The sequence below is a fragment of the Ruegeria sp. BE10 genome (genome assembly GCF_056538905.1).
This window is the reverse complement of the sequence record NZ_JBQFTX010000002.1, coordinates 112,651-224,899: the sequence shown is the minus strand read 5'-3', so window position 1 is coordinate 224,899 and position 112,249 is coordinate 112,651. Positions and strand designations below refer to the sequence as shown.

General features: G+C 58.3%; 111 protein-coding genes (2 of these 111 running past the window's edge). 58 read left to right on the top strand and 53 right to left on the bottom strand.

From position 1 onward, the window contains the following. The 8 genes from ACR0M2_RS06455 to ACR0M2_RS06420 form a co-directional block, all read left to right on the top strand. A protein-coding gene (locus ACR0M2_RS06455) for a protein adenylyltransferase SelO (RefSeq protein ID WP_170410152.1) crosses the window boundary here: on the top strand, positions 1-1,418 show its 3' portion. The gene continues 1 nt to the left of window position 1, outside the view; 1,418 of the gene's 1,419 nt are visible here — the last part of the coding sequence; its start codon straddles the left edge of the window (only 2 of its three bases are visible, at positions 1-2); the stop codon is at positions 1,416-1,418. 155 nt (positions 1,419-1,573) lie between these two features. Beyond that, a complete protein-coding gene (locus ACR0M2_RS06450) occupies positions 1,574-1,939 on the top strand; it encodes a cupin domain-containing protein (RefSeq protein ID WP_170410151.1) in 366 nt (121 codons plus the stop codon). Positions 1,940-1,978: 39 nt separating this feature from the next. Further along, entirely contained in the window at positions 1,979-2,689 is a 711-nt protein-coding gene (locus ACR0M2_RS06445; protein WP_170375677.1) for an endonuclease/exonuclease/phosphatase family protein, read from the top strand. A gap of 73 nt (positions 2,690-2,762) precedes the next feature. After that, complete coding sequence (locus ACR0M2_RS06440) at positions 2,763-3,176, top strand: Fur family transcriptional regulator (protein ID WP_170396076.1); 414 nt, start codon at positions 2,763-2,765, stop codon at positions 3,174-3,176. 133 nt (positions 3,177-3,309) lie between these two features. Continuing rightward, on the top strand, positions 3,310-4,191 hold the full coding sequence (locus ACR0M2_RS06435; RefSeq protein ID WP_480704324.1) for a DMT family transporter: 882 nt from the start codon (positions 3,310-3,312) through the stop codon (positions 4,189-4,191). 145 nt (positions 4,192-4,336) lie between these two features. Continuing rightward, positions 4,337-5,614 carry a phosphopyruvate hydratase gene (gene eno / locus ACR0M2_RS06430; RefSeq protein ID WP_480704323.1) on the top strand — a complete coding sequence of 426 codons (1,278 nt, stop codon included), beginning with the start codon at positions 4,337-4,339 and terminating at the stop codon, positions 5,612-5,614. A 39-nt stretch (positions 5,615-5,653) separates the two neighbouring features. Beyond that, positions 5,654-6,160 carry a GNAT family N-acetyltransferase gene (locus ACR0M2_RS06425; RefSeq protein WP_170410149.1) on the top strand — a complete coding sequence of 169 codons (507 nt, stop codon included), beginning with the start codon at positions 5,654-5,656 and terminating at the stop codon, positions 6,158-6,160. 182 nt (positions 6,161-6,342) lie between these two features. Next, entirely contained in the window at positions 6,343-6,510 is a 168-nt protein-coding gene (locus ACR0M2_RS06420; protein WP_165590747.1) for a hypothetical protein, read from the top strand. Here the strand turns inward: ACR0M2_RS06420 and ACR0M2_RS06415 are convergent. The 3 genes from ACR0M2_RS06415 to mazG all read right to left on the bottom strand — a co-directional run bounded on the left by ACR0M2_RS06415 (position 6,507) and on the right by mazG (position 8,815). Further along, positions 6,507-6,956 (bottom strand): GNAT family N-acetyltransferase, encoded by a 450-nt coding sequence (locus tag ACR0M2_RS06415; RefSeq protein ID WP_170348955.1) that lies wholly within the window; start codon positions 6,954-6,956, stop codon positions 6,507-6,509. The two genes, ACR0M2_RS06420 and ACR0M2_RS06415, sit on opposite strands and share 4 nt — an antisense overlap. Next, positions 6,953-7,894, bottom strand: coding sequence for a nucleoside hydrolase (locus ACR0M2_RS06410; protein WP_425080508.1), 942 nt, complete (start codon positions 7,892-7,894; stop codon positions 6,953-6,955). Before ACR0M2_RS06410 ends, ACR0M2_RS06415 begins: the two co-directional genes overlap by 4 nt. 63 nt (positions 7,895-7,957) lie before the next feature. Beyond that, positions 7,958-8,815, bottom strand: coding sequence for a nucleoside triphosphate pyrophosphohydrolase (mazG, locus tag ACR0M2_RS06405; protein WP_170410617.1), 858 nt, complete (start codon positions 8,813-8,815; stop codon positions 7,958-7,960). A 66-nt stretch (positions 8,816-8,881) separates the two neighbouring features. Here mazG and ACR0M2_RS06400 point away from each other — a divergent pair, with 66 nt between their 5' ends. The 4 genes from ACR0M2_RS06400 (at position 8,882) to ACR0M2_RS06385 (ending at position 12,519) form a co-directional block, all read left to right on the top strand. Next, entirely contained in the window at positions 8,882-10,045 is a 1,164-nt protein-coding gene (locus tag ACR0M2_RS06400; protein ID WP_480704322.1) for a M20 aminoacylase family protein, read from the top strand. A gap of 12 nt (positions 10,046-10,057) precedes the next feature. Further along, complete coding sequence (gene speB / locus ACR0M2_RS06395) at positions 10,058-11,026, top strand: agmatinase (protein ID WP_170348951.1); 969 nt, start codon at positions 10,058-10,060, stop codon at positions 11,024-11,026. 77 nt (positions 11,027-11,103) lie between these two features. Then, positions 11,104-12,051, top strand: coding sequence for an agmatinase (speB, locus tag ACR0M2_RS06390; protein ID WP_480704534.1), 948 nt, complete (start codon positions 11,104-11,106; stop codon positions 12,049-12,051). 63 nt (positions 12,052-12,114) lie between these two features. After that, a complete protein-coding gene (locus tag ACR0M2_RS06385) occupies positions 12,115-12,519 on the top strand; it encodes a DUF1499 domain-containing protein (RefSeq protein ID WP_480704321.1) in 405 nt (134 codons plus the stop codon). On the opposite strand, the gene ACR0M2_RS06380 is transcribed toward ACR0M2_RS06385, so the two are convergent. Further along, a complete protein-coding gene (locus ACR0M2_RS06380) occupies positions 12,445-12,747 on the bottom strand; it encodes a hypothetical protein (RefSeq protein ID WP_170358825.1) in 303 nt (100 codons plus the stop codon). The two genes, ACR0M2_RS06385 and ACR0M2_RS06380, sit on opposite strands and share 75 nt — an antisense overlap. Positions 12,748-12,809: 62 nt before the next feature. On the opposite strand from ACR0M2_RS06380, the gene prfA reads away from it, so the two are divergent. The 3 genes from prfA (at position 12,810) to ACR0M2_RS06365 (ending at position 15,538) form a co-directional block, all read left to right on the top strand. Further along, complete coding sequence (gene prfA / locus ACR0M2_RS06375) at positions 12,810-13,865, top strand: peptide chain release factor 1 (RefSeq protein WP_480704320.1); 1,056 nt, start codon at positions 12,810-12,812, stop codon at positions 13,863-13,865. Beyond that, positions 13,862-14,704: a peptide chain release factor N(5)-glutamine methyltransferase gene (gene prmC, locus ACR0M2_RS06370; RefSeq protein WP_170375656.1), complete on the top strand. Its 843-nt coding sequence runs from the start codon at positions 13,862-13,864 to the stop codon at positions 14,702-14,704. Before prfA ends, prmC begins: the two co-directional genes overlap by 4 nt. A 243-nt stretch (positions 14,705-14,947) precedes the next feature. Next, on the top strand, positions 14,948-15,538 hold the full coding sequence (locus ACR0M2_RS06365; RefSeq protein ID WP_170348945.1) for a DUF4167 domain-containing protein: 591 nt from the start codon (positions 14,948-14,950) through the stop codon (positions 15,536-15,538). Positions 15,539-15,595: 57 nt separating this feature from the next. On the opposite strand, the gene rsmA is transcribed toward ACR0M2_RS06365, so the two are convergent. The 5 genes from rsmA to lptG all read right to left on the bottom strand — a co-directional run bounded on the left by rsmA (position 15,596) and on the right by lptG (position 21,980). Beyond that, positions 15,596-16,438, bottom strand: coding sequence for a 16S rRNA (adenine(1518)-N(6)/adenine(1519)-N(6))-dimethyltransferase RsmA (rsmA, locus tag ACR0M2_RS06360; RefSeq protein ID WP_480704319.1), 843 nt, complete (start codon positions 16,436-16,438; stop codon positions 15,596-15,598). 73 nt (positions 16,439-16,511) lie between these two features. After that, a complete protein-coding gene (gene pdxA, locus ACR0M2_RS06355) occupies positions 16,512-17,477 on the bottom strand; it encodes a 4-hydroxythreonine-4-phosphate dehydrogenase PdxA (protein ID WP_480704318.1) in 966 nt (321 codons plus the stop codon). Next, entirely contained in the window at positions 17,474-18,727 is a 1,254-nt protein-coding gene (locus ACR0M2_RS06350) for a peptidylprolyl isomerase (RefSeq protein WP_170358812.1), read from the bottom strand. The genes pdxA and ACR0M2_RS06350 overlap by 4 nt, the downstream gene beginning before the upstream one ends. Then, positions 18,718-20,880, bottom strand: a complete 2,163-nt coding sequence (locus ACR0M2_RS06345) for an LPS-assembly protein LptD (protein ID WP_480704317.1) — start codon at positions 20,878-20,880, stop codon at positions 18,718-18,720. The genes ACR0M2_RS06350 and ACR0M2_RS06345 overlap by 10 nt, the downstream gene beginning before the upstream one ends. Next, positions 20,880-21,980: an LPS export ABC transporter permease LptG gene (lptG, locus tag ACR0M2_RS06340; RefSeq protein WP_170348940.1), complete on the bottom strand. Its 1,101-nt coding sequence runs from the start codon at positions 21,978-21,980 to the stop codon at positions 20,880-20,882. The genes ACR0M2_RS06345 and lptG overlap by 1 nt, the downstream gene beginning before the upstream one ends. A gap of 240 nt (positions 21,981-22,220) precedes the next feature. On the opposite strand from lptG, the gene ACR0M2_RS06335 reads away from it, so the two are divergent. From ACR0M2_RS06335 to ACR0M2_RS06325, 3 genes are read left to right on the top strand one after another with little or no spacing between them, the layout of a single operon-like run. Beyond that, positions 22,221-23,687: a leucyl aminopeptidase gene (locus ACR0M2_RS06335; protein ID WP_480704316.1), complete on the top strand. Its 1,467-nt coding sequence runs from the start codon at positions 22,221-22,223 to the stop codon at positions 23,685-23,687. A gap of 4 nt (positions 23,688-23,691) precedes the next feature. After that, a complete protein-coding gene (locus ACR0M2_RS06330) occupies positions 23,692-24,150 on the top strand; it encodes a DNA polymerase III subunit chi (RefSeq protein WP_170358808.1) in 459 nt (152 codons plus the stop codon). Positions 24,151-24,185: 35 nt separating this feature from the next. After that, positions 24,186-25,232, top strand: coding sequence for an aldo/keto reductase (locus tag ACR0M2_RS06325; protein WP_480704315.1), 1,047 nt, complete (start codon positions 24,186-24,188; stop codon positions 25,230-25,232). Positions 25,233-25,301: 69 nt separating this feature from the next. On the opposite strand, the gene ACR0M2_RS06320 is transcribed toward ACR0M2_RS06325, so the two are convergent. Next, complete coding sequence (locus ACR0M2_RS06320) at positions 25,302-26,288, bottom strand: GlxA family transcriptional regulator (protein WP_480704314.1); 987 nt, start codon at positions 26,286-26,288, stop codon at positions 25,302-25,304. A gap of 132 nt (positions 26,289-26,420) precedes the next feature. On the opposite strand from ACR0M2_RS06320, the gene bcoG reads away from it, so the two are divergent. The 3 genes from bcoG to ACR0M2_RS06305 all read left to right on the top strand — a co-directional run bounded on the left by bcoG (position 26,421) and on the right by ACR0M2_RS06305 (position 29,900). Next, a complete protein-coding gene (gene bcoG, locus ACR0M2_RS06315) occupies positions 26,421-27,338 on the top strand; it encodes a 3-dehydrocarnitine:acetyl-CoA trimethylamine transferase BcoG (RefSeq protein ID WP_480704313.1) in 918 nt (305 codons plus the stop codon). Positions 27,339-27,678: 340 nt separating this feature from the next. Then, positions 27,679-29,145 carry a carnitine 3-dehydrogenase gene (locus ACR0M2_RS06310; protein ID WP_480704312.1) on the top strand — a complete coding sequence of 489 codons (1,467 nt, stop codon included), beginning with the start codon at positions 27,679-27,681 and terminating at the stop codon, positions 29,143-29,145. Then, the gene (locus ACR0M2_RS06305; RefSeq protein ID WP_480704311.1) at positions 29,142-29,900 is read left to right on the top strand and encodes an SDR family oxidoreductase; all 759 of its coding nucleotides are present in this window, start codon (positions 29,142-29,144) and stop codon (positions 29,898-29,900) included. The genes ACR0M2_RS06310 and ACR0M2_RS06305 overlap by 4 nt, the downstream gene beginning before the upstream one ends. A 92-nt stretch (positions 29,901-29,992) precedes the next feature. Here ACR0M2_RS06305 and ACR0M2_RS06300 read toward each other — a convergent pair whose 3' ends face one another. Further along, the gene (locus ACR0M2_RS06300; protein WP_480704310.1) at positions 29,993-30,175 is read right to left on the bottom strand and encodes a hypothetical protein; all 183 of its coding nucleotides are present in this window, start codon (positions 30,173-30,175) and stop codon (positions 29,993-29,995) included. 82 nt (positions 30,176-30,257) lie between these two features. Beyond that, entirely contained in the window at positions 30,258-31,124 is an 867-nt protein-coding gene (locus ACR0M2_RS06295; RefSeq protein ID WP_480688098.1) for a helix-turn-helix domain-containing protein, read from the bottom strand. A gap of 107 nt (positions 31,125-31,231) precedes the next feature. On the opposite strand from ACR0M2_RS06295, the gene ACR0M2_RS06290 reads away from it, so the two are divergent. Genes ACR0M2_RS06290 through ACR0M2_RS06280 form a run of 3 tightly spaced genes read left to right on the top strand, consistent with a single transcriptional unit; the run spans position 31,232 to position 33,235 of the window. Beyond that, a complete protein-coding gene (locus ACR0M2_RS06290; protein ID WP_170348929.1) occupies positions 31,232-31,435 on the top strand; it encodes a DUF2061 domain-containing protein in 204 nt (67 codons plus the stop codon). Beyond that, positions 31,428-32,312, top strand: a complete 885-nt coding sequence (locus ACR0M2_RS06285) for a fatty acid desaturase (RefSeq protein ID WP_480704309.1) — start codon at positions 31,428-31,430, stop codon at positions 32,310-32,312. Before ACR0M2_RS06290 ends, ACR0M2_RS06285 begins: the two co-directional genes overlap by 8 nt. A gap of 20 nt (positions 32,313-32,332) precedes the next feature. Further along, positions 32,333-33,235, top strand: a complete 903-nt coding sequence (locus tag ACR0M2_RS06280) for an EamA family transporter (protein ID WP_480704308.1) — start codon at positions 32,333-32,335, stop codon at positions 33,233-33,235. On the opposite strand, the gene ACR0M2_RS06275 is transcribed toward ACR0M2_RS06280, so the two are convergent. The 4 genes from ACR0M2_RS06275 to ACR0M2_RS06260 form a co-directional block, all read right to left on the bottom strand. Further along, positions 33,232-34,590 carry a DEAD/DEAH box helicase gene (locus ACR0M2_RS06275; protein WP_170375615.1) on the bottom strand — a complete coding sequence of 453 codons (1,359 nt, stop codon included), beginning with the start codon at positions 34,588-34,590 and terminating at the stop codon, positions 33,232-33,234. The two genes, ACR0M2_RS06280 and ACR0M2_RS06275, sit on opposite strands and share 4 nt — an antisense overlap. 186 nt (positions 34,591-34,776) lie before the next feature. Further along, positions 34,777-35,715: a glycosyltransferase family 2 protein gene (locus ACR0M2_RS06270; RefSeq protein ID WP_480704307.1), complete on the bottom strand. Its 939-nt coding sequence runs from the start codon at positions 35,713-35,715 to the stop codon at positions 34,777-34,779. Beyond that, positions 35,708-36,472 (bottom strand): hypothetical protein, encoded by a 765-nt coding sequence (locus ACR0M2_RS06265; protein ID WP_480704306.1) that lies wholly within the window; start codon positions 36,470-36,472, stop codon positions 35,708-35,710. The genes ACR0M2_RS06270 and ACR0M2_RS06265 overlap by 8 nt, the downstream gene beginning before the upstream one ends. Before the next feature lie 44 nt (positions 36,473-36,516). After that, the gene (locus ACR0M2_RS06260; protein ID WP_480704305.1) at positions 36,517-38,124 is read right to left on the bottom strand and encodes a peptide chain release factor 3; all 1,608 of its coding nucleotides are present in this window, start codon (positions 38,122-38,124) and stop codon (positions 36,517-36,519) included. A 109-nt stretch (positions 38,125-38,233) separates the two neighbouring features. Between ACR0M2_RS06260 and ACR0M2_RS06255 the strand changes: the two genes are divergently transcribed. The 8 genes from ACR0M2_RS06255 (at position 38,234) to ACR0M2_RS06220 (ending at position 45,681) form a co-directional block, all read left to right on the top strand. After that, positions 38,234-38,596: a nuclear transport factor 2 family protein gene (locus ACR0M2_RS06255; protein WP_170358779.1), complete on the top strand. Its 363-nt coding sequence runs from the start codon at positions 38,234-38,236 to the stop codon at positions 38,594-38,596. Between the two features lie 73 nt (positions 38,597-38,669). Then, entirely contained in the window at positions 38,670-39,449 is a 780-nt protein-coding gene (locus tag ACR0M2_RS06250) for an SDR family oxidoreductase (RefSeq protein WP_480704304.1), read from the top strand. 3 nt (positions 39,450-39,452) lie between these two features. Continuing rightward, positions 39,453-40,565, top strand: coding sequence for a DNA alkylation repair protein (locus tag ACR0M2_RS06245; RefSeq protein WP_480704303.1), 1,113 nt, complete (start codon positions 39,453-39,455; stop codon positions 40,563-40,565). Between the two features lie 100 nt (positions 40,566-40,665). After that, complete coding sequence (locus ACR0M2_RS06240) at positions 40,666-41,736, top strand: methyltransferase domain-containing protein (protein ID WP_480704302.1); 1,071 nt, start codon at positions 40,666-40,668, stop codon at positions 41,734-41,736. 45 nt (positions 41,737-41,781) lie between these two features. Beyond that, on the top strand, positions 41,782-42,903 hold the full coding sequence (locus ACR0M2_RS06235) for an ABC transporter ATP-binding protein (protein ID WP_480704301.1): 1,122 nt from the start codon (positions 41,782-41,784) through the stop codon (positions 42,901-42,903). Between the two features lie 121 nt (positions 42,904-43,024). After that, positions 43,025-43,807 (top strand): 5'/3'-nucleotidase SurE, encoded by a 783-nt coding sequence (gene surE / locus ACR0M2_RS06230; RefSeq protein ID WP_480704300.1) that lies wholly within the window; start codon positions 43,025-43,027, stop codon positions 43,805-43,807. Continuing rightward, positions 43,804-44,454 (top strand): protein-L-isoaspartate(D-aspartate) O-methyltransferase, encoded by a 651-nt coding sequence (locus tag ACR0M2_RS06225; RefSeq protein ID WP_170348917.1) that lies wholly within the window; start codon positions 43,804-43,806, stop codon positions 44,452-44,454. The genes surE and ACR0M2_RS06225 overlap by 4 nt, the downstream gene beginning before the upstream one ends. 63 nt (positions 44,455-44,517) lie before the next feature. After that, positions 44,518-45,681: a peptidoglycan DD-metalloendopeptidase family protein gene (locus ACR0M2_RS06220; RefSeq protein ID WP_480688085.1), complete on the top strand. Its 1,164-nt coding sequence runs from the start codon at positions 44,518-44,520 to the stop codon at positions 45,679-45,681. Between the two features lie 41 nt (positions 45,682-45,722). Here ACR0M2_RS06220 and ACR0M2_RS06215 read toward each other — a convergent pair whose 3' ends face one another. After that, positions 45,723-46,394, bottom strand: a complete 672-nt coding sequence (locus tag ACR0M2_RS06215) for a helix-turn-helix transcriptional regulator (protein WP_480646898.1) — start codon at positions 46,392-46,394, stop codon at positions 45,723-45,725. A 21-nt stretch (positions 46,395-46,415) separates the two neighbouring features. Next, on the bottom strand, positions 46,416-46,721 hold the full coding sequence (locus ACR0M2_RS06210; RefSeq protein WP_480688083.1) for a hypothetical protein: 306 nt from the start codon (positions 46,719-46,721) through the stop codon (positions 46,416-46,418). Between the two features lie 219 nt (positions 46,722-46,940). Here ACR0M2_RS06210 and ACR0M2_RS06205 point away from each other — a divergent pair, with 219 nt between their 5' ends. The 4 genes from ACR0M2_RS06205 (at position 46,941) to ACR0M2_RS06190 (ending at position 49,454) form a co-directional block, all read left to right on the top strand. Next, a complete protein-coding gene (locus tag ACR0M2_RS06205) occupies positions 46,941-47,156 on the top strand; it encodes a twin-arginine translocase TatA/TatE family subunit (protein ID WP_170348913.1) in 216 nt (71 codons plus the stop codon). 6 nt (positions 47,157-47,162) lie between these two features. After that, positions 47,163-47,621: a Sec-independent protein translocase protein TatB gene (gene tatB / locus ACR0M2_RS06200; protein WP_170348912.1), complete on the top strand. Its 459-nt coding sequence runs from the start codon at positions 47,163-47,165 to the stop codon at positions 47,619-47,621. Further along, a complete protein-coding gene (gene tatC, locus ACR0M2_RS06195; RefSeq protein ID WP_170348911.1) occupies positions 47,618-48,493 on the top strand; it encodes a twin-arginine translocase subunit TatC in 876 nt (291 codons plus the stop codon). Before tatB ends, tatC begins: the two co-directional genes overlap by 4 nt. A 118-nt stretch (positions 48,494-48,611) precedes the next feature. Continuing rightward, on the top strand, positions 48,612-49,454 hold the full coding sequence (locus ACR0M2_RS06190; RefSeq protein WP_480704299.1) for an ATP-binding protein: 843 nt from the start codon (positions 48,612-48,614) through the stop codon (positions 49,452-49,454). Between the two features lie 61 nt (positions 49,455-49,515). Here ACR0M2_RS06190 and ACR0M2_RS06185 read toward each other — a convergent pair whose 3' ends face one another. The 11 genes from ACR0M2_RS06185 to alr all read right to left on the bottom strand — a co-directional run bounded on the left by ACR0M2_RS06185 (position 49,516) and on the right by alr (position 59,394). Next, positions 49,516-50,160: an SDR family NAD(P)-dependent oxidoreductase gene (locus ACR0M2_RS06185; RefSeq protein WP_170348909.1), complete on the bottom strand. Its 645-nt coding sequence runs from the start codon at positions 50,158-50,160 to the stop codon at positions 49,516-49,518. 41 nt (positions 50,161-50,201) lie between these two features. Then, complete coding sequence (locus tag ACR0M2_RS06180; protein WP_170358760.1) at positions 50,202-50,450, bottom strand: hypothetical protein; 249 nt, start codon at positions 50,448-50,450, stop codon at positions 50,202-50,204. Positions 50,451-50,716: 266 nt separating this feature from the next. Further along, entirely contained in the window at positions 50,717-52,240 is a 1,524-nt protein-coding gene (gene purF, locus ACR0M2_RS06175; protein WP_170348907.1) for an amidophosphoribosyltransferase, read from the bottom strand. Positions 52,241-52,870: 630 nt separating this feature from the next. After that, positions 52,871-53,476, bottom strand: a complete 606-nt coding sequence (locus tag ACR0M2_RS06170) for a CvpA family protein (RefSeq protein ID WP_170348906.1) — start codon at positions 53,474-53,476, stop codon at positions 52,871-52,873. Positions 53,477-53,518: 42 nt separating this feature from the next. Next, the gene (gene radA, locus ACR0M2_RS06165) at positions 53,519-54,880 is read right to left on the bottom strand and encodes a DNA repair protein RadA (protein WP_170348905.1); all 1,362 of its coding nucleotides are present in this window, start codon (positions 54,878-54,880) and stop codon (positions 53,519-53,521) included. Positions 54,881-55,001: 121 nt separating this feature from the next. Continuing rightward, positions 55,002-55,604: a DNA repair protein gene (locus ACR0M2_RS06160; RefSeq protein WP_226688372.1), complete on the bottom strand. Its 603-nt coding sequence runs from the start codon at positions 55,602-55,604 to the stop codon at positions 55,002-55,004. A gap of 329 nt (positions 55,605-55,933) precedes the next feature. After that, positions 55,934-56,386: a paraquat-inducible protein A gene (locus tag ACR0M2_RS06155; protein WP_480704298.1), complete on the bottom strand. Its 453-nt coding sequence runs from the start codon at positions 56,384-56,386 to the stop codon at positions 55,934-55,936. After that, positions 56,383-56,841, bottom strand: coding sequence for a hypothetical protein (locus ACR0M2_RS06150; RefSeq protein ID WP_480704297.1), 459 nt, complete (start codon positions 56,839-56,841; stop codon positions 56,383-56,385). The genes ACR0M2_RS06155 and ACR0M2_RS06150 overlap by 4 nt, the downstream gene beginning before the upstream one ends. After that, positions 56,838-57,584, bottom strand: a complete 747-nt coding sequence (locus ACR0M2_RS06145) for an ABC transporter ATP-binding protein (RefSeq protein ID WP_170358754.1) — start codon at positions 57,582-57,584, stop codon at positions 56,838-56,840. The genes ACR0M2_RS06150 and ACR0M2_RS06145 overlap by 4 nt, the downstream gene beginning before the upstream one ends. After that, the gene (locus ACR0M2_RS06140) at positions 57,581-58,363 is read right to left on the bottom strand and encodes an MlaE family ABC transporter permease (protein ID WP_170348900.1); all 783 of its coding nucleotides are present in this window, start codon (positions 58,361-58,363) and stop codon (positions 57,581-57,583) included. Before ACR0M2_RS06140 ends, ACR0M2_RS06145 begins: the two co-directional genes overlap by 4 nt. Continuing rightward, positions 58,360-59,394, bottom strand: coding sequence for an alanine racemase (alr, locus tag ACR0M2_RS06135; protein ID WP_480646893.1), 1,035 nt, complete (start codon positions 59,392-59,394; stop codon positions 58,360-58,362). Before alr ends, ACR0M2_RS06140 begins: the two co-directional genes overlap by 4 nt. 214 nt (positions 59,395-59,608) lie before the next feature. Between alr and ACR0M2_RS06130 the strand changes: the two genes are divergently transcribed. Next, complete coding sequence (locus ACR0M2_RS06130) at positions 59,609-60,148, top strand: GNAT family N-acetyltransferase (protein WP_254438704.1); 540 nt, start codon at positions 59,609-59,611, stop codon at positions 60,146-60,148. Position 60,149: 1 nt separating this feature from the next. On the opposite strand, the gene ACR0M2_RS06125 is transcribed toward ACR0M2_RS06130, so the two are convergent. From ACR0M2_RS06125 to ACR0M2_RS06115, 3 genes are all read right to left on the bottom strand, one after another. Further along, on the bottom strand, positions 60,150-61,640 hold the full coding sequence (locus tag ACR0M2_RS06125) for a replicative DNA helicase (RefSeq protein ID WP_480704296.1): 1,491 nt from the start codon (positions 61,638-61,640) through the stop codon (positions 60,150-60,152). Positions 61,641-61,863: 223 nt separating this feature from the next. Continuing rightward, positions 61,864-62,544 (bottom strand): orotate phosphoribosyltransferase, encoded by a 681-nt coding sequence (locus ACR0M2_RS06120; RefSeq protein WP_170348897.1) that lies wholly within the window; start codon positions 62,542-62,544, stop codon positions 61,864-61,866. A gap of 142 nt (positions 62,545-62,686) precedes the next feature. Then, entirely contained in the window at positions 62,687-63,868 is a 1,182-nt protein-coding gene (locus tag ACR0M2_RS06115) for an ammonium transporter (RefSeq protein WP_480704295.1), read from the bottom strand. Between the two features lie 340 nt (positions 63,869-64,208). Between ACR0M2_RS06115 and ACR0M2_RS06110 the strand changes: the two genes are divergently transcribed. Both ACR0M2_RS06110 and ACR0M2_RS06105 read left to right on the top strand, forming a co-directional pair. Then, positions 64,209-64,685, top strand: coding sequence for an SET domain-containing protein-lysine N-methyltransferase (locus ACR0M2_RS06110; protein ID WP_480704294.1), 477 nt, complete (start codon positions 64,209-64,211; stop codon positions 64,683-64,685). A gap of 5 nt (positions 64,686-64,690) precedes the next feature. Further along, a complete protein-coding gene (locus tag ACR0M2_RS06105) occupies positions 64,691-65,821 on the top strand; it encodes a hypothetical protein (RefSeq protein WP_480704293.1) in 1,131 nt (376 codons plus the stop codon). 17 nt (positions 65,822-65,838) lie between these two features. Here ACR0M2_RS06105 and ACR0M2_RS06100 read toward each other — a convergent pair whose 3' ends face one another. From ACR0M2_RS06100 to ACR0M2_RS06090, 3 genes are read right to left on the bottom strand one after another with little or no spacing between them, the layout of a single operon-like run. After that, positions 65,839-66,315: a CinA family protein gene (locus tag ACR0M2_RS06100; RefSeq protein WP_480704292.1), complete on the bottom strand. Its 477-nt coding sequence runs from the start codon at positions 66,313-66,315 to the stop codon at positions 65,839-65,841. Further along, entirely contained in the window at positions 66,312-66,809 is a 498-nt protein-coding gene (locus ACR0M2_RS06095; RefSeq protein ID WP_480704291.1) for a phosphatidylglycerophosphatase A family protein, read from the bottom strand. The genes ACR0M2_RS06100 and ACR0M2_RS06095 overlap by 4 nt, the downstream gene beginning before the upstream one ends. Further along, positions 66,806-67,936 carry a bifunctional 2-C-methyl-D-erythritol 4-phosphate cytidylyltransferase/2-C-methyl-D-erythritol 2,4-cyclodiphosphate synthase gene (locus ACR0M2_RS06090; protein WP_170410085.1) on the bottom strand — a complete coding sequence of 377 codons (1,131 nt, stop codon included), beginning with the start codon at positions 67,934-67,936 and terminating at the stop codon, positions 66,806-66,808. Before ACR0M2_RS06090 ends, ACR0M2_RS06095 begins: the two co-directional genes overlap by 4 nt. A 185-nt stretch (positions 67,937-68,121) precedes the next feature. On the opposite strand from ACR0M2_RS06090, the gene dusB reads away from it, so the two are divergent. The 5 genes from dusB (at position 68,122) to ntrX (ending at position 75,348) form a co-directional block, all read left to right on the top strand. Next, entirely contained in the window at positions 68,122-69,105 is a 984-nt protein-coding gene (gene dusB / locus ACR0M2_RS06085; protein WP_302477893.1) for a tRNA dihydrouridine synthase DusB, read from the top strand. After that, positions 69,102-70,169, top strand: a complete 1,068-nt coding sequence (locus ACR0M2_RS06080; RefSeq protein WP_170348889.1) for a two-component system sensor histidine kinase NtrB — start codon at positions 69,102-69,104, stop codon at positions 70,167-70,169. Before dusB ends, ACR0M2_RS06080 begins: the two co-directional genes overlap by 4 nt. Before the next feature lie 17 nt (positions 70,170-70,186). Next, on the top strand, positions 70,187-71,554 hold the full coding sequence (locus ACR0M2_RS06075) for a response regulator (RefSeq protein WP_170348888.1): 1,368 nt from the start codon (positions 70,187-70,189) through the stop codon (positions 71,552-71,554). Between the two features lie 99 nt (positions 71,555-71,653). Further along, positions 71,654-73,942 (top strand): sensor histidine kinase NtrY-like, encoded by a 2,289-nt coding sequence (locus ACR0M2_RS06070; protein ID WP_170358731.1) that lies wholly within the window; start codon positions 71,654-71,656, stop codon positions 73,940-73,942. After that, entirely contained in the window at positions 73,939-75,348 is a 1,410-nt protein-coding gene (gene ntrX / locus ACR0M2_RS06065) for a nitrogen assimilation response regulator NtrX (protein WP_170348886.1), read from the top strand. The genes ACR0M2_RS06070 and ntrX overlap by 4 nt, the downstream gene beginning before the upstream one ends. A 12-nt stretch (positions 75,349-75,360) precedes the next feature. Here the strand turns inward: ntrX and ACR0M2_RS06060 are convergent, their stop codons facing one another. Further along, on the bottom strand, positions 75,361-75,843 hold the full coding sequence (locus ACR0M2_RS06060; RefSeq protein WP_480704290.1) for a hypothetical protein: 483 nt from the start codon (positions 75,841-75,843) through the stop codon (positions 75,361-75,363). A gap of 96 nt (positions 75,844-75,939) precedes the next feature. On the opposite strand from ACR0M2_RS06060, the gene trkA reads away from it, so the two are divergent. The 4 genes from trkA to hflX all read left to right on the top strand — a co-directional run bounded on the left by trkA (position 75,940) and on the right by hflX (position 80,489). Then, positions 75,940-77,316, top strand: coding sequence for a Trk system potassium transporter TrkA (gene trkA, locus ACR0M2_RS06055; RefSeq protein WP_170375566.1), 1,377 nt, complete (start codon positions 75,940-75,942; stop codon positions 77,314-77,316). After that, entirely contained in the window at positions 77,316-78,854 is a 1,539-nt protein-coding gene (locus tag ACR0M2_RS06050) for a TrkH family potassium uptake protein (protein WP_480704289.1), read from the top strand. Before trkA ends, ACR0M2_RS06050 begins: the two co-directional genes overlap by 1 nt. Positions 78,855-78,978: 124 nt before the next feature. Further along, the gene (hfq, locus tag ACR0M2_RS06045; RefSeq protein ID WP_010440340.1) at positions 78,979-79,218 is read left to right on the top strand and encodes an RNA chaperone Hfq; all 240 of its coding nucleotides are present in this window, start codon (positions 78,979-78,981) and stop codon (positions 79,216-79,218) included. Then, positions 79,218-80,489: a GTPase HflX gene (hflX, locus tag ACR0M2_RS06040; RefSeq protein ID WP_170348882.1), complete on the top strand. Its 1,272-nt coding sequence runs from the start codon at positions 79,218-79,220 to the stop codon at positions 80,487-80,489. Before hfq ends, hflX begins: the two co-directional genes overlap by 1 nt. A 3-nt stretch (positions 80,490-80,492) precedes the next feature. Here hflX and ACR0M2_RS06035 read toward each other — a convergent pair whose 3' ends face one another. The 4 genes from ACR0M2_RS06035 to hemB all read right to left on the bottom strand — a co-directional run bounded on the left by ACR0M2_RS06035 (position 80,493) and on the right by hemB (position 85,352). After that, positions 80,493-80,888: an SgcJ/EcaC family oxidoreductase gene (locus ACR0M2_RS06035; protein ID WP_480704288.1), complete on the bottom strand. Its 396-nt coding sequence runs from the start codon at positions 80,886-80,888 to the stop codon at positions 80,493-80,495. A gap of 108 nt (positions 80,889-80,996) precedes the next feature. Continuing rightward, complete coding sequence (locus tag ACR0M2_RS06030; protein WP_480704287.1) at positions 80,997-83,459, bottom strand: penicillin acylase family protein; 2,463 nt, start codon at positions 83,457-83,459, stop codon at positions 80,997-80,999. A 175-nt stretch (positions 83,460-83,634) separates the two neighbouring features. Then, positions 83,635-84,210, bottom strand: a complete 576-nt coding sequence (locus tag ACR0M2_RS06025) for a lipid-binding SYLF domain-containing protein (protein WP_170358718.1) — start codon at positions 84,208-84,210, stop codon at positions 83,635-83,637. 143 nt (positions 84,211-84,353) lie between these two features. Beyond that, positions 84,354-85,352, bottom strand: coding sequence for a porphobilinogen synthase (gene hemB / locus ACR0M2_RS06020; RefSeq protein ID WP_480704286.1), 999 nt, complete (start codon positions 85,350-85,352; stop codon positions 84,354-84,356). A 120-nt stretch (positions 85,353-85,472) separates the two neighbouring features. Here hemB and ACR0M2_RS06015 point away from each other — a divergent pair, with 120 nt between their 5' ends. Together ACR0M2_RS06015 and mfd are read left to right on the top strand one after the other, a co-directional pair. Further along, positions 85,473-85,997 (top strand): component of SufBCD complex, encoded by a 525-nt coding sequence (locus ACR0M2_RS06015; RefSeq protein ID WP_170348877.1) that lies wholly within the window; start codon positions 85,473-85,475, stop codon positions 85,995-85,997. Between the two features lie 21 nt (positions 85,998-86,018). Beyond that, positions 86,019-89,474, top strand: coding sequence for a transcription-repair coupling factor (gene mfd, locus ACR0M2_RS06010; protein WP_480704285.1), 3,456 nt, complete (start codon positions 86,019-86,021; stop codon positions 89,472-89,474). Here the strand turns inward: mfd and ACR0M2_RS06005 are convergent. From ACR0M2_RS06005 to ACR0M2_RS05985, 5 genes are all read right to left on the bottom strand, one after another. Beyond that, positions 89,471-90,145 carry an SH3 domain-containing protein gene (locus ACR0M2_RS06005; RefSeq protein WP_480704284.1) on the bottom strand — a complete coding sequence of 225 codons (675 nt, stop codon included), beginning with the start codon at positions 90,143-90,145 and terminating at the stop codon, positions 89,471-89,473. The genes mfd and ACR0M2_RS06005 overlap by 4 nt on opposite strands. Then, a complete protein-coding gene (locus tag ACR0M2_RS06000; RefSeq protein ID WP_480704283.1) occupies positions 90,142-91,806 on the bottom strand; it encodes a tetratricopeptide repeat protein in 1,665 nt (554 codons plus the stop codon). Before ACR0M2_RS06000 ends, ACR0M2_RS06005 begins: the two co-directional genes overlap by 4 nt. A gap of 280 nt (positions 91,807-92,086) precedes the next feature. Next, on the bottom strand, positions 92,087-93,295 hold the full coding sequence (locus ACR0M2_RS05995) for a multidrug effflux MFS transporter (protein WP_480704282.1): 1,209 nt from the start codon (positions 93,293-93,295) through the stop codon (positions 92,087-92,089). Positions 93,296-93,370: 75 nt separating this feature from the next. Further along, positions 93,371-94,030, bottom strand: a complete 660-nt coding sequence (locus ACR0M2_RS05990; protein ID WP_170549163.1) for a DsbA family oxidoreductase — start codon at positions 94,028-94,030, stop codon at positions 93,371-93,373. Then, positions 94,027-95,544, bottom strand: a complete 1,518-nt coding sequence (locus ACR0M2_RS05985) for a class I adenylate-forming enzyme family protein (protein WP_480704281.1) — start codon at positions 95,542-95,544, stop codon at positions 94,027-94,029. Before ACR0M2_RS05985 ends, ACR0M2_RS05990 begins: the two co-directional genes overlap by 4 nt. 65 nt (positions 95,545-95,609) lie before the next feature. Between ACR0M2_RS05985 and ACR0M2_RS05980 the strand changes: the two genes are divergently transcribed. After that, on the top strand, positions 95,610-96,233 hold the full coding sequence (locus ACR0M2_RS05980) for a helix-turn-helix domain-containing protein (RefSeq protein ID WP_170348870.1): 624 nt from the start codon (positions 95,610-95,612) through the stop codon (positions 96,231-96,233). On the opposite strand, the gene ACR0M2_RS05975 is transcribed toward ACR0M2_RS05980, so the two are convergent. Continuing rightward, positions 96,222-96,458: a hypothetical protein gene (locus ACR0M2_RS05975; RefSeq protein WP_170348869.1), complete on the bottom strand. Its 237-nt coding sequence runs from the start codon at positions 96,456-96,458 to the stop codon at positions 96,222-96,224. The genes ACR0M2_RS05980 and ACR0M2_RS05975 overlap by 12 nt on opposite strands. Positions 96,459-96,997: 539 nt before the next feature. Beyond that, positions 96,998-98,812, bottom strand: a complete 1,815-nt coding sequence (locus tag ACR0M2_RS05970; protein WP_480704280.1) for an extracellular solute-binding protein — start codon at positions 98,810-98,812, stop codon at positions 96,998-97,000. 293 nt (positions 98,813-99,105) lie between these two features. On the opposite strand from ACR0M2_RS05970, the gene ACR0M2_RS05965 reads away from it, so the two are divergent. Together ACR0M2_RS05965 and ACR0M2_RS05960 are read left to right on the top strand one after the other, a co-directional pair. Then, positions 99,106-99,879 (top strand): 3-hydroxybutyrate dehydrogenase, encoded by a 774-nt coding sequence (locus ACR0M2_RS05965; protein ID WP_480704279.1) that lies wholly within the window; start codon positions 99,106-99,108, stop codon positions 99,877-99,879. Positions 99,880-99,894: 15 nt separating this feature from the next. Continuing rightward, the gene (locus ACR0M2_RS05960) at positions 99,895-100,920 is read left to right on the top strand and encodes a patatin-like phospholipase family protein (protein ID WP_170375542.1); all 1,026 of its coding nucleotides are present in this window, start codon (positions 99,895-99,897) and stop codon (positions 100,918-100,920) included. On the opposite strand, the gene ACR0M2_RS05955 is transcribed toward ACR0M2_RS05960, so the two are convergent. From ACR0M2_RS05955 to ACR0M2_RS05940, 4 genes are all read right to left on the bottom strand, one after another. Then, entirely contained in the window at positions 100,921-101,598 is a 678-nt protein-coding gene (locus ACR0M2_RS05955) for a DUF502 domain-containing protein (RefSeq protein ID WP_170348865.1), read from the bottom strand. It abuts the gene before it with no gap. Between the two features lie 64 nt (positions 101,599-101,662). Then, the gene (locus tag ACR0M2_RS05950) at positions 101,663-102,574 is read right to left on the bottom strand and encodes a pseudouridine-5'-phosphate glycosidase (protein ID WP_170375540.1); all 912 of its coding nucleotides are present in this window, start codon (positions 102,572-102,574) and stop codon (positions 101,663-101,665) included. Continuing rightward, entirely contained in the window at positions 102,571-103,464 is an 894-nt protein-coding gene (locus ACR0M2_RS05945; RefSeq protein WP_170533067.1) for a PfkB family carbohydrate kinase, read from the bottom strand. The genes ACR0M2_RS05950 and ACR0M2_RS05945 overlap by 4 nt, the downstream gene beginning before the upstream one ends. Before the next feature lie 45 nt (positions 103,465-103,509). Next, entirely contained in the window at positions 103,510-104,127 is a 618-nt protein-coding gene (locus ACR0M2_RS05940; protein ID WP_170358698.1) for a thiamine phosphate synthase, read from the bottom strand. 154 nt (positions 104,128-104,281) lie between these two features. On the opposite strand from ACR0M2_RS05940, the gene ACR0M2_RS05935 reads away from it, so the two are divergent. The 3 genes from ACR0M2_RS05935 to ACR0M2_RS05925 all read left to right on the top strand — a co-directional run bounded on the left by ACR0M2_RS05935 (position 104,282) and on the right by ACR0M2_RS05925 (position 107,708). After that, positions 104,282-105,025, top strand: coding sequence for an RNA methyltransferase (locus tag ACR0M2_RS05935; protein WP_170358696.1), 744 nt, complete (start codon positions 104,282-104,284; stop codon positions 105,023-105,025). Between the two features lie 62 nt (positions 105,026-105,087). Then, positions 105,088-106,233 (top strand): heme A synthase, encoded by a 1,146-nt coding sequence (gene ctaA, locus ACR0M2_RS05930; protein ID WP_480704278.1) that lies wholly within the window; start codon positions 105,088-105,090, stop codon positions 106,231-106,233. Positions 106,234-106,238: 5 nt separating this feature from the next. Next, a complete protein-coding gene (locus ACR0M2_RS05925) occupies positions 106,239-107,708 on the top strand; it encodes a carboxypeptidase M32 (RefSeq protein ID WP_480662535.1) in 1,470 nt (489 codons plus the stop codon). Positions 107,709-107,795: 87 nt separating this feature from the next. Here ACR0M2_RS05925 and ACR0M2_RS05920 read toward each other — a convergent pair whose 3' ends face one another. Both ACR0M2_RS05920 and gyrA read right to left on the bottom strand, forming a co-directional pair. After that, positions 107,796-108,239 carry a hypothetical protein gene (locus ACR0M2_RS05920; protein ID WP_480704277.1) on the bottom strand — a complete coding sequence of 148 codons (444 nt, stop codon included), beginning with the start codon at positions 108,237-108,239 and terminating at the stop codon, positions 107,796-107,798. A gap of 191 nt (positions 108,240-108,430) precedes the next feature. Further along, positions 108,431-111,157 carry a DNA gyrase subunit A gene (gyrA, locus tag ACR0M2_RS05915; protein WP_480704276.1) on the bottom strand — a complete coding sequence of 909 codons (2,727 nt, stop codon included), beginning with the start codon at positions 111,155-111,157 and terminating at the stop codon, positions 108,431-108,433. A gap of 194 nt (positions 111,158-111,351) precedes the next feature. Between gyrA and ACR0M2_RS05910 the strand changes: the two genes are divergently transcribed. Both ACR0M2_RS05910 and ACR0M2_RS05905 read left to right on the top strand, forming a co-directional pair. Then, on the top strand, positions 111,352-111,621 hold the full coding sequence (locus ACR0M2_RS05910; protein ID WP_058280415.1) for an usg protein: 270 nt from the start codon (positions 111,352-111,354) through the stop codon (positions 111,619-111,621). 104 nt (positions 111,622-111,725) lie between these two features. Continuing rightward, positions 111,726-112,249 carry the 5' portion of a lipid-binding SYLF domain-containing protein gene (locus ACR0M2_RS05905; RefSeq protein WP_480704275.1) on the top strand. It continues 172 nt past the right edge of the window, so 524 of the gene's 696 nt are visible here — the first part of the coding sequence; it begins with the start codon at positions 111,726-111,728; its stop codon lies off the right edge, out of view.

Genomic DNA, 112,249 nt, shown 5'->3' with positions numbered 1-112,249 from the left:
TGACCTTGAATATCCCGTTTGACAACAGCTATGCCCGTCTTCCCAACACTTTTTTCGCCCGGCAAGTGCCGGTGCCGGTGCGCGCTCCGCGTTTGATTGCGTTTAATGAAGATCTGGCCCGCGTTCTGGGGGTTACTCCGGGCGATGTGCAGGAAATGGCCGAGGTTTTCGCTGGGAATGCCCTGCCTGAAGGGGCCGAGCCGATTGCTCAGCTTTATTCCGGCCATCAGTTCGGCACCTACAACCCGCAGCTCGGCGATGGGCGTGCGGTATTGCTGGGTGAGACGATCGGAACAGACGGCGTGCGACGGGATATTCAGTTGAAGGGTTCGGGGCAGACCCCGTTCAGCCGCCAGGGCGATGGCCGCGCGTGGCTGGGGCCGGTGCTGCGTGAATATGTGGTATCCGAGGCAATGCACGCGCTGGGCATCCCGACCACCCGTGCGCTGGCCGCGGTAGAGACAGGAGAAATCGTCTTGCGCGAAGGCCCGATGCCGGGTGCGGTTCTAACCCGCGTGGCGCAAAGCCATCTGCGCGTGGGGACGTTTCAGGTGTTTGCCGCACGACGGCAGGTCGACAGCTTGAAGCGGCTGACCGAATACGCCATTGCCCGACACTATCCGCAGGCTGAAGGTCCAATGGGCCTGCTGCGCGCGGTCCGGGACGCGCAGGCGCGGCTGATTGCGCAATGGATGAGCGTCGGGTTTATCCACGGGGTGATGAACACCGATAACTTCTCGATCGCTGGCGAGACCATCGACTATGGGCCTTGTGCCTTCATGGACATCTATCACCCGAATACGGTCTTCAGTTCAATCGACCGGATGGGACGATATGCCTATTCCAATCAGCCGGACATCGCCGTGTGGAACCTGGCGCAATTGGCGACCTCTTTGATTCAGCAGGTCGAGGACCCCGAAGCCGCCGTTCAAGAGGCCACTGAGATCGTGCATGCAATGCCGGGACTGATCCAACAGGAATGGCTTGCCCGCTTCCGCGCCAAGATCGGTTTGACGACTGAGGATAAGGGCGACGAGGCGTTGATCACCGATCTGCTGACCCGGATGGCGCATAACAGTGCCGATTTCACCAATACGTTCCGTGCGCTGGGCAGTGACAAGGCCCGCGATCAGTTCGTGAACCCCGAAGCTTATGATGAATGGGCCGACGGCTGGCAGACGCGGTTGGCCCGTGAAAATGACCCGCAGGCGGTGATGAACGCCGCCAACCCGGCCTTTATCCCGCGCAACCACCGGGTCGAGCAGATGATACAGGCTGCTGTCCAAGGCGATTTTGCGCCGTTCCATCGGTTGAACGCGGTGCTTGCCCGCGCCTATGAGGATCAACCCGACGCAACCGACCTGACACATCCGCCGGCCGAAAGCGAAGTGGTCCACGCGACGTTCTGTGGGACATAGCGAATATCAAAACTTGAACGTCTAGTTTTTAAGCTGTCTAGTGGGCGTTCTTCTGAACATAATGCCAAGCGACTTACCATCGGCACATAATGCTGCATAATGGACGCAACCGGGGGAACTGCAGATAAAATCAGTTTTGTTTTAGGGAGCATAAAATGCGCTACGCCATTTTATTGGAAGACGCGGACGGTGTGTCTTATTTTGAAAATCGTGAGATTGATTTCGAGCTCAAGACCTTTGCCCCCCCGGCCGCACCGTTTCTGGTCTCAAAAGAGGTCGATGCCGCGCGTATTGCCTTCTTGTCATTGCCTGCTGGGTGGAAAGGGGTTCAACACCGTTCCCCGAAACCCCAACTTGCGACGGTTCTGTCCGGTACGTTCCGTGTTCAGGCGGGGTCGGGCGAAATACGTGATTTCAAAACGGGTGACTTGTTTTGGGCCGAAGATGTCACGGGAACAGGCCACAGCTCGTCCGCCGAAGGGGGGGAGCCCGCCAACCTTATGATTACACAGTTTAAATAGGGGCCGGGTGGCCGAGGAACCTTTGATGTCAGACACAGGATGCCAATGACCAAACCATCAACCCTGCGTATCGCCAGCTATAACATTCAGAAATGTGTGGGTCTGGATTTTCGGCGGCAGCCCCAGCGTATCATGCAGGTCATCGACAGCATGCAGGCTGATATCGTGGTGTTGCAAGAGGCAGACAAACGCTTGCCGCCCCGACCTGCCGCCTTACCACATTTCATGTTGGATGAGGCCGGCTGGCAGATCGTTGATCTGGGTGGGGCCGGCAGTCTGGGCTGGCATGGAAACGCTGTGATCTGGCGCGGAAATTCGATTCAGGTTCGGCAGACCGGGCACCACGACCTGCCAGGGCTGGAGCCGCGGGGAGCCGTGCGTGTGGAATTCGACACCCAAATCGGGCCGCTGCGCGTGATGGGGATGCATCTGGGCCTGTTGCCCGCATCCCGGCGCCAGCAGATCACGCACATCCGCCGCTTTGACGATGATCTGGACAACATGCCCACCGTCTGGGCGGGGGACTTCAACGAATGGTCGCGCCAGCCTGTGTTGGACCATTTGGCCCCGGACATGCGCTTCCTAGCGCCGGTTCCAAGCTTTCCGGCCGCACAGCCCCTGGGGGCCCTTGACCGCATCGCGCTGGGCGCAGGGCTTGAGGCGGTCGTCCACGGCGTGCACGACGCACGGCCTGCGCATATAGCGTCCGATCATCTGCCGATTTGGGCGGACCTGAGACGGGTGGCCTAGGACGCAATTCCCCTGTGGCGCGATCCGCGCAGACGTACTAAGACAGAATCCCGAACTACTCTGAGGGTCACTTATGTCCGATACGATCATCGCCCGCTGTGAATCAAAAGGTCTGCGCATGACCGGCCAGCGCCGCACAATCGCGCAGGTGCTGCAACAAAGTGAGGATCACCCGGATGTTGAGGAACTGTATGCTCGTGCCTCGAAAGTGGATTCGGGCATCTCGATTGCCACGGTCTATCGCACTGTTAAACTGTTCGAAGAAGCGGGAATTCTTGACCGGCTGGAATTCGGTGATGGGCGCGCGCGGTATGAGGATGCTGAGCGTGATCATCATGACCATTTGATCGACATGCAATCCGGCAAGGTGATCGAATTCGTCGACCCCGAGATCGAAGTGTTGCAGGAAAAGATCGCGGCCAAGCTGGGGTATAAGCTGAAAGGCCACCGGCTGGAACTGTACGGCGTGCCGCTGGAACAGGACTGATTCATCACAAAACGCGAACCGCAGGCGCACGGGAATTCATGCTTTCCGGGCGGATAATGCTTGCCTGAACGGCTTACTTGCGATTTTGCTGAGAAAAGCGGCATTGGGGCCGCAGGATTCAACGGACACGGTCATGAACAACGTACACGGCATTTTGCTGGTCGTCGGCGCGATGGCGGCCTTTGCGCTTGAGGATATGTTTATCAAGCATCTGTCGGTGACAGTACCGACCGGCCAGATCATGGTTGTGTTGGGTGTGATTTGCAGCCTGGCCTTTGCCGTGATGTCGTTGGCCACGCGCAAACGTACCCTGGATCCGGTGGCATGGCAGCCTCTGCCTCTGATGCGCGCCGGGACCGAAGCGGTTGGGGCGCTGAGTTTTGTGACCGCGTTGTCTCTGGTCGATCTGTCCACCGTGGCTGCCGTGTTTCAGGCGATGCCGCTGGCCGTCACCATGGGTGCCGCGCTGTTTCTGGGCGAGCATGTCGGCTGGCGACGGTGGAGCGCGATTGGCATCGGCTTCGTCGGCGTGCTGATGATTATCCGCCCCGGGCTGGCCGGGTTTCAACCCGAGTCGTTGTTTGTCGTGGCCAGTGTGCTTGCCATCGCCGCGCGCGACCTGATCACCCGTAAGCTGGATGTTCGCGTGGCCTCGTCCGTGGTCGCCCTGCAGGCCTATGTCGCCGTGGCATTTGCTGGCGTGGCGTTGATGGTGTTTTCCGCACAACCCGTTGTGCCTTTAAATACTTGGCAGATCGGTCCCTATCTGGGTGCCGTTGGCTTTGGTTTTCTGGGTTACTACGGCATCGTAATCGCCATGCGGATTGGTGAGGCTTCGGCCCTGACGCCCTTCCGCTATACCCGGCTGATCTTTTCGATCGCCGCGGGGATGCTGATGTTCGGTGAACGCCCGGACTTGATGACGCTGGCCGGGGCCACGTTGATCATGGGGTCGGGCATGTACACCTTTATTCGCGAACGCCGTTTGGCCCGTGAACTGGCGGTTGCAGCCTGACGGATCGTCGCACGTTGGCGCAAACAGGTAATTGTTAGCCCTAAAGGGCCGGGAATATACATGTTAGCGATAACATGACTGGTTTACTTTTTGCCCGGTGATGGTATGAGGCGTGCAACTGATTGCAGCCACAGGAACGGGCCTCATGAGCACCATTATCGACATCCACGCACGCGAAATTCTGGACAGCCGGGGCAACCCGACCGTTGAGGTCGACGTGATTCTGGAAGACGGCACCATGGGCCGCGCCGCTGTGCCCTCGGGCGCGTCGACCGGCGCTTATGAAGCAGTGGAAAAGCGTGACGGTGACAAATCCCGCTATCTGGGCAAAGGCGTGCTTGAGGCCGTCGCTGCCGTGAACGGAGAGATTGCCGAGGAGCTGGTCGGCTTTGACGCCACCGAGCAGGTTGCCATCGATGGCGCCATGATCGAACTGGACGGAACCGAGAACAAGGGTCGGCTTGGCGCCAATGCCATTCTGGGTGTTTCGCTGGCCACGGCCAAGGCAGCGGCGGATTTCACCACGCAGCCTCTGTATCGCTATGTGGGTGGCACCTCGGCTCGTGTTCTGCCAGTGCCGATGATGAACATCATCAACGGGGGTGAGCACGCGGACAACCCGATCGATATTCAAGAATTCATGATCATGCCAACTTCGGCCGCAAATATCCGCGAAGCCGTGCGCATGGGGTCCGAAGTTTTCCACACCCTCAAACGCGAACTATCGGCCGCTGGTCTAGCCACCGGCGTAGGCGACGAGGGCGGCTTTGCCCCCAACATCGCATCCACCCGCGAGGCGTTGGATTTCATCCTGCAGTCCATTGAAAAGGCTGGCTACAAACCCGGTGAAGAAATCCACCTGGCGCTGGACTGCGCTGCCACTGAATACTATCGCGACGACAAATACGTTCTGTCGGGTGAGAATATCTCGCTAACCTCCGAAGAAAACGCCGAGTATCTGGCGGCGCTGGTCAAAGACTATCCGATCATCTCGATCGAAGACGGCATGTCCGAGGATGACTGGGACGGCTGGAAGGCGCTGACCGATGCCATCGGTGACCGTGTTCAACTGGTGGGCGACGACCTGTTCGTGACCAACCCCGAACGTCTGGCTGAAGGGATCGACCGCGGCTGCGCCAATTCGATGCTGGTCAAGGTGAACCAGATCGGCTCGTTGACCGAAACCCTGCGCGCCGTCGATATGGCGCACCGTGCGGGTTATACCAACGTGATGTCGCACCGTTCGGGCGAGACCGAGGATGCAACCATCGCCGATCTAGCCGTGGCGACCAATTGCGGTCAGATCAAAACCGGCTCGCTGGCGCGATCGGACCGGTTGGCCAAGTACAACCAATTGATCCGTATCGAGGAATCGTTGGGAGAAGTTGCCGAATACGCCGGGGCTTCGATCCTTAAGCGCTGAGTGTTATTCTGATCCTCGTACCTTATCGAGGATCGGCTGTTGCTTAGCATCATAGAACCCAGAACGCCGGACCACTTTGATGCGGTCCGGCGTTTGTGTTGGGAATACCGCGACTTCCTCCTGACGCTGGATGAAAAGTCGCAACGTATCGTTCAGACCATCTATTCGCAGGATAAATATGCCCGTGTGATGGAGGCCATCGAGGCCGAACATAGCCCGCCGAACGGTGGCGCGCGTCTTGCGCTGATCGGTGATCAGCCCGTTGGATGTGGCATGTTCCACACGATCGAGCCGGGCGTGGCCGAGATCAAGCGCGTATTTGTTCAGGACAGAGCCCGCGGTACGGGGGCAGGTCGTTCCATCATGCTGTCTTTGATCCAGCAATGTCGCCAGCAGGGGTTTGACCTGATCCGCATGGACACTGGCAAACCATTGCAGACAGCGACCCGACTTTACCTCTCAATGGGGTTCGTTCTGCGGGACGCATACGCCGAGATTCCGGAAATCGCCGAGGGTCATCTGCTGTTTTTCGAGATGAAATTGTAGCGGAACGGATAAGAAAGACCTTTTAGCCGAATTATTTTGCGCCGCTTTCTCGTTGTTAACGCGTGGAAAAAACATAACCCTAAATATTTCTCAGCATAATTCGCGTTATGTGTGAACTTTTTCCTATTTGTCTCAATTTGAGCTGACCTATTGTGACTGGATTACAGAAAAGGGGGTACACCATGACTGGTTCGAAATTCCTTCTCGTAGTTTCAGTGATCAGCACTGTATTTTTGGCGGCCTGCTCGGGGCCGGGGACTTATCCGGTATCGGGGATGCAGGCGTCGTCCACTGACCCGGTGATGGATATGGACATTCCTGGATTCGATATGGGGGTTGAGGCGCGCTAAAGCGGCTTGCTCATCAGCACATAGCGGTCTCGTGCTTTGAAACCGGTACGCAGATACAGTCTTTGTGTGGCTTCATTGGTCCGGTCGACCTCAAGATGCAATGCGGTCAATCCTGCCCCGGCAAGGGCTTTGGGCAAGTCCAGCAGGACTTCGGTGGCGATCCCGCGACCACGAACTGCGGGGCGGATGTAGATCTCGTCGACAAAGCCGTCCATACCGCCAAATTCGACCGACCAACCAAAGGTCAGCACGATATAGCCCAGTGGAGCGCGGCCGGGTCCGATCAGATAGACGCACCCGTGGGGGATGCCCTCAAGAAGCGGGGCCAGAGCCTCGCGACGTTGATCGGCGTCCTGTTCAATTCCGGCCTCGGCGTGAAAGGCCGCGACCAGCGACATCAGGCGATCCAGATCTGTGGGACGGGCGAGTTTCAGCGCGGCGCTCATAGGCGGGCCAGCCTTTCTGTTAGCAGGTCAAAGAATCCATCAGCGTCGATATCCCCCATGAACATGGCATTGGGGGGATGATCCGTCACGCGCCACCAATCAGCGACGGTCATACCAAGGGTCAGGTCGGATTGCGTTTCGATCTGCACATTGACGTGACGGCCGGAGAACAGTTCGGGCCGGATCAGATATGCGGTCACGCAGGGGTCGTGCAGCGGCGCGCCCTCTGAGCCGTATTTTTCTTTGTCGAAGCGTTCGAAGAAATCTGTCATTTCGGCAACCGCATGGCCGACTTTTGAATCGAGCGCGCGGAACGCATCGTTGCGATGTTTCGTGACTAAGGCGTCATGGGTGACATCCAGCGGCATCACTACGATGTGAACGCCGGATTTAAACACAATTTCAGCGGCTTCCGGATCAACGTAAATGTTGAATTCAGCGGTGGGCGTGATGTTGCCCACCTCAAAATACGCGCCACCCATCAGCACGATTTCTTGCACGCGCTCGACAATATCGGGCGCTTTCTGAAAGGCCGTGGCGATATTGGTCAAGGGCCCCAGCGGGCAGAGCGTCACCGTCCCCGGTTCCTGCGCGCGCAGGGTGTCGATGATGAAGTCGACCGCGTGCCCATCAGCTAGCGGCATCTCTGGATCGGGCAGGACAGGGCCGTCCAGCCCGGTCTTACCATGCACATGCTCCGCGGTGACCAAAGCGCGGTTCAACGGACGGTCGCATCCAGCGTAAACGGGGATATGCGTATGCCCGGCCAGTTCACAAACAATCCGCGCGTTTTTGGCGGTCAGTTCCAGCGGCACATTCCCGGCAACAGCTGTGATGCCCAGCACGTCGATCTCATCAGGGCTGGCCAACGCCAGCAAGATTGCGACAGCGTCGTCCTGACCGGGGTCAGTGTCGATAATGATCTTGCGCGGTGCCATGATTTGCCTCCGGGGTCTTGAAGCGCGGACACTCGCAAGTGTCACCCCACTTGTCCAGCGGTTTCAGGCCTCGGTCGCGGCGTCCACAGGCGGGAGTTTGCCATTGGCGCGGTGCTCTTCGATCTTCACCTCATCCCACAGCGCATCCATTTCGGCCAAATCACTTTGCGACGGCGTTTTCCCGTGCGCGGCAAGACGTGCCTCGACCTGTTCGAACCGCCGCGTGAACTTGGCGTTGGTACGGCGCAGGGCGGCTTCGGGTTCGATGCCCAGGTGGCGGCCCAGATTGACCATCACGAACAGCAAATCTCCAAACTCGTCCTCTAGCGCATCGGCATCCATGCTGTTGCGGGCCTCTTCCAGCTCAGCTGCCTCTTCGGTGATTTTGGCAAGCACATGGCTGGCATCGGGCCAGTCGAATCCCACGCGGGCGGCGCGTTTTTGCAGCTTATGGGCGCGCAGAAGGGCGGGCAGGTTGGCGGCCACACCGTCCAAAGCGCCTTTTTGTTCCTTGCCCTCACGCTCGGCTGCCTTGATGGTTTCCCAATCCACCGTTTGCTGTTCCGCAGATTTGTCGCGGGATTCGTCGCCGAACACATGCGGGTGGCGGTCGACCATCTTGTCCGACATGGTGCGCACCACGTCTTGAAAAGTGAAATGTCCAGCCTCTTCAGCCATTTGCGCGTGGAAGACGGACTGGAACAGCAGGTCACCCAGCTCACCCTTCAGTTCGTCATAGGCGTTGCGTTCGATGGCATCGGCGACCTCATAGGCTTCTTCGATCGTATAAGGGGCAATGGTGGCGAAATCCTGTTCGATATCCCACGGGCAGCCTGATTCCGGGTCGCGCAGGCGGCGCATGATTTCCAGCAAACGCTCGATACCCGCTTCGCTGTCGTGGATCAGAGGATTTTCGGCCATTGCGAACCCTTTCGTTCCGGTGTCAGATGCATCCATTCCGAAGTCAGGATCAGGAGTCCACCCCAGATGCCCGTCGTCAACCGAATTGCCGATTTCTCTGCCGATATGGCCGCATGGCGCCAACACCTGCATTCGATCCCTGAATTAGAGTTCGAATGTCACGAAACATCTGCTTTCGTCGCCGACCGACTGCGCGAGTTCGGTGTGGATGAGCTGCATGAGGGCATTGCCAAGACGGGCATAGTGGCAATCATCAATGGGCAGGGTGAGGGGCCGACCATCGGCTTGCGCGCCGATATGGACGCCTTGCCGATCCCTGAGGAGACGGGCGTATCTTACGCGTCCAAAAACCCCGGCAAGATGCACGCCTGCGGGCATGACGGGCACACCACGATGCTCTTGGGTGCGGCACGCTATCTGACAGAGACGCGGAATTTCCGCGGTCGCGTGGCGCTGATCTTTCAGCCCGCCGAAGAAGAGGGCGGCGGGGCCGGTGTCATGGTCGAAGAGGGGATCATGGATCGGTTCAATATCTCTCAGGTCTATGCGCTGCACAACGCGCCCGGTTTTGCCGAAGGGTCCTTTTACACCACGCCGGGGCCAATCATGGCGGCAGTGGACACGTTCGAGGTTCATATTCAGGGCGTCGGAGGCCACGGCGCCATGCCGCATGAAACACGCGATCCGGTGATGGCGGCCTGTGGTATCGCGCAAGCGATACAGACTATTGTCAGCCGCAACCACTATGCGCTGGATGATCTGGTGGTCTCGGTCACGCAAATCCACACGGGAACGGTGAACAATGTGATCCCTGATACGGCCTTCATCAACGGTACAGTCCGGACGTTTGACCCTGCTGTTCAGAAGATGGTGATAGAGCGGATGGAACAGATCGTGCAGGGACAGGCGACCTCGTATGGGGTCTCGGCGCGGCTAAACTATGAAAAGAACTATCCCGCCACGATCAACGACGCCGAAAAGGCTGGTTTCGCAGCCGATGTCGCGCGCGACATCTCGGGCGCTGACCGGGTAACCGCCAACGCAGGGCGTGAGATGGGGGCCGAGGATTTTTCTTATATGTTACAGGCTCGGCCCGGCGCATATCTGTTCCTGGGGCAGGGTGAGGGCGCAGGACTGCATCACCCCAAATACAACTTCAATGACGAGATTGCGCCGGTTGGCGCCTCGTTCTTTGCACGGATCGTTGAAAAGGCGCAGCCTTTGGGCTGATGGGGGGAAGACATGGCACTGGAAGACGCAAAAAATCAGGTGGATGAGGCATTCACCAATCCGGACCTCAAAGGGTTGTCATTTGAAAATACGTTCGGTGGTGCGACGTCATTCCTGCGGCGGCTCTATACTAAAGAGCTGAAGGGCGTAGATATCGCCGTGACCGGCGTGCCGTTCGATCAGGCCGTGACCAACCGCCCTGGTACCCGTCTTGGCCCCCGCGCAATTCGCGAGGCCAGCGCGCTGCAATCGCCGGATGCACCCTATGGTTGGCCCTTCGACGCGCTCAGCGAATTGGCAATCGTGGATTACGGAGATATGGCCTATGACTACGCCAATATCCCGGCCTTTCCCGATACGTTGACGGATCATATCCGTACTATTCTGGCGGCCGACGTGGCCTCGGTTTCGTTGGGCGGAGATCACTATATCAGCTTTCCGATTCTAAAAGCCTATGCAGAGAAGTACGGGCCAATGTCGCTGCTGCAATTCGATGCGCACACGGACACATGGGCCGATGACGACATGTCCCGCGTCGATCACGGGACGATGTTTTACAAGGCGGTGAAATCGGGGATCGTGGACCCTAAACGCTCGGTCCAGGTGGGTATTCGCACTACGAATGAGGACACGCTGGGCGTCAACATCATAGACGCGCGCGAGGTGTATGAATCTGGTCCTGCCGCCGTGGCGCAAAAGATCAAGGGTATTCTGGGCGACAGCCCCGTTTACCTGAGCTTTGACATCGACGGTCTGGACCCGGCCTTCGCCCCCGGCACCGGCACGCCCGTCTGGGGTGGGCTGACTTCGATACAAACGCAGATCATCCTGCGCGACATTGCCGGCATCAACATCAAAGGGGGGGACGTGGTCGAGGTCTCTCCGCCTTTTGATACGTCCGGTGCCACGGCGATTGCGGGCGCGCATGTGGCGACGCAGATCATTTGTCTGCTGGGGTGGAATAAGCTGGTCTCGGATTAATTCAACAGGCTTAACCATTGGTTAGCCATCTTTCCGATATCTGGTTAACCAAAAGGCCGGACGGGAGAATGACGGGCATGACAGAATATAACCAACCCATCAGCGGCAATGATCTGGCGCGGTTTTCGGGACCGAACACGTTTATGCGCCTGCCGCAGGTGGATTCGCTTGGCGGGTTGGACGTGGCGGTGCTGGGCATTCCGATGGATATCGGCACCTCGTGGCGGTCGGGCACGCGGTTCGGACCCAAGCAGATCCGCAGCGAAAGTGCGATGATCCGGCCCTATAACATGGCCACGTTTGCGGCCCCGTTCGACAGCCTTCAAATCGCGGATATCGGCGATCTTGCGATCAATACATTCTCGCTGGCCGACAGTCTGAAAATCATCAAGGAAAGCTATGATGCCATCCTGGCACAGGGTGTGACGCCAGTGGCAATGGGGGGCGATCACTCGATCACCCTGCCGATCCTGCGGTCAATCGCTGCCAAACACGGGCCGGTGGCACTGGTCCATGTCGATGCCCATGCAGACGTGAATGATGAGATGTTTGGTGAAAGAGAAACGCATGGCACGGTTTTCCGCCGCGCCTACGAAGAGGGGTTGATCGTCCCAGATAAAACCTTTCAGATCGGCATTCGCGGCTCGGGCTACGCAGCATCGGATTTTACCGAGGCTAAGGGCTGGGGCTTTCGCCAATTCCCTGCTTGGGAGCTGTGGCAGCAAAATCTGACCGTGACAGGTGCCCAGATTCGCAAAGAGATCGGCGAGCATCCGGTTTACATCTCGTACGATATCGACAGCCTGGACCCCTCTATCGCCCCAGGCACCGGCACGCCCGAGATTGCCGGGCTGACCACGCCACAGGCGTTACAGCTAATCCACGCGCTGGCGGGTATGAATGTGGTGGGCTGTGATCTGGTCGAGGTTTCCCCTCCGTATGACGCTACCGGCAACACCGCACTGACAGCGGCGAACCTGCTGTTCGAGATGTTGTGCATTCTACCTGGCGTGACGTCACGATAGGGGCAGTGGCGCCTTGCCACGACCAGCGATCCGAATATTGTTTTGCAAAGCGATGGGATCGGGATGAAAAGAATGTTTTTTTGGGGATTGGTTGCCTGCTTGATCGCCATGGCTGCCATTCGCTTAGCCCCATCAGACCCCAATCGTTGGCACGTCGCCCCTGTCGGAGACACGGATCGCGATATGCCGGGCGGCGTGTTTCGGGTGATCGAAAGTGACCCCGACCGTTTTGCGCGTCTGCATGAAATCGTGACAGATACGCCCCGAACCTACGTGCTGGCGGGATCCGTGCGAGAGGGGATGGTCACCTACATAACGCGCAGCAAGGCTTTTGGATTCCCAGATTACACAACGATTCAGCAGGATGGAGATATTCTGCGTATTAATGGACGATTAAGATTCGGTCGGCGAGATTTCGGGGTAAACAGAAACCGGGTTGATGGGTGGTTGACTAGGTTGCAGTTCTGACGACAAACACCCCTCTTGCACTTCGCGCCACATGGGGACGTTCAGGGACATTTGGCACTGGGCGGTGAACATGCGGCCGTCGACTTGTAGGCAAATCATCTCACCCAACTCGATGCGCGTTCCGGATTTGTCGGTGCAATAGCAGTCCTGTACCTTGCCTCCGGGACCGACCACATCGGCCATGGCCGGGGCTGCGCACAACAAAATAACAAGTGCCAAACGTGTCATAGCGTCAGCTTAGCACAGGGACGGCTCTTGACCAAAGCGCCGGATTAAGAGACACCGCGCGGATGATCCCCGAAGAACGCCTTGAACAGATAACTCAGCGATTCCAGTATCTCGAAGCGGCCATGGCAGATGGCGCCTCGGGCGGGGATATTGCGGCCTTGGCCAAGGAGTATTCTGATCTGAAGCCGGTCGTGGATCAAATCATGGCGTGGCGTCAGCTGGTCGCCGATCTGGCTGAAGCTGAAACGATGCTGGCCGATCCCGACATGAAGGAGCTGGCCGAGGAAGAAATCCCCGAGCTTCAGGCCCGTATCCCGCAGGCCGAACAAGCCCTGCAACTGGCGTTGTTGCCGCGGGACAAGGCCGATGCGCGTCCAGCGATGTTGGAAATCCGCCCTGGAACGGGCGGGGATGAGGCTGCGTTGTTCGCGGGCGATCTGCTGCGCATGTATCAACGCTATGCCGAAGCGCGCGGCTGGCAGTTTGAGATCATTGAAGAGCAAGCCTCGGACCTTGGCGGTATTAAAGAGGTAGTGGCCCACATCAAGGGCGACAATGTCTTTGCCCGCATGAAATACGAATCCGGTGTACACCGCGTTCAGCGAGTACCCGAAACCGAAAGCGGTGGGCGGATTCATACCTCGGCAGCCACCGTGGCGGTTCTGCCCGAGGCCGAGGATGTGGACATTCAGATCGACGCCAATGACATTCGCATCGACACGATGCGCAGTTCGGGCGCGGGCGGGCAGCACGTTAACACGACGGATTCGGCTGTGCGGATCACACACCTGCCCAGCGGTCTGGTGGTGACGAGTTCCGAGAAGTCTCAGCACCGCAACCGTGAAATAGCGATGCAGGTCCTCAAAACGCGCCTGTATGATCTTGAACGCCAACGGATCGACAATGAACGATCCGCTGATCGCGCCAGTCAGGTAGGCTCGGGCGACAGGTCCGAGCGGATCAGGACGTATAATTTTCCGCAGGGGCGGATGACGGATCACCGCATTAACCTGACACTCTATAAGCTGGATCAGGTGATGCAGGGCGATCTGGATGAGGTGATCGACGCGCTGACCGCTAACGACCAGGCCCGCCTGCTGGCCGAGATGGAACAATGATCGCTGCGTTGACTGCCGCCCAGGCCATGGTTGCCGCCACCGCCCGCTTGCGCGCTGCTGGAGTCGATGATCCGGCACGTGATGCGCGGGTTTTGCTGGCCCATGCCGCACGGATAGAGGCCAGCCGAGTCACGTTGATTGCGCCCGAGGAACTGTCACCCGAGATTGCCGAACGGTACGATCACCTGATCTCGCTGCGGGCTATCCGCGTGCCGGTGTCGCACTTGCTGGGAGAGCGCGAGTTTTATGGTCGCAGGTTCCGTGTCAGCCGAGATGTGCTGGACCCGCGCCCTGAAACCGAGACATTGGTCGAGGCGGCGTTAAGCGAACCGTTCGATCATGTTCTGGACTTGGGCACAGGCTCTGGCTGTATCTTGATTACTCTGCTGGCCGAGCGCACCAGTGCTTCGGGTATCGGTGCGGATCTAAGCGAATCCGCCTGTCTGCAAGCCAGCGCCAATGCGGTGCAGCATCAGGTGCAGGACAGGGTCGAGATTTTACGCTCGGATTGGTTTGAAAATATCGAAGGGTTGTTTGACCTGATTGTTGCAAACCCGCCCTATATTTCGCTGGAGGAGATGCAGGACCTGTCCCCCGAGGTGCGTGAACATGAACCGCGCATGGCACTGACGGACGAAGGGGACGGGCTGGGCGCATACCGTCATATTGCCGCCTCGGCCCCGGATTTTCTGATGCCCGGCGGGCGGATTTTGGTTGAAATCGGACCGACACAGGGTAAGGCCGTTGCAGCCCTTTTCCAAGCGGCTGGACTAGTTGATGCAGGGGTTATCCCCGATCTGGACGGTCGAGATCGTGTTGTTGTCGCCAGAATGCCGTAAATTTGGCATATGATGAGGCTGAAATGCGCCGATCAATGTAAAAAAGCTGCGAATTTTTGGACAAACCTCTTGTCTGTAGGCGCTGGACATGCTTACTCAGAGTTAGTCGGAGAGGTTGACGCTGTTTCAGCGGGCCCCTGACGCCAAGCCCAAAAAAGTCGACATCGCGTGACGGCTAATGCCATTGAGCAGTGCAGGACGCGACTTGATCGGCACCGAATGACAAGGCTGACGTAAAGTACGATGAGATCTTCTAAATCCCGCTCGCGGGCCAAGAATAACCGCAATCGCCCCTCTGGCGGCAACGTTGTTAACCGGGTTTTCGATAGTTCAGGCCCCGAAGGCAAGGTGCGCGGCACGCCCCAGCAGATCATTGACAAATACAACCAACTGGCGCGCGACGCCCAGCTAGGTAACGACCGTGTGGCAGCTGAGAACTTTCAGCAGCACGCCGAGCATTATCTGCGTCTGCTCAGCGAAGCGCAGCGCGAAATCGAAGCGCGCCGCGAAGAGCAAGAGCGCCAGAATCGCGAACGTCAGGCCGAGCGTGACCGGGAACGCGCCGAACGACAGGAGCGCGAAGCGGCCCGTCAGGCCGATCCGGCCGAGGCACCGCAACCCGACGTGATGGATTTCGGAGCCGAAGCTTCCGCCCCCGAATCCGGTCTGGTCGAGACCCCGGAAAGCAAAGATGCCGCCCCGGTGGTCGATGCGCCCGAGAAATCGGAGAAGAAAGAAAAACCTGCACGCCGCCCGCGTGCGCGCAAGCCCAAGGCTGCACCGGTTGAGGATGCCCCCAAAACGGATGGGGATGCGCCAGAAGCGGCGGAATAAATAAAGACTGCGAAATTGCGAAAGCCCCGGATTAATCCGGGGCATTTTCTTTTACTCTTAGCTTTTTTTGACTTCGCGCGCTAAAGCACAAAACGCCTCAAGCGGGACCTGTTCGGCCCGTTCGGTGGGCTGGATACCAGCTGCGAGCAACCTGTCTTCGATATCCGATGCAACACCTTTTAACGATGCGCGCAGCATTTTCCGGCGCTGGTTAAAGGCAGCCGCGACGACGCGTGACAGTGTGGCAGCATCGGCCGGATAACGCGGCTCGGGCAGGGCGGTCAGGTGAACAACGGCGCTGGAAACCTTGGGTGGAGGGGTGAAGGCACCAGGCGGCAATGACATGGCGATCCGCGCCTCGGCCCGCCATTGGGCGAGGATGGCGAGGCGACCATAGGCCTTGCTGCCAGGTTGGGCGACGATACGCTCGGCCACCTCACGCTGGAACATCAGGGTCAGGCTCTGCCAGAAGGGCGGCCACTCCGGCGGGGTAAGCCAGCGAACCAGCAACTCGGTGCCGACATTGTAGGGCAGATTGGCTGCGATGCGAATCGGTGGAGTTAGGTGCGCCAGCGGGTCGATTTCAAGCGCATCGCCGTTGATCACCTCAAGTCGACCGGGGTAGGCGGCTGCGATATCGTTCAGGGCCGCGATGCAGCGTGTGTCTTTTTCCACCGCCACGACCTTGCGTGCGCCCTCTGACAACAATCCACGGGTCAGGCCTCCGGGGCCGGGGCCAATTTCCAACACGTCGCATTCCGTAAGATCTCCGGCCTGACGCGCGATCTTGGCCGTCAGGTTCAGGTCCAGCAAAAAATTCTGCCCTAGCGACTTGCGGGCCGATAGCTGGTGGGTCGCGATGACTTCGCGTAGCGGAGGGAGATTGTCGATTGCACTCATGATCCGGTTGCCGTGACGCGGGGGGCGCCGATGATTTTGCCTTTGGTTGGGGTATTTTCAGCCAACAGAAGGGTCAAGCGCTTTGTGCCATGCGTTGGGCAAGCTTAAGTGCTTCGATCAGGCTGGTGGGTGTGGCGATGCCTTGGCCTGCGATATCCAGTGCGGTGCCGTGATCGGGTGAGGTGCGGATAAAGGGAAGGCCAAGCGTCACGTTGACCCCGCGATCGAAATCCAGCGTTTTGATCGGGATCAGTGCCTGATCGTGATACATCGCAATCGCCGCGTCATAACGGGCGCGCGCAGCGGCGTGGAACATCGTATCGGCAGGGTGTGGCCCGGTAACGGTATAGCTGTCGTAAGGGAGGTCGGCGATCAGGGGCGCAATCCAGTCCAACTCTTCATGGCCCATCTTCCCGCCTTCACCGGCGTGGGGGTTCAGACCCGCGATGGCAATACGAGGATGCGCGATACCGAATTGATTGCGCAGTCCTTGGACGGTGATTGCGATGGTGTCGCGCAGCAGGTCCGGGGTCAGAGCCGAAGGCACCTGGGACAGCGCGATATGGATGGTTGCGGGCACCACGCGCAATTGCGCGCTGGCCAGCATCATGACCACCCGGTCCAGACCGGCGAGGGCGGCGAGAAATTCGGTATGGCCGGGATAAGCGAAGCTGGCGCCGTCGATCAGGGCTTTCTTGTGGATCGGCGCGGTACAAAGCGCCGAGGCCGCACCGGATTGCACCAGCGAAACACCGCGCTCAATAGCGGCGATGACTGAGGGCGCGTTGGCCGGATCGGGTTGGCCGGGGACATTGGGTGCAGGAAAGTCCAGTTGCAGAACCGGCAGTGCCGAGGCGCTGATTTTAACAGATTCGGACGGGTCAGTTATGCGAACAACCGGCGTTCCCGACGGCAAGTGGGTCGCGTCACCGATATAGAAAAACGGGCATGTGTCGCGAAGGTCCGACCACGCTTTGGCTGCGATTTCCGGGCCTATTCCGGCCGGGTCACCACAGCTGAGCGCGATTGGGGATGTCATTGCTCGACGATGTTTGCTTCGGCGCGCAGCTGCGCCACAAGGCTGTTAGCAAAAGCCTCGAGACGTTGTTGCGTCAGCGCGTTGGCAACGTCCACTCGCGATGTCTCTTCGCCCAGATCACGGGTGCGGGTGCAGAGCATCAGGAACATCAGGGTCTGGCCATTGTTGCGGGTCAGCGTGGTGGACACCTCATTCAGGTCAAGCTTGGCAAGCTCCAGCGCCACGTCACGCGGAATCTCACCGGGGCTGGCCTGAATCCGTTGCAATACTTCTGGTGGTTGGTCCTTGGCGATGCCGTAGAGGTCATCGCAGGTGTCAATTTCTTCTCTGAGTTTGGCCGCCCGTGCCAGGGTTTCAGCACTACGGCCACCGGCCATATTATAGATCGCGTAGTCTATCTCGGAATAGTTGGTCGCGCTGGTCGCGACCTCACGCAGTCCGCGCATCTGGAACAGCGCAATGGCGTTGGGCAACGAAAGCGGCTGTGTGATCTCTCCGTCCTTCAAACCCAGGATCACCGGTTGCAGCGCTGGCGGCAGGCTGGTGAGGCTCAGCCAGTCAAGTCGTCCACCATTATCGCGGGTGGCTGCCGCTGAATATTGTGTGGCTGCGGCGGAAAACGAGTCAAACCCCTGCAGTTGGGCAATCTCTTGGGCAAGCAGATCAGCCTGGGCAATGGTTTGCTGGTTCACTGGGATAATGATTTCGGACAGCAGCACCTGCAGGCCACCGCTGTCAGTTTGACCCAGGGCGCGGTTGATCTCGTCCTCGGACGGGCGAGCCTGTGACAGGAAACGCGCACTGACATAGTCGCGCCAAGCAACCTGATCGGCCACGAAATCCCGAACGGTTTCGCGATCAACACCCTGATCGGCGAGCAGTTGCAGGAACCGGTCAGTCGACAATTGCCCACGCGCGGCAAATTCGTCGATGCCGACCTGAATGTCTTCGGGGGCGGCCTGGATCCCGGCCTCGCGCATAATTTGGCGGCGCAACCTTTCGTCGATCAATGCATCACGCACTTCGGCGTCGGATGCACCGGGGGCGCCCAGTGCGGTCAGGAATTGTTGCCGTTGTGACAGCTCGTACCAGGTGATGATGTCTTGATTGACTTTGATCGCCGGGGAAAACAGGCTTTGGGCACCAGCTTGTGGCGACGTCAAAGCCAGCGCAGCCCCGATCAGCATTGGGGCGACCGGTTTAAGCCAACCGGAGCGGAGGAAACTGGTGAAACCTGAAATCAACTGCATCTTCTCTTGTACTGTTGGCCGCCACTGTTAACGGAGTACCCCGTCAAGGCTACGGTAAAGCCGAATTCTGTCGAAGGCTCAATACTTGATGATGAAGTAAAGCGCCTACTGACATTCATGTTAACCTGTACGCATTCATTCTGATACGTCACCCCCAACCCATAGCGGATCGGTTCGGATTCGCTTAGGTCATAACGCGCCAGGGCACGTGTGTTCCAGTTCTGATCCACCCGGTAACGTCCGGTCAACCGAACTTCGGAAATCTCGTCGTCGATACCTTCAGCCGGGTCCGGCTCTTGCCAGCCATAGCTTCCGGTGAAGCCGACCCGCGGCTGTTGCCAGCCGACCCGCAGTTCGGCTTTGGAAAAGCTGAAATCTCCGTTCAACAAGCCACGGCCGGCCAGACGCCAGCCGTTATTGGTTTGAATCTGACCTGCCAGCAGCAAGTCTGAGGTTGTCCCCTGCAAGCCCGAGGTCAGGTTGAAACTGGGGTCAGCATCCGCGCGGTACACTTGACCAATCGTGGCAAGAGCCCGCCAACCGCCGGCTGCGTAGCGAGACCAGTTCAGGCCCACAACGCCGGTCACGCCGTCTTCGCGCCGGTCGGGGGCTGGAAAGCGGGACAGGGACAGCAAGTTACCCTGATCGAATTCCTGAAACGTACTTTCGTCATTTGGCACGTCATCGTCCGAGACATGAGTCCAGCCGATCTGGGCAATCGGTTCCAATATCTGCGTCGCCCCTGATGACTCGCGCTTGCGCATCGGATAACGCAGTGTCAAAGCCGCACGTGGCGTGGTGCGCGTTACGTTGTCAGGGAAATCGCTGTCGTGACGAATGTTGAAAGCATCGACCGACGCGCCAGCTCGCACCTCAGCCCGAAGGCCCGACGCAAAAGTCCAGTCGCGCAGCCATTCGGCATCAAAGGTGGCACGAGCAACGTCCCGTCCGACGATATCCTCGTCACTGGTACGTTCATGCGCGTGAGTAACAAAGCCCAACCGAACCTCGCCGCCCACAGAGGTCGGGAACAGGCGCTTTTCATAAAACAGATCAAAGATCCGTGACGGGATTTCGTCCTGTTCCTCGCTATCGCGCAGGGTTTTATAGTGGGTGAAACTGGTACGGAACGCCGTGTCGCGTTTGATCCGTTCCAGCGCAACTTCGCTACGCAGCCGATCCAGATCTGGCAGGCCATAATCGGCCAGATAAGCATCGTCTGACGTTGTTCTGATGTTGAAAAGGAACCGATAACCGTCGTTCAGGTTGAACCAGCCATTGGCAAACAAGTATCCGCGATCTTCACCCGGCTGCAGATCATCGCGGGTATAGGCACCCTCAAGCTGGATGCGCCCCCTTTTAAAGGCCTGTCGATAGCGAAACCCAAGTGTATTGGTCTTGGACGAGACATAGGGCGTCAGTGTCAGATCCTTGTGGTCACCCAGCTTGATGAAATACGGCACCTGGACGCCAGTGCCCAACTGCGAGGTGGTTCGGATCGACGGTACCAAGAACCCGGTGGCCCTCTCGAGCGTCGGGTCCGGCAGTCGCAGATAGGGGAAATAGAACACTGGCACATCCAGCACCCGAAGCTGCGCCCCTTCAAAATAGAGTTGCCGTTCCAGTTGATCATGCGTGACCTTGCGGGCACGGATCTGCCAGATCGGCGGTTTGCCATTCGCGCAGACATGGCACGAGGTGGCCGAAACTTTGCTGAACTGCGTATACCTGCCCGCCCCGCGCGTGGCCTGAACCGAAGCAATCTGCACCTGCTGGTCGAACACCATCCGCGCGCCGATCAGCAGGCCATTCTGAATACCGTCATCCAGTTCGGCCGAGTCCGCCAGGATTGTCGTATCACCGGCCTGATCGATACGGATTGGCCCCTCAAGTGTCAGCGCGCCGGTATCGCGGTCATAGGTGATGCGGTCAGCGGTGATTTTGATGTCACCCTGAAAAGCTTCGACATTGCCTTCAGCCACCAGCACGCGTTCGGGTGTGATGAAGATTTCGTCAGCCACCAGCAGGGCGGGCTGGTCCTCTTGCTGGGTATCCTGCGCCGGGCCAGGGGCTGATTGGGTCTGGGCGGCGGCACCTGTTGGCATTGCCAGAGCCACAGCGCCGGACAGCAAAAGACTTGATATGAGCCGCATCAGCCGTCCTCCGCATGGAGAAGAAGGCCAAGGGAAAGAAGAATGGCTGCAAAGGGCGGAGCCCAGGCTGCGACGAAGATTGGCAATTGACCGTTTTCTCCGAGTATTTGGGCAAAGTTGCGAACGAAGTAGATTGAGAATCCCAAAAGCACTGCGGACAGAACCGCGATGCCGGTACCGCCAAAACGGACATGGCGCATGGTAAAGGCCGCGCCGATCATCACCATGGCCACCAGAAAAAGCGGTCGCGCAAGTTGAACCTGCAACCAGACCTCATATTGCTTGGTGGAAAATCCGGCTTCGCGGAGATCACGGATAAGCTGCGGCAAGTCGTAGACGGATACGGAATCCTGCTGGCCCAGTGTGTCCAGAATGCGCTGGCGCGTCAGCGTGGTGGGAATTTCGATGCGCTGATGTGTTTGAGCTGTCGCCTCAGGGTTCATATCATCCGCCAGAGACCAGATCTTGGCATTGTGCAATATCCAAGACCCGTTCGACAGCTGTGCCCGATTGGCATTGATTTGCTGTGTTGGTTTACCATCCGGCGAAAATGTAACGATCGTTACGCCGGTTAGTTCCAACGCATCCGCATTTGTGGTGCCGCGCGCGTGGATGACCGATTGCCCATTTTCCGAACCCTGCCGCAACCAAAGCCCCTCGCTGGTGATCGACAGCGCCGAGTTGCCTTTGTCTTTGTAGGCATCAGACAGGCGTCGGTACTCCTCGGACGTGGCGGCGGTGATCGGGTTCAGCAAGGCCACCGCGAGGGTCCCAATGATCAATGCCAACGTGACCGGAGCCAGCAGCGCCCGGATACCGGACCGCCCGATTGCGCGTGTCACCACCAGTTCGGAATTGCGCGCCAAGCCGATGAACAATGCAATGGTGGCAAGGATGACCAGCAAAGGCAGCATCTCGCTGATCGCTGCGGGTGAATTCAGCAAGGTCAGGTGCAGCAGCGTGCCAAAGGACAGCCCCTCTGAGTTGAACCGGCGGGCTTGTTCGACCAGATCGATCAGAATCAGCAGCGTTAGAAAAATGCCGCCAATGACCAGAAAGCTTTGCATGAACCGGCGGGCGAAATAGCGGTCGAGGATCACGATTGTGCCTCCGCCTTGATCCGGCAGCAGGTGAAATCGGCACCGAAAAGGCCAGAATCACCTTCGCCTGCGCGGATGCGCAACGGCATATGCCTGCCCTGTCTCGCCAATTTGTTCTCCCCCGATCCTGCCGGAATTTTTCCGCGACTGTAATGCAATTGGCACGCGGGGAAAACTGCTATCTGGTCAAGCCGCGCGGTGCGGGCTAGGTCTTGGGGAACAGTTTTTGAGGAGTTCGCAATGAGCAGTCTTGTCCCGATCCGGTTTCAGCCCTTTGATACGGATGCAATGGCGCAAGCCGAAGGCCGGGTGGCGGTAATCATCCCATCGGACGGCAAGATGAGCCCCGCGGTGCGCCGGGCCAACCGTCTGACCCGTGGCGCGGTGGCGCGTCTGGTGGAAAGTCCCCGGTTTGAAAAGGTAAAGACGGGCGATGTGATCTCGATGGCTTGGCCTGGTGGAATGGCGGCAGAGGCGCTGGATATCGTGATCCTGCCCCGCCGTCCTGATCCGGCCGAGGCCCGCAAGGCGGGCGCGGCGCTGGCCAAGCTGGCAGGGGGCAAGGACGTGCTGGTGATGGCAGGCAATCAGGTCCGGACCGAAGATCTGACTATGGGCATCGTGCTGCGTACCTATGATTTCGACGCGCACAAGACCAAAGAGGCGGAAGAGGTTGGCACTGTCACCATCAGTCACCAGAAACCCGACGAGGTCGAAGCCGCCTTTGCCCCGCAATACGCCGTGGCCGATGGGGTGCGGATGACCCGTGATCTGACCAACGAGCCTGCTAACGTCCTGACCACCACTGAATTCGCCGACCGTTTGGCCGAGATGGCGGAGCTGGGCCTTGAGGTTGAGGTTCTGGAAGAGGACAAACTGGCCGAGTTGGGCATGCGTACGCTGCTGAGCGTCGGGCAGGGTTCGGTCAGCCCCTCGAAGGTTGTGGTGATGCAGTGGAACGGCGGTGACAAGGACGACGCGCCACTGGCTCTGGTGGGTAAGGGTGTCGTGTTCGACACCGGTGGTATCTCGCTGAAACCCGCAGGCGGCATGGAAGACATGACCATGGATATGGGCGGTGCGGGCGTTGTCGCTGGCACCATGCGTGCGTTGGCCAAGCGCAAGGCCAAGGCCAACGTGGTCGGTCTGGTCGGACTGGTCGAAAACATGCCGTCCGGCAATGCCAGCCGTCCGGGCGATGTGGTCAAGTCGATGAAGGGCGACACGGTTGAGATCATCAACACCGACGCCGAAGGGCGTTTGGTTCTGTGCGATGTGATGTGGTACACGCAAGAGCGGTTCCAACCGGTGGGCATGATCGATCTGGCCACGCTGACCGGCGCGGTGATCATTGGTCTGGGCCACGAGAATGCCGGTGTATTTTCCAACAATGACACGTTCTGCGATGCCTTCCTGAAATCGGCCAAGGCCGAGGATGAAGGCGCGTGGCGCCTGCCGCTGGGCGAAGGGTACGACAAACAGTTGAAGTCGCGCATTGCTGATATGAAAAATGTCGGCGGTCGCCCGGCAGGCTCGATCACAGCGGCGCAATTCCTGCAGCGTTTTGTGAAAGAAGAAACGCCTTGGATTCACCTCGATATTGCGGGTGTGGCCTCGGTGTCGTCGGAAACATCCTATGCGCCCAAAGGGGCAACCGGCTGGGGCGTTCGCGCGCTCAGCCGTTTGGTGCAGGATAGCTTCGAGTAATCGTATGGGGGCCGTCTATTTCTACCACCTGACCCGTCAGCCCTTGGAACACACCTTGCCGGTGCTGCTGGACAAGGCGCGGCAGGCTGGGTGGAAGATTGCCGTGCGGGGCACAGATCCGGCACGGATGGACTGGCTGGATGAAAAGCTGTGGCTGGGGCCCGAGGACGGGTTCCTGCCACATGGGCGCGAAGGTGGCCCGCATGACGCGGCGCAGCCTGTTTTGCTGACTACCGGGCCTGAGGCAGCCAATGAACCGGCCTGTGTCATGGCCGTGGACGGCGCGCCGGTAAACGCCGACGAGGTGGCTTCGCTGGAGCGTGTCTGCATCCTGTTCGATGGCAATGATGATATGGCTGTCCAGCAGGCGCGCGGCCAGTGGAAAGCACTAACTAGCGCGGGTTGTTCGGCGCAATACTGGTCCGAGGAATCGGGCCGGTGGGAGAAGAAGGCCGAGGCTTAAGAGGCTGATCTTAAAAGCTTTCCGGAGACTGACAAATGGAAACAAGACCATTAGGCCGCACGGGAATTTCGGTGACAGACTTATGTCTGGGTACGATGACCTTTGGCACACAGACGTCCGAGGCGGATGGTCACAAGCAGTTGGATATGGCGCTGGCAGCCGGGATCAATTTCGTTGATACGGCGGAGATGTATCCGGTGAACCCGATCGCAAGGGAAACCGTCGGTCGGACCGAAGAGATTCTGGGCAGCTGGAACGCTGCCAACCCGTCCCGTCGTGCAGATTACGTACTGGCAACCAAACACTCGGGGGCAGGGTTCGCCCACGCCCGCGATGGCGCGCAGATTTCGGGAAAGACGATCCCCGAAGCGATCGAAGGCTCACTGCGGCGGCTGCACACGGATTGCATTGATCTCTATCAGTTTCACTGGCCGAACCGCGGCAGTTACATGTTCCGGCAAAACTGGAATTACGCACCTTCGGGGCACAACACCAACGAAGTATTGGACAACATGCAGGATTGCCTTGAGGCCCTGCAAGTACAGGTCGACAAGGGCAATATCCGCGCCTTTGGCCTGTCCAACGAAAGCGCTTGGGGTACGGCGCAATGGCTGCGGATTGCCGAGCAGATGGGCGCGCCGCGTGTGGCCTCGGTTCAGAATGAGTATTCGATTCTATGCCGGCACTTCGATACGGATATGGCGGAACTCAGTGTGCATGAAGATGTGGGCTTGATGGCCTTTTCTCCCTTGGGGGCGGGATTTCTGACCGGCAAGTATCAGGGTGATGCGGTGCCCGTCGGATCACGTATGTCGCTGGTGCCCGAGATGGGCGGGCGCACCGGTCCACGCGTGTTTGGTGCCGTGGCGGCTTATCTGGAGATTGCTGAGCGGCATGGGTTGGACCCGGTGCATATGGCACTGGCCTGGTGTCGGACGCGGCCGTTCATGATGTCCGCTATTTTCGGCGCGACCTCGGTGGCACAGCTGGAGCATATCCTGGCCGGTAAGGACTTGCGGCTGTCCGATGAGGTCGTGGCAGAAATCGGTCAGGCGCACCGAACGCATCCGATGCCCTTTTAGGGGGCTCTGCCACCTACGCGCTGCGCGCGCGCGCCCCGAGATATTTTTAGCCAGATGAAGAAGATCCCGTCAGTGATGGGTGGGCTGGATGCGTTCCTGCCGCAGGTCACGGGCCGAGAGGCCGTGTGCGGTACGGAAAGCACGTGCAAAGCTGGATTGTGAGGCGAACCCCGTAGCCAGGGCCACATCCATCAGCGGCATGTCGGTGTCGGTAACCAGGCGGCGGGCCTCGGCCAGGCGTAACTGCAGATAGTGGTCTTGCGGCGTTGTGTTCAGGCGCAGGCGAAATTGCTGCTGCAGGGTGCGGGGGCTGGTGCCGAGGGTTTCGGCGATGTCCGCCAGTGGCAGAGGCTCGTCCAGCGAAGATTCCATCAAGGTGTTCGCCTTGGCCGTCAGCGCCGTATGGCGGTGTGGGGCACCGGTCCGGCTTTGCGGTTTTGTGGGCTCGGGCGCACCGTCGTACAGGAAAAGACCCGAGACGCGGGCAGCAAAACCGGCACCGTGGCGGGCGGCGATAATGTGCAGCATCATTTCGACCGCTGGGATAGCGCCACCTGAGGTCAGGCGATTTCCGGATACGGTGAACCGGTCGGGGCGCACATCAACATCGGGGAAGCGGGCGGCGAAATTGTCCAAGTCTTCCCAGTGGGTTGTGGCGGCGTGTCCATCCAGCAGGCCAGCCTCGGCCAACAACCAGGGGCCTCCGTCGATGCCCGCCATGGTGGCACCAGTGCCCGCAATACGGCGCAGTCCGGCCAGCAAACTGGGTGTGGCGTGTCGGGCCAGTTGGAACCCCGCGACAACGATCATCAGATCGCAGCTTTGCAACCGTGCCAGCGGAACACCCGGTACGTTCAGTGCGCTGGTCAACATTGCAGGCTCTGTCGTGGCGGTCACGTAGTCCCAATCGAAAGCAGGACGATCTGCCAAACGGTTGGCAGCCCGCATCGGATCAACGGCTGACGCGAAGCTGAGCGTGTTGCATTCGTCCAGAACCAGCACGGCCGTTTTCAGAGCGCGATGTTCGGGTTGGAGTATGTTTTTTGCGGATTTCATCAAGTTCGATTCGCATTCTGGCAAGTGTTTCCACAAGGCTGCGTCAGAGTCGGGGGTGAACGCAAATCAGAATCCGTGGAGAAGCCTGGGGAAAACTCATGGCAAAACCGGGTATAACTTGGGGAAAACACAATGCCTCTGGAAATGAACCGCGAAGTCTTCATCACTTGCGCCGTTACCGGCTCGGGAGGGACACAGGATCGCAGCCCACATGTGCCGCGCTCACCCAAGCAAATCGCCGACAGTGCGATTGCCGCAGCCAAGGCCGGGGCGGCGGTGGTGCATTGCCATGTACGCGACCCTGAAACCGGTGTACCCAGCCGCCGTCTGGACCTGTATCGCGAAGTCACGGACCGCATTCGCGAGGCTGAGGTTGACGTCGTTCTGAACCTGACCGCCGGGATGGGTGGGGACATGGTGTTTGGCCCAACCGAATCTCCGCTGCCGCTGCGCGAGGACGGGACTGATATGATCGGTGCAGCCGCGCGGGTCGAACATGTTGCGGAATGCCTGCCGGAGATCTGCACGCTGGACTGCGGCACCATGAACTTTGCCGAAGCCGATTACGTCATGACCAACACGCCGGGCATGCTGCAGGCGATGGGTCGGATGATGACACATTTGGGCGTGAAGCCGGAGATCGAAGCCTTTGACACCGGCCATCTGTGGTACGCCAAGCAGTTGGTGAAGGACGGTGTTCTGGGCAGCCCGGCTTTGGTGCAACTTTGCATGGGCGTGCCGTGGGGCGCGCCGGATGACTTGAACACCTTCATGGCGATGGTCAACAACGTGCCGGATGACTGGACGTTCAGCGCGTTTGCTCTGGGCCGCAATCAGATGGCTTATGCCGCGGCGGCTGTATTGGCGGGCGGCAACGTGCGCGTCGGGCTTGAGGATAACCTGTGGCTGGACAAGGGCGTGCTAGCCGAGAATTGGCAACTAGTCGAACGCGCCGGAACCATTATCGAGAACATGGGCGCGCGGGTGATCGGTGCGCAGGAAGTGCGCGAGAAATTGGGTCTGGTGAAACGGGCGCCAGTGGCGAAGTGATGCCGTTCCGGTTGGTGTGTCTGATTTGTGCCGCGCCACTGAGTGCGGAAACTCCTGATGCTGTCGATGAGTATTTGGCGACCCAGACGGGGCTGTGTGCACAATTGAAGGAAAACGTCTTTTCGGTGCCATTTTGGATACATCGGCACAGCCTGGGTGGATGTCGCGTGAACAGCGTACAGCCACTTTCGGCGACCTATGCTCTTGACGTGGTTTGCGAAGATGAAGGTGAAGTCTTGCTAAACGAGACTTGGGAAATGGAACAGTTGGGCAAAACGAAATTCACAATACGTGACGCTGTCGGAGGGATCTTCGGCACTTTGGATTGTAGTGAGGAACAATGACAAAAACAGCAGCGATCATTGGCGGCGGCGTCATCGGCGGCGGATGGGCCGCAAGATTTCTACTGAACGGCTGGAACGTCCGGGTGTTCGACCCGGACCCCGAGGCCGAGCGTAAGATTGGTGAGGTTCTGGATAATGCGCGCCGCTCGTTGCCGGGGCTGAGCGATGTGCCATTGCCGACCGAGGGATCTCTGACGTTCTACGAAGATATGTCGGAGGCCGTGCAGGGTGCCGCCTGGATACAGGAAAGCGTGCCTGAACGGCTGGACCTGAAACTGAAGGTCTACAAGGGGTTGCAGGAGGTTTGTGATCCAGATGCGATCATAGGCTCCTCGACCAGCGGATTTAAACCGTCCGAATTGCAGGAGGGCGCGTTGAGGCCCGAGCAGATCGTGGTGACGCACCCGTTCAACCCGGTCTATCTGCTGCCGTTGATTGAGCTAGTCCCAACCGGCAAAAACTCGGCCGAGATGGTTGCCAAGGCGCAAGAACTGCTGAAGTCCGTCGGGTTTTTCCCGCTGCACATCAAGAAAGAAATCGACGCGCATATCGCTGACCGATTTCTTGAGGCCGTTTGGCGCGAGGCATTGTGGTTAGTCAAGGACGGCATCGCCACGACCGAAGAGATCGACGAGGCCATCCGCATGGGCTTTGGCATTCGCTGGGCGCAGATGGGCCTGTTTGAAACCTATCGCGTGGCCGGAGGTGAGGCCGGGATGCGGCACTTCATGGCTCAGTTCGGGCCAGCGTTGAAATGGCCGTGGACCAAGTTGATGGACGTGCCGGACTTTACTGATGAACTTGTCGACCTGATCGCGGATCAGTCGGACGCGCAGTCGGGCATGCACTCGATCCGCGAACTGGAGCGGATCCGTGACAACAACCTTGTGGGCATGATGCGCGCGCTCAAAGCGCAGAATTATGGCGCAGGGGCGGTGCTGAACCAGCATGACGCGCTGTTGAAACCCGGCGCGTTGCCAACGCTGGAACAGGCAGACCTAAGCCAGCCGATCCTGACACTGGCCCGCGCGGTGCCGTTGGACTGGACCGATTACAACGGCCACATGAACGAGGCGCGGTATCTGGAAGCCTTCGCCGCCGCGACCGACCGGTTCATGGAGATCATCGGCTGCGATGCGGATTACATCACCTCGGGCGGTAGCTATTTCACCGCTGAAAACCACATCCGGTATGTCGACGAAGCACACGCAGGCGCCAAGATCGAAGTTCGCACGCAGATGCTGTTGGGGCAGGGCAAGAAACTGCACGTATTCCACAGCATGTATGAGGGCGACAAGCTGCTGGCCACGGGCGAAAGCTTCCTGCTGCATGTCAGCCTTGAATCTCGTCGCCCCAGCGCACCGTCGCCGGAAATCGAGGCCTCCATGACGCGGATCGCCGATGCGCAGGCAGGGTTGCCCTACCCCGAAGGCGCGGGCGCCGCGATCCGGAAACCCGCATGACCCGGCGGGTTCTGATTACAGCTGGCGCCTCGGGCGTTGGCCGTGCCATGGCCGAAGCATTTGATGATGCAGGCTATGGTGTTTGGATCACGGATATTGACGAGGCTGCTTTGAATACGGTGCCGGATCACTGGGAGGCTCGTCGCGCCGATGCCGCAAGTGAGTCCGATATGGGCGCCGTTTTTCAGGATATCGCAGCCGAAGGTGGATTGGATGCGCTGTGCGCCAATGCAGGCACGGCAGGACCGACAAACGCGATCGAGGATATCGGGTTGGCAGATTGGCGGTCCTGCGTTTCGGTCAACCTCGAGGGCGCTTTTCTGGCCGTGAAACATGCAGCCCCCTTGATGAAGACCGTGCAGGCGGGCAGCATCACCCTGACGTCGTCAACTGCTGGTCAATACGGGTACCCGTACCGCGCGCCATATGCAGCGGCGAAATGGGCGGTGATTGGCCTGATGAAAACCCTCGCGATGGAACTTGGCCCCCACGGTATTCGCGCCAATGCGATTTGTCCTGGAGCGGTTGAAGGCCCACGGATGGAGGGTGTGCTGGCGCGCGAAGCGGCCGCAAAAGGTATGACCCGCGATCAGGTCTATGCGGGGTATGCTTCGGGTACCTCGATGGGGCGCTTTGTTGAAGGTCACGATATCGCAAACATGGCCGTGTTCCTCGCCTCGGATGCGGCGCGGCTAGTTTCGGGGCAGGTTATTGCCGTGGATGGGCACACGGTGAATCCAGATCCGAAAATCTAACTCGGTTTAGAAAACACACAGAACCCCAATGCCCTGGCGCAATAAGGGCATTGGTGATCGGCTTGGGGCAGGGCTTTTTCGAAACGCTGAAGCTAGCCCTGATTTGGCCCGCGAATTTGGCGGATGGTCTGGCGGACAGCTTGCCAGTCTAGCGTTTCCTGTCTATTTCCGGCGGCTTCACATTCGCGCATCTTTTGTGCGGCTTCCGCCTCGGCCCGGTCGCCGTGAACAGTATATAAGGCCCGTGCGTATTGAGCGGTCTGTAGTGCGTCCATTCCTGTCGTCCTCCGTCTGTGATCGGAATACCCGAAGGTTCGCGCCGAACGACGATAGCACAAGACAGGCTTAGGTGCATCCTTAGTGGTCGGAAATTTGCGAGCGCAGCCGTTTAAGGTGTTCTGAGAAGTCGCGCGCAGTCAGGTCAGCCTCGCGTACCAGTCGGTCGAAATGGCGGGTGAAGGTTTCGATCCGATCACGGTCCCGAAAGGCCATATAGTGGCTGCCGGCGTAGAAAACACACAGCAAGGGGCCGAAGATCGTGACCGGAGCGGAATAAAGCCGTTTTGCGTCAAACAGATAGATCCTAAGACGCGGGTAGAGCTGTTGGCAAATCTCCAGCAGATGGTCGATCTGTTCCAACCGGATTTTGGGACAAAGACCGTCGTAATAGCCCCGCGCATGGACGAAACTATCGATTTCATACAGCGGCATGGCGATTTCATAGTCGGATTGCGCGCTGCGCATCCACATCAGCCGGTCAGCCGAGGCACCGATGGCCTGATCCGCCGTCCGCCCCAGATGCGGGGCATATTCCCACTCCAGCACCGCGCGGGTCTTTAACATGTCGGGCAAAGTCGCTGGAACATAACGGATTTTGTACCCTGCGGCTTCTTGATGCCACTCAAAGATGCGCTCATCCACCAGCGCACGTGGTGCTTCGGTCATTGTCAGCGAGCTGGCCAACAATTCCGCTGCGCTTTCGGGTCGGTCGGACAGGCACAGAAGCCAATCCGCCGAAACCCCCAGCGCCGAGGCGCAACTGCCTACCACATGTGCATTTGGCAAGCGCGCGCCTTCACCCGTCAAAAGCTGCGATACGGTCGAACGGTCCACCGCAATCTGACGCGCCAGCGCACTTTGACTGACGTGTCGCTCCTCCATCGCCCGGGCTAGACGAGAACGGAACTGTGCCGCGCGGTCTCTTTTGTCTATTTTTTCCTGCATATGTTTAAAAATATCACAGTTGATGAGTTTTGTTAATCATATTCAGAATTTTCAACGGATGCCGTGACCCATAATTTTGAAGACACAACAATAATATGGGTGACGGAATGGAAACACGGCGCAGATCAGTCGTGAAAGCGGTGCTGTGGAATGCGATGGGCTTGCTGGTGATGACACTGGTCGGGCTGGTCGCGACTGGCTCGGCGGCTGTGGGCGGGACACTGGCGATTGTAAATACGGCCATCGGATTGACGATGTACGTTATTTACGAGCGCGTCTGGGCCAAAATCTCATGGGGGCGCAATGTCTAGGCCCGCTGCACCCGAATGGGGCACGTTCGCCCTGATCCTGGCTTGCTATGGGGCGTGGTTGGCGGTGATTTTCCTGATGCCGGTTTGGCTGGCAATTCCGGTGATGGGTCTGGTTGCGGCGCTCCATTCCTCGTTGACGCATGAGGCGTTGCACGGCCACCCGTTTCGTACAAAATGGCTGAATGAGGCCCTGATGGCGCTGCCTCTGACCCTGTTCATCCCGTATCAAAGGTTCCGCGACCTGCATCTGGCTCATCACCGGGATGAGACGTTGACCGACCCCTATGACGATCCTGAAACCAACTATCTGGATCCACAGGTCTGGGGCGCATTGGCCGGGTGGCAGCGATGGCTGCTATCTGTGAACAACACATTGTTGGGGCGCATTGTGCTGGGTCCGGCGATTGGCCAATTCATATTCACGCGGAATGAATTGCGCGGTGCGTTGCTGGGCGACCTTGGCATCCTGCGGGCCTGGGCGCTACATCTGGTTGGGGTGGCCTTGGTTTTGTGGGTGGTCGGGCACTCGGCAATGCCGATTTGGGCGTATGTTCTGTCCGCCTATACCGGGCTGGGGCTGGTGAAGATCCGCACCTTCCTTGAACATCGCGCGCATGAAAATCCGCAGGCCCGTACTGTGATTATCGAAGATCGTGGGTTGCTGGCTTTTCTGTTTTTAAACAACAACCTGCATGTGGTTCATCACATGAATCCTGGTGCGCCCTGGTACCGCCTGCCTGCGCTATATCGCGCCAGCAAAGATCGGTATCAGACCCGGAATGAGGCTTATGTATACCGGTCTTACGCGCAGATCTTTAAGGCATATTTCCTGCGGGCCAAGGATCCGGTGGAACATCCTCTCTGGCCAAAGCCTTGATTTAGCGACACAAGGGGGCCATGAGTTTATGGATTCCCATAACAATCGCTGCCGCCTCGTTCCAGACAGTGCGGTTCATGCTGCAAAAATCCCTCAGCACCGTAAAGTTAAGTGCGGCCGGGGCGACGTTTGCCCGGTTCGCGTATTCGATGCCACTGGCGCTTTTGGGGCTGATTGTGGCGCTGCAAGTGACTGGCTTCAGCCTGCCGCCGTTGACGGGGTGGTTCTGGTTATACGCTGTCATCGGTGGCATCGCGCAAATTCTGGCAACGATCTGCGTGGTCGCTTTGTTCAAGCAACGAAATTTTGCGGTTGGGATTACCTTTAAGAAAACCGAAGTAATTCAGACCGCCATTGTCGGTTTTCTGGTGCTGGGTGATCAGATCTCGTACGGGGGTCTGGTTGCGATCTTGCTGGGATTGATGGCGGTGCTTTTGCTGTCCAAATCACCCGGAGGCGACGGGGCGTGGTGGAAACATCTGACCAACCGGGCCTCGCGCCTAGGGTTGGGGTCAGGCGTATTGTTCGCCTTTTCCGCCGTCAGTTACCGGGGTGCGTCGCTTGAATTGGGTGATATCGACGCGTGGTTTCGCGCTCTGATCACTCTGGCCGCAGTTGTGACGTTCCAGTTCCTCAGCATGGCGCTATGGCTGCTGTGGCGCGACCGGACCGAACTGCTTGCGGTGTGGCAGACACGTCAAACAGGGGTGTTTGTTGGTTTGACCAGTCTGGGCGGATCGTTTTGCTGGTTCTTTGCGTTCACCTTGCAGAACGCGGCCTATGTCAAAGCGCTGGGGCAGGTCGAACTGTTGCTCAGCCTGTTCGCATCGATCCTGTTTTTCCGCGAGACCATAACCCGGCGTGAGATTGCCGGGATGGCTTTGTTGGGGTTGTCGATCCTGGCGCTGGTGCTGGCGATTTAACCAGCACGGCGCTCGGCAAAGCTTAGGGCAATGAAGCTGGGCAGGTGATCGCCCATGCCTACAACCGCGTTGCCGTTATCCGAACGACGGCCACGACCTTTAGGTTCTTTGTCCTTTTTGCGGTCGCTCTTTTTGCCTTCGTTCTTTTGAGTGTCGGCAGACTTGGTCTTTTTCTCAGGCTTCGGCGTGTCGGCTTTGGGTTCGTCCTTGACCGGATTGTCGAGCTTTGGAATGTCCTTCTGGATCAGCTTTTCAATCGCAGCCAGCGCTTTTTCGTCACGACCCGAACAGATAGTAATCGCCTTGCCATCGCGCCCGGCACGACCGGTGCGGCCGATGCGGTGAACGTAGTCCTCGGGGTGGCCGGGGACGTCGAAATTGAAAACATGGCTGACCGACGGGACATCAAGTCCACGCGCAGCCACGTCCGAGGCAACCAGCAACCGCAACGAGCCGTCGCGGAAACCGTCCAGCGTTTTCATCCGCTGTGATTGGTCCAGATCGCCGTGGATCGCGGCGGCGTCATAGCCGTATTTCTTTAGCGACTTTGCGCAGATATCAACGTCTGTCTTGCGGTTACAGAAGATGATCGCGTTGGTGCATTTTTCACCCTCGGCATCGATCAGTGCGCGCAAGACTTTGCGCTTGGCGCTGGCCTCTCGATCGCGACGGCCGCCTTTGAACATAACCACGCCCTGTTCAATGGTTTCCGAGGCGGTCGCCTGTCGGGCAACCTCGACCCGCGCGGGGGCGGACAGGAAAGTGTCGGTGATGCGTTCAATCTCGGACGCCATGGTGGCCGAAAAGAACAGCGTCTGGCGGGTGAACGGTGTAAGCGAGAAGATGCGCTCGATATCGGGGATAAAACCCATGTCCAGCATCCGGTCAGCTTCGTCCACGACCATGATCTGCACGCCGGTCAACAGCAGTTTGCCGCGTTCGAAATGGTCCAGCAGTCGGCCGGGAGTTGCGATCAGAACATCGACGCCACGGTCGATCAGTGCGTCCTGTTCCTTGAAGCTGACGCCTCCGATCAACAACGCCTTGGTCAGTTTCAGGTGTTTGCTATAGGTGTCGAAATTCTCGGCGACCTGTGCAGCCAGTTCCCGTGTCGGGCACAGCACCAGCGACCGTGGCATCCGCGCGCGCGCGCGGCCCCGTGCCAGCATTGTGATCATCGGCAGCGTAAAGCTTGCAGTTTTTCCCGTGCCGGTCTGGGCGATCCCCAATACATCACGACCTTCCAGCGCAGGTGGAATTGCGCCTTCTTGGATCGGGGTGGGGGATTCGTATCCGGCTTCCTCAATGGCTTTGAGGACCTTCGGGTTCAGGTTCAGTTCGTTAAATTTTGTCATGTAAGTCCGGTTCATGCGGACATTAGACCTGGCCCGCGCGTCAAAGGTGTGCCGGGCCCGGATGGCCATACGCTGCATTGCGCAATTTCGGCTTGGAGGGGGACATAACAAAAACGCCGGGTATGGTCAAATGAAGACCTCTTTAAGGTTTTTACTGTGCTCGCTCTGCGGATTTCTCGCAACAATTCAGTCACTTCCGGGAAAGTGTTTCCTGACTTTTTCGTCCAAATCCAGGGGCCGATATCGGATCAGGTCATGTTGTTCCAGACGGGTTCTCACGTCGGGGTCTGCACCGCTGATTTCGTCAAAAAATGCACGCAGCCCATCCATGCCGCCTTCGACCTCGATCCAGCTGAGTAATTCGTTCATGTTCATGCCGCCCCGTTCACGTGGAACATTCAGGGACATTCCTGGCTGATACGAGCCACGCGCCAGGCGAAATCGAAGGTGAGCCTTAAAATGTTCCCAGTCGGGGGCGTGTCGATGGCACAGCTCCAACCCCTGCAATTCGAATTTGCAGGGCAAGAGTGTTTTTTCTTGGAACAGGTTGTGGATACGAAAGCTCAGTTTCTTCAGGCCCGTCCGGACGATCAGCTTACCTTGCAAATGGCTGAAGAACCCACCCAAAACAAAGGCGCCATAACGCGGGTACAGCGATTGTACGAGGGCGTCACGGTGGGGGGTCTTTGGAAGATGCGCCTTATAAAGATCCGTGCCACCGCCCACGGCTTCGATCGGGCGGACACGTACAGCGGGGATGTGGTTGGGAACATCGGTCAGTTGCTGGAGAATGGGACGGTCCGTCCACAGAAACTCGTCCATGTCGATATGGGCCAACCAATTCAGATTGGTCTTGCGATAGGTGAATGACGCATTTGCGGTCTGACGGTTTTGATGCCGATCGGGCCGTTCACGCTTGCGGCTGGCCCAGAAGGCCTCATCGCATGTATGCACGTCGACCTTCGGATGCCGATCCAGGGCATCGAAAGCTTTGGAATTGGGTTCATCCAGATAGATGTGCATCAGGTCGACCCCAAGATCGAGGTGATAGGCAACAAATCGCAGGATATCCGGGGCAGGGCCCCGAACCGTTGAAACAATGCCCCAGCCAGAGCCGTCAGTCATCAATGTGATCCAACAGAGACTGCCGGGTCTTGTAGTGCTGGATACGCCCAAAAATGCTGCGCGGGTCGTACATCACCAGTTTCAACATCCGGTACCCCAGCGGGCGCAACACCGCGTCGTTTTCTGCATGACGCCAAAGGCGTGCCAAAAGGTTGCGATCCAGATCGCCATTCCTTAGCGAATAGCCCGCCATGCCGAATGCCAATGGAACGTCGTGGTGTTTTTCACCCTGCATCTCAAAGGCTTGATCGTTTGGACGAAGGGATACCCGACGCTCGCTATCATGCAGCTTGATCAGATCGTACAACAGGTACAGACCCTGTCCGCCCAAGCGCTGATCCAGTGTTTCGCCATGGTCGGCGAATGTGGTTGCCGAGGAAATAAGCCAACGCACGGGCAGGTCCCGCGCCAACTCTGAACCCTTTTCCCGCCACATCCGCAGAAACAGCGCCCGTGCCTCAGCCGGTGACGGATGCCGGCGCAGCAATGCGATGCACATTGCGTGAACAAGATGCAGCAGCGATTGGCCAGTAAATTCCTGCTGCAGCGCGTGGTACTTCCTGCGCGCGTCCTGCTTGTGTTCGAAGCAGGCGTTTGGGTCAGGTTCTTCCACAGGCGTTTGGGCAAGTTCACTCAGATCAACATCCGGCGGCGGCAGTACCCGTTGTGGATCGCGATAAGGAACTTCTTTGCGTTCCAGATGGCGCATCACCGAATAGAAGCCGCCGGGATAGTTTTCCTGATCCAAATCCGCCATGCTTCGGAACCCTAGAGAACGGTGCCCAAACTACAAGACCCGGATCAAACCATCATTTCCTTGGTCGCCGTCAGGTTCAGCTCGGGGTAATCACGCACGACCCGGTCGATATCCCATTGCAAGCGCGTCAGATAGACGATGTCGCCGTCATGATCATGGGCGATGTGCTGTTTATTAGCGTTGACGAACTTTTCAACCTCGGCCTTGTCACCGCTCACCCAGCGGGCAGAGGTGAACTGCGACGCCTCGAACCGGACGGGCAGACCGTATTCCATCTCAATCCGGCTGGCGAGCACTTCGAATTGCAGTGCACCGACGACACCGACAATAAAGCCCGAGCCAATTGATGGCTTGAAAACCTTGGCTGCGCCTTCTTCGGCAAACTGCATCAGGGCTTTTTCCAGATGCTTGGCCTTCAGCGGGTCGGCTGCCCTGACAGTTTGCAGCAATTCCGGTGCGAATGACGGGATCCCGGACACGCGCAGCGCTTCGCCCTCGGTCAGGGTGTCACCGATGCGCAGTTGACCGTGGTTTGGTATGCCGATGATGTCTCCGGCCCAGGCCTCTTCGGCCAGTTCGCGGTCAGATGCCAGAAACAGCACGGGGTTTGAAATCGCCATCGGTTTCTTGGATCGCACGTGAGTCAACTTCATGCCGCGCTTGAAATGACCGCTTGCCATGCGTACGAATGCAACCCGGTCGCGGTGCTTGGGGTCCATGTTGGCCTGCACCTTAAAGACAAAACCGGCGACCTTCTTTTCATCAGGCGCAATTTGTCGGGGTTCAGCGGACTGGACCTGCGGCTGCGGGCCATAGGCGCCGATACCTTCCATCAGTTCCTTGACCCCGAACGAGTTGATCGCCGAGCCGAACCAGATCGGGGTCATGTGCCCCTCAAGCACTGCTTGCGGGTCCAGCGCAGGCAGTAATTCGCGCGCCATCTCAACCTCTTCCAGCAGCTTGTCCAGCAGATGCTCGGGTACGTGTTCGGCCAGTTTGGGGTCGTCCAGACCGTTGATCTGAATGCTTTCAGCTACCTTGTTGCGGTCGGCGCGGTCCATCAATTCCAGTCGGTCGCGCAGCATGTCATAGCAGCCGATGAAATCGCGACCCACGCCAATCGGCCACGCAGCGGGCGTGACGTCGATGGCCAGCATCTCCTGAATTTCGTCGATGATCTCGAACGTATCGCGGCTTTCGCGGTCCATCTTGTTACAGAAGGTCAGGATAGGTAGATCGCGCAGGCGGCAAACCTCGAACAGTTTTTGCGTCTGGCTTTCCACACCTTTCGCGCCGTCGATCACCATCACGGCGGCGTCCACTGCAGTCAGCGTGCGATAGGTGTCCTCGGAGAAGTCCGAGTGACCAGGCGTATCCACTAGATTAAACCGAAAGTTCCCGTAGTCGAACGACATGGCCGAGGCTGAGACCGAAATACCGCGATCCTTTTCCATCTGCATGAAGTCCGACCGGGTCCGCCGCGCCTCACCCTTAGCGCGCACCTGACCTGCCATCTGAATAGCGCCCCCGTACAACAGGAACTTTTCAGTCAGCGTCGTCTTGCCCGCATCCGGGTGCGAGATGATGGCGAATGTCCGGCGTCGGGCAATCTCGGGCGGCAATACGGGTTGGTTGGTGGCGGTATCAAGCATGAACGCGCGTATAGGCGGGGAATCCTGCCGAAGCAAGACAAAGGGGGTGTTCAGAATCGTATGGTTATGCCAATAAGAACAAATAGTGAACAAAAGATGGAGAGGATCAATGAATTTGAAAGAAATCGCAGACGAACTGGTCGCTGGGTGTCGTGAGGACCGGGCCAAGGAAAACCTGAACAAATTATACGCGCCTGATGCCGTTTCGGTCGAAGCGCAAGAGATGGAAGGCATGGGGCGTGAAACGCACGGCGTCGAGGGCATCCGCGGCAAACACGAATGGTGGGAAGGCGCGCATGAGGTCTCGGGCGCGTCGGTCAGTGAGCCTTATTTGCACGGCGACGATCGCTTTGCCGTAATTTTCGAAGTGCAGGGCAAGGTTAAGGAAAGTGGTGAGACCTTCGATATGAAAGAGGTCGGTATCTATCACGTCGCAAACGGAAAAATCGTGCGCGAAGAGTTCTTTTACTGAAGCTTTGTGACTTCTGGTCTTCCCTGTCTGGCCGGTGCTAGACATGCGGGCAACAACAGATGGGGAGGATCAAATGGATCTGGGAATTCGCGGAAAGCGCGCGCTGGTTTGTGCAAGCTCAAAAGGGCTGGGTTTAGGCTGTGCCGAGGCGTTGGCCGAAGCTGGGGTTGATCTGGTGATGAACGCGCGCGGGGCCGAGGCGTTGGATGCCGAAGCTGCTCGTTTGCGGTCCGAATATGGCGTCGATGTGAAAACCGTGGCTTGCGATGTGATCTCGGTAGACGGACAGGCGCAAGTTATCGAAGCCGCGCAGGGCGTTGATATACTTGTGACAAACGCCGGTGGCCCGCCACCCGGACTGTGGTCGGACTGGGATCGTGACGATTTCATCAAGGCGCTGGATGCAAATATGCTGACACCGATTGCCTTCATGAAAGCCTTGTTGCCGGGGATGATGGACAAGGGCTGGGGCAGGGTGGTCAACATCACGTCGCAATCCGTGCGTGCGCCGATCCCTGCTTTGGGCCTGTCCAACGCGGCGCGGACTGGTTTGACCGGCTATGTCGCTGGTACAGCGCGACAAGTCGCGCCGCGTGGAGTGACGATCAACAACCTACTGCCGGGCATTCACGCGACGGATCGCGCGGATTCGCTGGATGGTGGCGTGGCTGCACAAAAAGGAATTTCCATGGATCAGGCGCGCGCCGAACGCGTCGAGACGATCCCTGCACGTCGGTATGGGACGCGGCAGGAATTCGGCGCGGCCTGCGCGTTTTTGTGTTCGCAACACGCCGGCTTTATCGTCGGGCAGAATATACTGCTGGACGGTGGCGGAACCAATCTGACGATGTGAGTCATGGCACAGAACTTCTCGCTCAAAGATCAGTTGTTTAATGCGGAAAAGACCTGTTTTTTAGCGGGCCTTTTCGCCGATGCTGATCCATCCTTTGATGCCAAGGCTTTCGAGGCGCAGGTCATGTCGCGGCTGCTGGAGCTTGAACTGAAAGAGCGCATGGCCTGGATCGCCGACTGCCTGCAACAGGCCGTACCCGGAGAGCTGCCGACTGTCGCGCCAACCCTTCTGCGCGCACTGCCACCGCCTTTGGACCCAACCAAAACAGATGATGATTTCGGCGATTTCATCTTTGCGCCTTTGGGGGATTGGATCGTTTCAATGGGGTTGGAGTATCCTGATCTGGCTTTGGACGTGCTTGAAGAACTGACCCAACGGTTTTCGATGGAGTGGGCCATTCGCCCATTCCTCAACCGCTATCCGGATCAGGTCTTGGCGCGGATGGAACTATGGTGCGGGCATGACAGCTATCACGTGCGCCGTCTGGTCAGTGAAGGCACACGACCACGGTTGCCTTGGGGGCAGGCGGTAGGGCTGGAACTGACCGACCCGCTGCCATTGTTGGACCGGCTGCATAGTGACCCAACACGCTATGTTACGCGGTCTGTGGCGAACCATCTGAACGACATCACCAAGAAAGACCCTGCGCTGGTGCTGGACCGGTTACAGGACTGGTCCGAAACCGGGACACAGGATCGGGACGAACTGCGCTGGATCACCTCACATACGCTGCGGGGGCTGGTGAAGGCAGGCCATCCCGGCGCCATGAAGATGTTGGGCTTCGATCCTGAGGCCGAGATAACCGCCAGCGTGCTGGTAAGCCAAGAGGCGCGGATTGGTGGGGCGCTCGAGTTCGATGTCTCGCTGAACGGTGCGGGGGATCAACCTGTTCTGGTCGACTATATCATTCACTTTCAACGCCCTGGCGGCAAAACTTCGGCCAAGGTGCATAAGCTGAAGCAGGCGACCTTGCGCGGTGGTGCGCTGAGTCTGACCAAGAAGCACAAGCTGAAAGGCAATGCGACCACGTTCAAGCTGGTCCCCGGCGCGCATCGGCTAGAGATTCAGGTGAACGGGCGGGTCCGCGCCTCGGTCGATTTCGACTTGCTGGGCTAGGACAGGACCCTCACGCTTTTGTCAAAATTGATAGCAGCGGTTGCAGAGGCGGCAGTGCTGCATTAGCTGCGAAGCAGCCAGTGAGGAAAGGGGTGCTGCGATGAAGCATGAATCAGTGCAGAATTACTATGGCGAGGTCCTGCAGGGCAGCGCGGATTTGCAAACCAACGCGTGCTGTACACCCGACGACATGCCGGACCATGTTAAAAAGATCCTCTCAAAAATTCATGACGATGTGCTGACGCGCTACTATGGTTGCGGCCTGATCGCGCCGCTGGATCTGGAGGGGATGAGCATCCTTGATCTGGGTTGCGGGGCCGGTCGCGACGTTTACGCTCTGTCGGCGATGGTGGGTGAAAAGGGTCGCGTGGTCGGGGTCGATATGACGCCGGAACAGCTAGAGGTCGCCCGCGCGCATCAGGATTTCCACGCGCAGGCCTTTGGTCATGCTGCCAGCAATGTAGAATTCCATCACGGCTACATCGAAAAGCTGGATGAGCTGGGCCTGGAACCCGGTTCCTTCGACATCATCGTCTCGAATTGCGTGATCAATCTGGCCACCGACAAAGAGGCCGTCCTACGCGGTGCCCATCGTCTGCTGAAAGAGGGTGGTGAGATGTATTTCTCGGACGTCTACGCCGACCGTCGTGTACCGCAGGCCATGGCCGAGGATGAGGTGCTGTACGGCGAATGCCTGTCCGGCGCACTGTATTGGAACGATTTTCTTTCGATGTCGCGCAAGGCGGGGTTCGGTGATCCACGCCGCGTCACGCACCGCCCGCTGACCATCGAGAACCCTGTGCTGGAAGAACGCGTCGCACCGCTGAAGTTCCTGTCGGCGACTTATCGACTGTTCAAACTGTCCGAACTGGAACCCGCTTGCGAGGATTACGGGCAGGCCGTCATCTACAAAGGCACCATCCCGCACGCGCCACATCTGTTCGAACTGGATGACCACCACGCGATCGAGACAGGCAAGGTGTTTCCGGTCTGCGGCAATACATGGATGATGTTGAACGATACCCGTTTCGCGCGGCATTTCGACTTTATCGGTGATTTCTCGACGCATTATGGCATCTTCGATGGTTGCGGCGGCGAAAGCCCGTTTGAAGCCACCGGCGCGATCACGAGCGCGTCGACCGGCGAGGCTACCTCGGGCGGTTGCTGCTGATCACTTGCACCGGACGGGCGGGGTTGCTATCCCCGCCTAAGCCCGATGAATTCGATCGGGAAAAGGCAACGAGGCCCATCGGTGACAATAGACGTAACTCCTCCTCGTCTGGAAATTCGCAATCTTAACGCACGGTACGAGGGGCGGGTTGTAGTTGACGACGTCTCTTTGACGGTTGAAGCAGGGAAAGTGACTTGCCTGCTTGGGCCTTCGGGGTGCGGCAAATCGACCACGTTGCGCATGATCGCCGGGGTTGAGATGCAGGAATCCGGTGAGATCTATGTCGACGGCAAGCTGATCTGCGACACCGTGTTCCGGGTTCCGCCCGAACGCCGCGAGATCGGCCTGATGTTTCAGGATTTTGCGCTGTTTCCGCATTTAAGTGTTGCAGACAACGTGGCCTTTGGCCTGACGGGGCATAAAGAAGAAAAGCGCGCGCGCGTTGATGAGTTACTGCGCAAAGTTGATCTTATCCACTTCACCGACCAATTCCCGCATCACCTGTCCGGGGGCGAGCAACAACGTGTCGCTCTGGCCCGCGCACTGGCCCCGCGTCCACGGATCATGCTGATGGACGAGCCGTTCTCTGGCCTCGACAACCGGCTGCGCGACGGTATTCGGGATGAGACGCTGGCGATCCTCAAGGAAGAAGATGCCGCCGTTGTGTTGGTGACGCACGAGCCCGAAGAGGCTATGCGCATGGCTGATGAGATCGCACTGATGCGCCGCGGCAAGATCGTGCAGCAAGGTGCGCCTTACAACGTCTATACCCGTCCGGCTGACAAAGCGGCTGTGGCATTTTTCAGTGATGTCAACGTGTTGCAAGCGCAAGTGAATGGAGCGTTGGCCGATACACCCTTTGGTCAGTTTCTGGCGCCGGGCATTCCCGACGGCACAGATGTTGAAATTGTATTCCGGCCACAGCACGTGCGGTTGGACTTTGACCGCAATGGCAAAGGCCCGCTGCCGACGGCAACCGATGGCGTTGCGGCCCGCGGCACGGTCGAGAGAGCGCGGTTCTTAGGCAACGAAAGCCTGGTCGAGTTCCGCATGGACCATGATGGTTCCGTTCTGAAGGCCACGGTGCCGAATGTTTTCGTGCCAAATCCGGGACGGGTCATGTGGCTGACCATTCGCCGGGATCGGTGCTTTGTTTTCCCCATTTAGGGCCTGAAAACGTAGTTTAGGCTCAAGTGGTGCGCGAAAGCCTCAGATTGCAGGCGTGCTTTGCTTGCCGCCGCGCGGGGGCGGGTCTATCAAGGTCAAAACGCTGCGGTGGATGGGGCAAATGCGTATTCTTCTGACCAATGATGACGGCATCAACGCGCCGGGCCTGATCACGCTTGAGGCGATTGCCGTCGATCTGGCTGGGCCCGACGGAGAAGTCTGGGTGGTTGCACCTGCGTTCGAGCAATCGGGTGTCGGCCATTGCATCAGCTATACCCATCCGATGATGGTCGCCAAACTGGGGGATCGGCGTTTCGCCGCCGAGGGCTCGCCCGCCGATTGTGTACTGGCCGGTCTGCACGACGTGATGAAGGACGCGCCGCCCGATTTGGTGTTGTCTGGCGTGAACCGGGGCAACAATTCGGCGGAAAACACGCTGTATTCCGGCACTGTCGGTGGCGCGATGGAGGCCGCGTTGCAGGGCATTCCGGCGATTGCCCTGTCTCAATATTTTGGTCCGCGTAATCTGGGGCTGGACGATCCGTTCGAGGCCGCGACCCGGTTCGGGGCGGGGTTGGTGCGGAAAATATTGGACGCGACCCCGGCCGAGCAGGCCGATTACCGTCTATTCTACAACGTAAATTTTCCGCCCGTGCCCGCGGACGAGGTTCTGGGCACCCGTATCGCACCGCAAGGATATCGCCGCGATACGCATTTCTCGGTCGAGCCGCACAGTTCACCCTCGGGGCGGCGGTTCCTGTGGATCAAGGGTGGGTATCAGCACAACCCAACCGCGCCGGGCACGGATGCGGCGGTTAATCTGGCGGGCTACATCTCGGTCACGCCGATGCGCGCGGATCTGACGGCGCATGACGCGCTTGAGGCATTGAAGACGATCGAATGACCGGACCAGATCCAGAAACAATCATGCAGTTCCTGTTTGCCCTGCGATCGCGCGGGGTGACGGATGCGCGTGTGCTGGCCGCGATGGAGCAGGTCGACCGTGGTCGCTTTGTCAAAGGTCTGTTTGCCGAGCGCGCATATGAGGACACACCTTTGCCGATTGCCTGCGGGCAGACGATCAGCCAGCCGTCAGTTGTGGGGCTAATGACACAGGCGCTGGACGTACGCCCGCGCGATACAGTGTTAGAGGTCGGTACAGGCTCGGGCTATCAGGCGGCGATCCTGTCCAAACTGGCGCGCCGGGTCTATACGGTCGAACGCCACAAGCGACTGGTGCGCGAAACTGGTGCGCTGTTTCGCGAGCTGGGGCTTACCAATGTCACCGCGATGCTGTCGGATGGCTCCTTTGGTTTGTCCGAACAGGCCCCGTTTGACAGGATCATTGTGACGGCTGCGGCAGAAGACCCTCCGGGGCCGCTCTTGGCGCAGCTTAAAATCGGCGGTATCATGGTTTTGCCGGTGGGACAGTCGGATGCGGTTCAGACCCTGATCCGGGTCAGGCGGACCGAGACCGGTCTGGACTATGACGAATTGTTACCCGTTCGTTTCGTGCCCTTGTTAGAAGGGCTTGGCAGGGACGGGGCGTAAAAGAATATTCTGCAACATGCGCCGGAACCCCGGAAAACACGGGCAGGCGTTGAGGACAGTACAATGAGAGCAGTTTCCAAATCAGCGATGCTCCGCTGCGTGACAGGTGTGGCGGCTTTGGCGATTCTGGCAGGGTGCGAAGGCCCGCTGGACTACGATCTGCGCGGGCAGGTCGGCGGATTTTCGACCGCAGATGCCGCGCGCGGGGTGACCGCGAACCGGCCAGCACCGGATGCGCGCGGGGTCATCACCTATCCGAACTATCAGGTGGCCGTTGCGCAACGCGGCGATACGGTCGCCTCGGTTGCTGCCCGCGTCGGTTTGCCCGAGGGAGAGTTGGCCGTGTTCAACGGTCTCAAGCCGACGGACAAATTGCGCGACGGCGAGGTTATCGCCCTGCCGCGCACGGTCAGTTCGACCAGTTCAGTGGATATCGCCTCGATTGCCGGAACCGCGATTGATGAGGCGTCGGCAGATGGCTCGGTACGGACATCGACGTTGGCGCCCGCCCAACCTGCGGCCGCGCCTGCACCGGCCCCTGTGGCATCGGGGCCCGAGCCGATCCGTCACCAGGTCAAACGCGGCGAGACAGCTTATACCATTGCACGGCTTTACGACGTGCCAGTGGATGCGCTGGCCGAATGGAACGGTTTGGGGTCGGACTTTACCGTGCGGGAGGATCAGTTCCTGTTAATCCCGATCAAGAACCAGCCTGCTCCAAGACAAGCGGCTGTGCCCGCCAGCAATGTGACACAACCCGGCCAGGGCTCGCCCACGCCGACACCGCCAAGTGCCACGCAACCGTTGCCGGACGAGGTGATCGCTCCGGCCACACCTGCGCCCGACGTGACGGCCGAGGCTCCGACAAACCAAAGTAATTCTGCCTTGGGATTGCCAGTTACCGGGACGATCATTCGTACCTATGACAAGGGCAAGAATGAAGGGATCGACATCGCCGGACAGTCGGGAGCTGCGGTAAAGGCAGCCGAAGCCGGGACAGTTGCGGCGATCACCGCAGATGCGGATCAAGTGCCGATTATAGTGGTTAAACACAACAGCGACCTGCTGACCGTCTATGCAAACGTTGACAAGATCACGGTAAAAAAGGGCGACCGCGTGCGCCGAGGCGAACAGATTGCATCCTTGCGTGGCGGCGACAATTCCTATGTCCATTTCGAGGTGCGCAAAGGGTTCGAATCCGTCGATCCGGAACCTTATCTGAAGTGATTGGAATGGCCCATTTCGGGCCATATACCTGACAGCCGGGTTTAGGCGTGCGGGTCGAAATCGCTCAGTGATTTGCCGGGCTCGTCAGCGAAGATTTCCGGTAGGGGTGAGACAGCTTCGATCAGGTCGATGCGGAACACGCGGAACCCTTCGCGCAACTCACACCATGCGGTAAGGGTCCAGACGCGGCCCCAGTACTCCATATGAAGAGGGCGAATGGTGCGGTCTGTCAGAACGCCGTCGATTCGGCGATAGGACAGGTGCAGTTTCTGCCGGGTTTTGATCGCGGACCGAATCGGAGCCATATGCGCCAGCCCCCGCGCAGCGTCGGCAAACGGGTAGACGGCGAATTTCCACGTGTCCGCCTCGGCCACGACCTGGGTGGGCAGTACAGCGTCAATCTTGTCGGCCAGGGTTTCTGCGGCGGCCTTCAGATCGGGGTCTGCGGCCTCGGCCACGATGGCCATGCCGAGGTTCAGCGCTTCAAGCTCGGCCGGGGTCAGGTTCAGCGGGGGCAGGGTGATTTGCTCGCGGACCATATAGCCTACGCCACGCTCACCCTCTACCGGAACACCCGAGGCCACCAGCGTGTCCATATCGCGGTAGATAGTACGAACCGACACTTCGAGCCGGTCCGCAATATCCTGCGCGCGGTGCAGTTTGCCGTCGCGCAGGATCTGAATGATGTCGAACAGACGATCAGAGCGGCGCATGGCACGCCGCCCGGACCGCGTTTATGCGGTCATGTTCCATAGCACATTCTCGTGGCGCATCTGGACGCTGTCGGGTTGGATCGCGGCCATCAAGGCCGGGGCAAAGGTTTGCTGCGGGAATTGCGCCGCTGCGTCCTTGGCGGCCTTCATATCCGTCCAGATTACATAGTCGGTCCAGCGGCCATCTTCACCCTGGCTTAGCTGACGGTGGGCAAAACCCGGGGCGTTGCGAACGAACGCCTCGGACGCCTGGCTGAGGTTGACGAACTCTTCCGGTGTTGTCCCGTTGGCGAGGGTGAAGGTGACGATTTCAGCAACATGGGTCATTTGATTCTCCGTTGACCAGGTTTCGATGCCCTGTTCCTAATGTCCTTCAACTGACATAAACCTGTCAGTTGTGAAATGCCAGCCTGCAAAAATTGCGTGATCGGATCAATTTTGAGCGCGGAATTGATCTGGCGCACTTTTGCGCAGGGCCATGCAGGCGTAGACACAGACCCAGATCACATTCCCGGCGCAACGCGTCGACGTACAAGGAGAAGAGACATGCTCAACAATATCGGCCTTCCCGGTCTGCTACTGATCGCCGTTGTGGTGCTGGTGCTGTTTGGCCGCGGTAAAATCAGCTCGTTGATGGGTGAAGTGGGCAAGGGCATCACCTCGTTCAAGAAGGGCGTCAAAGAAGGCGCGGACGAGCTGGAGCAGGACGCTGCCGAAGTGGCCAAGGACGTCACGCCCGAGACCGACAAAGACAAGGCCTAAGCGCAGATGTTTGATCTGGGTTGGACCGAGCTTCTGGTCATTGGCATTGTTGCCCTGATCGTTGTGGGGCCAAAGGACCTGCCGGTTCTGTTTCGCAATGTTGGCCGCTGGGTTGGCAAGGCCCGTGGTATGGCGCGCGAATTCAGCAGCGCCATGAACGAGGCCGCGGATCAGGCAGGTGTGAACGAGATCAAAAAGGGTTTGAACGCGGCCGCCAATCCCGTCAGCACCGCCATGGACAGCGTTAACGAGGCGGCGCGGGACGTTGCCAAAAGCATCGATCCCACCAAGTTCGACCCCGACAGCGAAACCGGTAAGCTGGCCGCAGAACGGGCTGAACAAGCCAAGAAGATTCAGGCCTCAACTGCCCGTGCTGCGGCTGAGCGTAAGGCCAAAGAAGCGGCAGATGCGCTAGCCAAAGCCGAAGAGGCCGAGGCCGCGCTGAAGACTGAAAGCAAGACATGACAAAGACCGACGAGATCGAAGACAGCTCGGCCCCGCTGATTGAGCATCTGGCGGAACTGCGCACGCGGCTGATCCACTGCGTCGTGGCGTTTTTGGTTGGGATGATCATCTGTTTCACTGTGGCCACGCCGCTTTTCAACTTCCTGACTAACCCTTTGTGCGAAGTTTTGGCCGAACGCGGGCAGGATTGCGGGTTGATTTTCATCTCGCCGCAAGAAGGGTTCTTCGTTGCTATCAAGGTCTCGCTGCTGGGTGGCTTTATCTTGGCCTTCCCATATATCGGGATGCAGATGTGGCGCTTCGTGGCGCCAGGCCTCTACCGATCGGAAAAGAACGCGTTCCTGCCATTCATGCTGGCCTCGCCCTTCATGTTCCTTCTGGGGGCAAGTTTTGCGTTCTATGTCGTAACACCACTGGCTTATGACTTCTTCCTCGGGTTCCAGCAATTTGGTGCCGAAGGAGAGGCCGTGGTCGAAGGCGCAACTGCGGCTCCGCTGAGCGTGGTGTTCCAGGGCTCGGCGCAGGAATACCTGAACCTGACGATCAAGTTTATCGTGGCCTTTGGCCTGTGTTTTCAACTGCCCGTTTTGTTGACCCTTATGGGTAAGGCGGGGCTGGTTACGGCTGAAGGGCTGGGCTCGGTTCGGAAATACGCAGTGGTTGCCATTCTGGTGCTTGCCGCGCTGGTGACACCGCCTGATGTGATTACGCAGGTTATTCTGTTTGTGGTGGTCTACGGCCTGTATGAGATTTCGATCTTCCTAGTCGCCCGGGTCGAAAAAAAGCGCGAAGAGCAACTGCGTGCCGACGGCTACTATGACGACGAAGAAGAAGCCGACGAAGAGATCGTGCGGGAAGAAGACAGCAAGTAACCCCGCTGAAAACCATGAAACAGGCGCGCTCAATCGGCGCGCCTTTTTCGTGCCTGGCCCTTGTTGCGCCGCTTCGAACATGGTTTGAACCGCGCAAGACATGACGCCGGAGGCCCCAATGGACGACCAAGCCCTGAACCGTATCGCCGACGCGCTGGAACGGATGGCACCAGCCCCTTTGGACGCGCCCGATTTCGCGGCTGCCCCGGCATTTGTCTGGCATGTTGAACCGGATCGGCTGGAGCCCGTCACGCAGGTCAACCGCGTCGATCTGGATTTGCTGGTGGGCATCAACCGGTCCCGCGATACTCTGCTGGAAAATACGCGCCGATTTGCTGCCGGCTTCAAAGCAAATAACGCGTTGCTTTGGGGCGCGCGGGGGATGGGGAAATCCAGCCTCGTCAAAGCCGTTCACGGCACGCTGCAGATGGATTTCCCAGATCTGAAGCTGGTTGAACTCCAGCGCGAGGATATGGGCTCAGTCGCCCGCCTTCTGAATCACCTGCGTGCCGCACCGCACCGGTTCATTCTGTTCTGCGATGACTTATCGTTTAGTCATGACGACCAGCACTATAAATCGCTCAAGGCAGTGCTGGACGGGGGTATCGAAGGGCGCCCGGAAAACGTCGTATTCTACGCCACCTCGAACCGCCGCCACCTGATGCCGCGCGATATGATCGAGAATGAACGCTCCAGCGCGATCAATCCGTCTGAGGCGGTCGAGGAAAAGGTTTCACTGTCTGATCGGTTCGGCCTGTGGTTGGGCTTCCACCCTTGTGATCAGGACGAATACCTAGCGATGATCGACCGCTATTGCGGGGCATATGGCGTGTCGGTTGACGCTGAAACCCTGCGTGCCGAAGCCATCGAATGGCAGGCAACGCGGGGCGCGCGGTCGGGCCGCGTGGCTTGGCAATTCTTCGTCGATCTGGCCGGGCGCAACGGCGTGCACATCGCCTAACCCGCCCGCTTCATCTTTTTCCAAATACTCACGCCGGAAGCATGGCCCAAAGGGCCATTCCTTACAGCAAAGATAAAATCCGAGCGGCTTCGTCTGCCGTGCTGGTCAACGCATCGCGATCCTCACCGGGATGGAATCGCGCACGTACGGCGGTTGGCATCGGGGCAGGTTCGACAATTGAAACCCTCGGGCCGGTGCGTTTGGTCTCTTGTGCCCAGCCACGTGCCAGCGCCATCTGCGCCGCCTTGGTTGCACCGTAGATGCCGTAAAACTTCTGACCGGCTTTCGGATCGTCAAAGAACACGGCATGGCCGGTTTCACCCAACAGGGGGGCAATATAGGGGATCAGAACTGACGTCGCCGTGGCGTTGGTATTTACGGCCTTGGTCCACTCTTTCGGGTCGATGAAATGCGTGGGTGTCAGGGCCGAGGTGTGAACGGCCGTGTGCAGCCACAAATCCACCTTGCCCCAGCGATCATGGATGCCCCGGCACAAGGTCGCCATGGCGTTGGGGTCGGCGATATCCATCGGTGCCAGGGTTGCGGCACCGCCTTTGGCCCGAATGCGGTCATCCAGTTCTTCCAGCCCGCCGGTGGTGCGGGCGACGGCGACAATGTGATATTCGGGTGCCAGTGCCTCGGCCAGGGCAGCGCCCAACCCACGAGAGGCCCCGGTGACGAGGGCAATTTTGGTCTGATCGGTCATGACAGGGGTTTGAACCCCCGCACGCAGGGCGTCAAGACAGATTAACTGCCGGGTATGACGATCCGCTTGGTCTGGCCGCTTTGTCGCAGCATTACGCCGTCGGCATCAATGGCAACGATGGTGCCAGACGACACGCGGCTGCCCAGCTTGACCTCTTTCACACGTCCCGAAGACATACGCATAAGGGCCCGCATGTCCGATTTCGGGCCAAAGACCCCCAGAACAGACAAAGAGCTTTTTTTCAGCACGCCTTTTTGCGTGGCCGCGCTTTTGACAGTGGCGTTTGACATGTATTCCGGCCTGACCACAGCGGCCCGACCCCTTGATTGAGTGGTTGGCAACCAGCGGGCTACCAAACCGGATCAGAAAGGAAAAGCCCGGTTGGTCGAGCACTTCCCAAGGGGATTCGGCATTGCGGCGAAGCCCTTGCGATTGCAATTTCTTCACCGATGGGTTGTGGCGGAAATCTACCGATGCGGCCTGCCAGGCAGACAGAAAAAGGCCCGCATCACATCGGTGAAACGGGCCAAAAAGCAAGGTCGATTCGGATCATATCCTATCCCGAGGCCAGCTTCGCGCTGTTCCACGAGCCGCCCGGAACCTGCATATCTGCGCGTTTCTTGCTGACCCGATTGCTGTTTTCGAGACTGTCCAGATAGTCATCGCTGACGCTGCCGGTGATGTAATTGCCGTCGAAACAGGAACAGTCAAAGGCTTCGATCTCGGGGTTGCCTTCTTTGGCCGCCCAGATCAGGTCGTCGAGATCCTGATAGAACAGGGCATCTGCACCGACTTCCTGACGGATTTCTTCGATATCTTTGCCATTGGCGATCAGTTCATGCTTGGTGGGCATGTCGATGCCATAGACGTTGGGGAATTTTACCGGCGGTGAGGCGCTGGCGATGTACACTTTTTTAGCCCCGGCTTCGCGGCACATCTGCACGATCTTCTTGATTGTATTGCCGCGCACAATGGAATCGTCGATCAGCAGAACGTTGTGATCGCGGAACTCCAACGGAACGGCGTTCAGCTTGCGGCGCACCGATTTCTGGCGCTCTTCCTGGCCGGGCATGATGAAGGTTCGCCCGACATAGCGGTTTTTGACCAGACCTTCGCGGTATGGAATGCCGGTGGCCTTGGCGACCTCAAGCGCCACGGGGCGGGCGCTGTCGGGCACGGGGATGATGCGGTCGATCTCAAGCCCTGCGGCTTGGATCTGGCGGGCCAGCGTCTGACCCATGCGCATCTGGGTTTTGTAAACCGAAACGCCATCCAGCAGCGAATCCGGGCGGGCCAGGTAGACATATTCAAAGATACACGGGGTCAGTTGACCTTCGACCGCCTGGAAGGTGTGCATGTTTCCATCCAGATCAATCAGAATGGCCTCACCGGGGTTAAGGTCGCGCAGCTTTTCAAAGCCGTTGATGCCAAAGGCCACATCCTCTGAGGCAAAGGCGTAATCGTCGCCGTCGCCGTCCACATCGCGCTTGGCGACGGAAAGAGGACGGATGCCATAAGGATCGCGGAACGCCAGCATGCCGACACCGGCAACCAGACAGATTACCGAATAGGCGCCTTGGATTCGCTCCATCGTCATCTTCACACCGGCAAAGATGTTGCGGATCGGTTCGCCGTTGCCGTTGACCTTGATCGCATCGGCAACCTTGTCGGCCAGCACGTTCAGCAGGATTTCCGAATCCGACGTGGTGCGCAGGTGACGGCTGTATTTGGCGGTCACCTTCTCACGCTGTTCGGCGGTGTTGGTGATGTTGCCATTATGAACCAGATAGATGCCATAGGGCGCGTTCACAAAGAACGGCTGCGCCTCGGACGCGCTGAGCGATCCTGCGGTCGGGTACCGCACATGACCCATGCCGATCTTACCCAGAAGGGTCTCGGCGTCTTGTGCGTTGAACACGTCCTTGACCAGACCATTTGCCTTCTTTTCACGGAAGAAGCCGTCGTTATAGGTGACGATCCCCGAGGCATCCTGACCCCGGTGCTGAAGCATCAGCAGCCCGTCATAGATTTCCGCAAAGACATCATGTGTCCTGCTTGCGATCCCTAAAATCCCACACATGTACGGGCTCCAATTTCCATGACGTTTTGACTAGAGGTGATGATCTGAACGTCTGCATGGGTATGCCAGTGCGCCTTGTTTCCATCCCGGCTGATGATGCAAACGCGCCAATGTCACGAGAGCAAGCGCGAGAGAAAACAGGTACAGCAAGATCGGTGGCTCCGATTCCATGTCAGTTCGGCCTCCACATAATGCCTAATGCGCCCTGTGTCATCAAAGGATCACATTCACCAATCGTCGCAGGTGCGTTTTATGAAAGGTGACTGGAATAGGTGACATATAGGCATGCTTGTGCTGTCATGGTGCAAGTAGCGGTTTTTTACCTAGTGTATGAGTTTCGATAGGACGTTAGCCATGTGGGAACACAAGCAAGGAAGAAAAAAAGAAGACCCAGTAAAACGCCGGTGCCATCGCTGCCGTGGCATGGGCCGGTCGCCTTGTCCGATTTGCAATGGCTCTGGCGAGGTGATCAAAAGCCGCGATATCCACGGCAAACCCATAATGGGCCGCTGCGAGGGGTGCTTTGGCCTGAAGAACACCCGATGCACGGTTTGCGGTGGAGAAGGTTTTTTAACTGAATACGTCTGAAAGGCAGCCAAGAAAAAAGCCCGGTCAATGCCGGGCTTTTTCTTATTCAGTTGCGGTCGGTGCTGTGGTTTCCGATGCCTCTGGCGCCTCGGTGCCGGCGCCACAGCTTGCCACCAGCTCTTCATATTGTTGGGTGACCCAACCCAGCCATTGCTCGGGGTTTTGTTCTTCGATGCGGTCGCTGAATTGTTCGAACACTTTGGCGGAACGGCTTTCGTCGACCATCGTATAAGATTGACCGGTCATAACAGTGTCATAGACAAAGAAGGCGATAGCCACCAACAAGATGCCGCGCGCGATGCCAAAGAATAAGCCAAGCGCCTGATCCAACCCGCCAATGGCCGAGCGTTGCACGATCGATGAAAACAGCGGAGTAAAGATGCTGACCACGATCAGAGCGATCGCAAACACGGCGGCAAAGCCGGTGATCACCGACAATTCGCAGCTGTCGCGCAGGAAATCTCCGACGACCGGGATCTCTTTCACCAGCGGAACGGCCTGGGGTGCAAAAATAAAGGCCAGTACGGCGGCTGCGACCCAGCCCGCGATGGCCAAAACCTCACGTAAAAATCCGCGCGAATAGGCCAGCAGGCCTGACACGACGATGATCAGGGCAACCACCCCGTCGATAATTGTAAAACCTTCCATGGCCCTCGCCTGTACTTTTTTTCAGCCCCTCAAGGCGTTACCTTAACCTGCTCCGAAGGTTTCGCCAACAAACCCCACCAAATCAGAGGGTCGGGTGAGTGTCAGACCTGCCACAGTACCGGTTTTGCCGCCCGCCGGAGCGATTGCCGATGTGAAACCAAGTTTTTGGGCTTCTTTCAACCTGTTTTCTGTCTGTGGGGCCGGTCTAAGTGCCCCGGATAACGAGATTTCTCCAAAAATCACCGTATCAGCGGGCAGAGCTGTGTCTTCTCTGGCACTCAGCAATGCGGCCGCCACGGCAAGGTCGGCGGCCGGTTCGCTGATTTTCATCCCTCCGGCGACGTTCAGGTAAACGTCCAACCCGGCAAAGGGGATGCCACAGCGTGCTTCAAGAACGGCAAGGATCATGGCCAGCCGCCCACTATCCCATCCGACCACGGTCCGGCGGGGTTGGGAATGCGGGGACGGTGCCACAAGTGCTTGCAATTCCACCAAAACAGGGCGGGTGCCCTCAATTCCGGCGAAAACGGCCGAACCGGGGCTGGGGGTGCCGCGTTCCGACAGGAACAAGGCCGAGGGGTTTGTGACCTGCGCCAACCCTTTGCCGGTCATTTCGAACACGCCGATTTCATCAGCGGGGCCAAAACGGTTTTTCACGGCACGCAAGATGCGGAACTGATGGCCACGTTCACCTTCGAAATAGAGCACGGTGTCGACCATGTGCTCGACCACGCGAGGGCCTGCGATCTGGCCTTCCTTGGTGACATGGCCGACCATGATGATTGATACGCCGTGTCGTTTCGCAAACGTTGTCAATTCATGCGCTGCGGCCCGGACTTGTGACACTGAGCCGGGGGCGCTGTCCACATTGTCGGCCCACATGGTCTGAATCGAGTCGATGATGGCCAGACCGGGCTTTTCAGCCTCAAGCGTCGTCAGGATGTTGCGTAGGTTGGTTTCAGCCGCCAGTTGAACCGGCGCGTCCTCGAGCCCCAGACGGCGGGCCCGCATTCGAACCTGCGCGCTGGCTTCTTCGCCGGAAACATAGATGGTTTTGACGCCCGCACGGGAAAAGCGCGCCGCGGCCTGCAGCAGAAGGGTGGATTTGCCGATACCGGGGTCGCCGCCCACCAGCAGGGCCGAGGCGGGAACAAGGCCACCGCCAAGCACGCGGTCCAGTTCCTCAACTCCGCAAAGCGTACGGGGCGGGGGTGTTTCTTCGGTCGACAGATCGGTGAGTGCGATGGACTGGCCGCGTTTGCCGCCCAAGGATTTCTTGGCGGGACCCGCCGAAAGGGGTACGTCCTGCGAAATGGTGTTCCACTCGCCGCATGCGTCACAACGCCCGGACCAGCGCGAATGCGACGCGCCGCAGGCCGAACAGGAGAAAGTCGTTTTTGCCATGCGGCCTTGGTGCCCGAGGATCGGCGGTTCTTCAAGCCCTTGCAAGGCATTCATCTCCACCGGTGGGGTGCCGCGTCCTCAGGCCCGATGGGCCATCGTCCGCAGCAAAGGCGCCAAGCGCCTATTCCGCCGCGCGGGGCGGGGACATGGCGACCACGCTTGAGGCTTTGGTCGAGCTGTCCTTGGGAGGTGTTTGCAACTGAGCCGACAGTTCGGGTAACAGCTCAAACAGCTCATCCCGCAGGCGGGCCAGTTGTGACTTGGCGATGGTTTCTTCCATTTCGACATCGCGCGTCCATTGGCGCAATTCGTTCTGGATCACCTGGGCTTCTTCGAGACGCTTCTGGAACAGCTCAATCTCTTCCTGACGTTGTTGTAGGAAGGTTCGGGCGCGATTGATCCGCACGTCGCCATAAGTTTCGGCCAGTTCGTGGCTGATCTGGCTCATCTGTGCGGCCAGTTCCAGGATTTCGGGCTCGAGTGTCTGTAGGTCAGGGTGCTGGCGCAGAAAGGCCATACGTTCTTTGACCGCGTCAAACTCGGACGACATCATGAACAGGCCGCCACGGTCCGCTGCGTGGGCCATTTGATAGGCGTCTGATATGTCGTGCATGTTCAGGGCAAATTTGCGGTGATTGTTTTCCAATGCCATCATTCGGGCATTCGCTGGCAGATAGAATGCCAGCATGAGAATCAGAACGGTCAGGCCGATCTGGATAAACATCCCGGCGTCTTGCACTGGCCCACCGCCGAAACCGGCTTGCATGGATAACCAGGGCAATACACCCAAGGCAGATAATAATGTGGCTGAAACGGCAAACAGGGCTGCCGCGCAAATGAGGAAAAAAGTCAGTCTTAAAAAGGCATTCTGAAATTGCAATGTAATGTTATGGAGGGCAGTCATGTTCGACGAACTCCTTCTAGAACCGGTACACACCAGGCCCAAGCGGAGAGCATCCAAAACACACAGATTGATCCGCTACGGACCCGAAAACTACAAATTGTCACTGCTCGAAATATAAAGATGATACTCAGATGAGTGTTTTCAATCAATTACATCTGAGTATTTCGTGATCTGCGTGTCATTTCGGTAATGTGGCCCAACGCGAGCGAGGCCAGAATGCAGGCCGTGAACAGGTAAAGTCCCCATGCAGTTTCGATGGTCGCGTAGGAAATTCCCTTGGCCAGCGTGATGTAAAGCGCGATCAGAAAAATGTCGGCCATGGCCAGCTTGCCGAGGATGTTCAGCGCGGGTTGGACGCGCACGTCCAGCAGGTCCCATTGGATCAGAGCGGTGCCGATGGTTTTGATGTAAGGCGCGACGATGGCGAAGATGGTGACGATCAGCGCCAGAAAGACGTCCGATTTCCACAAGGATTGCAGGCCGGTGATGACGCTGATTTCGCTGAGGCCGAAGATCGGGAGTAGCCCCGCACGCATAAGAGGGGCGAACCACGCGATTGGGTAAAGGATCAGGAGGGAGAGGGTGGCGAGGCGGAGTATCATGTTAAAATGCGGGGAAGTAAGAAAAGCAAACCTATTGCGATACTACCAAAGTCAAACTCCCGCATACTTCCAGACCAACTTTTTTGGAAATTCCTTCGGACGTTGAAACCTAGGAGAATGAATAGTACCCCGACACCCATATCCAACAATGGGTCGTCGAGCTTATTCATCAGAAACGACATAACGAAAGCAACGACCACCAAGACAACGAGCCCCAGACCAGTCTGAAACGGAGACGTTTCCATTGCCGCTTCGGAGTACTTTTCTTCAGCGCCCCAGCCAAACTTTTGCCTTCTGAACGCGGCGATGGCGTCTGTGTAGTTTTCACCGGAGTCAGAGGTTTGTTTGAAACCGGGAATAAGGCCGGACAATATAATGCCAAGACCAAACAAATAGGAAAAACCAATCTGTTTAATGAAAGTCGCCAGGTCGCCAAATGTCGTAACTTCGATCACCGCACTGCCTCAATCGGCCCCTCTGCACTCCCACTGATGAACTGCTCTACATAAGGATCACCCGACGCATCCATCTGACTCACTGGGCCGGTCCACTGGATGACGCCTCCGTGCAGCATGGCCACGTTGTCGGCAATCGCGCGGACGGAGCTCATGTCGTGGGTGATGGTCATCGCGGTGGCGCCCATCTCGGTCACGATCTCGCGGATCAGATCATTGATGACGCCTGACATGATCGGATCAAGACCGGTGGTGGGCTCGTCAAAGAAAATGATCTCGGGCTCGGCGGCAATGGCGCGGGCGAGGCCCACGCGTTTTTGCATGCCCCCGGACAGCTCGGACGGAAACCGGTCGGCCACGTCGGATTTCAGACCCACGCGGCGTAGTTTCTCGATAGCGATTTCGCGGGCGTATTCCGGCGGGCGCTTCAACGGTCCGCGCAGCAGGCGGAACGAGACATTCTGCCAGACGGGCAGCGAGTCAAACAGGGCAGCGCCCTGAAACAGCATCCCGAACCGGGCCAGAAACTTATCCCTATCGCCTTTGGTGGCGTCTTTGCCATCCACATAGATCATACCGCTGTCGGGTTTGATCAGGCCAAGGATACATTTCAGCGCCACCGATTTGCCGGTGCCCGAACCGCCGATGATGACCATCGAGGTACCCTTGGGGATCTCAAGGTCCATGCCCTGCAGAACCCGATTGTCCCCAAAGGCCTTTTGTACGTTCTCCATCCGGATCATAGCGAGAAGAACACCCCTGTCAGAATGAAGTTGGTGGCCAGAATCATGATAGCAGCAGATTCGACCGAAGATTTGGTGGCGCGGCCCACACCCTGCGCACCGCGGCCCGAGTTCATGCCGTAAAAGCAGCCCATGACCGCCGCGATCAGGCCGAAGGCTGCGCCCTTGGCCAGCGACGACATGATGTCATGGGCCTCAAGGAAATTGACTGTGTTCAGCAGGTAGGTCGCCGGATTGAAACCCAAATTTTGGGTCGCAACGACATAACCGCCCGCGATGCCAATGATATCTCCGATCCCGACCAGTAGCGGCACGGTAATCAGCGCGGCCAGAACGCGCGGGGCCGTCAGGTATTTCATCGGATGAGTGGACAGGGTGACCAGCGCGTCGATCTGCTCGGTCACTTTCATGGTGGCGATCTCGGCTGCGATGGACGAGGTCACGCGGGCGGCGATCATCAGACCCACCAGCACGGGGCCCAGTTCGCGCACCATACCGATGGCAACGATCTGCGGCACCACGGCCTCGGCGTTGAAGCGAGCGCCGCCAGCGTAGATCTGCAGCGCCAGCGCGCCACCAGTGAAAATGGCGGTCAGGCCGACGACAGGCAGGGACAGCCAGCCGATGTTCATCAGCGCGACGATAAATTCGCGCGGGTAGTAGGGCGGACGAAAAATGTGCGAGATCGCATCAATCGTAAACAGCGCGACTTTGCCAAAGGTGGCAAACAGCGCCAGGACCGCGCGGCCCAACCCACCCAGCAGAGAAAGAGGATTCATTCCACGTAACCCCGTGAATAACGCGCGCCAAGCGAAGTGAGGATTTCATACCCGATGGTGCCTGCGGCCTCGGCCAGGTCATCGACTGTCTGGTGACCGTTCAGGATGCGCAGGCGTTCTGGGTCTTCGGGCAGGTCAGTTACGTCAATGGTGACAAGGTCCATCGATATGCGACCGACCACAGGGCAGGGTTGGTCCCCGGCAAATGCGTCGATACCGCCGCCAATGGCCCGGTGCAGCCCGTCCGCATACCCTGCGGCCACGGTTGCGATTCGTGATGGGCGTCGGGCAACCCAGCTACCGCCATAACCGACGGTTTCACCAACTTCGACCGCGCGCACCTGAATGACGGGCAGATCGACGGTTACGACGGGCTTGGCGTCGGCAAATGGCATGCCGCCATAAAGACCAACGCCCGGACGGCAGAAATCAAAGTGGAATTCCGAGCCCATCAGCGTGCCCGCCGTTGCCGCCAGCGACCGTGGTGCGGTGACACCATCGGTCATATCGCGGAAGGTCTTTAGCTGTTGACGGTTCATCGGGTGGTCGGGCTCATCCGAGCAGGCCAAATGCGATATGACCGCCTGTGGGTTCTGGCTTTCCATCTCAGACCTCAGCGCGGCCCAATCGGCGGGCTCAAGGCCCAGACGGTTCATTCCACTGTCCAGTTGAACTCCGAATGGGTGACTCGGCATGGCCTGTTGCAGGCGTTGGAACTGTTCCGGAGAGTTGATCAAAGGAATCAGGTTGTCAGCAAAGTGCAGCCCGTTGTCACCTTCCATGAACCCTGAGAAGACAAAAATCTGGGGTTCGGGGCCAACGGCTTTGCGCACGGCGGCGCCTTCTTCTGCGGCGGCGACAAAGAACTTGCGAACGCCTTCTTCGGCCAGGGTCGCAGACACCGGTCCGGCACCAAGGCCGTAGGCGTCAGCTTTGACCACGGCGCCGGTCTCGACATCCGTTTTTGCATTGAGCGCCCGCCAGTTGCTGGCGAGCGCCTGAAGATTGATCGTCAAACGTGCGGTACTCATGGTGCTGTTCATGACATTGGATTGCGGCAGGTCAAGGGGGTAGGCGGCAATTCTTGTGCATATCGCGGTGTTCCTACGCAGCTTCTGGCCGGTATCGCAAGATCATGGCTAAAAAAGGCTCGGACAAGGGCAGCCGAACTCTCGTCATTGTGTCCAACCTGTGATCAACTCGGCGCATGAAACGGGACCGTTGATCCATCTGAAAGGGGCCGTAATGCTGAACCTGACTGCCGACTACCGGGCTCGGGCTGCCGAACTGCCCGGCTTGTTTCTGGACGTCTTCACCGCCTCAGAAGGCGAAGGAGAGGGGCGTGCGGTTGCTGCTTTGGTGGATGACCTGCTGCTTTCAACACCCGATGGAGATCTTTTGGGCGTTTTGGCTTTGGATGACCGCAATCTGGCAGGTTGCATCCTATTCTCGCGGCTCAGCTATGATCAGGACCCGCGCCAGGTCTTTCTGATGTCACCGGTGGCCGTGCGCGCCGACAGGCAAAAGTCGGGCATTGGTCAGAAATTGATCGGCTTTGGATTGGAACAACTGCGCCATAACGGGGTTGATTTTGCAGTGACTTACGGTGATCCGGCATATTATTGCAAAACCGGGTTTCAACCGATCGCACAAACATTCGCACAACCGCCCATGCCGCTGAGCATGCCACATGGTTGGCTTGGACAATCCTTGAATGGCGACGATGCGCCGCTTATGGGCCCGTCCCGCTGTGTCAGCGCATTCAATAAACCTGAGATGTGGTAGGTCAGTAGCCTTCGATTTGGCCGTCCTGTTGCCAGGGTTTGACCAAGTTACCGAACCGGGTGAACTGAGCCTCGAACGACAGCTCGACCGTGCCGATGGGGCCGTGACGCTGTTTGCCGACGATAACTTCGGCTTTGGCGTGCAGGCGCTCCATGGCCTGTTTCCACTCTTCCATCTTTTCCAGCTCGTGATCGCCGGGTTTTTCGCGTTCCTTATAATATTCCTCGCGGAACACGAACATCACCACGTCGGCATCCTGTTCGATCGAGCCCGATTCCCGCAGGTCAGACAATTGCGGGCGCTTGTCGTCGCGGTTTTCGACCTGACGGCTCAGCTGTGACAGTGCGATGACCGGGATGTTCAGTTCTTTGGCGATGGCCTTCATGCCCATCGAAATTTCGGCAATCTCGTTGACCCGATTTTCGGCCATGCCACGGCACAGCTGCAGATAGTCGATGACCAGCAGGTCCAGCCCATGCGTCCGCTTCAACCGCCGCGCGCGGGCGGCCAACTGAGAGATCGGCAGGGCCGGGGTGTCGTCGATGAACAATGGGCAGGCTTCCAGATCCTTGGCCGCGTCGACAAAGCGGCGGAATTCGGATTCCGTCATGTCACCCTGACGAATTTTGTGGCTGGAAATCTCGGAGGCTTCGGCCAGAACCCGGCCCGCCAATTGCTCGGCACTCATCTCAAGCGAGAAGAAACCCACAACGCCACCGTCAATCGCGCCTTCGGTGCCATCCGGCTTGGTGCCGCGCTTGTACGCCTTGGCCACGTTGAACGCCACATTGGTCGCCAACGAGGTTTTCCCCATCGACGGACGACCCGCAAGAATAATCAAGTCGGACGGATGCAGCCCGCCCAACTGTTTGTCCAGGTCGGCCAGACCGGTAGAAATTCCCGCCATGCCACCACCACGTTGATACGCTTCGTTGGTGACGTTGACGGCTTCTGTGACCGCCTTGAGGAAAGATTGGAAACCCTGTTCGGTCTGGCCCTGCTCGGATAACTGATAAAGTTGCTGTTCAGCCTCGACGATCTGTTCTTTGGGCTCGCTGGATACATCCACCCGCGCCGCCTTGTCAGAGATATCCCGACCCAGCCGGATCAACTCGCGGCGAATAGCTAGGTCATAGATCATCTGGGCGTAGTCATGCACAGCAAACGCGCTGATCGAAGCCCCGGCCAGTTTCACCAGATAGGCGGGGCCGCCCAGTTCCTTCAGACCTTCATCTTCGGCCATAAAGGATTTCAGCGTGACGGGCGAGGCCAGCGCATTCTTGGCGATGCGATTGGCCGCAACCTCGTAGATGCGGGCGTGGACCGGATCATAGAAATGTTCGGACCCGATGATCGAGGCCACCCGGTCATAAAGATCGTTGTTGGTCAGGATCGCACCCAGAAGCTGTTGTTCGGCTTCAATGGAATGCGGCATTGATTCGGCGTTTTGAATCTTCGCCGCTGCCTGCTCGATGCTGCTTATCTCGTTCATTTTGTCCCCGCTGCCCACGGTGTTCTTACACGCGACACTGGCGTGTCGGCTATCTGGAAATACTTGTGGGTAACTATGGGTAACGCCTTGGGATAAGTTTTGAAGACGCCATAGTTCCAGAATGGATTTGGTCTATTATGTAGGATATCACGCAGATGTCACTATATATTGTTTCCCCAAAGCCGATTCTCAGACGTTTATCCCCAAGTAATCCACAGCAAGTTTACGTGGATTTATTCGCATCCTGCCACTTGCGCGGGTCGTTAAGGAAGGCCTCGACACCATCAAGTGTTTCTTGGTCAAAGGCTTTCTGCGCTTTGGCCTCGGCCAAAACATCCCACCATGTGCAAAGGTGATGCAGCTTCACGCCGTGATCGCCCAGCGTTTTTTCGGTTTCGGGGAAAATGCCATAGTAGAAGATCACCGCCGTATGCCCGCAGGTCGCGCCGGTTTCACGGATCGCATCCACAAAGGACAGCTTTGAGCCGCCATCGGTCGTCAGGTCCTCGACCAGCAATACACGCTCACCTTCGCTCATGGCGCCTTCGATACGGGCGTTGCGGCCATAGCCTTTGGGCTTTTTGCGCACATAGGTCATCGGCAGAGCCATACGCTCGGCGACCATGGCGGCAAACGGGATGCCGGCTGTCTCACCACCTGCGATGTTATCAAACGCCTCAAAACCCGCATCACGCATTACGGTGACCGTCAGGAAATCCATCAGGGTCGAGCGGATGCGCGGGTACGAGATCAGCTTGCGACAATCGATATAGGTCGGGCTGGGCAGGCCCGAGGCCAATGTGAACGGTTCGCGCGAGTTAAAGTGGACGGCCTTGATCTCCAGCAGCATCCGCGCGGTCAGGCGGGCGATTTCGGTGCTATCGGGGAAAGAGCTGGGGATCATGGTGCAACCTCGGGACAAAATGACATTGCGGGCTGATAGCCTGTCCTTTGGGCCAGAGTCGAGAGGGCTGAGCCGCAAAAGAAAAGCGGACCCGCAAGAGGTCCGCTTTGCGCCCTTGCGGGCCGCGCAGGCTAAGGTGGGCTTAGCTGCTCATATCATAGGCCCGTTCACCGTGTACCGACAGATCTAGCCCGTTTGTCTCGGTTTCTGCGTCTACGCGAAGCGGGGTGATAAGTGCAACCAGTTTGATCAACACAAAAGTGACAACTGCCGTAAAGGCACCCACAATCACCAGCCCGCCAATCTGGGCAGTCCAAGCGCCCAAACCGAATACGACGATCATCAGCGTGCCAAAGATGCCGCCCACGCCGTGAACGGCAAAGACGTCCAGCGTGTCGTCGATCTTGGCGATGTTGCGGATGACGTTGACCGCCTCCTGACATAGGACACCTGCGACTGCACCGATGATTAGCGCCTGCACCGGATCGACATAGCCTGAAGCCGGAGTAATCGACGCCAGACCAGCGATTGTGCCGGTGACCAGCCCCACCATCGAGGCTTTGCCGTATTTGATGCGTTCGTACAGCGCCCATGTCAGTGACGCGGTCGCCGCCGAGATATGCGTGACAGTCATCGCCATCGCCGCACCACCATCAGCGGCCAGTTGCGAGCCGCCATTGAAACCGAACCAGCCGACCCACAGCATCGCGGCGCCAATCATAACATAGCCAGGGTTGTGCGGCGGCGTCGTGCGATTGCGGCGCGGTCCAAGTGCAATGGCGATGATCAGCGCAGCCAGACCGGCCGTTTCATGGACGACGATGCCACCCGCAAAGTCGCGGACACCCACCTCACCAAGAATGCCACCATCGGTCAGCATGCCGCCGCCCCAAATCCAATGCACCACGGGCGCGTAACACAGCAACATCCACAGGGCTGAGAATATCAGGACAAACCCAAACCCCACACGTTCGACATAGGCCCCGACGATCAGGGCTGGGGTGATGATGGCAAAGGTCATCTGGAAGGCAAAAAACAGGACCTCTGGCAGGGTGCCCGACAGGCTGTCGGCGTCGACACCGCTCAAAAACGCTTTGCCCAGCCCGCCCCAAAGGCCCGACCCACCGTCGCCAAATGCGATGGAATAGCCTGCGACCAGCCACAGGATGCTCATCAAACAGGCGATGCTGAAACAGTGCATGAAAACGCTCAGCACGTTGCGGGCGCGCACGAGGCCGCCGTAGAACAGGGCCAGGCCCGGCAATGTCATGAACAGGACCAGGGCGGTTGCCACTATGATCCAGGCGGTATCGGCTCCATTCATCAGCCGGTCTCCTTTTTTGCGTCTTTTACGTGCATGGAAGGGGTTGAAGCCGACAGCAGTCGCGGAAAAAAGAGGCAGACACGGTTTTAGCGCCTGATTAACGGGCTTTTGGCCAAGCGGTGACAAAACAGGCACCCGATGGTGCTGGATGCCCAATAATTAAACAACTTGGGAAAGGTGCGTTGGCGCAGATCTACTGGCGTCATTAGGGAAACCGACGTGTAAGCGGGTGTCAGGCCCGCCAACGTATGACCCATTAGAAAGCGACCTGCGCTAAGGGATTGCTTGTCTTGGTTGAAAGCGGCTTCTAAAGTCGGTTGCGACGACAGGAGGGGCCGGAATGACGGTGGAGTTGGCAGGACCACGCATCCAGAATTTGGATAAAGTCCTGGAGGGCATCAGTGACATTCACGGCACAGGCTTGTTTGCGCGGTCCGATATCCAAACTGGCGCTGTTCTGGGGTATTTAGACGGCCAAATCGTCGATTATGATCGTCATCCCACGGTTCGCGATCTGGAGTGGAACGGGGTTGGCGGAAGCAAGGTTCTCTACTGCCCATTTGCCACCCAATACGCTTTGATTAACCATTCGTTTACCCCCAATCTCTCAATACTCAGAACCGATTGGGCCATTGTGGCTTGTCAGGATATTCGTGAAGGAGAAGAATTGACGCTTGATTACCTCGAGCATGGCGTTCCCGAAACCTATCTAAATTCTCCACACGGAAATTACCTGCGTAACAATTTCATCCAGTACATCTGGAAACCGAGACCCGTACCCGGCTGTCCTCTGTCATTCGAGAAATTGTCCCTTTAAGACCAGTGCTTTGCGGAAAAGCGGCCGAGGAGATCTCGGAAAACAGGCTCAACGCAAACCATACTGATGAATTGCACGCATTCTCTGGCAACGCCTTCACAAAAAGTCTGACTGAACTGCGTCGCAATGCCTGCCTTGAGTGGGATCTGTCGGATCTGGTGACATCCCCGGAACCCCATAGCGACGCGTGGTATTTCAAACTTCTGCTGATGGTTTCTGGTGATATATGTCTGGTCTATGGCGCGAGTTTCTCGGATCTTGCGCACTTGCCCGAAATCCCGCGGCCTTACTACCGCGACCACACGCTTCCCGAAGTTACAGAACTGGTCGACGCACTGGTTTCCGTTTTGCAGCTTCGCGTTGGATCGCGGCTTGAGGCTGATCTGGACACATCCATTCAAGTCGTCCTTGGTGGGGTGGACACGGCACCATTCCATGAACGCCTTTCGAAGTTGTTCGAAGAGGAAGGGCTGGTATTGGAAGATTGCGAGATGTCGGCGGCAGAAAATGGGGATTGGACCATCTACGGAGGCTGGAGTTATTCCGCCATCGTTCGCAAAGACCTGGCCGAGGAATTCTATTTCGTTGCGCTGATGTTCAGGTTGCAGCTGGACTGGATCAAAGCGCGCCGTATTCGCAACAAGATCGTCAATACTGCGGATGAGCGCGCCGAATCCTATCACGGAAGCAAAATTGGCGAACTCAATACCGCCCTAAATGAGTTGATCTTTTTCCTACAGGTGGCCCGCCAAAGGCGGGCTGATTACCGGGCGAACCTGAAACCCTGGCTTGCCCGGTGTTACGATTCGACCAACACGCGCTGGCAAATCGAAGATAACTTTGACAGCCTTTACAAAGCGGCCTGTGATTTTCGGAATTATGTCGGTTTTATCAGCGACGAAAAATCCAAGCTGCAACTCGAGATTCAGTCAAAACTGCTGTACTTCATCGCTGGTCTGGACACATTGGCGATATCCTCTTTTGCCATGACGTTGCTGTCTTTTCGGCGCGGTGACAGCCCTGTGTTGCCCGGCTGGATTCACCAATATGGCCCAAAGCTGCTGTTGTTTCTTGTGGCGTCGAATGTCGCTCTTTTGCTGGTGATTTTCGTGCTGGGCTTCATTCGAAAAAGATAAGCAGTTTTGGCGCCACATTAAGAAAACGCGACAAGCCCTTGTGCTAGCAGTGCCAAAGCATGATCTCTCGCGGCCACGCGCACGTTGTCCCGACCCAATGCACCAAATTCGACGGTCTCGGTCAGCGTAGGATGGCCTTTCGCGGCCAATCCAAAACAAACCCGGCCTTCGGGTTTGAATTCAGAACCGCCGGGGCCCGCGATTCCGGTTACGGAAACCGCCAATTGCGCGTCGGAGTGCGCCAGGGCACCGTCCGCCATTTCACCCGCAACCTGTTCCGAAACCGCCCCATGTGCGACCAGTGTTTCGCCCTGAACCCCCAGCATTTGCTGTTTCGCGGTGTTCGTGTAGGTGACAAACCCACGCTCGATTACGGCTGAACTGCCGGGGATATCGGTCAGCGCCGCCGCCACCATACCGCCGGTACAACTTTCGGCGGTGGCGATCATCACGCCCTTTGACTTGGCGCGGTCGAGGATTTCGGCAACGGTCACAGGCCCAGAACTCCGTGCGAGATACCGGCGAGGATCAGAACTCCGACCCCGGCGAGGATACCGGCAATGACATCGTCCAGCATGACACCCATTGCGTCGTCGCGCCGGTCGGCCCAGCCAACAGGGCCCGGTTTGGTGATGTCGAACAAGCGGAACAGCACGAAGCCGGCAATCCAGCCCGGCCAAAGTGCCGTGATTTCAATCCCGTGTGCCCAGGAGGGATAAGAAATTGCCCAAAGCGCGATGAACTGCCCGGCGACCTCGTCGATGACAATCTCGGACGGATCGTGATTGTCCTGGCCCGCTGTCATCACGCGTGTGGCCCAGAGACCGCCAAAGAACGCGACCAGTGTGGCGATCACCAACAGCGGAAAGCCACCCAGCGTGTGCAGAACCCACGCCAGCGGCAGGGCGGCCAGTGACCCCCATGTGCCGGGCGCAGGTCGCAGATAGCCCACGCCGCAGACGGTTCCGATCAGTTGCGCGGCAGTCATGATTTCACCAGACAAGCTGTGGCGAGTGAGGCAATCCCCTCGCTTCGGCCAGTGAACCCCAGCCGTTCCGACGTCGTTGCTTTGACCGAGACCTGATCCGCGCTCAGGTCCATGATCCGTGCCATCTCGTTGCGCATGGCAGGCGCATGGGGGCCGATTTTGGGGTATTCGCAGACCAGTGTGCAGTCGACGTTCGAGATTTTGTAGCCCATCTGCCCGGCCAGTTCGACCGCATGGCGTAGGAAAATCTCGCTGGCAGCACCCTTCCATTGCGGGTCTGAGGGGGGGAAGTGCTGGCCAATGTCGCCCTGCACCAACGCGCCATAGATGGCGTCAGTGACGGCGTGCATGCCCACATCCGCGTCTGAATGACCTTGCAGGCCGCGATCATGCGGCACCTTCACACCACACAGGATCACGTGATCCCCGTCGCCAAACCGATGCACGTCATACCCGTTGCCCAGCCTTACATCCATATCCGTTCCCAATATGCGTTCCGCCCGGGCAAAATCCTCGGGCCGTGTGATTTTGATGTTATCCGCATTGCCCGGCACGATGGCCACGTCCAGCCCGGCGGCACGGGCGACCTCGACATCGTCGGCAGCGCCTCCTGGGTGGGCCGCGTGGGCCGAGGCGATGGCGTCATAGTGAAAACCCTGCGGCGTTTGCGCAGCGAACAGCCCGGTCCGGTCCTGAGTTCCCGTCACGATAGAACCGTCTCCGGTCCAGAGCGCATCAGTGACCGTCAACCCCGGCGCGGCAGCAGGGTGGGTTTCCAGTGCTTCCAGAACCTGTTGAATGGTCTGAAGGTCAACACAAGGCCGCGCTACGTCATGGATAAGAACGCGATGCACCCCATAGGGCAACAGCACATCAAGCCCGTTGCGCACCGATCCGGCCCGGTCACTGCCGCCCTTGGCAAGGATCAGATCAGAGTTTTCGAACTCGGCCCATGCGTCCCTGTCATCTTCGGACAAGACAAGCACGATCTGGTCGACTTGCCCTTGAAATTGATCAATCGTCCAATCCGCAACGCGGCGCCCTGCCAATGGGCGCCACTGCTTTGGTGTTCCCCCTCCGGCGCGCAGGCCGCGTCCTGCGGCGACGATGATGGCGGCGGTGGTCATGGGGGGCGTTCTCTCCGATGGTTTGAGGCAATCTTTAGGGTGCGGTGAATGCAGAGGCAATCACCCACGTAAAGTTGCCTAAAAAATAGGCATATGATGATTTAGCGGGCTTGAAGGTCGCCGTTTTGTTGTTCATATGCGCTCAATTCGATATCAAAGCCGCAACTGCCCAAGGATTAAGCACGTTGACTCTGCTCCTCGCTGACAAAGCCCTGAACCCGCCGGTCTTGCTGGCACCGATGGCCGGAATCACCGACCGTCCGTTTCGCGATCTAGTGATGCGTTTTGGCGCGGGCATGGTCGTGAGCGAAATGGTCGCCAGCCAGGAGATGGTTCAGGCCAAGCCTGGCGTGCGGGAGCGGGCCGAACTTTCGGCAGATGTTGAGAACACCGCCGTTCAACTGGCGGGGCGTGAAGCGCATTGGATGGCCGAAGCCGCCAAGCAGGTGGTCGATCGCGGGGCGCGGATGATCGACATCAACATGGGCTGCCCGGCCAAGAAGGTGACGAACGGTTATTCTGGGTCAGCCTTGTTAAAGACGCCGGATCACGCACTGACATTGATCGAGGCGGTTGTCGAAGCCGTTGATGTTCCGGTGACTCTTAAAACCCGACTGGGCTGGGACGACAACCTGCTGAATGCGCCCGACGTGGCGAGACGAGCCCAGGATGCGGGTATTTGCATGGTCACGATCCACGGCCGTACGCGTTGTCAGTTCTACAAGGGCAGTGCCGATTGGCGGGCGATCCGCGCGGTGAAGCAGGCGGTGTCGATCCCGGTTATCGCGAACGGGGATATCGTGGATGCGGACGCCGCGCGTGTTGCGCTGGATCAATCTGGCGCGGATGGAGTGATGGTCGGACGTGGGGCGCAGGGCAAACCGTGGTTGCTGGCGCAAATTTGTCATGATCTCTATGGCGCAGCCGCGCCGAAAATTCCGGCGGGCGACGACCTGGTCGAAATGGTGCGCGCGCATTATCAGGCGATGCTTGGGTTTTACGGGTCCGACCTGGGCCTGCGCGTCGCGCGCAAGCATCTGGGCTGGTACATGGATGAGGCCGGCACGCCCGCCACCCTGCGCCGTGCCGTTCTGACTGCGCGCGATACCGACGAGGTGTTACGCCTGCTGGGTGATGCGCTGAACACAGATGCAGAGGCGGCGGCATGACCTCGGATCAGGATATTTGGACCTCGCTGCCGGTTCCCGCTTTCATCATCAACGCCGAAGACCGAATTGCCGATGTGAATTCGGCTGGCGAAGGGTTTCTGAACGCCTCGCGCAAAGCTGTGGTCGGGCACCCGGTCTGGGATCAGATTGCCGTGGACGCCCCGCTGGAAGAAGCGTTTGAACGCGCGCGTGAACATGGCACGCCCCTGTTCGTGAACGATGTGGATGCAGGGTCGGGCAACCGGGCCCCGCTGCAATGCGCATTGCAGATTGCGCCTTTGGTCGGGCATCCCGGATCGATGATCATGATTATCTCACCGCGTGAACTGGCCGGGCGAATGACCTTGGGCAATACGGTGAAATCGGCAGCGCAGTCCGCCATCGGCATGGCCGAGATGCTGGCTCATGAGATCAAGAATCCACTGGCCGGGATCACCGGCGCGGCGCAATTGCTCAGCATGAATATCCCGCCGCAAGACCTTGAACTAACAGATCTTATTGTCGCTGAAAGTCGCCGCATCGTTAAGTTGCTGGAACAGGTCGAGCAATTCGGAAACCTGCAACAACCTGATTTCAAACCGGTCAATGTTCATGACGTCCTCGACCGCGCGCGCCGGTCGGCGCTGCTGGGGTTTGGCGCGCATATGAAAATTATCGAGGATTACGACCCTTCGTTGCCGCTGGCCTACGGAGACCCGGATCAGTTCCTGCAGGTGGTGTTGAACCTGCTTAAGAACGCCTCGGAGGCCGCTGACCCCAAGGGCGGAACGATCCGCTTGCGCACATATTTCGAACATTCCTTCCGGTTGCGGCGCAATGATGGATCGGGCCATTCCCTGCCGCTGCAGATCGAAATCATCGACGATGGCCCGGGTCTGCCCGAGAAGATCCGTGGGGATATTTTTGATCCCTTCGTTTCAGGCAAGGAAAACGGCACCGGCCTTGGGCTGGCGCTGGTCAGCAAGATCATCTCGGACCATGACGGCTGGATTTCTGCCGACTCGGTACCGGGCCGCACGGTGTTCCGCATTTCGCTGAGGCGGGCACCAAAAGACGCAATGTAAAACAAGGAGAGCACCCGATGGATGGTACAGTACTGGTTGCAGATGACGACCGCACGATCCGCACTGTTCTGACGCAGGCCCTGACGCGGGCGGGGTGCAAAGTACACGCGACCTCGTCGCTGACCACGTTGATGCGCTGGGTTGGCGAAGGCAAAGGCGACGTCGTGATCTCTGACGTGGTCATGCCAGACGGTAACGGGCTGGAGATGCTACCGAAAATCTCGCAAGATCGACCCGGTTTGCCGGTCATCGTGATTTCGGCCCAGAACACGATCATGACGGCGATTCAGGCGGCTGAGGCGGATGCCTATGACTACTTGCCCAAGCCCTTCGATCTACCCGATCTGATGAAGCGGACCGCTCGGGCGCTTGAGCAGAAGCAACATGTGCAGACCGAAGCGATCGAAGTTTCCGAAGATCGCCCCGAAGAACTGCCCCTTGTTGGGCGTACACCAGTGATGCAGGCGCTGTACCGGTTGGTCGCCCGGGTGATGAATACCGATTTGTCGGTGATGATATCTGGGGATAGTGGCACAGGTAAATCATTGATTGCACGCGCTATTCATGATTTCTCGGATCGGCGCACATTGCCGTTTTTAACCGCCACTGCGGCGGACCTGCGCGATCTGGAAGGGCCCGCACGCATCATGGCGCGCGTACGTGGCGGCACACTGTTGATCGATGAGATTGCTGATATCGAAGACGAATTGCAGGCACGCATCGTGCGTATGATGGATGCGCCCGGTGATCACGTTCCGCGCTTCATGGCCACCAGCCAGTCGGACCTGACCGAAGCGATGGAGAATGGGCGGGTGCGCCAAGATCTGTATTATCGCCTGTGCGGCGCAACGGTGCATGTGCCCGCCTTACGCGAGCGGGTGGACGACATCATCTTGTTGGCCGATCACTTTCTGGCGCGCGAAGAGCGTGAGCATGGCGCCAAACGCTGGCTCAGCCCTGATGCTGTAGAGCTGTTTCGACGTTATTCGTGGCCGGGCAATGTGCGGCAGCTGGAAAACGCCGTGCGCCGTCTGAGCCTGACCAGCCGCACCGACGAGATTACCAAATCTGAGGTCGAAATGGTTCTGGGCAGCCAGCCCGAGGCCGAACCGATTCTGGGCGATGGTGAACGTGAGAAATTATCGGCCTCAGTTGCCCGTCATTTGCGCCGATATTTCGACCTGCACGGAAATCTCTTACCGCCTCCGGGTCTGTATCAGCGGATTTTGCGCGAGGTCGAGGCGCCATTGATAGAACAGGCTTTGGACGCAACCGGCGGAAATCAGGCGAAATGTGCGGATCTGCTGGGGATTAACCGGAATACGCTGCGGAAAAAGATTACAGATCTCGATATTCAGGTGACACGCCGACGCAAACTGATGTAATATCGCCACACAAATCGTGGCATCTGGGTTCTCACCCGGCAAGGACCACGACATATGGCGGTACGTCGCGCAAGCGACACATCAGGATGAGGGCAGACGGTGGCAACCCGGGCACAGAGCGGGCCGATTCCAGCGATAAATCGGTGGCGGAAATCCCGAAAACTGCGCAATTTCGGCACTTTGGGGCTGGTTCTTCTGGGCCCCGCGCTGGCGTTGTCGACCTATCTTGTCATCGGTCCTTTTGATCTGGGGGCAACGGCCCCAACACTGCGCCTGATCCTTCTGGCAGATTTGGTTTATGTGCTGGTCGTGGCCGCCCTTGTTCTGGGGCAGGTCTTCAACCTGATCGCGGCGCGCCGGGCGAAATCCGCGGGCTCCCGTCTACACCTTCGATTGATTGGCGCATTCACGCTGTTGGCTCTGGTGCCGACTGTCACCGTTGCGATCTTTGCGGGGTTGACGGTGAATATCGGCTTGGAAGGGTGGTTTTCGGATCGCGTACGTCAGGTGGTGGGCTCGTCCCTGACCGCGGCCGAAGCATATGAGTTGGAACACCGGCAGGGTCTGACACAGGACGCAACCATTCTTGCGCGGTACCTGGATAATGCGCGTAACCGTGACTTTTACATTTCGGACGCGGAGCTGCGCGAAGTTCTTGCGCAAGGACAAGCGCAGATTCAACGTGGTCTGCGCGAGGCGTATGTCATTGATGGTATTGGCGAAATCAAGTCGCGCGGGGATCGTTCTTATCTATTCGATTTCGAGGCCCCCACACCTGAACAAATGATTCAGGCCACAGATGACGGCGTCCTGATCATCGCCGATTGGCAAAATAATGAATTCCGCGCGCTTGTTCCATTGCAGGCTTATCTGGACCGGTATCTGTATGTCAGCCGCGAGGTGGATGGACAGCTATTGACGCTGCTGGACGATACCAAGGAAACGGCGCAATTCTACCAACAGTTGGAAAGCGAACGGGGCAGGGTGCTGTTCGAATTCGGGCTGCTGTATCTGGGCTTTGCAGTGATCCTTATTCTGGCGGCCATGTCGCTGGGCATGTGGTTCGCCGAACGCCTCTCGCGCCCGGTGGGTCGATTGACCACGGCTGCTCAACGCGTTGGTGCGGGTGATCTGAGTGTGCAGGTGATCGAAGAGGCCAACGATGATGAAATTGCAATGTTAGGCCGTTATTTCAATCAGATGACGCGACAACTTAAAGGGCAGCGCGACACGTTGCTTGAGAATACCCGCCAGATTGAACGCCGTCGGCGCTTGTTCGATTCTGTGCTTAGCTCGGTAACCTCGGGCGTGGTTGGTGTTGACCCAGATGGTTGCGTAACATTCGTGAACCGTTCAGCTGAGCGGTTGCTGGACTGGACGCGCGTGGATGAGCAGCTTGCCATCGGAATTGCGGTGCCGGAGTTCCTACCGCTATTCGAAAGCCTAAAGGAAAGTGGGCAAGAGGCCGTGCAGGGTGAGATCAAGGTCACTCGCAAAGGTCAACTTGAAAACCTGCTGGTCCGCATGGCCACCCGCCGTGGTGAAGATGGCGGGCTTGAGGGTTATGTGGTTGCTTTCGACGATGTGACCGATCTGGTCAGTGCGCAGCGGATGGCCGCTTGGGGCGACGTCGCGCGGCGGATCGCGCACGAGATCAAGAACCCGCTGACGCCAATCCAGCTGAGCGCTGAACGGATTAAACGCAAATTCGCACGCAAGTTGGATGAAGAGGATTGCGATAGCCTTGAGTCCATGACCGACGTTATCGTGCGGCAGACAAATGATCTACGGCGGATCGTAGACGAGTTTTCGAAATTCGCACGGATGCCGGAACCAGACAGGCGCGAAGAAGACGTCGTCGGACTGGTGCGCGAGGCAGTACTGTTGCAGCAGGCCGGGCAGCCGGACGTGCAAATCGATGCAACGCTGCCGGATCAACCGATATTGACGGATGTGGACGCCACGATGCTGAATCAGGCTCTGACTAATCTGATCAAGAATGCCGGTGAGGCCATTGAAACACTGAAACAAAAAGGCCCACCAGAAAACCTGAAGCCACAGATAAAGGTGGACGTGATCAGCGATGACGCGGGTACGGTGATTACCATCGCTGACAACGGCATTGGACTGCCCGAAGACCGGGCGCGACTGTTCGAGCCGTATGTGACCACAAGGGACGAGGGCACAGGTTTGGGCCTGCCCATCGTCAAAAAGATTATCGAAGAACATGGCGGGGCGCTCACTTTGGAAGATGCACCCGTCTTTGACGGACAGGACCATTTTGGTGCGATGGCCGTGATCCGTTTACCGGGGGGAAATCTCTCTCCGACCGCAGCGCCACAGAAGCAGGCAATTCATACAAACAAACTGAAAGCAGGCCAAAGATGAGCGACATTCTGATCGTAGATGACGAACGCGATATTCGCGAGCTGGTGTCCGACATTCTGGAGGATGAAGGCTATTCAACCCGGCTGGCTGGCAACTCGGACGAGTGCATGGCCGAAATCAATTCTGAACCGCCGGGGCTGTTGATACTGGATATCTGGCTTAAAGACAGCCGCATGGACGGGATCGACATTCTGAAGGCAGTGAAACGCGACAACCCCGACGTGCCGGTGGTGATTATTTCCGGCCATGGAAACATTGAAATTGCCGTGGCGGCGATCAAGCAAGGGGCGTATGACTTTATCGAAAAGCCCTTTAACATCGACCAGTTGATGGTGGTGATCCGACGCGCCATGGAAACCTCGCGCCTGCGTCGCGAGAATGCCTCGTTGAAGCGCAAAGAGGTCACCAATTCGGATATGATCGGCAAGTCCGCGTCTTTCCGCGCGATGCAAAGCCAGTTGGACAAGGTGACCAAGTCGAACGGTCGTGTGATGCTGAGCGGCCCTGCCGGATCGGGCAAGGAAATCGCTGCGCGATATATCCACGCGCATTCCAACCGCGCCAATGCGCCCTTTGTGACCGTGAACTGCGCCGGGGTTGAACCTGAGCGTGTGGAAGAAGTTCTGTTTGGCCGCGAATCCTCGGAACGCGGCATCGAGCCCGGCCTGTTGGAAGAGGCCCATGGCGGTGTGGTCTATTTCGACGAGGTGGCCGATATGCCGATGGGCACGCAGTCCAAGATATTGCGTGTGCTAGTCGATCAGCAATTCCAACGTGTTGGTGGGTCGGACAAGGTGCGGGTTGATCTGCGGGTAATCTCATCAACCAACCGCGATCTTGAAACGGAAATCGCCGCCGATCGGTTCCGCGAAGAATTGTATCACCGCCTGAACGTGGTGCCGATTGCGGTGCCGTCGCTGGAAGAACGGCGCGAGGATATCCCGGTTCTGGCGCAGCATTTCATTGAGATGTGTAATGAAACGCAGGGGCTCGCGATGCGTGAGATCTCGGAAGAGGCGGTGGCGCTGTTACAGACCATGACCTGGCCCGGCAATGTGCGGCAGCTCAAGAACCTGATTGAACGCGTGCTGATCCTGGGGGACGATTCTGGCCCGATCGAGGCCAAGGAATTGCCCGCCGAAGAAGAAAAGACCGACGACTCGGGTCGTGTGGTGCTATCGGGTGCGCTGGCAACCTTGCCCCTGCGCGAAGCCCGCGAGGCGTTCGAGCGGGAATACCTGCTGACCCAGATCAACCGCTTTGGCGGCAATATTAGCCGTACCGCCAGCTTTGTCGGGATGGAGCGCAGCGCGCTGCACCGCAAACTAAAATCGCTGGGGGTTGTGACCTCGAACAAATCGGGCGCGCGAGTGGCACAACTGGACGAACCGGAGCCGGCGGAATAGTCCGCCGGGCCGTTACCCCGCCTGACCGGGATCGATGATCTGGAACGACCCGTTGTCGAATTTCACATAGCACGATTGGGTGCCTATCGGTGGCAATGTCGTGGTGGCCGCGGCGGGCACCCGTGATTTCACGTTCTGCTTGCAAGGCGGCAGGCTGATCGGGCGAAACCCTTTTTTGGCCATGCACTGGGCCTCGACCTGATTGCGCAATCCTTGATTTGCATCGACGCTGTAAACCTGACCGGGCTGCCACCAGCCGGGCGAGCGGTAACAGCGCCCCCGCCCATCACAATAGGTGCGCCCGGGCCAATATGTGGGCGGGCTTTGACGTATCTGAGTGGCCACCGGAACCTCTTCCAGCGCCTTAACCTGGCATTGAGTGGTCTCGGCTTGCAGGCGCGTAACGCTCTCACCTTCACGATAATACAGTGAAAGGGGGCCTTCGCATGCGGACAGGACCATCAATGGAATAATCAAACGAAGTACTGATTTCATAGGCTTATCTTGCCTTAGCTTTGCCGGTATGACAATTCAATTGACCGCTTTGGGGGCATCTGTCATTCAAAGATTTCAGGCAGAAGGGCCAAAAACATGAAGGTCATCATTTGCGGTGCGGGTCAGGTCGGCTGGCAGATTGCACGGCACCTTTCGGGCGAGCTGAACGATGTGACGGTGGTGGACAACAACCCTGACCTGGTGCGTCGCGCGACCGAAACGCTGGATGTGCAGGGGATTGCAGGGTTTGCCAGTTATCCGGACGTGCTGGAGAGGGCAGGCGCCCGTGACGCCGACATGATCATTGCCGCGACCCATTCGGATGAGGTGAATATGGTCACCTGTCAGATGGCGCACTCCATTTTCTCGATCCAGCGCAAGATCGCGCGCTTGCGCTCGAAATCCTATCTTCAGGCCATCCACTCGGACCTGTTTCGTCGCGATCACCTGCCCATCGACGTGGTGATCAGCCCTGAGCGCGAGGTGGCCGCCGCCGCCATGCGCCGCCTGTCCGCACCTTCGGCCTTTGACACGGAAATGTTCATGGATGGTAAAGCCCAGTTGCTGGGCATCCGCATCGAAGAAGACTGTCCCATTGTCAATACGCCGCTACGGCAACTGACAGATCTGTTTTCAACACTCAGCTCTATTGTCGTGGGGGTTCGGCGCGACGGCAGCCTGTTTGCTCCGGAATCCGAGGACCAGTTGTTCGTTGGCGATGAATGTTATGTCTTCAGCAATGTTCAGGACGTTGATCGCACGATGGAGGTCTTTGGCAAGACCCAAAAGAAACAGGACCGCGTCGTGATCGTCGGTGGCGGTAACGTCGGGCTTGAGGTTGCGCGCACGCTGGAAGAGCGTGAAAGCCGAGTGCGCGCCAAAATCATCGAACGGGATCGCAGCTGTGCCGAACATGCCGCTGAAGCATTGGAACGAACGATTGTTCTGAATGGCGACGGGCTGGATGCCGCACTGTTGCGCGAGGCGGGCATCGAACGGGCCGATGCGATGCTGGCGGTTACCGATGATGACCGGGCCAACATGCTGGCCGCGGTGCGCGCCAAAGCCGAAGGCTGTGCGCTGGCGATTGCGTTGATCAATGACCCCACTATGGTGGCGCTGATGGGCCCGCTGGGGATCGATGCCTATATCAACCCGCGCGCAACGACCGTCAGCTCAATCCTGCGTCACATTCGCCACGGGCGGGTGCGGCAGGTCTACTCCATTGGGGATGCCGAGGCCGAGGTGATCGAGGCCGAGGTGCTGTCGACCTCGCCGCTGGCCGGTCAAAAACTGCGCGACATTGATTTCCCCGAAGGCGTTCTGGTGGGTGCCGTACGCAAGGGGGATGAGGTGCTGCGCCCCACTGGCAGCCTGCGGATCGAGGAAAAAGATGTCGTGGCGATCTTTGCCATGGCCAAGGATGTGCCCGAGGTCGAGCGGTTGCTGCAGGTTTCGATCGATTTCTTCTGATGATGCGCGCGCGAACACAGCAGATCGGTTTGGTGCGGCGATTGCCGCTGTTCCTGCTGATCTGGGCGGTGTTTTCGCTGTCGATGTGGGTGCCGGCGATCTATGCGCTGGCGCTGGATGATCATGACACGTCGCGGTCGTTCTTCTATTCCGGTTTGTTGGGGCTGTTCGTGGTGGCCTCGGTCGGGTTGGCGTCATCGAACCGGGTGCCGCGAAGGGGCACGTTGGGGCAGTTGGCGGTGTTGTTGGGGTGTTTTACGGTACTGCCCTTGTTTCTTGCCATTCCGCTGCACGATGCGTTGGGCAATACCACTTTCTTGAACGCCTATTTCGACATGGTCAGTGCGCTGACAACCACGGGCGCTGACCTTTTCCCAGACCCTGATCGCCTTACGGCCCCGCTGCACCTTTGGCGGGCGCTGGTGGGTTGGATGGGCGGCTTGCTGATGTGGATTTCGGCTGCCGCGATTCTGGCACCGCTGTCGTTGGGCGGGTTCGAGGTGACCGCACGTGGGCAACCCGGCCGTCCAGTCTCTGGTGTTGCACAAAGTGAAAAGGTCGATCCGCGTGGACGATTGATCCGAGTGACTCGCACGCTGACGCCAGTTTATACAGGTCTGACGGCGGTGATCTGGCTGTTGCTGCTGATCGCAGGCGAGCAAGGACTGACTGCCATCTGTCATGCGATGTCCACAATGGCTACGTCCGGAATCTCTCCGGTCGGTGGGCTTGAGGGCGCACAGGCTGGTTTCACGGGTGAGGCGATCATATTCTTGTTCCTGTTCTTTGCCCTGTCCCGACTGACCTTTTCCACGGATACCGCCACCACCGGGTATTCGCGGCTGGACAAGGACCCAGAGTTTCGGATCGGTCTGCTGATCGTCATCGCCGTTGCAACGCTTTTGTTTTTTCGTGTGTGGGCGGGCGTCAATGAAATCGGCGGAACACTGAGCCCGATTGATGCGGTGTATGTGTTCTGGGGTATGGTGTTCACGGCACTGGCTTTCTTGACAACGGCCGGGTTCGAAAGCGCCAACTGGAATGACGCACAACAATTGTCGGGGCTGGGGACGCCCGGCCTGATCCTTATGGGGCTGGCCCTGATCGGCGGGGGAGTCGCAACCACGGCGGGCGGCGTCAAACTGCTGCGGGTATTCGCTTTGTACCTGAACGGTGCGCGTGAGATTGACCGGCTGATTTACCCCTCATCGGTCAGCGGCGTAGGGGGTGGTAACCGACGCATTCAAAGCGACGGAGCCTTTATCGCCTGGATCTTTTTGATGATGTTCGCACTGACGGCCGCCTTGTTCAACCTGCTGCTGGCGATGATGGGGGCAGGGTTTGAACAGGCCATGGTCCTGACCGTTGCGGCGCTTAGCACGACGGGGCCGGTGATTGAACTGGCCACGGATATTCCCATCCGACTTGTGGACCTGTCACTTGGAGCCAAACTGACAATGTGTGCGGCAATGGTGATCGGGCGGCTGGAAACACTTGCGATCATTGCCTTGATTACGCCAACCCTTTGGCGCGATTAAGCTTCGGCATTCCAGAATTGACTGATTTTTCATCTGGAATATCTGTGCGCAGCACTCCATACTCCTGCGGAGGGAGCGCGTTGGTCCGCAGCGCGTAGCAAGAACAATGGCGAGATAATAAAATATGGCTTCGGACAGACAGAATCTGCAGGACGCGTTCCTGAACAATGTACGGAAAGCAAAGGTCCCGGTCACAATATTCCTGATCAACGGTGTGAAATTGCAGGGTGTGATCACCTGGTTCGATAATTTCTGTGTGCTGCTGCGCCGCGACGGACAGTCGCAGCTGGTCTATAAGCATGCGATTTCGACCATCATGCCGTCGCAGCCGATCAGCCTGTATGAGGGCGAAGACGCCTCTTGATGGAACACGATAGGACGCGCACCCGGGCTTGGGTGCTGCATCCGGAAATCAAATCTGATGAACAGCGCCGCGTTCCCGAACCAGCGCTGGATGAGGCGGTGGCGCTGGCTGCCGCTTTGCCCGATTTGGATGTGATCGGGTCTGAAATTGTGCGCTTGCAACGCGCCCAGCCGGGGTTGCTGTTCGGCAGCGGCAAGATCGAGGAACTGGCCGAGCGGCTTCATGACAATGAAATCGAATTGGTTCTGATCGACGGGCCGGTTTCACCCGTGCAACAGCGCAACCTTGAGAAGGCTTGGAAGGTCAAAATCCTCGACCGAACCGGCCTGATCCTTGAGATTTTCAGCGACCGCGCCCGCACCCGCGAAGGTGTGTTGCAGGTCGAGATGGCGGCGCTCAGCTATCAACGAACGCGGCTGGTGCGGGCCTGGACACACTTGGAACGTCAGCGGGGCGGATTGGGGTTTGTGGGCGGTCCCGGTGAAACCCAGATCGAGGCCGACCGCCGTGCGATTGATGAACAACTGGTGCGTCTGCGGCGGCAGCTGCAAAAAGTTGTCAAAACCCGCACGCTGCACCGCGCTGCCCGTGCCAAGGTGCCATATCCGATTGTGGCCCTGGTGGGCTATACAAACGCCGGGAAATCCACACTGTTCAACCGTCTGACCGGGGCCGAGGTGATGGCCAAGGACATGCTGTTTGCCACGCTGGACCCGACCATGCGCCGCGTTGAGTTGCCCGACGGTCCTGAGGTGATCCTGTCGGACACGGTGGGTTTCATCTCGAACCTGCCGACCGAACTGGTCGCGGCTTTCCGGGCGACACTCGAAGAAGTTCTGGGCGCCGATATCGTTGTCCACGTACGCGACATCAGCCATGAGGAATCCGATGCACAGGCGCAGGATGTCGAGGCGATTTTGACCTCGCTGGGCGTCGACGAAGAACGCCCCCGGCTGGAGGTGTGGAACAAGATCGACTTACTGAATGGCGACGAACGCGAGGCCGCGTTTAAACGAGCCAAACGTGATCCGTCGATATTCGCCATTTCGGCGGTTACCGGCGAAGGGGTAGACCCTCTGCTGGCCGAGATTGCAACCAAGCTGCAGGGTGCGCGACACGAAGAGATACTGTCTTTGGGATTCGCCGAGGGCAACAGGCGCGCCTGGCTGTTTCGACAGGATGTCGTGCGGTCCGAAAAGCAGACCGAAGACGGGTTCGAAATCACTGTATTGTGGACGGACAGGCAGGCGGCGCAATTCGCCGGGATTTAGCAATCAACGCCCATCAATCTGACGCTGCATATCCTCGACGTCGAACCAGCCTTGCGAGGTTAGAACTTTGTGGTCTTCGGTCAGGTCCCATTCTTCCCAACCCCGTGTGACGACGAGATTGCCGGTTTTGGTATGGTGGCCTTCGAAGGTCCAAACAAAGATAGCGTGGGGCCCAGCCCATCGCATCATGTCGCAGCGTAGCTCAAGATCGGGAAAGTCTGATTGAAATCCACGGGCCATTTCGGCGATCGCGGCGCGGCCTTTCAGCGGTTCAGCCCGGTTCATGGATATCTGCCCGTCGGCGGCAAAAAAGCTGGCGACTGCATTATGATCACCCGAACTCCAGGCGATTGCATAGTCGCGCGCAAGGTTGTTCAGCCTATCCCGAATACTCGCCATTTGTGCCCCCGGTCCCACATAATCCGCTGACAGATCGTATGCGAAAACGGCACTCGGCGTCCACGGGGGCGGGTAGCAGGGGGCAAGGTCTTGCCGAAACAGCGGAATTCAGCGCGGGATCAGGTTGGTCACTCCGACCGCCGCAGCGCGCGCCAAATCCAGGTCCAGTGACATCGGGATATACTCGCCTCGCCGCCATAGCTGAGCCTGATCATCATAATAGCGCGACAGGAAATGGCCCGACTGGCCGGTTGCCGTAATAAACACCGAGCTGTCCGGGTCCGCAAAGTCATAAACACCGCGATAACCTGCTCCATGTACGTTCTGAAACGGGTCCTTACCTTCGCCCGAGGTACGCCCGCGTAGCAGGGTGTTGTCGCCGCCGCTTGTAGATTGCCGGATATTGACGAAGAACCGTAAAACCGGAACCGAGCCCAAAACCGGGTGATCGTGTGTTGCCTGATGCGCATCGCCCCAGCGCAGGGATTGCAGTGCGGTTCCATAGTTTTCGGCGATCCAGATCAGCGCATCGTCCAGCGCCAGCCGCGCCATGTCGGTGCAGGTCTCAGAGGGGGCACTTTGGCGTACGTCACACCAGACCGACGCGCCATCGATGTCGCGGTAGACGCGCTCGATGAACAGCGGCTCGACATGTTTGTATTCGGCGGCCAGTGGGCCCAGCTCGTCCGAGATCAGACGTATTTGCAGCGCCCTTAGCCACGCGGCATAGATCAGCGGTTCGGGCAGGTGCTCGTTCATCTCACCGTTCCATTCGGCCAGCAAGGACAGGGAGATCTGGCGCTGACGTTCCGGAGTGCCTTCGGGGGCGGATGCGCCGGTAAACCAAAGATCCGCGCCGATCAGCGGCAGCAATGAGCGGGCGGTAAAGCTGACGGTATCCAGTTGCGCCTCGATAAAGCTGTCGCGCGTGTGAACCTCGCGCGATTGCATTAGGCGTTCCCAGCGATGAACGCGCTGGGTGTCGCCCCATTCATACGAGACATGCAAGGGGAAGGGGCGGTCGATGATCTTGTTGTTTGTGTTGCCCAGAATACCACCTGCGGGGGCCACGAATTCGGGATTGTCGGCATAGGGCAGGCGACCTTGCCAGAGGTTTTCGGCCAGCCAACCGGGTGTTGGGATGCGGCCACGGCTTTGGTTGCGCAGGTCACGTTTGGGCATTGCGCCAATCAATTTCAGACCGATCGTGTCCTTGTCGACCAGCGACAGGTTTTGCGAGGGCGAAATGAACAGCTCGCCCACATCAATGGCCTCGCGAACAGTGTCGGCATTCATCAGGGCCATAGACGCCGTCATCGACGTGTCGCGCGGGCTAAGCGCCGTCCAAGACAACGAGGCGACATGACCCGGAGGCGTGATCGTTTCCAGATTGTAGTGACTTCCAGGCAGGACCGGGCCATTTTCCGTCCAACGCAGGGTCAGGGTGATGGGGGCCTCGTCCTTGATCTCGATAATCGAGGGGCGGGTGCGAAACTTTTTGAAGCCATCCGGCGACAGGTATTCCTCGGTGTTGTCGGGGTTCAACTGCTCGATATGTACGTCCTGATCGTCCAGGTAGGACGACGTCAGACCCCAACCCAAACGATCGCTGCGCCCGGTCATGATGGCAGGAACACCGGGAATAGTTGCACCAATCACGCCACCTTTGGCCAACTCCAGCCGCGCCAGATACCAGACACCGGGGGCAGTGAACCCTAGATGCGGGTCATTGGCCAACAACGTTCCCCCACTGGCCGAGCGTGAGGGCGCGGCGGTCCAGGCATTGGACGCTCCGGCCAATCCTCGTTTCGGAAAAGGCGACAGCGGCGTGTCGGGCATAGGCGTGCCGCGGGCGTAACGGGGCAGCCCTGGAAACAAAGCGGCATATTCTGGCAGGGCGGCAATACCAGCCCCCGGCACATTCGGCAGGATATCGGTCAACCGCGCCGGATCGTTCAGCATTAATGAAGTACGGGCACGCAGCACTTCGTCCTCAAGATGGCCTGACAGTTGCAGACCCATCAGCTTGATCACCGCAATGCTGTCACCCGGTTGCCAGGGCGAAACGGGCGCGTTGAACAAAAACATCTCGGGCGCACCACGGCCAAGGGCGGCTTCGTTGATCTCATCCAGCCGCGCGTTCACCCCGGCGGCATAGGCGCGCAAGGCGGCTTTGGTGTAATCGTCCTGGGCCTCGACCGAGCGGTGGGCCAGACCGTAAAGGTCCAGTCGGCGCAGCAGCTTGTCGACATGGACGGTACGCGCGCCGAAAATTTCCGACAGGCGCCCCTGGGCGGTACGGCGCATGACCGTCATCTGCCAAAGACGGTCCTGCGCATGGGCATAGCCCAGACCGAAGAACACATCCGGGTCATTTTCGGCCAGGACATGAGGGACATTGGCGGTATCGCGGATGATCTCGACCGGGGCGTTCAGCCCCCGAACCTCGACCGTTTGATCGTAATCCGGCAGGGACTGGCTCGCCAGGAAATACACCAATGCCACAGCGGCCAAAGCCAGCAGGACCAGACCCGTTGTAATGCGTACGAGCCAGCGAAAAACAAATCCCATCTGCGGCCTACAATCCTGATCCTATTCCGATTGAGGTCAGACTAGATGATGGCTGGATCGACCGAAAGAGGAACAGCCCGGGAATATTCGCGTTTACAGCGCTATAAATGAAAAACCCCGCCGCAGCTGGGAACCTGTGGCGGGGACTAATGAGGGGGGAGTGGTAGTCCGATGTTTAAGGAATGATCCGCGTATATTTGGTGCCTTCGACAGTGGCGCCGAATTTCAAACCGGCTTGGCCGAATACCACCGCCAGCACAGGCGAACGCAAAGTCGTTGTGTCAGTGGACAGGGAGTTTCCAGTTGCATCCACCACATAGCCAATATCGGCACCGGCAGTCCATCCGCTGGAACGGCGGAAATCGTTCAGTGCGTCCTGGGTCATGAAGAACAGGACATGTGCATATTGTTGCGCGCCGATTTGCAGGCCGGCGGTTCCGGAAATTGCAGAATAGTAATCAACCGTTGCGCCCTGAATGCGCAAAGCGCCTTGGCCGTAGGCGCCACCAAAGAAGATTAATCCGGCGTCGGTGATCAGGGGCATGATCAACATGCCGTTGGCTTTGTTTGCGATCTCAACCGTGTTGGGATATTTCGCATACATTTCGGTTAGTGTGGCATCGACGCGCGCGTCGATGGTGGCGGCGTTGGTGTTACCCACGCCGTTGCCACAAGCTGCGGTTACCGTCAAACCGGCCATGCCAAAGGCAAAGCCGCGACGGCTTAGTTGGGGTGCATTGGAACTGCTCATGTCTATTTTTCTCTGTATGACTGCCTGATATGTCGGGTGTTCCCGATCTTATGTGCAAGAATACGCCGATTGCCGTCGCGTGTCACGGGAAAGCTGAGTGACAGCGAATCACAATCGGCGAAAAATTGCGACAATTGGGGGCATTAGCCTTGCAAGACGCGCGCGACTTGTGGGGCGAAATAGGTGAGGATGCCGTCGCAGCCAGCGCGCTTGAAGGCCAACAGGCTTTCCAGCATCACCCTGTCACCATCGATCCAACCGTTCCGTGCCGCGGCCTGTATCATCGCGTATTCACCCGACACCTGATAGGCATATGTCGGCGCGCCAAAGGTGTCCTTTACCCGTCGGCAGATATCCAGATAGGGCATGCCGGGCTTGATCATCACCATATCCGCACCTTCGGTCAGGTCGCGTTCGATCAGGCGCAGGGCTTCGTTCGAATTGGCCGGATCCATCTGATAGGTCTTCTTGTCGCCCGTAAGCGCACCCGAAGCACCGACCGCATCACGGAAGGGTCCGTAAAAGGCGCTGGCGTATTTCGCGGCATAGCTGAGGATCATCACGTTCTGGTGCCCAGCAGATTCCAACGCCCGGCGCATTTCACCGATCCGCCCATCCATCATGTCGGACGGACCGATGATATCGGCACCTGCCTCAGCCTGTGCCAACGTCATCCTGACCAGCGCCTCGATCGTCTTGTCGTTCACAATTTCGCCATCGATGACATAGCCGTCGTGACCGTTGATGTTGTATGGGTCCAGTGCCACGTCGGTCATTACCGCGATATCCGGGGCTGCGGCCTTGATGGCGCGGATGGCCCGGTTGGACAGATTTTCAGGGTTCCAGGCCTCGGCGCAATCCTCGGTTTTCAGGTTGGCGTCGGTGTAGGGAAAGATGCAGATCGCTGGGATTCCCAACGCCTGCGCCTCAACCGCGGCCTTAGCTATCAGGTCCACCGACCGGCGCATCACACCGGGCATCGAGGGCACGGGCTCCTCCACACCCTCGCCGTCGCGCACAAAAACCGGCCAGATCAAATCATCTGTGGTCAGCGTATTTTCCCGAACAAGGCCGCGCACGGCCTGCGATTGGCGCGCCCGGCGGAAACGGGTCAGAGGATAGGGGGCGATGGTCGGCTTCATGTCGCGCTCTCCTTGAATATTCCCGCATTGGGTGGCATGAATTCCACGTGGTCTCAAGGGTAACGATGGTCGCGCCTGCGCAGTGAAGGCCCCTAAGGACAGTGAACAAAGGGCTGACGCTTGGACTTATTCTCTACGCTTTTCGAAATTATCGACATGCGCAGCTTCTCGAATCTGTGGTATTGGATCGGGCTGGCTGTGCTGTGGTCGTCCACAAGCCATTGGACGCTGGGTGTGCCCTATGATCTGCTGGTGCGCGCGCGCCGTGTCGGCGGTGAAGCCGAGCGTGATTTTCTGGACATCGTGCGGATCAACAAAAACCGGATACTGTATATCGTTGAGGTATCGGGGCTGGCCATTCTCGGGTTGAGCTGTTTCATCTTCACCGGTCTGGCGATGCTTGGGTTCGTTTACGGGGTTGAATTCGCGCAGGCTGTGTTCTTGTTGTTATTCCCGGTCTGTATTGTGATGCTGATCAACATTTCGGCGGCGCGAAAGCTGCAGGCCGGCGACGGGACATTGGAATTTACCGGCAAGATTTTGACCCGCTGCCGGATTTATACGCAGATTATCGGCATGATCTCGATCTTGATCACGTCGCTTTGGGGCATGTATCAGAACTTTTCGATTGGTGTTCTGGGGTAGGAAATTCGGAAAGGCGAGGCAATGACGGCTCCGAACCACGTAACAGTCGGCGGCGCCCCTGAGGGGTTTGACGCACAGCTTGTCCTGAACGAGATCACGCGATCCGCCGGGCCGGTTTGCCACGTCGCGCGCGATGACAAGCGGATGGAGGCAATGCGGGCAGCACTTGCCTTTTTCGCCCCGGACATGCCGGTGTTCGTCTTCCCCGGCTGGGATTGCCTTCCGTATGACCGGGTGTCGCCGAACGCGGATATCGCTGCGGCGCGGGTCGCAACACTGGCCGCGCTGGTGCATCAGATGCCCGAACGGTTTGTGTTGCTGACCACGCTAAACGCCGCGACCCAACGAGTGCCAGCGCGCGATGTGCTGCGTGAGGCCGCGTTTACTGCCCGGGTCAACCACCGTGTCGACGAAACAGCATTGCGGAACTTTTTGGTGCGCATGGGTTTCACGCAAAGCCCGACGGTTATGGAGCCCGGAGACTACGCGATCCGCGGCGGCATTATCGACATCTTCCCTCCGGGCGAATCCGGCCCGGTTCGGCTGGACCTGTTCGGTGATGTGCTGGACGGTGCGCGCCGGTTTGACCCAGTGTCGCAGCGCACGACCGAAAAGCTGGACGTGGTTGAACTGGCCCCGGTGTCCGAAGTCATTCTGGATGACGCCGCCATCACACGATTCCGCCAGAACTATCGCATCGAATTCGGCGCGGCGGGCACCGATGATCCGCTGTACGAGGCGGTCAGCGCTGGCCGCAAGCATCAAGGCGTGGAACACTGGTTGCCGTTTTTTCACGAAAAGCTTGAAACGCTGTTCGACTATCTTCCTGGTGCCACGATCTCGTTGGACGATCAGGTCACGCCCACGCGCTTGGCCCGGTGGGAATCGATTGAGGATCAGTACGAAACTCGGAGGTTGGCACTGGAAAACCGCTCGCGCATGGACACGGTTTATAAACCTACGCCGCCCGGATTGTTGTATCTGGACGATGCTGCATGGGAGCAGGCGGTGGGTGATCGGCGCGTTTTGCAATTCAGTCCGTTGCCGCAGGCCAGCGGCCCCGGCGTGATCGACGCTGGTGGACGGATCGGGCGGAATTTTGCACCCGAACGACAGCAGGAAAGCATCAGCCTTTTTGGCGCGCTGGCCAGTCATATCACAGACAAGATGAACAAAGGGCCGGTCCTGATCGCGTCTTATTCCGAAGGTGCGCGTGAACGCCTGACCGGATTGATCGAAGACGAAGGTCTGGCTGAGGCGATCCCCGTTTCCGACGGCACTCGCGTCGGTAAACGCGGGCTGCACCTGGCCGTTTGGGCGTTGGAGCATGGGTTCGAAACGTCGGATCTGACGGTGATCGCTGAACAAGATGTTCTGGGCGACCGCCTGATCCGCCAACCCAAGAAACGCCGAAAGGCCGAGAACTTCCTAACCGAAACCCAATCGCTATCACCCGGCGATCTTGTGGTGCATGTGGACCACGGGATTGGCCGCTACATGGGGATGGAGGTCGTGACGGCGGCGGGCGCAGCCCATGAATGCCTTTTGTTGGAATATGCCGAACAGTCCAAGCTGTACCTGCCGGTCGAAAACATCGAGCTGCTGTCGAAATACGGGCACGACGAAGGTCTTCTGGATCGTCTGGGCGGCGGTGCATGGCAGGCCAAAAAGGCCAAGCTGAAAGAGCGCATTCGCGAGATGGCGGACAAGCTGATCCGCATCGCTGCTGAGCGGGCGCTGCGTAAAGCTCCGGTGATGGACCCGCCGCCCCATGCGTGGGAGGAGTTCAGCGCGCGTTTTCCGTATCAGGAAACTGATGATCAGCTGCGCGCGATTTCCGATGTGATGGAAGACATGCACTCGGGCGCGCCAATGGATCGTCTGATTTGCGGCGATGTCGGCTTTGGCAAGACCGAGGTCGCCATGCGTGCTGCCTTTGTCGCCGCGATGTCGGGCGTGCAGGTGGCCGTTGTGGCCCCTACGACGCTGCTGGCCCGACAGCACGCGGCATCGTTCAAGGAACGGTTCCGGGGATTCCCGCTTGAGGTTCGGCAGCTGTCGCGTTTTGTCTCGGCGAAAGAGGCGCAACAAACCCGCGATGGGTTGGCGCGAGGCACAGTGGACATCGTGGTCGGCACCCATGCGCTGCTGGCCAAGGGGATTCGGTTCAACAACCTCGGGCTGCTGATAATCGATGAGGAACAGCATTTCGGGGTGGGTCACAAAGAGCGCCTCAAACAACTGCGCTCGGACATTCACGTGCTGACCCTGACCGCGACGCCGATACCGCGGACGCTGCAATTGTCGCTGACAGGTGTGCGTGATCTGTCAATCATCGGCACGCCGCCCATTGACCGTCTGGCCATCCGCACCTATGTCAGCGAATTCGATGCGGTCACGGTGCGCGAGGCGCTGCTGCGCGAACATTATCGCGGCGGGCAAAGTTTTTATGTGGTCCCGCGTATTTCGGACCTGCCCGAGATTGAGGAATTCCTGAAGGAACAACTACCGGAACTGACTTACGTTGTCGCGCATGGGCAAATGGCGGCGGGCGAACTCGATGACCGCATGAATGCCTTCTATGACGGGAAGTATGATGTGCTGTTGGCAACGACGATTGTGGAAAGTGGGCTGGATATTCCGACGGCCAACACAATGGTCGTGCATCGCGCGGATATGTTCGGTCTGGCGCAGCTTTACCAGATCCGCGGACGGGTGGGGCGATCAAAGGCCCGCGCCTATGCCTATCTGACCACCAAACCGCGCCAGCGATTGACGGCCACCGCCGAGAAACGCCTGCGGGTTCTAGGCTCTCTTGATACACTGGGGGCGGGGTTCACGCTGGCATCGCAGGATCTGGACATTCGCGGTGCCGGCAATCTGCTGGGCGAGGAACAGTCGGGCCAGATGCGCGACGTGGGCTATGAACTTTATCAGTCGATGCTGGAAGAAGCGATTGCCAAGATCAAAGCCGGTGAGATGGAGGGTCTATCGGACGCAGACGACCAATGGGCCCCGCAGATCAATCTGGGCGTCCCGGTTCTGATCCCCGAGGATTATGTGCCCGATCTGGATGTGCGCCTGGGGCTGTACCGCCGCTTGTCCTCGCTTTCGACCAAGGTTGAACTTGAAGGTTTTGCGGCCGAGTTGATTGACCGCTTTGGTTCGCTGCCAAAAGAGGTGAACACCCTGATGCTGGTCGTGCGTATCAAAGCGATGTGCAAACGTGCCGGCATAGCCAAATTGGACGGCGGACCAAAGGGCGCGACGATCCAGTTCCACAATGACAAGTTTGCCTCGCCTCAGGGGTTGGTCGAGTTCATCCAGAACCAGCGCGGGCTGGCCAAGGTCAAGGACAACAAGATCGTCGTGCGCCGCGACTGGAAAAAGGACAGTGACAAGATCAAGGGGGCCTTTGCCATCGCTCGTGATCTGGCGGAAAAGGTTGTGGCCGAGAAGAAAAAGGCGAAGGTCTAGTCTCCGCTGACAAAAGTACACAACTGCCAGTCGCCCGCGTCTGACTTGACGAACGCGGCGCGGTGGCCGGTCATGGGCCAAAGAAAATCGGCGTGCATATAACCTTGCGTGCCGTCCGTCAGCAGGACGCGCTGATATTCGGCACCGTCTTGATAGTCACGTATGATCGCGATTTCGTGGCTGATCAGGCTTATAATGGACGAGTTGCGATCCGGTCTTTGACGTAGAGATACATCGGAACCTTTGACAAAGAACGCCAACTCTGGGTCCAGCGAGGAGGGCAGGGTGATCTGCCATTGATGCGGCATCCAGAACTCGCCTTCTTCGTCGAAGTAACCGGGCTGAGACAAAGTGGTTTCCAAGTCAGACCAGTATTGCGCGCGTAATGCATCCGCGTTTTCACGCTGTTCTTCCGACAGGGCTTCCTGGTCGAAGGTCAGATTGGAACGTAATTCCTCAGGGCCGCCTTCACCGCCATGGCTTAGGTAGATATCGGGGCAGGACGCGGCAACCACAGCGTCGGTATCCCGTGCAGCCACTTGGGCCAATAATGCCTCGCGAAAGGCGATCAACGATGGATCACGGTCTGCCTGATCGACCGGTGGAAAGGATTGACGGTCGGCAAGTGCTGGGCCGCAGATCACGGCAGCCAGCAGTAGCGCGTATCTCATTCGGCGGCCCTCATCGCGGCTTGGGCGCAGAAACAGGATGCTCCGACGGCGCGGTCGGCACGTGCCAGAGCCAAATCAAGACGTTGTTTGATTTGAGCGATTTCAACACTTTCGCCGCGCGCCTTCAGGCAGTCATGCAGACCTTTGAGGCTCCAAACATTGTCCGGATGGATCGAAGCACGGCTGAGGGTGCCGCCCAAGCCAAGGTCTTCGCGATAGACCGCTTCAGCCTCGGTTACGTGACCTTGTTCAAACAACAACGCCCCTAATGCATGGCGGGTAGGCTGCATCCAGCCCCATGGTTCGTCATAGGGCAGCGTGTCATCCAACTCGACCGAGCGTCGCAGATGGGCGTAGGCGATATCGTAGTTGCCCTTGCGATACTCAATCTCTCCACTCAGCATTTCCCGCGCGATTTCAAGCAGGTCAACGACGCGGTTGTTGTGTAGCAGGCGTGTTTCGGGCACGCAGGCCTTGGCCGACAGGAACAGTTGTTCCTCAGCTTCGGCTTCGGCGACGTCACCGGTTGCAGCATGGGCGATGGCGCGAGCATAGTGGATGGTGGCGGTCAACGTGCGATAGAGGTCGGGGTCTGCGGGCAGTTCCAGCGCCTTTGCCTCGTCCCATCGGCCAAAGCGGATCAGGATATGCGGCCCCATGGACATGTAGCTTTCGAAGTAATCCGCCATGGGCGGGCTTTCGATGCGCAACATCTCTTTGGGGGTTGTGTCCCACAGGCCCTGATTGGCGCGTAGGGCCGGTTCCATCTGGCCGAGGAACAACGCCCCGTAGATGGCGAAATGGTAATTGTGCTGACGGTAGCCAGTGTAGATATTGAACGCGCCTTCGCGCTCGTAATATTTTAGATCGGCTATGGTGGCCTTTTCGTTCCAATAAACGACGTTGTGGTAGTGCCCGCACAGCACATCGATATGGGTGGGCATATGCACCAGATGGCCCGCATCCGGCACCAGCGTGCGCAGAACATCCCCGGCTTTTAATGCCTTTTCGGGGGTCGGAGACATCTCCATCAGGTGGACATAGAGGTGCAGCAAACCCGGGTGCGACATGGCTGCGGGGTCATTTGCCATCGCGTCCTCAAGAACCTTCTGCGCCTCAAGCGTGGCGGCACCTTCGGCAGGTTTTCCGGTCTTCAGATCCCACATCTGCCAGGGGGTGAGGTTCAGCAGTGCCTCAACATAAATTGCATGCAGGTCCAAGTGATCGGGTTGGTCGGCAAAGGCTGCGCGCATGGCATCTGCAAAATCGTGGTTCCAGCTGTTCATATCCGGGATCGGTTCGCGCTGAGGGTAACGGGCGGGCAGGGCGCGGATCAGTGCCTGTTCAACGGGGGTGCAGGTGTCCAACAGGGCTACCGCTTGTTGTGTCGCGTCATAGGCTTGCGCGAGCGCTTTCTGCTGACCACGCGCGTCGCGTAAATCCCAGGGCAGGTTGTAATTCGGACCGGCGGCATAAGCGATGCCCCAATGGGCCATAGCGCAATCCGGGTCATGCTCGGCAGCGCGTTGGAAACAGACAACGGCCTCGTCATGGTTATAGCCATAGGTCCAAGCCAGCCCCCGATCGAACCAAAGCTGGGCCTCGGCTGAGGTCGTGCTGACCGGACAGGAATGCGTACCCAGATCGTAATAGTCGCCCATGAAAACCCCTTTACTGTGATCCCAAAGTCCAGACTCTGGGGTGCTGCTTTGCTTGTTCCCTATGATGAACGACGTACGCGACCGCCGCAAAGACTATGCAAAACACAAAGAAATTTACAATTAGTGCTTTGAGGACACCATGACGGTAGTTGCGCCCTTTCCAAGTGCCCTTAAACTCATTCGGTTTGCGCGACCTTGGGTTTGGAGGCTCAAAGCTCTTTTTCATCACGATCCCTTTAACTTAGGGAAAGGTTAGCGTGATTCACCCGGGCTGCACAGGTCAGGCAGGCAGTCTGTTTTCGATCCGGCCCATATGCAGCATCAGTCCGAAACCGGCCACGCTCATCACCAGAATACCGGTGGTCAGGGGATATAGCGAGCCATCGAACATTTGACCGATCGGGGCGGCGATAGCGGCGGCCAGAACGGTCGAAAACGAGCCGATGACCGACGCTGCCATACCGGCAATATGGCCCATTGGCTCCATTGCGATGGCGTTCAGGTTGCCCATCGTCATGCCAGCCATGAAAAAGATCGAGGTCTGCCAGAAGACGAACACCGCAAAGTTCAGATTGGCCGAAAGCGGCATCATGTTCAGCGTGATGACGCCAATCGTGATGGCGATCTGCGCGCCAAGAGCCCATGTCACCAGCCGCCGCATCCCCACGCGGATCACAAGCGCAGCGTTCAACAGGCTGGCGGACCCCGCCATCAAAGCCACAAAGCCGAACCAAAACGGGAAGCTGTCGGCGCTGTCATGGATCACATCATAAACTGGCTGCACCATGGTCAGCATGGTGAACAACATGCCAAGGCAAAGGGATTGCACAAAGATTGATACGCGCACCGTGGGATGGGCGAACATCTCGCGTGCGGCCGCGGTCATCAAGGGCAGGCGCAGTGGGCGACGGTTTTCCGACCTCAGCGATTCTGGTAGGCGAAAGCCCAGCCAGATCACGGTGATCACCGAGAACAGAATGAACGAAACAAAGATGCCACGCCATCCCGCGATGGCGATCATTCCGGCCCCCAGCATCGGGGCGACGGCAGGCACCAGCGTAAAGATCATCATGGCGATAGAGACGATCCGCGCCATTTCCCGGCCCGAGTACAAGTCTCGGATGATCGCCATGGCGACCACACGCGGCGCGGCGCAGCCGATGCCCTGTGCCACCCGCGCGAACAGTAGAAGTTCCAGCGAAGAACTGGCCCAAGCCACGGCTGCCGACAAGATGTACAACGCCGAGCCGACATAGATCACCGGCTTGCGCCCAAACGCGTCGGACAATGGGCCCACAAAGAATGTCCCGATGCCCATGCCCAGAACAAATGAGGTCAGGATCAACTGAGCGTCGTTGATATCATCGGGGCTTAGCTGCGCGCCGATCTCGGGCAAAGCAGGCAGCATCGAGTCGATCGAAAACGCAATCGTCGCAAACATCATTGCGACAAGTGCGATGAACTCTCCCGAAGACATGCGATTGGCCATGGCGCCCTCCTGACCTGATTGCGCTATCACGGCTTTTCAGGAGGCGCTAGGGGGCAGGCTGCACAGGGACCTGTGCTATTTTGCAGGGGAAGCCTCAAGCTGAGACATAATCTCACCGATTACTTTTTCCCACATTTCAGGGGGTTGTGCGCCCGGAACCGCGTGCTGGTTGGCCACAATGAAGGTAGGAACAGAATTTACCCCCATCTGTCGCGAATGGGTGTCGCGGGTGCGGATATCCTCGCGATCAGCGTCGGATTTCAGCAGTTTCGATACCACAGCTGCGTCCATGCCGATACTGTCGGCGATATCGGCCAACACTTCGTGGTCGCCAATATCACGTCCCTGCACGAAATACGCATCGAACAGAGCGTTTACGGCTGCGTCTTGCTTGCCCTCGATTCCGGCCCAGTGGATCACGCGGTGCGCATCCAACGTGTTAGGTGTGCGTTTCATCCCTTCGAAGTCAATGCTCAGCCCGGCATTCTGCGCATGCTCAACCACCGGGGCATAGGCGCGCACGGCACCGTCTTTGCCGCCGAACTTGCGCTCCAGATATTCGCGGCGATCCATGCCTTCGTTCGGCATGTCGGGGTTTAATTGAAACGGATGCCATTCGATAACGAACGGGTGGTCCGGAATAGCGGCCAGAGCTTTGTCCAGATGGGTTTTGCCGATATAGCACCATGGGCAGATCGGGTCGGACATGATGTCGAGTTTGACGGTCTGAGTCATGGTGTATTCGCCTTGAAATAGGCCGGGAGCGCCCGACGCAGGAGTTTGCCATTACCACCGGTTGGCAGCTCGGGCAGGTGAATGAACGCGCGTGGCTGTTTGTAGCGCGCCAGATTTGCCTCCACATAGGTTTGCAAAGCGGCTTCGTCCAGCTTTTCCGGACCGGTATAGAAAGCGGCTATCACGAATGTGTCCTGTTTAACCTCAACCGCCGCGGCACCCACTTGCGCGATGCCGGGGAATTTGGTTAGGGCGGCCTCAACCTCGACCGGGGACACGCGATAGCCACCCGCGTTCATCATATCGTCGTCGCGGCCCAGATATGTGATCTGTCCGTCCATCGCCATGGCCCCTTGATCACCGGTCAGAAACCAGTCGCCCTGCATGCGGGCCTTGGCCTCGTCAGGTGCATTCAGATAGGTCAGCATCAGACCCGGGTCTGATCGGTGGATGGCAATGGTACCTTCTTGGCCACGCGGAACCGGTCCGTCCGGCCCCAATATCGCCACCCGGCGACCCGGTTGAGGTTGCCCTAACGACTCGCCCCGGGCCGGATGGGCAGGGCTGGACGAGATGAAGGTCGAACATTCGGACATACCGAAGGCTTCGTACAATTCTGTCCCGGTCAGGTCGCTCCATTGCGCATGCAGGTGCCGCGACAGCTTTTCGCCTGCGCACAGGCCGTGACGCAGGTCCGGTAAATGCAGATCACCGGCGGATTTAAGCAATTTGCGAAACACGCCGGGCGCGGCGGCAAAGATCGTTGCCCGATGTTGTCTTAACAGCTCTGGAAGGGCATCAGAGTCGGTGCCGGGTTCGGGGATCAACGCGGTCGCGCCGATCGTCCAGGGATCCATCAGCCCGGTGCCCAGAGTATAGGTCCAGTTGAACGCCCCGGCATGACACAGGCGGTCCGTATCCCGCAACCCGTACCAGCCATCCACCATCATCTGGCGCGCCCAGATGGCGCGGTGGGCATGGGCCACAGCGCGTGGTTTGCCAGAAGTGCCAGAGGTATAGACGACATAGGCCAACCGGTCCGGGTCGCCGAGTTGGAACTTGGCAGGGGGCAGTGCGCGCATCCCCGACAGATCGTCCAGCGTAATCTGCAACGGATGATTGGCGCAGGCGACGGCTGGGTCGCGCAGAATGGCTGTGGGTTGCAGATCAGAAATAATGCGCGCAGTTTCGGGCTCAGTCAGCTGTGACGAGGTGGGAACCGGCACGACCCCGGCAGCTATGGCCCCAAGATAGGCGATGGGGAAATCAACCGTATTCCCCAGTCGCATCAATGCAATGTCCCCGGGATTCAATCCGGTCGTCAACAGCCCGGTAGCGGTGCCCAGAATGGCCGATTTCAATACGCCATAGGTCCAATCCCGCGCCCCGTCATTGCCTAAAACCGACAAAGCGGTTTTGTCCGGGTGGTCATCCGCGTGCCGCAGAACGTGCGCGGCCAGATTGAATGGTGCGGGGCAGGCCGGAGGCGGCCCCTGATCGAAAACAGAAAGCATGGCCACTGGCTATCGCGGCGCTTGGCGCGTTGCAAGCCGGGCGGGCTGGTCCTATAGATTGGCGCATGAGTACTAATGAACAGCCATCTCTGATCCGAATTGCACGTGACTCGGGTGAGCACACCGATCCCGAACCACTTGATCTGGGTGCGCGCGTGCGTCAACTGCGCAAGGCGCGGAACTGGACGCTGGAACAAGCGGCGTCTCAGGCGGGGCTTGCGCGCTCGACCCTCAGCAAGATCGAGAATGGGCAGATGTCGCCCACTTATGACGCGCTGAAAAAGCTGGCGACCGGGTTGGAAATTTCGGTGCCACAGCTGTTCACCCCGCCACAGCGTGATCAGGTGATCGGTCGGATGGCAATCACCCGCATGGGCGAAGGCGCTGAACATCCGACGGGAACATACGAGCACGAGTTGCTGGCGGAAAACCTAACGAAAAAGCAGATGCTGCCCTATCGGGCTCGCGTGCGCGCGCGTTCAATGGACGAATTTGACGGCTGGGTGCGCCATGACGGCGAAGAATTCCTGTATGTGCTAACCGGGGTTGTGAAACTGTACACCGAATTCTACGAACCCGTCGAAATGCGCCGTGGCGACAGCGCTTATTACGACGCCAGTATGGGTCACAACGTGATTTCCGTCAGTGACGAAGATGCGACGATCCTGTGGGTAACGTCACTTGCTTAAGGAACGGCTGAACTCGCGGTTCAGACCTTCGGTGAATAGAAAATCCTCAAGTTCTTCGTGGGCTTCATTTACGGTCAGGTGGTGGCGTTCGGCCAGGTAGGCTTCGAACCCTTTTCGATCTTTGCTCAGCCGCACCTTGTCCTGATCGCGCAGATTCGGAAAACGCCGTTTAGCGCGGGAATACATAGCATCCCAGTCTTGCAGCAGGTCAGTCCAGTTCAACATCAGTCAGCTTTCCGTAATTCGGGTTTCACGGCTGCTCGGCCCTTTCATCAGGGTACGGAGATGGCGGGAGTCGATGCGCATGACAAAATGTCGCACCTGAGCGGCGCTGACGTAACGTCAAAAAGGCCCGTTACGCACGATACGCAACGGGCCTACGGACCTAAGGTTGGAGTGAGTGGAGGCCGGTCCGCAAAATCCAAGAGTGACGCGCTGCATGACAAGCTATCTAGCGAAATAATCAGAATTAATCCGGCCAAACAGCACGTTTAAATGACATTAGGCTATATCGTACAGATATGTTCAGTAAAGCCCCTTGTGGGTGTTTTTTTTAGTTAAGCTGGAATTTGGGTGATCAGCAAATTGTGGCGAAACTTAGTTCGAATACCCCTAGATGTAGTGTGGTTTGCGCCATGTGCCGAAATCCGCCGAAGGCTGCGGCGTTATGGCAGAGCCGTCCTTTGGGGCCAAATCTTCAGATCCAAAGCACCAAAGCACCAAACAACCTACAGCGGATTAATGCGGCAGCGGGGCTTATTTGGTCACTCTTCGTACCACCAAACCTGCGGCATATACTCGGGCCCGTCGCCATAGATCGGCAGGGTTTGAGGCTGCTTCAGTTCTTTGGCATGGGCGATGCGCCCGACGTCGAAGTTCCAGATCGGAATGACATAGCGACCAGCAGTCAGAACCCGATCAAGCGCGCGGGTGGCGGCCACGAAATCCTCGTGACTTTCCGAGGCCAGCATAGCGTCAATCAGCCCATCCACAGCGGGTGAGGCGACTCCCATCAGGTTGCGCGTGCCCTGTACATCCGCGTTTTCGCTGCCCCAATACAGACGCTGTTCATTGCCCGGAGACAGAGACAGCGCACGGCGAAGGAACGTGATGTCAAAATCAAACTCGGCATTGCGGCCGACAAATTGCGCGCTGTCTACCTGTTCGACATTGACCTTGATGCCCAGACGCTCAAGCGCGCGGGTATAGATTTCGATGGCTGTTTGTCCTTCGCTATCGCCCTGTTGCAGCAGAACGGTGATGGCAAAGTCCTGACCATTCTGGTTGCGCAGCACACCGTCCTGAATGGTCCAGCCTGCTTCGGCCAGCAGCTTGTTGGCCTTGCGAATATTGGCGCGATTCCGGGCCGAACCGTCGCCGACGGGCAGGGCATAACCTTCAAACGCGCCGGGCGGTAGGTCGTCGGCATAAAGTTGCAGCAGCTCGGCGACACGCCCAGTGGCCGGGCCGGGTTGCATGCCCAGGTCAGAGCCCGAGAAATACGAAGTGATCCGTGGTTGGGCGCTGCCGGTGATCGTATCGTTGATAAATTCGAAATTGAACGCCAGCAGCATCGCCTCGCGGACTCGCCAATCATCGAAAGGGGCCTTGCGGGTGTTCATGACAAACCCGGTCATGCCCGAGGGTTTGCCGTGCGGAATTTCGGTCTTGACCACATCACCGCGCTGAACGGCAGGAAAATCGTACTGAGTGTTCCATTTGTCGGCGTTGAATTCGCGCACCGCGGTCAGTTCACCGGCCTTGAACGCCTCGAACAGGACGGTGCCGTCGCCAAAAAACTCGATCCTTATGTCATCCAGGTTCATGGTCCCGCGCCGGAACGGAATGTCAGCCCCCCAATAGTCTGGATTGCGCCGCAAATTCACATAGCGGCCCGCCTCATAGCTATCGATCACGTACGGCCCCGACCCGATGGGAACGTCCTGCAGCGCGGCGTTGGCGAAATCTTTCCCCTCCCACTGTGCTTTTTGCAGGATCGGACGCAGCCCGGCGATCAGTGCCAATTCCCGGTCGGGTTCGTTGAAAGTGATCCGCACCGTGCGGGGGCCGGTCTGTTCGATGCTGTCGATCTTGCCCCACAAACCGCGGTAACGCAGATGACCTTCGGTGCCCAGAGTTTCATAAGACCAAATCACATCATCTACGGTCACCGGATTTCCGTCAGAAAACTGGGCGTTCTCACGCAGGGTAAATTCCACCCAAGAGCGGTCCGGTGCAGTCTCAACTGATTCGGCTAACAACCCGTAAAGAGTGAAAGGTTCGTCCCAGGACCGGCCCATCAGGCTTTCATGGGTCCAAAATCGCAATTGCCATGGCGAGCTGCCTTTTTGCACAAACGGGTTCAAACTGTTAAAGCCGCCGGTGTTTCCGAATACAACCTTGCCGCCTTTAGGCGCGTCGGGATTGGCATAGGGCAGGGACACAAAATCCGGTGGTAGGGCAGGGTCGCCGTACATAGCTATGCCATGGGCCGATTCTGCATGAGCGATTGTGACAGCAAAAATAAAGGTGATTCCCGCGATCACAGGGCGAACGGGGCGTAGAAAATTGGGGCGCATTTTGGAAACAATCCTGCTCTGGCCTTATTTTGTTGGGATTCACCGTATCGATGATTTTTCTTATTTTCAAACTTTTAGCTTGGACGGATGCAAGGAATTGCTTATAAAGGATGCACTGCTCGATAGGTTTCTTGCCTGTATGAAACCTGCCTCAATAACTTAACGCCCGCTTCGTGCGGGCGTTTTTTTTGAGGCGTTTTGCCCCCGGATGCAGAACCCATATGTTTCCCCGTTTCCTTTGCAGTTGCAGCATGGCACTGTGCGGTCAAAGCAGATGTTGACGGAGAAAGCTCATGAGCGTGGCGGGAAAAACGGCGATCATCACAGGGTCGAATTCAGGGATCGGTTTGGGTGTTGCCCGCGAATTGGCCAAGGCTGGGGCCAACGTAATTTTGAACTCCTTCACCGACCGGGATGAGGATCACGCGCTGGCCGCCGAGATTTCGCAGGAAACCGGAACCAACGCGCGTTACATCAAGGCGGACATGTCCAAGGGGGACGAATGCCGTTCCCTGATCGAAAAAGCGGGTGCCTGTGACATTCTTGTGAACAATGCAGGCATTCAACACGTCTCACCGATTGATCAGTTCCCGGTCGACAAATGGGATGCAATCATCGCGATCAACATGAACTCGGCCTATCACACTATGGCAGCGGCTCTGCCGATGATGCGCCAGGCCGGGTGGGGGCGCATTGTGAACATCGCCTCGGCCCACGGGCTGACGGCGTCGCCTTTCAAAGCAGCCTATGTCGCGGCCAAACATGGTGTGGTTGGGATGACCAAAACCGTAGCACTGGAGACCGCGCAGGAACCGATCACCTGCAATGCGATTTGCCCGGGCTACGTGCTGACGCCGCTGGTCGAGGCGCAGATTCCCGACACTATGAAAGAATACGGCATGAATCGTGAGGACGTGATCAAGAACGTCATGCTGGAACGACAGCCTTCGAAAGCTTTTGCAACGGTCGAGCAACTGGGCGGTACAACGGTCTTTTTGTGTTCGGATGCCGCCGCGCAGATCACCGGAACGGCAATCTCGGTGGATGGGGGCTGGACGGCTCTGTAAGTCAGGGGGCAGGTCATGAAACGCATCAATCTGGCACTGCAGGGCGGCGGCGCGCATGGCGCCTTTACCTGGGGTGTCTTGGACCGGTTGCTGGACGAGGATGATATCGAGGTCGCGGCAATCACCGGCACCTCGGCAGGGGCGCTGAACGGGGCTGCGTACAAATCCGGCATGGTACGCGATGGACGTGACGGCGCGCGGGCCAGCCTTGATGGGCTGTGGGCGCGCATGGGGGCCGTCGGCGATATGCGCCTTGCCAATTGGATGCAGGCACTTGAGCCCGCTCAGATTGCGCATGCCATGGAGTATTCCCTGCCGTTTTCCGTGGGTGATGCATGGTCGCGGCTGGTGTCGCCCTATGCTTATGGTCCGTTTTATCGCAATCCGCTGGAACCGGTGGTGGACCGGTTCAATTTCAACGAAATTTGCGCCGATGAAGGACCGCGCCTGTTCGTCTGCGCCACCTGCGTGCGCAGTGGCAAGATCCGTGTTTTTACTGGGGATGAGGTCTCGACCGATGCGATTTTAGCATCGGCTTGCCTGCCGAACCTGTTTCAGGCAGTAGAGATTTTTGATCCCAATTCGGACCGGACCGAAGCGTACTGGGATGGCGGCTATACCGGGAACCCGGCGCTGTACCCCTTGTTCAACACCGATCTGCCGGATGATGTGGTGATCGTGAACATCAACCCGCTGGAACGGGAAGAGGTGCCGAAAACGCCGCAACAAATCCAGAACCGGATCAACGAGATCAGCTTTAACTCATCCCTGTTCCGCGAATTGCGAGCGATCAGCTTCGTGCAGCGCTTGTTGGCCGAAGGCAAATTGAAAGCGGGTGAGATGAACCGGGTTCTGGTTCACATGATCGCCGATGACGCGCTGATGAACGATCTGTCGGTGGCAACTAAGACGGTGCCGAACCCGGTTGTTCTGCACAAGTTGAAAGAGGCCGGGCGCACGGCTGCGCATCGGTTCCTTTCGGACAACAAGGACGATTTGGGGCGGAAAAGTACTGTCAACTTGCCCGAGATGTTTGGCTGATCACTCAGGCGGTAGCGTCGGGTCTTTGCCGTTGGGGTAAACCAGACCGGCAGAAATCACCAGCTTGGCCGCGTCCTCGATAGTCATGTCCAGCAGAATGACGTCTTCGGCAGGAAAGAACAGCAAAAACCCCGAGGTCGGGTTTGGCGTGGTCGGGATGAAAACGCTCAGCAATTCGCCCGCGGTTTCGGCGCGCTGGGTGACCTCGCCTTTGGCGGTGGTCGATACAAAGCCGATAGCCCAGATACCGCGGCGTGGATATTGCACCAAGCAGGCTTTTTCAAAAGATCTTTCTGTCTGGGCAAAGACCGTCTCGGATATTTGCTTGATCCCGGAATAGATCGAGCGGACAACCGGCATCCGTTCTACCAGGCTTTCGGTGAAGGAAATAAAGGACCGTCCCAGAATCCCCTTGGCGACCCAGCCCACCAGAACAGTGAACACCAGAAAGATGATGACGCCGACGCCGCGCAGGTTGATGCCTACATATTGTTGGGGCTGGAACTGTTGTGGGATCAGCGGCAGGACAGCACTGTCGATCCAGCCCACGACGGACCAAATCAACCAGATCGTCAGCCAGACAGGCGCAATGACAACGATGCCCGTCAGAAAAGACGCGCGCAGCCGGGAAAACAGGCCCGGTCCGCGGTGGGGTTCTTCGTCAAACGGTGTGTTCATTGCGATCCTGATTGGTTTGCCGATTTAGTTAAGCAGTCCGGTGTCTTGGTACAATAGGGTAGCTCTAGGCGGATTTGGTCAAAGCAATCGCGATACCGGCGGCTAGACGGGCATTGTTGCGTACCAGCGCAATGTTTGCGGTCAGCGAGCGGCCCCCGGTCTGTTCATAGATCCGTTGTAGCAGGTATGGCGTGACGCCTTTGCCGGTGATCCGGTGCGTATCCGCGTCGGATTGGGCGGCAGCGATGATGGGGGCCAGTTCCTCGGCCGGGATTTGATCGGCGTCCGGGATCGGGTTGGCAACCAGCTGACCCCCGGGCAGGCCAAGCGCGCGACGGGTGGCGTGGGCCTTGGCGATGTCTTCGGCACTATCCATGCGCAAGGGCGCAGGATAGGGGGACTTGGCGGACCAAAAAGCCGGGAATTCATCCTGTCCATGCGCGATAACCGGAACGCCCAATGTCTCGAGCACTTCAAGTGTTTTAGCAAGATCCAGGATGGCTTTCGCACCGGCTGCAACAACAGTAACAGGTGTCTGCGCCAATTCGTGCAGATCGGCTGAGATGTCAAACGAGGTCTCGGCCCCCTGATGCACACCACCGATGCCACCGGTCGCAAAAACTTCGATCCCGGCATAGCGCGCGGCGATCATCGTGGCGGCCACTGTCGTGGCCCCGGTGCCGCTGGTCGACATACAGGCCGCCATGTCCGCGCGTGAGATCTTGGCGACGCCCTGGGCCTGCCCCAGTGCTTTCAACTGGTCGTCTTCCAGGCCCACATGCAGTTTGCCTTTGATCACGGCCATGGTTGCAGGAACCGCGCCAGCGTCACGGACGTCCTGCTGAACCTGCGCCGCCACCTCGATATTCTGAGGGTAGGGCATACCATGGGTGATGATGGTGCTTTCCAGCGCAACGATGGGCTGACCTGCATCTTTGGCGGTGCGGACCTCGGCGGAATATTGGATGTCGATCACAGTGGTGTTTCTCCGGAAACATAGGTTGCGGCGGCATGTAGGGCGCGGCGTAAGGCTTCGTCATTGGACGCACCGTTGGCCTCGGACGCGATATGCGCCGCCATGAAAGTATCGCCCGCACCGGTCACACGGGTGACCAGAACGGAGGGCGGTGTTTGGGTCAATATTTCGTCAGCGCTGCCAATGGTGGCCGAGTTGCCGCCGTCCGTGACCAGCACCCGCAGCGCGCCACGGTCCAGCAGGCCCTTGGCGGCGCCTTCAGAATCGGTGAATTCGCGCTGGCACAAGATGCCGGCCTCTTCGAGGTTCACATAAAGCGTGGCGCGGGCGTGTTTCAGGAACGGCAGCAGACGTTCGGCCTTGCCGGGCGAGGCCGGGGCCACGCGCAGGTCCGCACGCGCAAAGGCGGGGCTTTGGGCGATTTCTTCCAACAAGTTCAGCGTCAGGTTGCCGTCCAGCGCGATGGGACCCTGGAACGGAGTGTTCTCATACCCCAGCGGCCCTTGCATCAAGGGGCGCAGGATTTTCGCCCCGGCGGCCTCAAGCGAGTGCGCGTCAGCAATTGCCGCGATCAGGCCGTTGGCCCCTTCGACGGCCATGTACCTGTCTGTCGGCAAATCCTGCGAACGATAGATGTGGTCCGTGACCATGCCCAGCCGCGAACAGGCGTTGACCAACTCGTCGCCTTCGGGGTCGCGACCAATGGCTGTCAGAAGGGTCGGCGTCATGCCGAAGCGCACCAGCGTCATGGCGATGTTCATGGCCACTCCGCCGGGCAGGCGGGTGATCCGCCCCGGCACGTCCGAGCCCTGACGCATGGCGCTGGCGGACCGCCCGATTATGTCCCACAGGACCGAGCCGATACACAGGATTTCGCTGTTCTGAGTCATGCCCGTGTCATGCCGCAGCCCCGAGGTGGGTGCAAGGGTTAACGCTCACATCGCATCGGTAAGAATTTTAAGCGCGGCAAACGGGTCTTCTTGTGACCAGATCTCATCCCCGATACCGAAGAAATCAGTGCAAGGGGTCAGGTCGCGGATCAGCTCAGGCGTCAGGCCACCTTCGGCCACAACCGGAACCTCGATCATCTCAGACCACCACTGAAACAGGTCTTTTTCAGCCGTGGTTCCGTCCCCCAACGTTGACGCGCCGACCGGGCCAAAGGCAACATAATCTACGCCAGCTTCGCCGGCGGTCATGCCATCATGGCTGGACGCGCCACAAAAACTGCCAACAATGGCATCCGCGCCCAACTCCTTGCGCGCGGCGCGCACTGAACGTGCGGCGTCGTCCAGATGCACCCCGTCCAACCCCAACCGTTGCGCCAGCAGAACATGGTTCGAGATGACCAGCGCCACGTCACGGGTATGGGCCACCTCGCGACAAGCATCAGCAGCGCGCGAGATCGCGTCTTCGTCATTGCCTGCCAGAGCCAGTCGGATGCAGGCAATCTCGGCACCGTCCAGAACGCGGCTAAGCTGGTCGGGGAACGTGCTCAATGAGATGGTCGGAGGGGTGATCAGGTAAATCTGCGGCTGCTCGGGGGTGTCCATTGGCGCGTCCTTAGCTTTCAGTCTTTGGCGCGGTTTAGCGGATTGTGCCGGGGAAGCAAACTTTTATGCCGGTTTATGGCGCAATTGACCAATCGGATGCCTTGCCCTGCGCCATCGCGCCGATTACAGCAAGCCAAGTTTTCCGGAGACAACCATGCCCAGCGATACATCCCAGCCGTCCTTTGTGCTCGTCCGCCCTCAGATGGGTGAAAACATCGGCGCTGCCGCGCGGGCGATGTGGAATTTCGGGCTGGACCGGATGCGGATCGTGGCACCGCGTGATGGCTGGCCAAACCCCAAGGCGGTGGCAATGTCCAGCGGGGCAGGGCGCTTGCTGGACGAAGCGCAGCTGTTCGATGACCTTGCGGGCGCGCTGGCCGACAGCACTTTTGTCTTTGCAACTACCGCGCGCCAGCGTGGTCTGACCAAACCGGTCTACAGCCCCGAACGCGCGATGCAGATCGCGGCCGAGAAAGTGGCGGCTGGTGAAAAGGTCTCGGTCTTGTTCGGACCGGAACGGGCGGGGTTGGAAAACGAAGATATCGCCAAGGCAAATGCCATTATCTCGGTTCCGGTAAACCCGGAATATGCCTCGCTGAACCTTGGCCAATGCGTGTTGTTGACCGCCTATGAGTGGATGCGCCAGACCGGCGATGTGGTGCACGAAGCCACCGATCTGGGCAAAGGCGACTGGGCCACGGGGATCGAGGTCGAGAAACTGGTCGAACATTACGAGGACCGGCTGGAGGAGGCGGGCTTTTTCTATCCCCCCGAAAAGGCCGAAGGCATGAGGACCAATTTGCGCAATCTGTGGTCTCGGATGCGGATGACGCGCGCGGATGTGCAGATGCTGCACGGGATCATGCGTCAGATGGTCCGCTGGAAGGATAAAGGCTGAGGCTGGACCTTAGCCCCCCTTCACCCTAGCTTGCGACGAAATCCAAGGCACAAGAGGACAGCATGAGCGGTAAGCGCAGCATCTTCGAAGACGTCTCAGACACAGAAAAACAACAGGCCGTTCAACCGGGCATGATTGACCGTGGTCGTGGCGGCGCACGCGGGGCCATTCGCGTCTGGCTGATGATCCTGTTCGCGCTGGTCGTTGTCATGATCGCCGTAGGCGGCCTGACACGCCTGACCGATAGCGGACTGTCGATAACGGAATGGCGCCCGGTCACTGGGGCCATCCCTCCAATGACCGAGGCCGATTGGCAGGCCGAGTTCGAAAAATACAAGCAAATCGACCAATGGCGCATTCAGAACCAATGGATGGAGCTTGATGACTTTAAATCCATTTACTGGTGGGAGTGGGGTCACCGTCAACTGGGCCGGGTGATCGGTCTAGTTTGGGCACTTGGGTTCTTTGGCTTCCTGCTGGCCCAGAAAATTCCGACCGGGTGGACAGGTAAATTGCTGATTCCAGGCGCTTTGGGCGGTGTTCAGGGCGCGGTTGGCTGGTGGATGGTTGCCTCGGGCGTGACGCAGGGCGAGGGGATGACGGCCGTTGCCAGCTATCGCCTGGCAGTCCATCTGGGTCTGGCCTTCGTTATCCTCGGGTTCCTTGCGTGGTACATCTTTGAGCTGGGGCGCGAGGAGCGTGACCTGATGCAGGCCCGCCGCGCGAAAGAGGGCAAACTGTTCTCGCTATCGACCGGGCTGATGCATTTCGCCTTTCTACAAATACTCATAGGCGCCCTTGTGGCAGGCATAGACGCTGGAAGATCATATACCGATTGGCCCCTGATCGGTGGTCAACTGTTGCCGCCTGACGCGACGATGCTTGAACCGATGTGGCGCAATTTCTTTGAAAGCCCCGGTCTGGTGCAGTTCATTCACCGCTGTGCTGGCTATCTTCTGTTTATCTTCGGCATCATTGTCAGGAGACGCGGCAGCACCAGCGCGCATCCGCAAACGCGGTTTGCGTTCAATGCAGCTTTTGCGGCGCTTTCGCTGCAGGTGGTGGTCGGGATTATGACGGTGATCTACGCGGCCCCCTGGCAGATCGCCATCTTCCACCAGTTCATGGCCGTTGTTGTTTGGACCCTGATCCTGCGCGCACGTTTCCTGACAGCATATCCAATCGCCACCTCAATCCGCGGAGCATGACCCTGATGACTGCCTATGATGACCTGATGGCCTTCCAACGCGAAACGTCGGCCCTCGGGCAAATCGCCGGGCGGCTGGGCTGGGACCAGGAAACGGTGATGCCGCGCGGCGCGGCCCCGCAACGGGCTGAGGAAATGGCCGCGATCGAAGCGGTTCTGCATGCCCGCCGTTCTGACCCGCGCGTGGCTGAGTGGTTGGAGCTAGCCGACCCACAAGACGACGTGGCCCGCGCCCAATTGCGCGATATCCGTCGAACTTACGAGCGGACGGCAAAAGTGCCAGCCGATCTGGCCAAGGCCATTGCGCGCGTGACGTCAGCAGCCCAGGGAACTTGGGCGCAAGCCCGTTCAGACGAGAATGTGGCTACCTTTCTGCCTGTTCTCGAGGAGGTCGTTGCCCTCAAGCGTGAAGAAGGCGTTGCACTGGCGCAGGGTGGTGATGTCTATGACGCCATGGTTGAAGACTACGAACCCTATACCACCGGTTCACAAATCGCCGAGATTTTCGATCAGATGCGCCCTCGTCTTGTGGCCCTGCGCGCGGCCGTTTTGGATAAACCAGCGCCGCACGCTCTGACCGGAAAATTCGACGAACAGATACAGATGCAATTGTCGCAGAAACTGGCGACCACGTTCGGGTACGATCTGAATACTGGGCGGGTGGACAAGGCAGTACATCCGTTCAGTTCGGGCAGTGGCCTGGATGTGCGCATCACCACTCGCACCAGCGAGACCGACCCGTTCAACTGTTTCTACTCAACCATTCATGAGGTCGGCCACGCCGCCTATGAACAGGGTATCAACCCGGCCTATGCGCTGACACCACTGGGGCAGGGCGTGTCGATGGGCGTGCATGAAAGTCAAAGCCGGATTTATGAAAACCAGCTGGGCCGATCTCGGGCGTTCACGGAGTGGCTTTACAATCAAATGGTTGACGCGTTCGGTGATTTCGATGTCGCGGATGCCGATGCGTTCTATGCCACGGTCAACGGCGTACACAAAGGCTATATCCGGACCGAGGCGGACGAGGTGCAATACAACCTGCACATCATGCTGCGCTTTGACCTTGAACGCGCCCTAATGGCCGGAGACCTTCAGGTCAGCGATCTGGAAGCGGCGTGGAACGACCGATTCAAGGCCGATTTTGGATATGAGGTCGACCGACCTTCGAACGGGTGTTTACAGGACGTCCACTGGTCGGTCGGGTTGTTTGGTTATTTCCCGACCTATTCATTGGGCAATGTCTATGCCGGATGTCTGTATCAAGCGTTGCGCGCTGCGGTTCCTGATTTGGATGCGCAACTGATCAGGGGCGACACGTCAGGCGCAACCAGTTGGCTGTGCGAGAACCTACAGCGTTTTGGCGGGCTCTTCACCCCGCGCGAGACTATCCAACGCGCCAGCGGGATTGAACCGGGACCGGAACCGTTGTTGGCGTATTTGGAACAGAAATTTGGTACGCTCTACAATCTTTGAACGCACAATTTCCGGCCAAACTCGTTGTCACAAGTGTGCCGCGTTGCCAGTTCTTTGCCTAAAGCAGCCCATAGGAACCGAGCATTGCTAATCAGGCAGTAGATAGATGGTCAGATAGCATAAAAGTTGAAAGCCCCCCTGAACCATATGGTTTTCTTCCAAGTCAAAATTCATGACCGTCTGATCCGCCAGAAAAAAAGCAAGCCACAATCCTAGCGATACGATAAACGCTGCGTCGACCCTCTTCTGCCAGCGATCCGTCTGGGAATACGGGGTAAATGAAGCGAACGCAAATAGCAGCGTCGAAAGAAATAGCCACAGTATGATCCCGACAAATAAAATTACATCAACGGCAGTAGAGGCACCAAACTGCGCCAGCGTTTTTTGCAGAAACGGAAAGTTGTGACCGTCAAACCAAGGGGTTGAAGTCACCCCCAGCAGTTCTAACCCGCCGATGAAATCGGTCAAAAACGCGAATGTCCACCAGAGGAACCAAAAGATAACTAAACTTTGTTTGAACAAAATTCGCATTAAAACGACCTCTTGAAACTGCTGTTTCAAATATCCTTGGTCATAGAATAGCGATTTTTAGAAAATACAGAAACCAGCGCCGATTTGATCGTTCTATTGGGCAAACCGTTGATTGCCACATTTTGAGAGATTATTGGCGAAAACAAATCCAAGGCCCCAAAACACTGCGCTCTGGGGCCTTTGTTGTAATCTTATCCCTCGGCCTCTTCGTCGCCTTGATCGGCGATCCAGGCGACGCTGACGACCACTTCGCCTTTACCGGTGTTGAACACCTTCACACCGCCCGCGCTGCGCGACCGGAACGAGATGCCTTCGACGGGAACCCGGATTGATTGGCCTTTGGAGGTGGCCAGCATGATCTGATCGTCGATCTCAACCGGGAACGAGGCTACCAGCTCTCCGCCGCGCATTGCCTTGTCCATGGCAGCAACCCCCATGCCTCCGCGTCCGCGGACCGGGTAATCGTGGCTGGAGCTTAGCTTGCCCGAACCGCCTGCCGTGATGGTCAGGATCAGATTTTCAGCGGCCGACATCTGGGCATAGCGTTCCTGGCTGATGGTCGCCAGCGCATCGCCATCCTCGTCATTGGTTTCGGCCTCTTCGGTCAGGCCGGCCACGGCGCGGCGCATTTTCAGATAGGCGGCGCGTTCGTCCGACGTAGCCTCGAAATGGCGGATCACCGACATCGACACCACGCGGTCGCCATTGCTTAGCCTGATGCCACGCACACCGGTCGACTTGCGGCCCTTGAAGACCCGCACATCGGTGGTTTGGAAGCGGATCGCACGGCCGGAGTTGGTGACCAGCATGACGTCATCCTCTTCCGAGCAGATGCGCGCGTTCACCAGTTCCACATCCTCGGGCAGGTCCATTGCGATCTTGCCGTTGCGTTTTACGTTGGTGAAATCGCTCAGCGCATTGCGGCGCACGTCCCCGGCGCTGGTGGCAAAGACGATTTGCAGGTTTTCCCATTCTTCATCCGGCACATCCACGGGCATGATCGCCGCGATGGAAACGCCGGTCGGGATTGGCAGGATGTTGACGATGGCTTTGCCCTTACCGGTCCGGCCCGATTGTGGCAGGCGCCAGGTCTTGAGCTTATAGACCATGCCGTCGGTGGTGAAGAACAGCAGCTGTGTGTGCGTGTTCGCGACGAAGAGGTTGGTAACAACATCCTCTTCCTTGGTCTGCATGCCCGACAGGCCCTTACCGCCGCGTTTCTGCGCGCGGAAATCAGCCAGCGGGGTACGTTTGATGTACCCGCCAGAGGTGACAGTCACGACCATATCTTCGCGCTCGATCAGATCCTCGTCTTCCATGTCGCCGGACCAGTCGACGATCTCGGTGCGACGGGGAACGGCGAACTGTTCGCGCACGCTGCGCAACTCATCGCCGATGATCGACATGATGCGTTCGCGCGAGGACAGAATATCCAGGTATTCCTTGATCTTACCTGCTAGTTCTTCCAACTCGTCCGTGACCTCTTTGACGCCCAGTTGGGTCAGGCGCTGGAGGCGCAGGTCGAGGATGGCGCGGGCCTGAACCTCGGTCAGGTTATAGGTGCCGTCGTCGTTCATCTTGGACAGAGGATCATCGATCAGTCGCAGATAACCCTCGATCTCAGCGGCAGGCCAACGGCGCGTCATCAGCTTTTCACGCGCCTCGGCTGCGTCCGCGGATGACCGGATGGTGGCAACAACTTCGTCCACGTTGGAAACGGCCACGGCCAGACCACACAGGATGTGGCTGCGTTCCCGCGCCTTGCGAAGGTCATAGGCGGTGCGGCGGGCCACAACATCCTCGCGGAAGTCGATGAACGATGTCAGGAATCGGCGCAGGGTCAGTTGTTCAGGGCGGCCACCGTTCAGGGCCAGCATGTTGCAGCCAAAGGACGTTTGCATCGGAGAGAAGCGGTAAAGCTGGTTCAGCACCACCTCGGGCGTCGCATCGCGTTTCAGTTCAACTACCACGCGGACACCGTTACGGTCGGATTCGTCCTGTACATGGGCCACGCCTTCGATGCGCTTCTCACGCACCGCCTCGGCGATCTTTTCGATCATCGCGGCCTTGTTCACCTGATAGGGAATTTCATCGACGACGATAGCGTAACGATCCTTGCGCAGCTCTTCCACGCGGGTCTTGGCGCGGATAATGACGCTGCCGCGACCTTCAAGATAGGCTTTGCGCGCACCCGAGCGGCCCAGCATGACGCCGCCGGTCGGGAAGTCGGGGCCGGGTACGTATTCAATCAACTGCTCGGACGTCAGGTCCGGGTCGTCGATCAGTGCCAGTGTGGCGTCAACTACTTCACCCAGGTTGTGCGGTGGGATGTTGGTCGCCATGCCCACGGCGATACCACCAGCACCATTGACCAACATGTTCGGGAAACGGGCGGGCAGGACGGTCGGTTCCCGGTCCTTGCCGTCGTAATTGTCCTGGAAATCGACCGTCTCTTTTTCGATATCGGCCAGCAGGGACGCGGCGGGCTTGTCCATGCGCACTTCGGTATAGCGCATGGCCGCCGGGTTATCGCCGTCCATCGAGCCAAAGTTGCCCTGACCATCCAGCAGCGGCAGCGACATCGAGAAATCCTGCGCCATCCGCACCAGCGCATCATAGATCGCGCTGTCACCGTGCGGGTGGTACTTACCCATAACGTCGCCAACCGGGCGGGCCGATTTGCGATAGGCCTTGTCGTGTGTGTTCCCGGTTTCGTGCATTGCATACAAAATGCGGCGATGCACCGGCTTCAGCCCGTCGCGCAGATCGGGGATCGCGCGGCTGACGATGACCGACATCGCATAGTCCAGGTAGGACGTGCGCATCTCGGATTCGATGGACACCGTCGGGCCGTCATAAACGGGGCGCTCGGGCGGGGTTTCGTCCATGTTTTCAGGAATTTCTGGCGTATCGCTCACGTAAACTGCCCGTGTTTTGTTTTGGGTCTATATCTTGTGGATGCACCTTATCAGACCCGGCACATAAGGTGCAAGCAAGCAACGATTTTGCATGCGAAAAACCCCCGTAACACCTGAGTAACATATTGTTAACTAAGGGTTAGGGTGTTTTCGTGTTACCCTAAAGAGACCTTGCAATAAAATTGGAGGTCTGCATGGAGCAAAGCGAAACCGAACTAATGCTCAAAGGGTACGGGCTGACAACGGCAGAATTCTTCTACCGCATGCCCGATTACATCCACGTTCTGAACACGTTCATCTGGCAGGATTACGATCTGGCGCCGGATCATCCGAAATTGTTCGATTTCATCGACTTCTGGCAGCGCGAGATTGACGGTCCGCTGCATTCGGTCCGGTTTACGCATCGCAAGATGATCGCGCCCGGTGAATGGCGCAACATGGTGGGTGAATTCAGGGTCAATTGAATATCCAGCCTGTTTTTTTGTCAGTAACGATTGAGACGCGTTAAATTTATTGGTGCTTGGGTTATGGTGTCGACCAATCCATTGGTCACATACGGAATCGCTTTATGTCCCGAGCTTTGCTTTTCGCCGCTGCGCTGTCAATTGGCGGACCAGCCGTCGCCGAAGGCGTCTTTGATAAAATCAAAAAAGGTGCTGCGAACACAGCCGACGCTGTAGGGCGTGGGACTGAAACCGTGGGCAACACCATTCAGAAAGGTGCAAGCGCGGTTGAGGGGACCATCAACTCGACCACGGATTTGGTGACGAACGAGGCCACCCCGGAAGAGACGCGCGCCAAGCTGGACGCGATGGCCAGCGAGGTTCTTACCCAGTTATTAGCGGAAAACCCCGACGCAAAAGCGTTGTATGACGTAAGTGCGGGCTACGCCGTGTTCGACTCGCGCAAGGTTACGGTGTTTCCGGTCTCGGCCGGGTATGGGCGCGGGGTGGCCGTTTCAATGGATACCGGTCAGCACACTTATATGAACATGGGTACTGGCGGAGTGGGTGCCGCAGTGGGTATTGGTGGGTTTGAAACCAAGTTCGTGATCCTGTTCGAAACCCCCGCCGATCTGGCGAAATTTATCGA

Excerpts from the sequence above, each read along its gene's own strand:
- ACR0M2_RS06450 (WP_170410151.1), top strand. The coding sequence starts at position 1,574 with ATGCGCTACGCCATTTTATTGGAAGACGCGGACGGTGTGTCTTATTTT.
- ACR0M2_RS06445 (WP_170375677.1), top strand. The coding sequence starts at position 1,979 with ATGCCAATGACCAAACCATCAACCCTGCGTATCGCCAGCTATAACATT.
- ACR0M2_RS06440 (WP_170396076.1), top strand. The coding sequence starts at position 2,763 with ATGTCCGATACGATCATCGCCCGCTGTGAATCAAAAGGTCTGCGCATG.
- ACR0M2_RS06435 (WP_480704324.1), top strand. The coding sequence starts at position 3,310 with ATGAACAACGTACACGGCATTTTGCTGGTCGTCGGCGCGATGGCGGCC.
- eno (WP_480704323.1), top strand. The coding sequence starts at position 4,337 with ATGAGCACCATTATCGACATCCACGCACGCGAAATTCTGGACAGCCGG.
- ACR0M2_RS06420 (WP_165590747.1), top strand. The coding sequence starts at position 6,343 with ATGACTGGTTCGAAATTCCTTCTCGTAGTTTCAGTGATCAGCACTGTA.
- ACR0M2_RS06415 (WP_170348955.1), bottom strand. The coding sequence starts at position 6,956 with ATGAGCGCCGCGCTGAAACTCGCCCGTCCCACAGATCTGGATCGCCTG.
- ACR0M2_RS06410 (WP_425080508.1), bottom strand. The coding sequence starts at position 7,894 with ATGGCACCGCGCAAGATCATTATCGACACTGACCCCGGTCAGGACGAC.
- mazG (WP_170410617.1), bottom strand. The coding sequence starts at position 8,815 with ATGGCCGAAAATCCTCTGATCCACGACAGCGAAGCGGGTATCGAGCGT.
- ACR0M2_RS06400 (WP_480704322.1), top strand. The coding sequence starts at position 8,882 with ATGCCCGTCGTCAACCGAATTGCCGATTTCTCTGCCGATATGGCCGCA.
- speB (WP_170348951.1), top strand. The coding sequence starts at position 10,058 with ATGGCACTGGAAGACGCAAAAAATCAGGTGGATGAGGCATTCACCAAT.
- speB (WP_480704534.1), top strand. The coding sequence starts at position 11,104 with ATGACAGAATATAACCAACCCATCAGCGGCAATGATCTGGCGCGGTTT.
- ACR0M2_RS06385 (WP_480704321.1), top strand. The coding sequence starts at position 12,115 with ATGAAAAGAATGTTTTTTTGGGGATTGGTTGCCTGCTTGATCGCCATG.
- ACR0M2_RS06380 (WP_170358825.1), bottom strand. The coding sequence starts at position 12,747 with ATGACACGTTTGGCACTTGTTATTTTGTTGTGCGCAGCCCCGGCCATG.
- prfA (WP_480704320.1), top strand. The coding sequence starts at position 12,810 with ATGATCCCCGAAGAACGCCTTGAACAGATAACTCAGCGATTCCAGTAT.
- prmC (WP_170375656.1), top strand. The coding sequence starts at position 13,862 with ATGATCGCTGCGTTGACTGCCGCCCAGGCCATGGTTGCCGCCACCGCC.
- ACR0M2_RS06365 (WP_170348945.1), top strand. The coding sequence starts at position 14,948 with ATGAGATCTTCTAAATCCCGCTCGCGGGCCAAGAATAACCGCAATCGC.
- rsmA (WP_480704319.1), bottom strand. The coding sequence starts at position 16,438 with ATGAGTGCAATCGACAATCTCCCTCCGCTACGCGAAGTCATCGCGACC.
- pdxA (WP_480704318.1), bottom strand. The coding sequence starts at position 17,477 with ATGACATCCCCAATCGCGCTCAGCTGTGGTGACCCGGCCGGAATAGGC.
- ACR0M2_RS06350 (WP_170358812.1), bottom strand. The coding sequence starts at position 18,727 with ATGCAGTTGATTTCAGGTTTCACCAGTTTCCTCCGCTCCGGTTGGCTT.
- ACR0M2_RS06345 (WP_480704317.1), bottom strand. The coding sequence starts at position 20,880 with ATGCGGCTCATATCAAGTCTTTTGCTGTCCGGCGCTGTGGCTCTGGCA.
- ACR0M2_RS06335 (WP_480704316.1), top strand. The coding sequence starts at position 22,221 with ATGAGCAGTCTTGTCCCGATCCGGTTTCAGCCCTTTGATACGGATGCA.
- ACR0M2_RS06330 (WP_170358808.1), top strand. The coding sequence starts at position 23,692 with ATGGGGGCCGTCTATTTCTACCACCTGACCCGTCAGCCCTTGGAACAC.
- ACR0M2_RS06325 (WP_480704315.1), top strand. The coding sequence starts at position 24,186 with ATGGAAACAAGACCATTAGGCCGCACGGGAATTTCGGTGACAGACTTA.
- ACR0M2_RS06320 (WP_480704314.1), bottom strand. The coding sequence starts at position 26,288 with ATGAAATCCGCAAAAAACATACTCCAACCCGAACATCGCGCTCTGAAA.
- bcoG (WP_480704313.1), top strand. The coding sequence starts at position 26,421 with ATGCCTCTGGAAATGAACCGCGAAGTCTTCATCACTTGCGCCGTTACC.
- ACR0M2_RS06310 (WP_480704312.1), top strand. The coding sequence starts at position 27,679 with ATGACAAAAACAGCAGCGATCATTGGCGGCGGCGTCATCGGCGGCGGA.
- ACR0M2_RS06305 (WP_480704311.1), top strand. The coding sequence starts at position 29,142 with ATGACCCGGCGGGTTCTGATTACAGCTGGCGCCTCGGGCGTTGGCCGT.
- ACR0M2_RS06300 (WP_480704310.1), bottom strand. The coding sequence starts at position 30,175 with ATGGACGCACTACAGACCGCTCAATACGCACGGGCCTTATATACTGTT.
- ACR0M2_RS06295 (WP_480688098.1), bottom strand. The coding sequence starts at position 31,124 with ATGCAGGAAAAAATAGACAAAAGAGACCGCGCGGCACAGTTCCGTTCT.
- ACR0M2_RS06290 (WP_170348929.1), top strand. The coding sequence starts at position 31,232 with ATGGAAACACGGCGCAGATCAGTCGTGAAAGCGGTGCTGTGGAATGCG.
- ACR0M2_RS06285 (WP_480704309.1), top strand. The coding sequence starts at position 31,428 with ATGTCTAGGCCCGCTGCACCCGAATGGGGCACGTTCGCCCTGATCCTG.
- ACR0M2_RS06280 (WP_480704308.1), top strand. The coding sequence starts at position 32,333 with ATGAGTTTATGGATTCCCATAACAATCGCTGCCGCCTCGTTCCAGACA.
- ACR0M2_RS06275 (WP_170375615.1), bottom strand. The coding sequence starts at position 34,590 with ATGACAAAATTTAACGAACTGAACCTGAACCCGAAGGTCCTCAAAGCC.
- ACR0M2_RS06270 (WP_480704307.1), bottom strand. The coding sequence starts at position 35,715 with ATGACTGACGGCTCTGGCTGGGGCATTGTTTCAACGGTTCGGGGCCCT.
- ACR0M2_RS06265 (WP_480704306.1), bottom strand. The coding sequence starts at position 36,472 with ATGGCGGATTTGGATCAGGAAAACTATCCCGGCGGCTTCTATTCGGTG.
- ACR0M2_RS06260 (WP_480704305.1), bottom strand. The coding sequence starts at position 38,124 with ATGCTTGATACCGCCACCAACCAACCCGTATTGCCGCCCGAGATTGCC.
- ACR0M2_RS06255 (WP_170358779.1), top strand. The coding sequence starts at position 38,234 with ATGAATTTGAAAGAAATCGCAGACGAACTGGTCGCTGGGTGTCGTGAG.
- ACR0M2_RS06250 (WP_480704304.1), top strand. The coding sequence starts at position 38,670 with ATGGATCTGGGAATTCGCGGAAAGCGCGCGCTGGTTTGTGCAAGCTCA.
- ACR0M2_RS06245 (WP_480704303.1), top strand. The coding sequence starts at position 39,453 with ATGGCACAGAACTTCTCGCTCAAAGATCAGTTGTTTAATGCGGAAAAG.
- ACR0M2_RS06240 (WP_480704302.1), top strand. The coding sequence starts at position 40,666 with ATGAAGCATGAATCAGTGCAGAATTACTATGGCGAGGTCCTGCAGGGC.
- ACR0M2_RS06235 (WP_480704301.1), top strand. The coding sequence starts at position 41,782 with ATGAATTCGATCGGGAAAAGGCAACGAGGCCCATCGGTGACAATAGAC.
- surE (WP_480704300.1), top strand. The coding sequence starts at position 43,025 with ATGCGTATTCTTCTGACCAATGATGACGGCATCAACGCGCCGGGCCTG.
- ACR0M2_RS06225 (WP_170348917.1), top strand. The coding sequence starts at position 43,804 with ATGACCGGACCAGATCCAGAAACAATCATGCAGTTCCTGTTTGCCCTG.
- ACR0M2_RS06220 (WP_480688085.1), top strand. The coding sequence starts at position 44,518 with ATGAGAGCAGTTTCCAAATCAGCGATGCTCCGCTGCGTGACAGGTGTG.
- ACR0M2_RS06215 (WP_480646898.1), bottom strand. The coding sequence starts at position 46,394 with ATGCGCCGCTCTGATCGTCTGTTCGACATCATTCAGATCCTGCGCGAC.
- ACR0M2_RS06210 (WP_480688083.1), bottom strand. The coding sequence starts at position 46,721 with ATGACCCATGTTGCTGAAATCGTCACCTTCACCCTCGCCAACGGGACA.
- ACR0M2_RS06205 (WP_170348913.1), top strand. The coding sequence starts at position 46,941 with ATGCTCAACAATATCGGCCTTCCCGGTCTGCTACTGATCGCCGTTGTG.
- tatB (WP_170348912.1), top strand. The coding sequence starts at position 47,163 with ATGTTTGATCTGGGTTGGACCGAGCTTCTGGTCATTGGCATTGTTGCC.
- tatC (WP_170348911.1), top strand. The coding sequence starts at position 47,618 with ATGACAAAGACCGACGAGATCGAAGACAGCTCGGCCCCGCTGATTGAG.
- ACR0M2_RS06190 (WP_480704299.1), top strand. The coding sequence starts at position 48,612 with ATGGACGACCAAGCCCTGAACCGTATCGCCGACGCGCTGGAACGGATG.
- ACR0M2_RS06185 (WP_170348909.1), bottom strand. The coding sequence starts at position 50,160 with ATGACCGATCAGACCAAAATTGCCCTCGTCACCGGGGCCTCTCGTGGG.
- ACR0M2_RS06180 (WP_170358760.1), bottom strand. The coding sequence starts at position 50,450 with ATGTCAAACGCCACTGTCAAAAGCGCGGCCACGCAAAAAGGCGTGCTG.
- purF (WP_170348907.1), bottom strand. The coding sequence starts at position 52,240 with ATGTGTGGGATTTTAGGGATCGCAAGCAGGACACATGATGTCTTTGCG.
- ACR0M2_RS06170 (WP_170348906.1), bottom strand. The coding sequence starts at position 53,476 with ATGGAAGGTTTTACAATTATCGACGGGGTGGTTGCCCTGATCATCGTC.
- radA (WP_170348905.1), bottom strand. The coding sequence starts at position 54,880 with ATGGCAAAAACGACTTTCTCCTGTTCGGCCTGCGGCGCGTCGCATTCG.
- ACR0M2_RS06160 (WP_226688372.1), bottom strand. The coding sequence starts at position 55,604 with ATGTTTATCCAGATCGGCCTGACCGTTCTGATTCTCATGCTGGCATTC.
- ACR0M2_RS06155 (WP_480704298.1), bottom strand. The coding sequence starts at position 56,386 with ATGATACTCCGCCTCGCCACCCTCTCCCTCCTGATCCTTTACCCAATC.
- ACR0M2_RS06145 (WP_170358754.1), bottom strand. The coding sequence starts at position 57,584 with ATGATCCGGATGGAGAACGTACAAAAGGCCTTTGGGGACAATCGGGTT.
- ACR0M2_RS06140 (WP_170348900.1), bottom strand. The coding sequence starts at position 58,363 with ATGAATCCTCTTTCTCTGCTGGGTGGGTTGGGCCGCGCGGTCCTGGCG.
- alr (WP_480646893.1), bottom strand. The coding sequence starts at position 59,394 with ATGAGTACCGCACGTTTGACGATCAATCTTCAGGCGCTCGCCAGCAAC.
- ACR0M2_RS06130 (WP_254438704.1), top strand. The coding sequence starts at position 59,609 with ATGCTGAACCTGACTGCCGACTACCGGGCTCGGGCTGCCGAACTGCCC.
- ACR0M2_RS06125 (WP_480704296.1), bottom strand. The coding sequence starts at position 61,640 with ATGAACGAGATAAGCAGCATCGAGCAGGCAGCGGCGAAGATTCAAAAC.
- ACR0M2_RS06120 (WP_170348897.1), bottom strand. The coding sequence starts at position 62,544 with ATGATCCCCAGCTCTTTCCCCGATAGCACCGAAATCGCCCGCCTGACC.
- ACR0M2_RS06115 (WP_480704295.1), bottom strand. The coding sequence starts at position 63,868 with ATGAATGGAGCCGATACCGCCTGGATCATAGTGGCAACCGCCCTGGTC.
- ACR0M2_RS06110 (WP_480704294.1), top strand. The coding sequence starts at position 64,209 with ATGACGGTGGAGTTGGCAGGACCACGCATCCAGAATTTGGATAAAGTC.
- ACR0M2_RS06095 (WP_480704291.1), bottom strand. The coding sequence starts at position 66,809 with ATGACTGCCGCGCAACTGATCGGAACCGTCTGCGGCGTGGGCTATCTG.
- ACR0M2_RS06090 (WP_170410085.1), bottom strand. The coding sequence starts at position 67,936 with ATGACCACCGCCGCCATCATCGTCGCCGCAGGACGCGGCCTGCGCGCC.
- ACR0M2_RS06080 (WP_170348889.1), top strand. The coding sequence starts at position 69,102 with ATGACCTCGGATCAGGATATTTGGACCTCGCTGCCGGTTCCCGCTTTC.
- ACR0M2_RS06075 (WP_170348888.1), top strand. The coding sequence starts at position 70,187 with ATGGATGGTACAGTACTGGTTGCAGATGACGACCGCACGATCCGCACT.
- ntrX (WP_170348886.1), top strand. The coding sequence starts at position 73,939 with ATGAGCGACATTCTGATCGTAGATGACGAACGCGATATTCGCGAGCTG.
- ACR0M2_RS06060 (WP_480704290.1), bottom strand. The coding sequence starts at position 75,843 with ATGAAATCAGTACTTCGTTTGATTATTCCATTGATGGTCCTGTCCGCA.
- trkA (WP_170375566.1), top strand. The coding sequence starts at position 75,940 with ATGAAGGTCATCATTTGCGGTGCGGGTCAGGTCGGCTGGCAGATTGCA.
- ACR0M2_RS06050 (WP_480704289.1), top strand. The coding sequence starts at position 77,316 with ATGATGCGCGCGCGAACACAGCAGATCGGTTTGGTGCGGCGATTGCCG.
- hfq (WP_010440340.1), top strand. The coding sequence starts at position 78,979 with ATGGCTTCGGACAGACAGAATCTGCAGGACGCGTTCCTGAACAATGTA.
- hflX (WP_170348882.1), top strand. The coding sequence starts at position 79,218 with ATGGAACACGATAGGACGCGCACCCGGGCTTGGGTGCTGCATCCGGAA.
- ACR0M2_RS06035 (WP_480704288.1), bottom strand. The coding sequence starts at position 80,888 with ATGGCGAGTATTCGGGATAGGCTGAACAACCTTGCGCGCGACTATGCA.
- ACR0M2_RS06030 (WP_480704287.1), bottom strand. The coding sequence starts at position 83,459 with ATGGGATTTGTTTTTCGCTGGCTCGTACGCATTACAACGGGTCTGGTC.
- ACR0M2_RS06025 (WP_170358718.1), bottom strand. The coding sequence starts at position 84,210 with ATGAGCAGTTCCAATGCACCCCAACTAAGCCGTCGCGGCTTTGCCTTT.
- hemB (WP_480704286.1), bottom strand. The coding sequence starts at position 85,352 with ATGAAGCCGACCATCGCCCCCTATCCTCTGACCCGTTTCCGCCGGGCG.
- mfd (WP_480704285.1), top strand. The coding sequence starts at position 86,019 with ATGACGGCTCCGAACCACGTAACAGTCGGCGGCGCCCCTGAGGGGTTT.
- ACR0M2_RS06005 (WP_480704284.1), bottom strand. The coding sequence starts at position 90,145 with ATGAGATACGCGCTACTGCTGGCTGCCGTGATCTGCGGCCCAGCACTT.
- ACR0M2_RS06000 (WP_480704283.1), bottom strand. The coding sequence starts at position 91,806 with ATGGGCGACTATTACGATCTGGGTACGCATTCCTGTCCGGTCAGCACG.
- ACR0M2_RS05995 (WP_480704282.1), bottom strand. The coding sequence starts at position 93,295 with ATGGCCAATCGCATGTCTTCGGGAGAGTTCATCGCACTTGTCGCAATG.
- ACR0M2_RS05990 (WP_170549163.1), bottom strand. The coding sequence starts at position 94,030 with ATGACTCAGACCGTCAAACTCGACATCATGTCCGACCCGATCTGCCCA.
- ACR0M2_RS05985 (WP_480704281.1), bottom strand. The coding sequence starts at position 95,544 with ATGCTTTCTGTTTTCGATCAGGGGCCGCCTCCGGCCTGCCCCGCACCA.
- ACR0M2_RS05980 (WP_170348870.1), top strand. The coding sequence starts at position 95,610 with ATGAGTACTAATGAACAGCCATCTCTGATCCGAATTGCACGTGACTCG.
- ACR0M2_RS05975 (WP_170348869.1), bottom strand. The coding sequence starts at position 96,458 with ATGTTGAACTGGACTGACCTGCTGCAAGACTGGGATGCTATGTATTCC.
- ACR0M2_RS05970 (WP_480704280.1), bottom strand. The coding sequence starts at position 98,812 with ATGCGCCCCAATTTTCTACGCCCCGTTCGCCCTGTGATCGCGGGAATC.
- ACR0M2_RS05965 (WP_480704279.1), top strand. The coding sequence starts at position 99,106 with ATGAGCGTGGCGGGAAAAACGGCGATCATCACAGGGTCGAATTCAGGG.
- ACR0M2_RS05960 (WP_170375542.1), top strand. The coding sequence starts at position 99,895 with ATGAAACGCATCAATCTGGCACTGCAGGGCGGCGGCGCGCATGGCGCC.
- ACR0M2_RS05955 (WP_170348865.1), bottom strand. The coding sequence starts at position 101,598 with ATGAACACACCGTTTGACGAAGAACCCCACCGCGGACCGGGCCTGTTT.
- ACR0M2_RS05945 (WP_170533067.1), bottom strand. The coding sequence starts at position 103,464 with ATGACTCAGAACAGCGAAATCCTGTGTATCGGCTCGGTCCTGTGGGAC.
- ACR0M2_RS05940 (WP_170358698.1), bottom strand. The coding sequence starts at position 104,127 with ATGGACACCCCCGAGCAGCCGCAGATTTACCTGATCACCCCTCCGACC.
- ACR0M2_RS05935 (WP_170358696.1), top strand. The coding sequence starts at position 104,282 with ATGCCCAGCGATACATCCCAGCCGTCCTTTGTGCTCGTCCGCCCTCAG.
- ctaA (WP_480704278.1), top strand. The coding sequence starts at position 105,088 with ATGAGCGGTAAGCGCAGCATCTTCGAAGACGTCTCAGACACAGAAAAA.
- ACR0M2_RS05925 (WP_480662535.1), top strand. The coding sequence starts at position 106,239 with ATGACTGCCTATGATGACCTGATGGCCTTCCAACGCGAAACGTCGGCC.
- ACR0M2_RS05920 (WP_480704277.1), bottom strand. The coding sequence starts at position 108,239 with ATGCGAATTTTGTTCAAACAAAGTTTAGTTATCTTTTGGTTCCTCTGG.
- ACR0M2_RS05910 (WP_058280415.1), top strand. The coding sequence starts at position 111,352 with ATGGAGCAAAGCGAAACCGAACTAATGCTCAAAGGGTACGGGCTGACA.